This is a genomic window from Arthrobacter sp. Y3223065 (assembly GCF_059090885.1).
This window is the reverse complement of sequence record NZ_JBNHGC010000004.1, coordinates 227,404-342,746: the sequence shown is the minus strand read 5'-3', so window position 1 is coordinate 342,746 and position 115,343 is coordinate 227,404. Positions and strand designations below refer to the sequence as shown.

General features: G+C 65.3%; 89 protein-coding genes, 1 tRNA gene and 1 pseudogene (2 of these 91 only partly in view). 53 read left to right on the top strand and 38 right to left on the bottom strand.

The genetic code is table 11. The features are described from left to right. From rsmA to AC5RUK_RS13215, 3 genes are all read left to right on the top strand, one after another. A protein-coding gene (gene rsmA / locus AC5RUK_RS13225) for a 16S rRNA (adenine(1518)-N(6)/adenine(1519)-N(6))-dimethyltransferase RsmA (protein ID WP_494108065.1) crosses the window boundary here: on the top strand, positions 1-40 show its 3' portion. 881 nt of this gene lie to the left of the window's left edge; 40 of the gene's 921 nt are visible here — the last part of the coding sequence; its start codon lies beyond the left edge, outside the window; it ends in the stop codon at positions 38-40. Between the two features lie 18 nt (positions 41-58). Further along, a complete protein-coding gene (locus tag AC5RUK_RS13220; RefSeq protein ID WP_494152431.1) occupies positions 59-994 on the top strand; it encodes a 4-(cytidine 5'-diphospho)-2-C-methyl-D-erythritol kinase in 936 nt (311 codons plus the stop codon). Positions 995-1,067: 73 nt separating this feature from the next. Continuing rightward, positions 1,068-2,903: an ABC-F family ATP-binding cassette domain-containing protein gene (locus tag AC5RUK_RS13215; RefSeq protein ID WP_494152430.1), complete on the top strand. Its 1,836-nt coding sequence runs from the start codon at positions 1,068-1,070 to the stop codon at positions 2,901-2,903. 9 nt (positions 2,904-2,912) lie between these two features. Here AC5RUK_RS13215 and AC5RUK_RS13210 read toward each other — a convergent pair whose 3' ends face one another. After that, positions 2,913-3,404: a MarR family winged helix-turn-helix transcriptional regulator gene (locus tag AC5RUK_RS13210; protein WP_493987962.1), complete on the bottom strand. Its 492-nt coding sequence runs from the start codon at positions 3,402-3,404 to the stop codon at positions 2,913-2,915. Between the two features lie 124 nt (positions 3,405-3,528). Here AC5RUK_RS13210 and AC5RUK_RS13205 point away from each other — a divergent pair, with 124 nt between their 5' ends. Further along, positions 3,529-4,104 carry an NADPH-dependent FMN reductase gene (locus AC5RUK_RS13205; RefSeq protein ID WP_494152429.1) on the top strand — a complete coding sequence of 192 codons (576 nt, stop codon included), beginning with the start codon at positions 3,529-3,531 and terminating at the stop codon, positions 4,102-4,104. A gap of 221 nt (positions 4,105-4,325) precedes the next feature. Then, positions 4,326-5,417 (top strand): annotated as a pseudogene (gene zapE, locus AC5RUK_RS13200) (cell division protein ZapE). A gap of 66 nt (positions 5,418-5,483) precedes the next feature. Here the strand turns inward: zapE and AC5RUK_RS13195 are convergent. Together AC5RUK_RS13195 and AC5RUK_RS13190 are read right to left on the bottom strand one after the other, a co-directional pair. Next, positions 5,484-6,311 (bottom strand): ABC transporter permease, encoded by an 828-nt coding sequence (locus AC5RUK_RS13195; RefSeq protein ID WP_494152428.1) that lies wholly within the window; start codon positions 6,309-6,311, stop codon positions 5,484-5,486. Continuing rightward, positions 6,311-7,279, bottom strand: coding sequence for an ATP-binding cassette domain-containing protein (locus AC5RUK_RS13190; protein ID WP_494152427.1), 969 nt, complete (start codon positions 7,277-7,279; stop codon positions 6,311-6,313). The genes AC5RUK_RS13195 and AC5RUK_RS13190 overlap by 1 nt, the downstream gene beginning before the upstream one ends. Positions 7,280-7,534: 255 nt before the next feature. Between AC5RUK_RS13190 and AC5RUK_RS13185 the strand changes: the two genes are divergently transcribed. From AC5RUK_RS13185 to AC5RUK_RS13055, 27 genes are all read left to right on the top strand, one after another. Beyond that, positions 7,535-9,259, top strand: coding sequence for an ATP-binding protein (locus AC5RUK_RS13185; RefSeq protein WP_494152426.1), 1,725 nt, complete (start codon positions 7,535-7,537; stop codon positions 9,257-9,259). 422 nt (positions 9,260-9,681) lie between these two features. Continuing rightward, positions 9,682-10,719 (top strand): hypothetical protein, encoded by a 1,038-nt coding sequence (locus AC5RUK_RS13180; RefSeq protein ID WP_494152425.1) that lies wholly within the window; start codon positions 9,682-9,684, stop codon positions 10,717-10,719. Between the two features lie 205 nt (positions 10,720-10,924). Then, positions 10,925-11,311, top strand: a complete 387-nt coding sequence (locus AC5RUK_RS13175) for a SpoIIAA family protein (protein ID WP_494108057.1) — start codon at positions 10,925-10,927, stop codon at positions 11,309-11,311. Beyond that, complete coding sequence (locus AC5RUK_RS13170; protein ID WP_494152424.1) at positions 11,301-12,884, top strand: putative bifunctional diguanylate cyclase/phosphodiesterase; 1,584 nt, start codon at positions 11,301-11,303, stop codon at positions 12,882-12,884. The genes AC5RUK_RS13175 and AC5RUK_RS13170 overlap by 11 nt, the downstream gene beginning before the upstream one ends. A gap of 110 nt (positions 12,885-12,994) precedes the next feature. Further along, positions 12,995-13,066, top strand: a tRNA-Gln gene (locus AC5RUK_RS13165). Positions 13,067-13,167: 101 nt separating this feature from the next. Then, positions 13,168-14,661, top strand: a complete 1,494-nt coding sequence (gene glmU, locus AC5RUK_RS13160) for a bifunctional UDP-N-acetylglucosamine diphosphorylase/glucosamine-1-phosphate N-acetyltransferase GlmU (protein ID WP_493987971.1) — start codon at positions 13,168-13,170, stop codon at positions 14,659-14,661. Further along, positions 14,658-15,638, top strand: a complete 981-nt coding sequence (locus tag AC5RUK_RS13155) for a ribose-phosphate diphosphokinase (protein WP_493987972.1) — start codon at positions 14,658-14,660, stop codon at positions 15,636-15,638. The genes glmU and AC5RUK_RS13155 overlap by 4 nt, the downstream gene beginning before the upstream one ends. A 637-nt stretch (positions 15,639-16,275) precedes the next feature. Next, positions 16,276-18,480, top strand: a complete 2,205-nt coding sequence (locus AC5RUK_RS13150; RefSeq protein ID WP_494152423.1) for a helix-turn-helix transcriptional regulator — start codon at positions 16,276-16,278, stop codon at positions 18,478-18,480. Next, a complete protein-coding gene (locus tag AC5RUK_RS13145) occupies positions 18,477-21,179 on the top strand; it encodes a helix-turn-helix transcriptional regulator (RefSeq protein WP_494152422.1) in 2,703 nt (900 codons plus the stop codon). The genes AC5RUK_RS13150 and AC5RUK_RS13145 overlap by 4 nt, the downstream gene beginning before the upstream one ends. Before the next feature lie 597 nt (positions 21,180-21,776). Further along, on the top strand, positions 21,777-23,132 hold the full coding sequence (gene ectB / locus AC5RUK_RS13140; RefSeq protein ID WP_494152446.1) for a diaminobutyrate--2-oxoglutarate transaminase: 1,356 nt from the start codon (positions 21,777-21,779) through the stop codon (positions 23,130-23,132). A gap of 219 nt (positions 23,133-23,351) precedes the next feature. Next, positions 23,352-24,731, top strand: a complete 1,380-nt coding sequence (locus tag AC5RUK_RS13135; protein WP_494152445.1) for an aspartate kinase — start codon at positions 23,352-23,354, stop codon at positions 24,729-24,731. Positions 24,732-24,883: 152 nt separating this feature from the next. Then, entirely contained in the window at positions 24,884-30,364 is a 5,481-nt protein-coding gene (locus tag AC5RUK_RS13130; protein ID WP_494152421.1) for a Pls/PosA family non-ribosomal peptide synthetase, read from the top strand. A gap of 21 nt (positions 30,365-30,385) precedes the next feature. Continuing rightward, positions 30,386-31,636 (top strand): heparan-alpha-glucosaminide N-acetyltransferase domain-containing protein, encoded by a 1,251-nt coding sequence (locus tag AC5RUK_RS13125; protein WP_494108051.1) that lies wholly within the window; start codon positions 30,386-30,388, stop codon positions 31,634-31,636. A gap of 103 nt (positions 31,637-31,739) precedes the next feature. Beyond that, positions 31,740-32,765: a M28 family peptidase gene (locus tag AC5RUK_RS13120; protein WP_494152420.1), complete on the top strand. Its 1,026-nt coding sequence runs from the start codon at positions 31,740-31,742 to the stop codon at positions 32,763-32,765. Positions 32,766-33,067: 302 nt separating this feature from the next. After that, complete coding sequence (locus AC5RUK_RS13115) at positions 33,068-33,670, top strand: 50S ribosomal protein L25/general stress protein Ctc (RefSeq protein WP_494108049.1); 603 nt, start codon at positions 33,068-33,070, stop codon at positions 33,668-33,670. A gap of 116 nt (positions 33,671-33,786) precedes the next feature. Continuing rightward, positions 33,787-34,380 carry an aminoacyl-tRNA hydrolase gene (gene pth, locus AC5RUK_RS13110; protein ID WP_493987976.1) on the top strand — a complete coding sequence of 198 codons (594 nt, stop codon included), beginning with the start codon at positions 33,787-33,789 and terminating at the stop codon, positions 34,378-34,380. Between the two features lie 567 nt (positions 34,381-34,947). Then, positions 34,948-37,815 (top strand): LuxR C-terminal-related transcriptional regulator, encoded by a 2,868-nt coding sequence (locus AC5RUK_RS13105; RefSeq protein ID WP_494152419.1) that lies wholly within the window; start codon positions 34,948-34,950, stop codon positions 37,813-37,815. Positions 37,816-38,039: 224 nt separating this feature from the next. Further along, entirely contained in the window at positions 38,040-40,487 is a 2,448-nt protein-coding gene (locus AC5RUK_RS13100; RefSeq protein WP_494152418.1) for a LuxR C-terminal-related transcriptional regulator, read from the top strand. Between the two features lie 647 nt (positions 40,488-41,134). After that, positions 41,135-42,559, top strand: a complete 1,425-nt coding sequence (locus tag AC5RUK_RS13095; RefSeq protein WP_494152417.1) for a sugar transferase — start codon at positions 41,135-41,137, stop codon at positions 42,557-42,559. A gap of 115 nt (positions 42,560-42,674) precedes the next feature. Continuing rightward, on the top strand, positions 42,675-43,916 hold the full coding sequence (locus AC5RUK_RS13090; RefSeq protein ID WP_494152416.1) for a hypothetical protein: 1,242 nt from the start codon (positions 42,675-42,677) through the stop codon (positions 43,914-43,916). A gap of 184 nt (positions 43,917-44,100) precedes the next feature. Continuing rightward, a complete protein-coding gene (locus tag AC5RUK_RS13085) occupies positions 44,101-45,486 on the top strand; it encodes a Wzz/FepE/Etk N-terminal domain-containing protein (protein ID WP_494152415.1) in 1,386 nt (461 codons plus the stop codon). Beyond that, positions 45,479-46,732 carry an O-antigen ligase family protein gene (locus AC5RUK_RS13080; RefSeq protein WP_494108044.1) on the top strand — a complete coding sequence of 418 codons (1,254 nt, stop codon included), beginning with the start codon at positions 45,479-45,481 and terminating at the stop codon, positions 46,730-46,732. Before AC5RUK_RS13085 ends, AC5RUK_RS13080 begins: the two co-directional genes overlap by 8 nt. A 496-nt stretch (positions 46,733-47,228) precedes the next feature. Further along, the gene (locus AC5RUK_RS13075) at positions 47,229-47,693 is read left to right on the top strand and encodes an FAD synthase family protein (RefSeq protein ID WP_494152414.1); all 465 of its coding nucleotides are present in this window, start codon (positions 47,229-47,231) and stop codon (positions 47,691-47,693) included. An 84-nt stretch (positions 47,694-47,777) separates the two neighbouring features. Beyond that, positions 47,778-48,926, top strand: a complete 1,149-nt coding sequence (locus tag AC5RUK_RS13070) for a DUF1972 domain-containing protein (RefSeq protein ID WP_494152413.1) — start codon at positions 47,778-47,780, stop codon at positions 48,924-48,926. Further along, positions 48,923-49,720, top strand: coding sequence for a CDP-alcohol phosphatidyltransferase family protein (locus tag AC5RUK_RS13065; RefSeq protein WP_494152412.1), 798 nt, complete (start codon positions 48,923-48,925; stop codon positions 49,718-49,720). The genes AC5RUK_RS13070 and AC5RUK_RS13065 overlap by 4 nt, the downstream gene beginning before the upstream one ends. Beyond that, complete coding sequence (locus AC5RUK_RS13060; protein ID WP_494108040.1) at positions 49,713-50,522, top strand: hypothetical protein; 810 nt, start codon at positions 49,713-49,715, stop codon at positions 50,520-50,522. The genes AC5RUK_RS13065 and AC5RUK_RS13060 overlap by 8 nt, the downstream gene beginning before the upstream one ends. A 50-nt stretch (positions 50,523-50,572) precedes the next feature. Then, entirely contained in the window at positions 50,573-53,800 is a 3,228-nt protein-coding gene (locus AC5RUK_RS13055; RefSeq protein WP_494152411.1) for a PKD domain-containing protein, read from the top strand. A gap of 77 nt (positions 53,801-53,877) precedes the next feature. Here the strand turns inward: AC5RUK_RS13055 and AC5RUK_RS13050 are convergent, their stop codons facing one another. Beyond that, positions 53,878-55,686: a right-handed parallel beta-helix repeat-containing protein gene (locus AC5RUK_RS13050; protein WP_494152410.1), complete on the bottom strand. Its 1,809-nt coding sequence runs from the start codon at positions 55,684-55,686 to the stop codon at positions 53,878-53,880. A gap of 188 nt (positions 55,687-55,874) precedes the next feature. Here AC5RUK_RS13050 and AC5RUK_RS13045 point away from each other — a divergent pair, with 188 nt between their 5' ends. Further along, positions 55,875-57,008 (top strand): GNAT family N-acetyltransferase, encoded by a 1,134-nt coding sequence (locus tag AC5RUK_RS13045; protein ID WP_494152409.1) that lies wholly within the window; start codon positions 55,875-55,877, stop codon positions 57,006-57,008. A 109-nt stretch (positions 57,009-57,117) separates the two neighbouring features. Here AC5RUK_RS13045 and AC5RUK_RS13040 read toward each other — a convergent pair whose 3' ends face one another. The 6 genes from AC5RUK_RS13040 to AC5RUK_RS13015 all read right to left on the bottom strand — a co-directional run bounded on the left by AC5RUK_RS13040 (position 57,118) and on the right by AC5RUK_RS13015 (position 64,254). Then, positions 57,118-58,284: a glycosyltransferase gene (locus AC5RUK_RS13040; RefSeq protein WP_493987999.1), complete on the bottom strand. Its 1,167-nt coding sequence runs from the start codon at positions 58,282-58,284 to the stop codon at positions 57,118-57,120. A gap of 63 nt (positions 58,285-58,347) precedes the next feature. Then, positions 58,348-59,142: a PIG-L deacetylase family protein gene (locus AC5RUK_RS13035; protein ID WP_494152408.1), complete on the bottom strand. Its 795-nt coding sequence runs from the start codon at positions 59,140-59,142 to the stop codon at positions 58,348-58,350. Then, entirely contained in the window at positions 59,139-60,596 is a 1,458-nt protein-coding gene (locus AC5RUK_RS13030) for a sugar nucleotide-binding protein (RefSeq protein ID WP_494152407.1), read from the bottom strand. The genes AC5RUK_RS13035 and AC5RUK_RS13030 overlap by 4 nt, the downstream gene beginning before the upstream one ends. Continuing rightward, complete coding sequence (gene rfbB, locus AC5RUK_RS13025; protein ID WP_494152406.1) at positions 60,593-61,591, bottom strand: dTDP-glucose 4,6-dehydratase; 999 nt, start codon at positions 61,589-61,591, stop codon at positions 60,593-60,595. Before rfbB ends, AC5RUK_RS13030 begins: the two co-directional genes overlap by 4 nt. Before the next feature lie 55 nt (positions 61,592-61,646). Then, positions 61,647-62,525, bottom strand: coding sequence for a glucose-1-phosphate thymidylyltransferase RfbA (gene rfbA, locus AC5RUK_RS13020; protein WP_494152405.1), 879 nt, complete (start codon positions 62,523-62,525; stop codon positions 61,647-61,649). 85 nt (positions 62,526-62,610) lie between these two features. Next, entirely contained in the window at positions 62,611-64,254 is a 1,644-nt protein-coding gene (locus AC5RUK_RS13015) for a RecQ family ATP-dependent DNA helicase (RefSeq protein WP_494152404.1), read from the bottom strand. A gap of 259 nt (positions 64,255-64,513) precedes the next feature. On the opposite strand from AC5RUK_RS13015, the gene AC5RUK_RS13010 reads away from it, so the two are divergent. Continuing rightward, a complete protein-coding gene (locus AC5RUK_RS13010; protein ID WP_494152403.1) occupies positions 64,514-65,830 on the top strand; it encodes a cysteine desulfurase in 1,317 nt (438 codons plus the stop codon). Between the two features lies 1 nt (position 65,831). After that, entirely contained in the window at positions 65,832-66,293 is a 462-nt protein-coding gene (gene sufU / locus AC5RUK_RS13005; protein WP_493988006.1) for a Fe-S cluster assembly sulfur transfer protein SufU, read from the top strand. Positions 66,294-66,363: 70 nt separating this feature from the next. Here the strand turns inward: sufU and AC5RUK_RS13000 are convergent, their stop codons facing one another. Together AC5RUK_RS13000 and AC5RUK_RS12995 are read right to left on the bottom strand one after the other, a co-directional pair. After that, on the bottom strand, positions 66,364-66,585 hold the full coding sequence (locus tag AC5RUK_RS13000) for an SCO4848 family membrane protein (RefSeq protein ID WP_494108029.1): 222 nt from the start codon (positions 66,583-66,585) through the stop codon (positions 66,364-66,366). Positions 66,586-66,601: 16 nt separating this feature from the next. After that, complete coding sequence (locus tag AC5RUK_RS12995; protein WP_493988008.1) at positions 66,602-67,102, bottom strand: DUF2505 domain-containing protein; 501 nt, start codon at positions 67,100-67,102, stop codon at positions 66,602-66,604. Between the two features lie 135 nt (positions 67,103-67,237). Between AC5RUK_RS12995 and mfd the strand changes: the two genes are divergently transcribed. After that, positions 67,238-70,852 (top strand): transcription-repair coupling factor, encoded by a 3,615-nt coding sequence (mfd, locus tag AC5RUK_RS12990; RefSeq protein WP_494108028.1) that lies wholly within the window; start codon positions 67,238-67,240, stop codon positions 70,850-70,852. 12 nt (positions 70,853-70,864) lie between these two features. Here the strand turns inward: mfd and AC5RUK_RS12985 are convergent, their stop codons facing one another. After that, a complete protein-coding gene (locus AC5RUK_RS12985) occupies positions 70,865-72,670 on the bottom strand; it encodes an ABC transporter ATP-binding protein (protein WP_494108027.1) in 1,806 nt (601 codons plus the stop codon). Between the two features lie 95 nt (positions 72,671-72,765). Between AC5RUK_RS12985 and AC5RUK_RS12980 the strand changes: the two genes are divergently transcribed. Next, the gene (locus AC5RUK_RS12980; protein WP_493988011.1) at positions 72,766-73,182 is read left to right on the top strand and encodes a MarR family winged helix-turn-helix transcriptional regulator; all 417 of its coding nucleotides are present in this window, start codon (positions 72,766-72,768) and stop codon (positions 73,180-73,182) included. Positions 73,183-73,189: 7 nt separating this feature from the next. Here AC5RUK_RS12980 and AC5RUK_RS12975 read toward each other — a convergent pair whose 3' ends face one another. Further along, positions 73,190-73,456, bottom strand: coding sequence for a hypothetical protein (locus tag AC5RUK_RS12975; RefSeq protein ID WP_494108026.1), 267 nt, complete (start codon positions 73,454-73,456; stop codon positions 73,190-73,192). 316 nt (positions 73,457-73,772) lie between these two features. Between AC5RUK_RS12975 and AC5RUK_RS12970 the strand changes: the two genes are divergently transcribed. Next, positions 73,773-74,237 carry a hypothetical protein gene (locus AC5RUK_RS12970; protein ID WP_494108025.1) on the top strand — a complete coding sequence of 155 codons (465 nt, stop codon included), beginning with the start codon at positions 73,773-73,775 and terminating at the stop codon, positions 74,235-74,237. Here AC5RUK_RS12970 and AC5RUK_RS12965 read toward each other — a convergent pair. Next, a complete protein-coding gene (locus AC5RUK_RS12965; RefSeq protein ID WP_494152402.1) occupies positions 74,204-75,046 on the bottom strand; it encodes a response regulator transcription factor in 843 nt (280 codons plus the stop codon). The genes AC5RUK_RS12970 and AC5RUK_RS12965 overlap by 34 nt on opposite strands. A 378-nt stretch (positions 75,047-75,424) precedes the next feature. Here AC5RUK_RS12965 and AC5RUK_RS12960 point away from each other — a divergent pair, with 378 nt between their 5' ends. The 6 genes from AC5RUK_RS12960 to AC5RUK_RS12935 all read left to right on the top strand — a co-directional run bounded on the left by AC5RUK_RS12960 (position 75,425) and on the right by AC5RUK_RS12935 (position 79,621). After that, the gene (locus tag AC5RUK_RS12960; RefSeq protein ID WP_493988015.1) at positions 75,425-75,964 is read left to right on the top strand and encodes an alternate-type signal peptide domain-containing protein; all 540 of its coding nucleotides are present in this window, start codon (positions 75,425-75,427) and stop codon (positions 75,962-75,964) included. A gap of 79 nt (positions 75,965-76,043) precedes the next feature. Then, positions 76,044-76,619, top strand: a complete 576-nt coding sequence (locus AC5RUK_RS12955; protein WP_493988016.1) for a SipW-dependent-type signal peptide-containing protein — start codon at positions 76,044-76,046, stop codon at positions 76,617-76,619. A gap of 11 nt (positions 76,620-76,630) precedes the next feature. Continuing rightward, positions 76,631-77,311 (top strand): signal peptidase I, encoded by a 681-nt coding sequence (locus AC5RUK_RS12950; protein ID WP_494152401.1) that lies wholly within the window; start codon positions 76,631-76,633, stop codon positions 77,309-77,311. 4 nt (positions 77,312-77,315) lie between these two features. Further along, complete coding sequence (locus tag AC5RUK_RS12945; protein ID WP_494152400.1) at positions 77,316-78,215, top strand: hypothetical protein; 900 nt, start codon at positions 77,316-77,318, stop codon at positions 78,213-78,215. A 92-nt stretch (positions 78,216-78,307) separates the two neighbouring features. Next, entirely contained in the window at positions 78,308-79,195 is an 888-nt protein-coding gene (locus tag AC5RUK_RS12940; RefSeq protein WP_494152399.1) for a hypothetical protein, read from the top strand. A 174-nt stretch (positions 79,196-79,369) separates the two neighbouring features. Then, the gene (locus AC5RUK_RS12935; protein WP_493988020.1) at positions 79,370-79,621 is read left to right on the top strand and encodes an SHOCT domain-containing protein; all 252 of its coding nucleotides are present in this window, start codon (positions 79,370-79,372) and stop codon (positions 79,619-79,621) included. A gap of 74 nt (positions 79,622-79,695) precedes the next feature. Here the strand turns inward: AC5RUK_RS12935 and AC5RUK_RS12930 are convergent, their stop codons facing one another. The 12 genes from AC5RUK_RS12930 to AC5RUK_RS12875 all read right to left on the bottom strand — a co-directional run bounded on the left by AC5RUK_RS12930 (position 79,696) and on the right by AC5RUK_RS12875 (position 92,764). Continuing rightward, positions 79,696-81,732, bottom strand: coding sequence for a M1 family aminopeptidase (locus tag AC5RUK_RS12930; protein WP_494152398.1), 2,037 nt, complete (start codon positions 81,730-81,732; stop codon positions 79,696-79,698). 179 nt (positions 81,733-81,911) lie between these two features. Next, the gene (locus AC5RUK_RS12925; RefSeq protein ID WP_494152397.1) at positions 81,912-83,225 is read right to left on the bottom strand and encodes a UDP-glucose dehydrogenase family protein; all 1,314 of its coding nucleotides are present in this window, start codon (positions 83,223-83,225) and stop codon (positions 81,912-81,914) included. 50 nt (positions 83,226-83,275) lie between these two features. Beyond that, positions 83,276-83,719 carry a VanZ family protein gene (locus tag AC5RUK_RS12920; protein WP_494152396.1) on the bottom strand — a complete coding sequence of 148 codons (444 nt, stop codon included), beginning with the start codon at positions 83,717-83,719 and terminating at the stop codon, positions 83,276-83,278. A gap of 61 nt (positions 83,720-83,780) precedes the next feature. Further along, a complete protein-coding gene (locus AC5RUK_RS12915; RefSeq protein ID WP_494152395.1) occupies positions 83,781-85,496 on the bottom strand; it encodes a sensor histidine kinase in 1,716 nt (571 codons plus the stop codon). 174 nt (positions 85,497-85,670) lie between these two features. After that, positions 85,671-87,020, bottom strand: a complete 1,350-nt coding sequence (nhaA, locus tag AC5RUK_RS12910) for a Na+/H+ antiporter NhaA (protein WP_494152394.1) — start codon at positions 87,018-87,020, stop codon at positions 85,671-85,673. A 232-nt stretch (positions 87,021-87,252) separates the two neighbouring features. Then, on the bottom strand, positions 87,253-87,480 hold the full coding sequence (locus AC5RUK_RS12905; RefSeq protein WP_493988027.1) for a hypothetical protein: 228 nt from the start codon (positions 87,478-87,480) through the stop codon (positions 87,253-87,255). A gap of 32 nt (positions 87,481-87,512) precedes the next feature. Continuing rightward, positions 87,513-88,235: a deoxyribose-phosphate aldolase gene (gene deoC, locus AC5RUK_RS12900; protein ID WP_494152393.1), complete on the bottom strand. Its 723-nt coding sequence runs from the start codon at positions 88,233-88,235 to the stop codon at positions 87,513-87,515. Between the two features lie 124 nt (positions 88,236-88,359). After that, positions 88,360-88,623: a hypothetical protein gene (locus AC5RUK_RS12895; protein WP_494152392.1), complete on the bottom strand. Its 264-nt coding sequence runs from the start codon at positions 88,621-88,623 to the stop codon at positions 88,360-88,362. 81 nt (positions 88,624-88,704) lie between these two features. Next, positions 88,705-89,751: a type IV toxin-antitoxin system AbiEi family antitoxin domain-containing protein gene (locus tag AC5RUK_RS12890; protein WP_494152391.1), complete on the bottom strand. Its 1,047-nt coding sequence runs from the start codon at positions 89,749-89,751 to the stop codon at positions 88,705-88,707. Positions 89,752-90,003: 252 nt separating this feature from the next. Next, positions 90,004-91,800: a phospho-sugar mutase gene (locus AC5RUK_RS12885; protein WP_494152390.1), complete on the bottom strand. Its 1,797-nt coding sequence runs from the start codon at positions 91,798-91,800 to the stop codon at positions 90,004-90,006. Positions 91,801-91,811: 11 nt separating this feature from the next. Further along, entirely contained in the window at positions 91,812-92,612 is an 801-nt protein-coding gene (locus AC5RUK_RS12880) for a purine-nucleoside phosphorylase (protein WP_494152389.1), read from the bottom strand. Between the two features lie 5 nt (positions 92,613-92,617). Continuing rightward, positions 92,618-92,764: a hypothetical protein gene (locus AC5RUK_RS12875; protein ID WP_494152388.1), complete on the bottom strand. Its 147-nt coding sequence runs from the start codon at positions 92,762-92,764 to the stop codon at positions 92,618-92,620. Positions 92,765-92,781: 17 nt separating this feature from the next. On the opposite strand from AC5RUK_RS12875, the gene AC5RUK_RS12870 reads away from it, so the two are divergent. Both AC5RUK_RS12870 and AC5RUK_RS12865 read left to right on the top strand, forming a co-directional pair. Beyond that, a complete protein-coding gene (locus AC5RUK_RS12870; protein WP_494152387.1) occupies positions 92,782-94,185 on the top strand; it encodes an NAD(P)H-quinone dehydrogenase in 1,404 nt (467 codons plus the stop codon). A 123-nt stretch (positions 94,186-94,308) separates the two neighbouring features. After that, the gene (locus AC5RUK_RS12865; protein ID WP_494152386.1) at positions 94,309-95,289 is read left to right on the top strand and encodes a response regulator transcription factor; all 981 of its coding nucleotides are present in this window, start codon (positions 94,309-94,311) and stop codon (positions 95,287-95,289) included. A 37-nt stretch (positions 95,290-95,326) separates the two neighbouring features. Here AC5RUK_RS12865 and AC5RUK_RS12860 read toward each other — a convergent pair whose 3' ends face one another. The 4 genes from AC5RUK_RS12860 to AC5RUK_RS12845 form a co-directional block, all read right to left on the bottom strand. Next, complete coding sequence (locus AC5RUK_RS12860; protein ID WP_493988035.1) at positions 95,327-95,698, bottom strand: hypothetical protein; 372 nt, start codon at positions 95,696-95,698, stop codon at positions 95,327-95,329. 470 nt (positions 95,699-96,168) lie between these two features. Continuing rightward, on the bottom strand, positions 96,169-98,691 hold the full coding sequence (locus AC5RUK_RS12855) for a Tex family protein (protein ID WP_494152385.1): 2,523 nt from the start codon (positions 98,689-98,691) through the stop codon (positions 96,169-96,171). 30 nt (positions 98,692-98,721) lie between these two features. Beyond that, entirely contained in the window at positions 98,722-99,045 is a 324-nt protein-coding gene (locus tag AC5RUK_RS12850) for a hypothetical protein (RefSeq protein ID WP_494152384.1), read from the bottom strand. 66 nt (positions 99,046-99,111) lie between these two features. After that, entirely contained in the window at positions 99,112-99,300 is a 189-nt protein-coding gene (locus AC5RUK_RS12845) for a hypothetical protein (protein WP_493988038.1), read from the bottom strand. Between the two features lie 203 nt (positions 99,301-99,503). On the opposite strand from AC5RUK_RS12845, the gene AC5RUK_RS12840 reads away from it, so the two are divergent. Further along, positions 99,504-100,199: a hypothetical protein gene (locus AC5RUK_RS12840; RefSeq protein ID WP_494152383.1), complete on the top strand. Its 696-nt coding sequence runs from the start codon at positions 99,504-99,506 to the stop codon at positions 100,197-100,199. Positions 100,200-100,326: 127 nt separating this feature from the next. Here the strand turns inward: AC5RUK_RS12840 and AC5RUK_RS12835 are convergent, their stop codons facing one another. Continuing rightward, positions 100,327-101,181, bottom strand: a complete 855-nt coding sequence (locus tag AC5RUK_RS12835) for an alpha/beta fold hydrolase (RefSeq protein WP_494152382.1) — start codon at positions 101,179-101,181, stop codon at positions 100,327-100,329. A 224-nt stretch (positions 101,182-101,405) separates the two neighbouring features. On the opposite strand from AC5RUK_RS12835, the gene AC5RUK_RS12830 reads away from it, so the two are divergent. Next, on the top strand, positions 101,406-102,809 hold the full coding sequence (locus tag AC5RUK_RS12830; RefSeq protein ID WP_494152381.1) for an MFS transporter: 1,404 nt from the start codon (positions 101,406-101,408) through the stop codon (positions 102,807-102,809). Positions 102,810-102,968: 159 nt separating this feature from the next. On the opposite strand, the gene AC5RUK_RS12825 is transcribed toward AC5RUK_RS12830, so the two are convergent. From AC5RUK_RS12825 to AC5RUK_RS12810, 4 genes are all read right to left on the bottom strand, one after another. Then, positions 102,969-103,238 carry a GlsB/YeaQ/YmgE family stress response membrane protein gene (locus AC5RUK_RS12825; RefSeq protein ID WP_493977616.1) on the bottom strand — a complete coding sequence of 90 codons (270 nt, stop codon included), beginning with the start codon at positions 103,236-103,238 and terminating at the stop codon, positions 102,969-102,971. Positions 103,239-103,415: 177 nt separating this feature from the next. Then, positions 103,416-105,197 carry an acetyl/propionyl/methylcrotonyl-CoA carboxylase subunit alpha gene (locus tag AC5RUK_RS12820; protein ID WP_493988042.1) on the bottom strand — a complete coding sequence of 594 codons (1,782 nt, stop codon included), beginning with the start codon at positions 105,195-105,197 and terminating at the stop codon, positions 103,416-103,418. Between the two features lie 121 nt (positions 105,198-105,318). Next, positions 105,319-105,975 carry a Maf family protein gene (locus AC5RUK_RS12815; RefSeq protein WP_493988043.1) on the bottom strand — a complete coding sequence of 219 codons (657 nt, stop codon included), beginning with the start codon at positions 105,973-105,975 and terminating at the stop codon, positions 105,319-105,321. 253 nt (positions 105,976-106,228) lie between these two features. Continuing rightward, positions 106,229-107,959, bottom strand: coding sequence for a DUF885 domain-containing protein (locus AC5RUK_RS12810; RefSeq protein ID WP_494152380.1), 1,731 nt, complete (start codon positions 107,957-107,959; stop codon positions 106,229-106,231). A gap of 172 nt (positions 107,960-108,131) precedes the next feature. On the opposite strand from AC5RUK_RS12810, the gene AC5RUK_RS12805 reads away from it, so the two are divergent. Continuing rightward, positions 108,132-109,391, top strand: a complete 1,260-nt coding sequence (locus AC5RUK_RS12805; protein ID WP_494152379.1) for a serpin family protein — start codon at positions 108,132-108,134, stop codon at positions 109,389-109,391. A gap of 35 nt (positions 109,392-109,426) precedes the next feature. On the opposite strand, the gene AC5RUK_RS12800 is transcribed toward AC5RUK_RS12805, so the two are convergent. Together AC5RUK_RS12800 and AC5RUK_RS12795 are read right to left on the bottom strand one after the other, a co-directional pair. Further along, entirely contained in the window at positions 109,427-109,699 is a 273-nt protein-coding gene (locus tag AC5RUK_RS12800; RefSeq protein WP_494152378.1) for an acyl-CoA carboxylase epsilon subunit, read from the bottom strand. Next, a complete protein-coding gene (locus tag AC5RUK_RS12795) occupies positions 109,696-111,291 on the bottom strand; it encodes an acyl-CoA carboxylase subunit beta (protein ID WP_494152377.1) in 1,596 nt (531 codons plus the stop codon). Before AC5RUK_RS12795 ends, AC5RUK_RS12800 begins: the two co-directional genes overlap by 4 nt. A gap of 237 nt (positions 111,292-111,528) precedes the next feature. Between AC5RUK_RS12795 and AC5RUK_RS12790 the strand changes: the two genes are divergently transcribed. The 4 genes from AC5RUK_RS12790 to AC5RUK_RS12775 form a co-directional block, all read left to right on the top strand. Beyond that, complete coding sequence (locus tag AC5RUK_RS12790; RefSeq protein ID WP_494108001.1) at positions 111,529-112,416, top strand: biotin--[acetyl-CoA-carboxylase] ligase; 888 nt, start codon at positions 111,529-111,531, stop codon at positions 112,414-112,416. 36 nt (positions 112,417-112,452) lie between these two features. Then, positions 112,453-113,013: a PH domain-containing protein gene (locus AC5RUK_RS12785; RefSeq protein ID WP_494152376.1), complete on the top strand. Its 561-nt coding sequence runs from the start codon at positions 112,453-112,455 to the stop codon at positions 113,011-113,013. Positions 113,014-113,031: 18 nt separating this feature from the next. Continuing rightward, entirely contained in the window at positions 113,032-114,354 is a 1,323-nt protein-coding gene (locus AC5RUK_RS12780) for an adenylate/guanylate cyclase domain-containing protein (RefSeq protein WP_494152375.1), read from the top strand. A 349-nt stretch (positions 114,355-114,703) separates the two neighbouring features. Next, positions 114,704-115,343, top strand: partial view of an Ig-like domain-containing protein gene (locus AC5RUK_RS12775; RefSeq protein WP_494152374.1) — the start only. It continues 5,516 nt past the right edge of the window; only the first 640 of its 6,156 coding nucleotides appear in the window; the start codon lies at positions 114,704-114,706; the stop codon falls past the right edge of the window.

Below are 115,343 nucleotides of genomic sequence, written 5' to 3'. Positions count from 1 at the left end.
CGCCCGCATCGCCGAGTTCAACCATCCGCTTGTCGGCTAGGAAGGTGGCGGCACCGATATGACCAGAACACGTCCCGTCCGCGTCATGGCACCCGGAAAGATCAACGTCTCCTTCCGGGTCGGCGGCCCCCGTGCGGACGGCTACCACTCGGTGGCCAGCGTTTATCTGGCGCTCTCGCTGTACGAGGAGGTCACCGCCACCGCACGTGAGGATGATGCCATCACCGTCAGCGTGCGCAACGGGCCCGGATTGGAGTTTGATCTGGCCGGCATTCCGCTGGATGGTTCCAACCTGGCGGTGCAGGCCGCCGACCTGATCCGCGAAACCTCCGGACACCCGCAGGGCGTGCACCTGGAGATCACCAAGCGGGTGCCAATCGCCGGCGGCATGGGCGGCGGCTCCGCCGACGCGGCCGCGGCCCTGGTGGCCTGCAGCGCACTCTGGAACACCGGCTACTCGCGGGATGAGCTGATCGGCCTGGCCGCCGGGCTCGGCGCGGACGTGCCGTTCGCGCTGCACGGCGGAGTGGCCGTCGGGCTGGGGGTCGGGGACCGGCTGACGCCGGCGCTGGCGCGCAGCGAAATGCACTGGGTCCTGGTACCTGCCTCGTTCGGTTTGTCGACGCCCAAGGTCTACGCCGTGGCCGATGACCTGCGCGCCCGCCGCGGCCACGTCCCGGACGAGCCCGAGCATGTGGACCCTGCGATCCTGCAGGCGATGCAGTCCGGCGACGTCCATCAGCTGGCGGGGTGCCTGCACAACGACCTGCAGGAGGCCGCCATCGAACTGGCTCCCGAACTGGCCGATATCCTTGAACTGGGCAAGGCCGAAGGCGCGCTTGCGGGCCTGGTCTCCGGTTCCGGCCCGACGGTAGCCTTCCTGACCGCCGGACGGCGCGAGGCGGCAGAGCTGGGGCAGCGGCTCTCGGATGTCGCCGGTGTGGTTGCCCTGCCGGTCCGCGGGCCGGTGCACGGCGCCCGCATCATGGCCTGACCGCCCGGCCCTGCCCCTGGACGCCGGCGGCGGCCCGCCTCCGCATCCACCAACGCAACAGAAAGCAGCATCCTTGGTCCACCTGCTCGGCGCAGAAAACGTCAGCGTCTCCTTTGCCACCCGCACCATCCTGGACTCGGTGTCCCTCGGCCTCAACGATGGGGACCGGATCGGCATGGTCGGGCGCAATGGCGACGGCAAGTCCACCCTGATGCGGCTGTTGGCGCATCGCGCCACGCCCGACGACGGGCGGGTCACCAAGCGCGGCGATGTCAACGTGGGCTACCTGGACCAGCAGGACGTGCTGGACGGAGACCTGCCGGTCGGCGTGGCGATCGTCGGCGAAGCCGCCGAGCACGAGTGGGCCTCCAACCCGCGGATCCGCGAAATCATGAACGGCCTCGTCGGCGACGTCGACTGGCACGCCACGGTGTCGTCCTTGTCCGGCGGGCAGCGCCGCCGGGTCGCGCTCGCCAAGCTGCTGATCGAGCCCCACGACGTGATCATGCTCGACGAGCCGACCAACCACCTCGACGTCGAGGGGGTCGCCTGGCTCGCCCGGCACCTGCAGACGCGGTGGCGCCCCACCGAGGGAGCTTTCCTGGTGGTCACCCACGACCGCTGGTTCCTGGATGAAGTGTGTACCCGGACCTGGGAGGTCCACGACGGTACCGTGGACCCGTTCGACGGCGGGTACGCCGCGTACGTGCTGGCCCGTGCGGAACGCGACCGGACGGCCGCCGTCGTCGAAGGCAAGCGGCAGCAGCTGGTGAAAAAGGAGCTCGCCTGGCTGCGCCGCGGTGCTCCCGCCAGGACCGCGAAGCCGAAGTTCCGGATCGAAGCCGCCAACGAGCTGATCGCCGATGTGCCCGAGCCCCGGGACGCGGTGGCCCTGAACAAGATGGCCACCGCCCGGCTCGGCAAGGACGTGCTGGACCTCGAGCAGGTTTCGTACACGCCGCCGCTCCGGCCCACGGACGGCGACGACGGACCCGCCGCGCTCTTCGACAACATCACGCTGCGGCTGGCACCGGGAGAACGGCTCGGCCTGGTGGGCGTTAACGGGGCGGGCAAGACCACCCTGCTGCGGCTGCTGAACGGCGAGATCCACCCCACCGCCGGCAAGGTCAAGCGCGGCAAGACGGTGCAGACGGCCATGCTCACCCAGGAAGTCCGCGAACTCGATGACGTCTCGGATCTGCGCGTGGTGGAGGTGATTCAGCGCGAACGCCAGGTCTTCAACATCGGCGGACGCGAAGTCTCCGCAAGCCAGCTGGTGGAACAGCTCGGCTTTTCCAAGGAGAAGCAGTGGACGCCGGTGCGGGACCTGTCCGGCGGGGAACGGCGGCGGCTGCAACTGCTGCGCCTGCTGGTCGGCGAGCCAAACGTACTGATGCTGGACGAGCCAACCAACGACCTGGATACGGACACGCTGGCGGCCGTGGAAGACGTGCTCGACGGCTGGCCGGGCACGCTCGTGGTCGTCTCGCACGACCGCTACCTGCTGGAACGGGTGACCGATCACCAGGTGGCGCTGCTGGGCGACGGCAAGCTCCGCGGGCTGCCCGGGGGAGTGGACCAGTACCTTGAGCTGCGCGAAGCGGCGCTGGCCGGCAGGTCCTCGCCGTCACCGGGCACCGGAGGCGCCGGCGGCGGAACGTCCTCCGGTTCCGTACACAGCGAAGCCGACAAGCGCCAGGCCAAGAAGGACCTCAACCGGATCGAGCGCCAACTGGGCAAACTGGGCCAGCAGGAGGACAAACTCAAGGAGCAGATGCACGCGGCAGGCGCCAAGGCCGACGTCGACTTCGCCGGGCTGGCGGAGATGAACCGCAAGCTCCAGGAAATCGCCGAGGAGAAGGAGGGTTTGGAGATGGAGTGGCTGGAGGTCTCCGAAATCCTGGAGTGAGCCCTCGGCTCAGGACGACTTGCCGGTGTTCCCCCAAAGGCCCGCGTCGCGGATGGACTGCTGGATCTTGGTGGTCGCCGAGAGCAGCGCCTCGCGTTCGGCAGCCGAGAGCGGATCGAACACGTTCTCCCGCACGAAGCGGACGTGCCCGGGTGCGGCCTGCCTGATGGCATCCCAACCGGCATCGGTCATCGAGATGTTGAAACCCCGTGCATCCGTGGCACAAGCCACCCGCTCCACCAGTCCGCGCGCTTCCATCCGCTTGAGCAGGTGGGACAGCCGGCTGCGCTCCCAGTCCAGCTGCTGCGCGATGTCCCGTGCCCGCATGACGCCCTCGGCCGCCTCCGACAGGGAGGCCAGGACCGAATACTCCACGCCGGACAGGTCGGAGTCGCGCAGCAACTGGCGGTCCATGGCGGACTCGAAGCCCCACAGCAATTCGCGGAAGGCACGCCAGATCTCTTGCTCGTGGTCGTTCAGCCAACGGGTGTCGGAGTTCACGACTGTCCCTTCCTCGTCTTTGGTTGACAATTCAAGTTTCGGCCCTGCATAATTGACGTGTCAACAAAACCATGACGTGTCAACATTGTTGGCGCGTCGGGACCAGACCTCGAAGGGGTTATTTATGACCAAGATCGCTATCGTTACCGGCAGCACCCGTCCGGGTCGTGTCAACAAGCAGGTTGCCGATTGGGTTCTCGCCCAGGCAGCCGGCCGCACCGACGCCGAGTTCGAGGTCGTCGACATCGCCGACTTCAACCTGCCCCTGCTGGACGAAGCTTACCCGGCTGCCTACCAGAACTACCAGAACGACCACACCAAGGCGTGGTCGGCCAAGATCAGCGAGTTCGACGGCTTCATCTTCGTCACCGGCGAGTACAACCACACCGTCACGCCGGCCCTGACCAACGCCCTGTCCTACCTGAACCTCGAGTTCAACAACAAGGCCGCCGGCATCGTTTCCTACGGTTCCATGGGTGGCGCCCGTGCCGCCGAGCACCTGCGCAACATCCTGTCCGAACTGCAGATCGCCCACGTGCGCAACCAGGTCATGTTCTCGCTGTTCACCGATTTCGAGAACTTCGCCGACTTCAAGCCGACCGAGCAGAACGCCGGCACCCTGGCGCCGATGATCGACCAGCTCATCCCGTGGACCAAGGCCATGGAGTCTGTCCGCGCCGCCGCTGTCGCCGCCAACTAACCTGCGGTCCCCGCGGCACTGCGCCGCATGACGCTCCGCACGGCAGGGCGCTCCGTGCTTCCCCTCAGGGAAGCCGGGGCGCCCTGACCTGTTAAGGCTGGACGGCCGGGACAGGGTCGCCGGAGGGTAGGGTTTCGGGGGTATCGGGACAGGAAGGACGCGTCGTGGACGCAGGAAACGTTGCGGCCGGCCGGCAGGGCAAGACCTGCAGCGGCCGGCCGATGCTCGGCCACCTCGAGCAGGCCGCCTCGGCAGCAGGCTTCCGCCTCGATGACGACCAGCACAAGACCGCCCGCCTGCTGGCCGATGCCGCCGCGCGGCTCCGCGCAGGAGAGCCCGCGCGGCCGGGCGAGCACCGCGGGCTGTACCTGTGGGGTCCGGTCGGGCGGGGCAAGAGCTGGTTGGCCCGTACATTCTTCTAGGCCGTGGACGTGCCGGACAAGCAGCGCTGGCACTTCCACGACCTGTTCCGAGAGCTGCACGCCCGCCGCCGCGATGCGCAGGACCCGGCGGCGAGGCCGCCGGGCACCAGCGCCATCGAGGTGGCCATCGACGGCTTGCTGCGCGACTGTGCCCTGCTGGTGTTGGACGAATTCCACGTCCACGATCCGGGGGACGGCCAGTTGCTGGCCCGGCTGCTGCGCGAAATCCACCGCCGCGGCATAGTGCTGGTCACCACCTCGAACTATCCGCCCGACCAGTTGATGCCAGGCGAGGCGTTCCATGCCCTGTTCGAGCCCATTATCGCCCTGATCCGCCGCACCATGCACGTTGCCCCCATCGCCGGGCCGGTCGACTACCGCACGCAGCCTGCCGGGCGGACCCGAGGCCGGGACGACGACGGCGGTGCCCGCCCCGCGGGGTTCGGCGACGGTGCGATGGTCATTGCCCCGGATGGTCCCGAGGACCCGCGGGTCGCCGAGGCAGGCCTTGAGTGGCCGTCCCCGGCAGAGGCGCGCGACCTGCGGCCGGGGAGCTGGCCGCTGCAGGTCCTCCGGACCACTCCGGCCGAATTGTGGTTCGATTTCCGCGACCTGTGCGAAGGCCCCACCGCCGCCTCCGACTATTTGGGCCTGCTGGCGCATGCCGCGCACTGGATTATTTCCGGTGTGCCGGCCCGGGAAGGGATCAGCATGAACGGTTGGCAGCGCTGCAGCAATATCGTGGACATCCTTTATGACGCCGACGTGCCGCTGACGGTCATCAGCGCGGAGCCGCTTGACCTGGGCCCGTCAGCCAGCCCCTCCGCCGTCGACATCTCCCGCATTGCCAGCCGGTTGGGCACCCTCGGCCGCGTGGGCGCCGGTCGCTGACTGCCGTTCCCGCCGGTCGCTGACTGCCGTTCCCGCCGGTCGCGCCCGGCGGGACAGCGCTACGCCTCACAGCGTCTGCCGTTTCGTGGTCCGCACGCCGACGACCAGCCCAACGGCCGCGGTGAGCACCGCCGCCACCAGGCCCCACAGCGTGTCCGAGCCAATGGCGCCGGCGAACAGTTCCCGCTCGGCATTGACCAGATAGGTGAGCGGATTGAAGCGGCTGAGCACCTGCATCCAGCCGGGTCCGGCCTCCACAGGCAGCATGATGCCGGAGAGGATCATCAGCGGGAACAGCAGGGTCTGCTGCACGCCCCAGAACACCCATTCCGTCCCCTGGGTGACCAAGGCCAACGTGTAGGAGAGCGCGCCGACGCCGATCCCGAAGATCCCCAGAATCAGCAGACCCAGCAGGACCTGCAGCGGATGGAAAACAAACCCGAACGGGATGCAGACCACGGCGATGAGCAAACCCTGTGCCACCAGGGGCGCCCACTCTTTCAGCGCCCGGCCGATCATGAGCGAGGAGCGGGACAGCGGTGTCGCCAAAACCCGCTCATAGGAGCCGGTCATCAGTTCGTACTGCAGGTTGGAGCCGGTCATGGTGGTGCCGAACAGGGAGATCATGACGACGACGCCCGGCAGGAACCACTGCAGCGAGCTCTCCCCGCCAAATGCTTCGGCCCCGACGGCCGCGCCGAGCAGGGGGCCGAACAGGGCCAGGAAAATCAGCGGCTGCAACAGCGAGAAGATCAGGGAGAACGGATCCCGGAGAACCAGGAGCAGCTCGCGCCAAAAGACAAACTTGGTGTCCTGGACGATTTTGCCCAGGCTGGGTGTGGTGACCGGGGCGCTCCGACGGAGCTGTCCCGCGTCTGTCCGCTGCTGATGCATCAGACCTCGGATCCTTCCCGCAGGCTGCGTCCGGTCAGTTCCAGGAACACGTCGTCCAGGGTCGGCGGGTTGAGCTGGAGCGACATTACCGGAGCGCCGGCGTCGTCGAGCGCCTTGAGCAGTCCGGGAGCCAGCCGGGCGCCATCCGTGAGGCGGACGCGGAAACGGGCAGCGCCGTCGTTCCTGCTTTCTTCCAAGTCCCCATCCGCGGCAGCGCGGCCGAGGACGGCACGGGCGGCCTGGACCGAGTCCAAGGAAACCTCCACGGCCAGCAGGTCCCCGGCGAGATTGGACTTCAGCCGTGCCGCCGTATCGTCGGCAATGATCCGGCCGTGGTCAATCACGATCACCCGCTCGGACATGGAGTCGGCCTCGTCCAGATAATGGGTGGTCAACACGATGGTGGTTCCATGCTCGGCCCGCATCCGCATGATGTGCTCCCACAGGTTCGCCCGGTTCTGCGGATCCATGCCCGTCGAAGGTTCATCAAGGAACAGCAGCTGGGGCGAATGCATGAGCCCCAGGGCCACATCCATGCGGCGGCGCTGGCCGCCGGAGAGCTTGATGACCGTCCGCTTTTCCAAGTCCTGCAGGTCGAGCGTTCTCAACAGTTCGCGGGCACGCGACTGGGCATCGGCGGCGTTCATCCCGTAGAAACGGCCCTGCATGACCAGCTCGTCGCTGACCCGAAAGCTGTGGCCGCCGCCGTTGCCCTGGCCGATGTAGCCGATGCGTGAACGTACTCCTGCGGGATCGGCCATCACGTCCACGCCGGCGACGGTGGCGCTGCCCGAGGTGGGCCAGAGCAAAGTGGTCAACATCCGCAGCGTGGTGGACTTGCCGGCGCCATTGGGGCCCAGGAAGGCCACCAGCTCGCCGGGCGAAACATCGATGTCGACGCCCCTGACCGCCTCCACCGTTTCCTTTTTGTTCTTGAACTGCTTGGTGAGTTTGTCCGTGTGGATCACTGGGGCTCCCAGTCTCGGCGATGGCAAAACGCTACGCCCGCGGGGGCCCGGAGTCTACGGACACGAAGTCATCGCGGACAGCAACGGTCCTGGAAGCGCGACAGCGGCATTTCGGCCCCGTGGTGGGGGAGGGGTTTCGTGCAGGCAGACAGGGCCGGAACCTCCCGTCGTACCGGTGAGAGCACTGCTACTCTTCATTCATAACGTCGGGGGGCCGGGACGACGCCGGGCCGCGTTCTATGCAGGAGGAATGCAGTGCGGACCGTTGCAGGTGAGCCCGGGGCAGTTAGCCCAACCGTACTGGTCGGCGCGGTGGACCCTGCGACCCGCGAGTTCCTCCACAGCGTCCTGAACGATGCCGGAATGTCGGTCGCTGCCTTGACTTCCGCCGCCGAGGTCCTGGCCGAGATGCAGCGCAATCCGCCCGACATCCTCTTGGTGGACGCCGCCGATATGTCCCTGGCAGGGATGGAAGCCGTGCGACGGCTGTCGGACAGCCAGCCGGGCGCGCAGTGGCGTGTGATGCTCATGGCCACGCAGGACGAACTGCACTTGGTGGAGCGCGGGTATGAGCTGGGTGTCTCCGACTACCTGATCAAGCCGCTGACGGCATCGAGTGTGGTGAACCGTGTCCGCGTGACCCTCGCGAGGTCGGAACACCGGCGCCGGGAACGCAACGGGGTGGCCGTCCTGCGGGAGCAGATCCGGAACGTGTCCGATGGCATTCGCAGCACGAATGACCCGAACGAAATGATCAACCTTGCCCTGCGCGGCATCGGCGAGGCCTTCGAAGCCGACCACGTCTGGGTGCGTACCCTGGCGGACGAACGCGTGCCGCATACCGCCGCTCAGTGGACCAGTGATTCCACCCGCGAGGCCATGGCCATGCCCCACCGCACCGAGGAGCAGGTGCTGGAGCTGTCCTCGGCGCTCTGGGCCAGGCACAGCGTGCTCACGTCGGCCGACGACGGCGGTATCGACCTCGCCGCACATTCGCATGTGGCCGAATGGCTCACCACCGCGCAGGGCAAGGCATCCCTGCTGGCGCCCCTGGGGCAGGGCCCCAAGGCTTTCGGCTTGCTTTGCCTGACCCGCACGGGACGGCCGCGACCGTGGTCACCGGCCGAGATTTCGCTGCTTCAGCACGTAGCCGGCAACCTGGCGCACGGTCTGATACAGGGGCACCTGATCACGGCGCAACAGCAAGTCGTGGAAAAGCTCCGCGAGCTGGACCAGGCCAAGTCGAACTTCGTGGCAACGGTCAACCACGAGCTACGTACTCCGCTGACCTCCATCGCCGGATACCTGGAGCTGGTGCTCGACGGAGACGCCGGTGAGGTCCCGGATTCGGTGGCCAGGATGCTGAAAATCGTGGGCCGTAACGCCGCGCGGCTCCGCGAGTTGATCGAAGACATGCTCACCCTGTCCAGAATGGATTTCCAGGGCAGTGGCCTGAAGACGGAACCGGTGGACCTGCCGCGCCTCCTGAGCACGGTTTCCACCGCGCTGGAACCGGCTGCGCAGGCCAAGAACGTGAAGCTGGTCGGCGAGGGGCTGGACACCCGGCTCGCCGCTGACGGCGATACCAAGATGTTGGAGCAAGTCTTCACCAACATCCTGTCCAATGCCGTCAAGTTCACGCCGCAGGACGGGGAAGTGCGGGTCAGCGTCGGCCTCGGCGGAAATGACGACGACGGCGTCCCCTGTGCCGTCGTCAAGGTCGCCGACAGCGGGATCGGTATCCCGGGAGAAGACCTGCCGCAGCTCTTCTCCCGTTTCTACCGGGCATCCAATGCCCATGCCATCCAAGGCACCGGCCTGGGCCTTGCCATCGTCAAGGGGATGGTCGACCAGCACCGCGGCCATATTTCCGTGGAGTCCAGCGTCGGCGTGGGCACTACGTTCACCATCACTCTGCCGCTGCAATCCAACCCGACGAAGGAGCCCGCCGAGTCCTCGGACAAAGTCTCCGTCTCTTAAACCACAAAGGCCGTGGCGCGCCTCCGAAGATGCATGCCACGGCCTCAGCCGGCGAGCGGAATCCCGCTCTATTACTTACTTAGTGCGGCCAGTTGCCACTCTGAATAGAGTAGCCGCCAACGACCAGCGAAGGCTTGCTATCGGCGGCTGAGGCAGCCGTGGCGCCGGTAACAGCCAAAACTGCTGCTAAAAGTACTGATGCCGTAATCTTTCTCATCGGGCTCCCTCTTGGTTTATGCACAGTTTTGCAAAACTATGCAGCGGTGGTGACATGGACAAGTGTACATTCAGGAGCGCCTATCCAGCTAGAGGTTAAACGACACACAAGGACCCTTCACCCCCATTAGGCGGCCTCAGAATATGATCGGATGCGGGTGGGAGTACGATCTATCGCCCCGGCCATTAGCGTTTGGAGGATTCGCATGGTGTCGGTCAATCCTGAGGGAAGCGGAGTTTTTGCTGAACTGCGGGCTCGTGAGGCTTTCGGCCGTAGGGAATATGCGCAGGCGCTGAACCTCGCGAAGCAAGTATCTTCAAGGGCATTGGCTGCCGGGGATGATTCAACGTGGTGGCAGATGACAATGTTCCGAGCGGATTGTCAGCGGGCAATGGGTCTCAACCGGGACTGCATTGATACAGCTGTGCTTCTGCTGGAACATCCACTAACGGTCGGGTCCTCCGAGCTTCAGTGCCGCGCGTTGAACCTCTTGTCTGACGTTAGCCAGGCGGTAGGTGAACTTGAACAAGCGGTTGGATATGGTGTCAGGGCCGTCAGCATTGCTCGCGGCGGTGACGTGCCGCAGGATCTGCGTATTGGGTCCTTGCTTGCACTCATTGCAGCGTTGGCAGAGAGCGACCAACTGGAGCGCGCCTGGCAGGAAAGTCAACAACTCATCCGGCTGATTGACGCGAACATTGATGCTCAGACGGCAGGAAAGTGCTACTGGGTCGCGGGAAACGTCGCTTTCCTAAGACAACAGGCCAGCGACGGGGTGAAGTATCACAAGTTGGCGGCTGAGCATTTGTCGCCTTCGAATGATCTCGCTCTTTGGGCGTGGTTTAACCGAGCCTCGGCGGCTATGAGGTTAACGGCCGGGATCGCCGACACGGAAACGGCCGATTGTATGGAGCGTGCCGAACTCGCAGCGACCATTATTGGTACGGATGATGGAGACGTCTTCAAGAACATGCTCAACCGTGCGCATTGGCACTTTTTGAACGGTGAAGTGAGCAGCGCAATTGAGCTGCTGACGTCGATTTGTGCAGAGTCCTCAGCGATGGCACACCACACGGCGGGTGAAGCAAATATGTTGCTTGCAAAAGCCCTGCGGGAACAAGGCGATTGTGCATCGGCCCTACGCCACTTGAAGGACAGCCAAGCGTACTTTAGCCAAGCCGGTGCCAAGGACAGGGCGGCTCAAGTAGCAGCAGAAATCGCCGAATTCCCACGGGCTTCGTAATATAAATTCTCCACCGTGTCATTGGGCGTGTCGTGAACTCCGTTCGTTTACGCTGTGAACAATCGGCAGTTCTGAAGCAGTGAGTTCTGGATTTGTTGGACGGGAGCGAAAGCTTCCATCGAATCGTTGGGGAGCGGATGCACGTGCTAGGTCATGGTTGGCCCGAGAGGGTTGCAGGAGCGGTATCCAATGACGACGCGGCCGCATGAGGCGCGTGATTGACGCGGCCGGCGCCGTTGCAGCCGACGTGATCAGTGCCGGCGACGGCATCATCAGCGTCGATCTTCCCCGGGGAGCAGCCTTCACCGACGAAGTCGCGGCCCGCACGTCAACACAGCTTCGCGTGCTTTCCGGCGGCCACCCTTGCCGTGTCTTGATGCGGATGAAGGGAGTCACATCGATCTCCCGCATGGCCCGGTCGATGCTCGGGCGGCACACCAACGCTTCCGCCATTGCCCTCGTGGGTGAGTCGCCGGTGGACCGGGTGATCGCTAACTTCGTGCTGGGAGCCGAACCCTCGGAATGCCCGGTCCGGTACTTTGACTCCGAACCACAGGCCCTTGCGTGGCTGGAACGGGACAATGCCGCATAATCCCGACCCGCGGCTCCAGCTGCTGGTCGACGGAATGGTCCGCCTGGCCGGGGGCGATCTGACCACGAGAATCCAGCCCTCGCCGGCCCGCGACGAAATTGATGCTGTCATTACCGGCGTCAACCTCCTGGCTGAGGAGCTGCAGCTCAGCTACATGGAACTGGAACAGCGCGTCGAGCTACGGACGGCTGAGCTGCGCCAAGCCCATCGGGACATGAGCCGGATGGCCCTGACGGATGCTTTGACCGGGCTGGCGAACCGCACGGCCTTGGCGAAGGACATGGACGCCGCGCTCGATGATGCCCGGTCTGGCCAGCGGGCCCCGGCATTGCTCCTGCTGGACATGGATTCCTTCAAGCAGGTCAATGACAGTTATGGCCACGACGCCGGCGACCGCGTGCTCACGGTCGTGGCGAACAGGCTGAGGTCCATCGTGCGCGACGGCGACACGGTGGCACGGCTGGGCGGCGACGAGTTTGCGGTCCTTCTTCCGCGCGCAACGACGGATCTCGCGCTTCAGATGGCCCAGCGGATTCTGGGCGTGCTCAATGACGAAATCCAACTGGACGAAGTCACTGTCTGGCCGCAGGCCAGTATTGGCGTGCGCGTAGCAGATGCGGCACAGAGCGCGCAGGGCCTGTTGCTGGACGCGGACACAGCCATGTACGAGGCGAAAAAAGACCCTCAAAACCGCACCAAGATTTTCCAATCCCACATGCTCCAGGCACGCCAACTGCACAACCAGATGGCGTCCGAACTCCGCGGAGCCATCGCGACCGGCGGCTTCGAGCTCGAGTACCAACCGGTGGTGGATCTGTGCACAGGCCTGCCAATCGGGGTGGAAGCGTTGGTCCGGTGGAATCACCCGGTGCGCGGACGGGTGATGCCGAGCGATTTCATTCCCATGGCGGAACAAACCGGCCTGATAGTTGATCTCGGCCGGTGGACCTTGTCCGCGGCCGCACACCAGTTTGCCCAGTGGTCCGCCGAACTGACGCTGGATCCGGGGTTTCAGATCCGTGTAAATCTCTCGGTGGCCGAGCTTCAGCGCATCGACTTGGTGGAGCATGTTCGCGGGGTCCTGAGGGACTCAGGAATGCCGGCCGAGTCGCTGGTCTTGGAAATCACAGAGACCGGCCTGGTCACTGGGGGCGAAGTCGAAACCTACTCCTTGCTGGCCCTGCGGAAGCTCGGGATCGGCATTGAAATCGATGACTTCGGAACCGGCTACTCCTCAATCAGTTACCTGCGCCGGTTGCCGGTCGATCTGGTCAAGGTGGACCGGTCCATCATTGCTACGCATTCGGCCGACGGCTCGCAGCAGGATTTCATCGGCGCCGTACTGCAGCTCATTCGTGCTGCGGGGCTGGACGCGATCTTCGAGGGCATCGAAACGCGGGAGCAAGCCGAACAATTGCGTGATCTTGGCTGCACCGGTGGCCAAGGGTTTTACTTCAGCAAGCCGGTGTCGGCATCACGTATCGCCCAGCTGTTGCGCAGCGGTGCCTGCCTGCCGGCGGCCGCCGAGCCGTCTGGCGAGGACGAACTGAGCCTGGCGACCCGGGCCGAGTGACCGGTACGGATACCATCTGTCGGCGGCCCGTGCCGCCGAGTCGCATCGAGGTTGGCAAACGTGGCAAAATGGACACTTGTGCCACCGGGTCAGTATTCGTGGCGGCACAGTCCGCCCTGGTGTAATGGCAGCACCCCGGCCTTTGGAGCCGTGGAGTATAGGTTCGAATCCTATGGGCGGAACGACCACCGTCCGGTAAACGGGCGGTGTCGCGGCAGGTAGTATGCCGTTAACGGAAATGCACCGGCCACACCGGAATCAGCGCAGCGAGGAGTGCCACTTAGTGAGCCCCCAGGACGTCCCTGAAAAAAACGTCAAAAACGCTTCAACACCGGCAGCGGTCATCGTCCTGGCCGCGGGTGCGGGCACCCGGATGAAGTCCAAAAAGCCCAAGATTTTGCACGAGATCGGCGGCGTCTCCATGGTGGGCCACGCGCTCGCCGCGGCACGCGGCCTGGCACCCACTGTGCTCGCCGCCGTCGTACGCCACGAGCGCGACCGGGTGGCGGAGCACATTTCTTCGCTGGATCCGGACGTCCTGATCGTCGACCAGGACGAGATCCCCGGTACCGGGCGTGCAGTGGAAGTGGCGCTGGATGTGCTTCCTGCCGAACTGGACGGCCCTGTGGTGGTCACCTACGGCGACGTTCCGCTGCTGACCACGGCGCTGCTCAAGGAACTCGTGGCCGAGCACGCGTCCAGCGGAAATGCCGTGACCGTGCTGACCGCGGTCCTCGATGACGCCGGCGGGTACGGGAGGATCATCCGCGCCGACGACGGCAGTGTCCAGGGCATCGTCGAGCACAAGGACGCCACGGAAGAACAGCGCGCGATCCGCGAGGTCAACTCCGGCATCTATGCCTTCGATGCCGGTGTCCTTCGCGCTGCCTTGTCCAAGATCACCACGGACAACGCCCAGGGTGAGAAGTACCTGACCGACGTGCTGTCGCTGGCCCGGGCCGACGGCGGTCGGGTGGCCGCCGTCGTCACCGCCGACCGCTGGCAGGTGGAGGGGGCCAACGACCGGGTCCAGTTGGCGGCCCTTGGCGCAGAGCACAACCGGCGGGTCTTGGACGCTGCCATGCGGTCCGGCGTCAGCATCGTGGATCCGTCATCCACCTGGATCGACTCGACGGTGACGTTCGGCACCGACGTGACGCTGCTGCCCGGCACACAACTACACGGCGCCACCCATGTCTCCTCCGATGCGGTGGTGGGGCCGGAGACGACCCTGACGAACGTGACCGTGGGCGAAGGCGCATCGGTTGTCAGGACGCACGGCACCGATTCCGAGATCGGGCCCGGCGCCACCGTTGGCCCGTTCACCTACCTGCGCCCCGGCACGGTCCTGGGCGAAAAGGGCAAGATCGGCGCGTTCTACGAAACCAAGAACGTGAGCATCGGCAAGGGCGCCAAGCTGTCCCATCTGGGCTATGCCGGCGATGCCGAGATCGGTGAGAACGCCAACATTGGCTGCGGCAACATCACCGCCAATTACGACGGCGAGAAGAAGCACCGGACCGTCATCGGCTCGAACGTGCGGACCGGCTCGAACACCGTCTTCGTCGCTCCCGTGCGCGTCGGCGACGGTGCCTACTCCGGCGCAGGCGCAGTGATCCGCAAGGATGTGCCGCCCGGAGCGCTCGCGGTAAGCGTCGCACCGCAGCGGAACCTTGACGGCTGGGTGCAGAAGAACCGCCCCGGCAGCTCATCTGCAGAAGCTGCCTCCCGAACTTCCTCCACGCAATCCCCAACTGCAGAAAGTGATCCTTCATGAGCGGAATCAAGGCACAGGGCGAAAAGAGGCTGGTGCTGGCCTCCGGACGCGCCCATCCGGAACTGGCGCGGGAGATCGCCAAAGAGTTGGAGATCGACCTCCTGCCGACGTCCGCCTACGACTTCGCAAACGGCGAGATCTACGTCCGGTTCGAGGAAAGCGTGCGCGGTACTGACGTGTTCGTGATCCAGGCGCACCCGGCTCCCATCAACGAGTGGCTGATGGAGCACCTGATCATGGTGGACACGCTGAAGCGGGCCTCCGCCAAGCGCATCACCGTGGTCGCTCCGTTTTACCCGTATGCCCGGCAGGACAAGAAGCACCGCGGCCGGGAACCGATTTCGGCCCGTCTGGTGGCCGACATGTACAAGACGGCCGGCGCGGACCGGCTGATCTCCGTCGACCTGCACACGGCGCAGATCCAGGGCTTCTTCGACGGTCCAGTCGACCACCTCATGGCTATTCCGCTCCTGGCCGAGTACGTCCGCACACGGGTCGACCTGGACAACTTGACCGTCGTGTCCCCGGATACCGGCCGCGTCCGTGTTGCCGAACAGTGGGCCGAGCGATTGGGCGGGGCTCCGCTGGCCTTCGTGCACAAGTCCCGCGACGTGAACGCGCCCAACCAGGCCGTGTCGAAGCAGGTCGTCGGTTTGGTTGAGGGACGCACCTGCGTGCTGATCGACGACATGATCGATACCGGCGGAACCATCTCCGGCGCCGTCCAGGTGCTGAAGAACGCCGGCGCCAAGGACGTCATCATCGCGGCAACGCACGCCGTGTTCTCCGATCCCGCCGCCCGCCGGCTTTCCGAGAGCGGTGCACGGGAAGTGGTGGTCACCAACACGCTGCCGATCCCGCCGGAGAAGAACTTCAAGGAACTGACCGTCCTCTCCATTGCTCCGCTGATCGCCCGCGCGGTCCGCGAGGTCTTCGAAGACGGCTCGGTCACGAGCCTCTTCGACGGCAAGGCCTGACAACGGCGTTCCGAACCAAGTTCCACCAGCCTTAACGGGTTCCCGAGCGGGGCCGGCGACGGGGGAGCCCGAAGAAACGGGCCACCCCGTCGCCGGCTCCGTTTTCCGTGTCCGGCGGTGGAATGCCGCCCGGAGCGACGCCCGGAGCAAGAGCTTTGACCCGCAGCCCTGCGGCTGGAGTGGCAAGGGGGCCCGCTGGCTGTGAGCTGTTCCAAGCGGGTAGCCCGCAGCCGGCGTCTAGGTAGCGCAACGTCAAGACGCGTAGCGTCCCCCCGTGCCCGCGTGGTTCCAGGCTCCTACATTAGGGATGTGGGCCGGGAGCGGCCATGGCAGAATCGGCCGAGCGCCAGCGGAATTCCCCCTCACCGCTGAAGCGCAGGCCGAGAGTGGTCCCGAGGTTGGAGCAGTCCTCCGAGACCGGGATTGTGCCTTCGCCACCGTGGATCGTCTGCCGCTGCCGTTCCCGGCCCACCTGCTACTCGTATACAAGGCCCGGCTTGCTGGCTATGGTTAATTTCACGTCCGATGGGGGTTGGGCGTTGGGGGCAGGGGAAAGAAAGACGGTCTCGCCATGAAGGCTGGAACTTTATTCAGTCATGCGCTTGTGCCCGGCCCGGACAGCGTTCTGATCGGCCGGGTGGAAGCCACAGGAGCGATTCTTGAAGCGCTGACGGACAGTGAATCCGCGGGCGCAGTCGTAGTCGCGCCTTCCGGATACGGGAAGACCCTGCTGGCACGGCATGTGGCTGGACAGCTTGGGGCGAGTGTTCTGGTCGTCCAGCTGCGGGGCACCGCGTACGCGCGCAGCCGCTCCTACGGCGCGCTGACCTACTTGCTGGCCGAGTTGGATGACTCGCAGCTGGCGCACCCCATGCTGGTTCTCGATGGACTGTCACAACAGCTCAGCCAGGCGGCCGGCAGGAGAGACGTCGTCCTGTTCATCGATAATGCGGAGCATTTCGACGGCGACTCCGCCACACTGCTCAGCCAACTGGTCCAGCGGGGAGACGCACGGGTCATCATCCTCGCCCGGGACTTTTCGGCGGTTCCACCGGCGTTCCTGCGCCTGGGCCACGACCCGCGCCTGCAGCGCATCGACCTGCCTCCGCTGGATCAGGCGGAAGTTGGCGAGTTGGCTGCGGCCGGGCTGGACGGACGGCTTTCACGCGAAGCCGCGCGGGTGCTGCAGGCGCATTCCGGCGGGAACCCGAGGTTCGTTCCGTTGCTGGTCAGGGACTATGTTTCGTCAGGTGCTCTCCGGGAACGGTACGGTGTTTGGGTTCATACCGGGAATCCAGTCCGGTTGGGACCGCTCACGGTAAGCACGGTGTGTGCGACCCTGAGCGGCTTAAACGATGACGTACTGGATCTCGCCCGCCAGCTGGCGGCATCCGGCGGTCTTTCATTGTCCGATCTGCAAGCAGCCGGACGCGGCGAGGCCCTGGACCAGCTTCAGCACCGCGGAATCGTTGGCATCGGCTACCGTCCGTTCCCAGTGGCCGACATCGCCGACCGGCTCGTGGCCGAGGCCGTGCGCGCAACGTCGCCCGACGGCCATTATCGATCCCGGCCACTAGCGGTGAACCGGAGGACGGGCGCCCGCAGCCAGCCAGGACCGGTCCAGCACGGCTTGGTGCCGCCGCTGGACGCGGCCCGGTCCATGGTCTTCCACGGTGAGTACGATCGGTCGATAGGGCTGCTTCGGCGCTGTGCGGAGGATCCCTTTGTCCCGACCTGGCAGAGGCTGCTCAGCCGGGCCCTGCTCTGCGAATCCTTGGCCATCACCGGGCGCGGTGATGACGCACTCGCGTTCGCCGACGAACTCCGGCCGGACCTTGCAACGGTGTCTGAGGAATTCCGCCTGGAGATCCAACAGCACCGGGCCGCGGCTTACTTGCTGTCCGGCTCGTGGCTGGGCTCTGGTGGAAGTGTCCGCCAGTGCGGCCGCCATGGTGATGCCAGCGGTACCTGGGAGGAACTGGTTGACGGCATCGTGCTGGCCTTGACCGGTGATCTGCACCGCGCAGCGGGCCTGCTGCGTTCCGCCCGCGCCCAAGTCTCGGAAGCGGACCCGGACGGATTGGCACCGCTCGCCGAAGCGGCCTCGGCTTACTGCCGGGCCGTGCTCCATGAAGTCGGCGGTGAGGCGGGAGCAGAGCCCCCCGGCAGCGGTCCAAGCCCTTGGCTCATCAGCCGCTTGGAACGGCATTTTCGCGCCTTGGCACGGGCGGCCGGCGGCGACGTCGATGGTGCGCTGCGACTGCTTCGGCAGCAGGCGGCTGCGGACCGGTCAGCGGCGGTCGGCACAATTGAGCTGATGGCGTTGGCGGCCATGGCGCGTCTTTCGGGGGTTGACGAGGACCAGCGGATGCTGGAACTTGCCACCCGGTGCCAGGGACCTTTCGCCGCTGTCTGTGAAACGTATGCGAAGGGGCTTGCCGCCGGAAATGCCAGCCTGCTTCTCCAAGCGGCCGAGCAAGCGCAACGCGCCGGTCACCTGGCCTTCGCCCGCGACGCGGCCGGCCAGGCTGAGGCGGCCGCAGCCAGATCTGGGCGGGCCGATGTCCTCCGCAGAGTCAGGCGCAACATTCGTACCTTCTTGACGGACGGGGCGGCACCAGGCTACGAGGCCGCATGGCGCGGGCGCCTCACGGCGCGTGAACAGGATGTAGCCCGGTTTGTTGCTGAGGGCCGCAGCAATCACGCTGTTGCCCAGGAACTGGGTGTCTCGACCAGAACGGTGGAAGGCCACTTGTACCAGGTGTTTGCCAAGCTGCTCATCCGCAGCCGTCAAGAGTTGGCCGAGATGCTGGCTCCGGAATCTCCGGGCACAACGGCATGAACGTCCCCGGCTCCGGGGGCGGGCGCCGGAACCTCATCGATGCCGTAGCAGGATGTCTGGCCGGCCATGCTACTGGCGGCGCGGTGCTTTACGGGGACACCGGGATAGGGAAGTCCACCGTCGCGGATGAGGTAGTCCGGAGCCTTGGAGACACGGTGCGGGTGCAGCGGGCACGGGCCGAACAAACGCTGGCAAACGTGTCCTACGGGGCGCTCTTTCCTTATCTAAGGGGCGTGACCGCGGCGGAATTGGACTCTCCGCTGGCAGTCCTGCGCACAGTGCGCTCCTCCCTTGCCGAGGGCTCCGACGGCGAGGCACGTCCCCTGCTGCTGATTGTCGACGATGTCCATGACCTGGACGACGCGAGCAGTTATCTGCTGGCGCAACTGGTCATGGCGCGTTCGCTCAAGATCCTGGCGCTCTGTCGAAGCTGGAGCTCGCAGCCGCGTGAACTCCTTGGATTGTGCCAGGACGGGATCCTGGAAGCCTTCGAAGTACCGCCGCTGACGACGGCGGAAGTCCGCCACAGCCTTGAGCAGATGCTCGGAGGGAGGATAGCCGGCGGGACTGTGCAGTTGCTGCAGCACAAGTCCGTGGGAAATCCGCACCTGCTAAAGGCGCTGGCCGCACACGCTGCTGCAACAGGCGCTGTGGTGCAGCACCACGGATTGTGGCGGATGATCCGGGAACCCACTGGACTCGATCCAGTCACCACTGATCTGTTCAAGGGACTCGTCAATGGGCTGGATGCATCACAGCGGCGTGTATTGGACATCGCCGCACTGGCTGGCCCGGTGCCGGCGGCAGCGGCCGGTTCCCTCTTCGACAGCGCGGTGGTCCGATCGTTGGAGGAGGTGGGGCTGTTGGCCGACATGCATACCGGGGACCTTACCGTGCGGCTCCGGTTCCCGGCGTACGCCGATGTTATCCGGTCCATGGTTCCCGCAGGACGCAGCGCGGAACTGCTGGACCAGTTCCTGGACGTCTTGAACCGTCTGGAACCATCGCCGGAAAGAACCAGTGTGGAGCTGGCGCGCTGGCAGATCGACGCCGGCCGGCCGCCATCACCTGAAGAATCGTTGCGCGCCGCACGACATGCCAATGACGAGTGTGACCATCCGCTGGCCTTGCGGCTTGCCGATGCCGCGGCCACAACCGGCCACTCTGCCGCGGCCCATGTGGAACTGGCGCGCGCCCATTGGGGGCTGGGCGACAGTACGGATGCCAAAACGGCATTGGACCTGGTCAAGGACACCGCGGACCATCGAACTATCGCGGCCGCCGCGCTCCTCCGGGCGTCCCTGGTTGAGCCGGAAGCCGACTACCGGGTTCAGCTGGAAAGGATCTCGGCCGGTTGGATGGAAGCAGCGGGAGCGCAACCCCCGACGGCCCCGGGCGACGCCCCGGTCGCCACGGCAGCTTGCCTGGATGCAGCAACCGGCGCTTGGTTGCTGAGGGCTTATGCCCACACGTTGGAAGGAGACTTCGGAGCAGCCCTTGATCAGCTGGCGGCCCCTGCCGGTGGAGCTGAGGATGCTGTTGCCCGGCTGCTTACCGGTACCGTCAAGGCGCTGTGCTTCGCGGAAACCGGCCACTTCCGGCAAGCGGCGGAAGCCGGGACAGAGGCCCTACAGTTGGTCCAAGCGACTCCCTCGCTGCGGGCCCTCTATCCTTTCGTCTTCTCCCGCCATGTGGAGTCCTTGTTGATCTCCGGCCGCTACCAGGAAGCCGAACGCGCCCTGGATGATTACGGCAGGAGCGCTCCGTGCCGGCACCGTTGGTTTTCAGGTACCGAACCCGCTCTACGAGGACTGCTTCTCTTTCGACGGGGCCGAATGAAGACTGCGGTCCATGCGTTGGCGGAGGGTTTGGGGCCGCTGCGGCATGAGGATCAAGGGATGCTGCTTCCGTCCGCGGTCGGAGCTGCGGCAGCTGCTGCGGCGATGTTGTGCAACGGCGAGCAAGCCACAGACTTCCGCACGGGCTTGCAGGACGAAGCGGTCACCGGGAGGCGCCCGCGCCTGCTTGTAGCCTCTGCTTTCGCTGCGGTTGCTGCAACGTGCCGCGAGGGTCCGCCGGGGAAGCCACGTCCGATTCCGGTCCTTCTGCAGGCAGAACTTGAGGCCCGCGCGGGGACAGCCAGGGCCGCAGGATGGGTCAGCGCGGAGAAAGAGATCCTGGAGCAGCAGTTGCTGCTCGGGGACGGTGCCGGGGCGGACCGTCTCGCGGAACTCTGCGCCCCGTTGGATGGACCCGAAACCCAGGCTTTGGCGGCTGTCGCGTCCGGCCGGGCGTCATCGGATCCGGGGGACCTGATGGCAGCAGCCGAGATGGCGACGCGGGCAGGCAAAGACCTACTCGCGGCCACGGCACTGGCATGGGCATCGGGCATCTACGAGCGGCAGGGGCTTCAGCGCCAGCACAACGGTGCACTGCACCAATTGCGGGTGGCGCTGCGTCAACTCGAGGGTGTTGCGACTCCTGCGATCGAGCGTGCCCGTGGGGGTGGACCGGCCTTGACCGCGCGGGAGCAACAAATTGTCTTCCTGGTGCGTCAGGGTGCCACCAACAAGCAGATCGCGGAGTCCTTGACGCTCTCTCCCCGGACGGCCGAGGGACACCTTTACCGGATATATCTAAAACTCGGGGTTGAGAACCGCAAACAGCTGATTCAGTATGCCGAAGCACTGGATCAGTGAGGCCATCAGTAAGTATCTGAACGCGCGGATCCAAGTACCGCTTGGCAAGCAGTACGTAGGCAGTCGGGCCGGCCGGGCGGGAATCAGCCGATTTGGCGGTCCAAGTCGAGTGTCGGCTACTGGGGCATACAAGGTAGCCGCTTCCTAGGCTGAAAGTGTCGAAAGCACCGGAAAACACAAGGGGGCATGGGCTTTCGACGACATCGGTTTCGGGACAGTTCGCAGACATGCGTCGGCGGGCTGTGCATCCATCCCGGCACCGCATTGGGGATACGGGCCTCACCTGAGCCACGGGCAGCAACGCGCTTCACAGTGTCACGGCAGTAGCGCAGCGCACGCTGGTCGAGCGCAGAATCCGTCTGGTGGAACGGATTGGGGACCCGGTTAAACGCATTGGGGAATGGTCATGATCGAAGAATTCGTCAAGGTCTCGAGGGTCCGCCACCCGCATGGACACTCATACGACGGCCCCGCACCGTCCGAGGCAGCAGGAGGGGACCCCGGCGTCGTCCGGGCCGGTCACCCGGCAGTCCCATGCTCCCCTCGCTCCGAGGAGATACCCCGGGGGCAGTCCGCGACAGCTAAGGCAGACAAATGATGGACATTTTTGCATCCCTGGAGTCGGAGGTCCGCAGTTACTGCCGGACGTGGGATACCGTTTTCGACTACGCCGCCGGGGACAAGTTGTATAGCGAGGACGGCAGGGAATATCTGGACTTCTTTTCCGGCGCAGGCGCACTTAATTACGGGCACAATAATCCGCTTCTGCTGGAGCCGCTGATTGCGTATTTGCGCTCCGGCTCGATCGTTCATTCACTAGATATGAAGACGACGGCAAAGCGGCGATTCTTAGAGACGTTCCTGGAACTTATCCTGGCGCCGCGCGGGCTGGACTACAAGGTCATGTTCACGGGCCCCACCGGAACGAACACCGTCGAAGCGGCGCTAAAGCTGTCGCGCAAGGTTACTGGCCGGCACCAGGTGCTGAGCTTCACCAATGCATTTCACGGGATGACGCTCGGCGCCCTGGCGGTGACGGGCAATTCTATGAAGCGCCAAGGCGCAGGAGTTCCGCTCAATAACGCCTCCAGCATTCCTTACGATGGTTATTTTGACCAGCCGACGGAAGATTTTCTGTGGCTGCAGCATGCGTTGGAGGACAGCGGGTCCGGAATGGATAAACCCGCCGCAGTCATCGTGGAGACTGTCCAGGGCGAGGGAGGGCTGAGAGCTGCCGGTGGAAGGTGGTTGCGGCGGCTCGCCGATCTCTGCCACCAGCACGGTGTGCTTCTTATTGTTGACGATGTTCAGGCCGGGTGCGGGCGCACCGGCACGTTCTTCAGTTTTGAGGAAGCAGGCATCCGCCCCGACATTGTCTGCCTGTCCAAATCGCTGTCCGGCTTCGGACTGCCGCTTGCCCTCATGCTGTCAAAGCCCGAACTAGACATCTGGAAGCCTGGCGAGCACAACGGCACCTTCCGCGGCCATAACCCGGCCTTCGTCACCGGGACCGCTGCGCTGGAGCACTTCTGGAACGGCCGCGGATTCGAACAAGACATCGCTGCTCGGGCCGCACAGTTGCACGCAGCTCTTGCAACGATGGCGGCCGGAATCGAAGGCGCCCGTGTCCGCGGCCGCGGGCTCTTGGCCGGCCTGTATCTTCCGGACCGGACAATGGCACGAAAGGTTGCCGCCGAATCCTTCGCCCGAGGCTTGCTCGTAGAAACCTCCGGTCCGGAGGGAGAAGTGGTCAAAACCATGCCGGCGCTGACCATCAGCGCGGAAAACATGACCCGCGGGCTTGACCTTCTTGCAGAGGCGGTCCGGTCGGTTACCGGTGAGCGGCGCGACGAAGTATCAAGCAACCGCGGCGGGGAAGTTCCGGGGGCACGAGCATCCACTTCCGTTCTGCAGCAGGCAGTCAGTGAGCCGGCCGAGCACATTGGCAGATAGGTGGAAAGCGCTCCGGCCGCGCGCCGCAGGGCAGGCCGGAGTTGTGGCGGGCAGGGCACCGCACCGAGGTGCAGCGCAGTCCACGAAGATCGGGGGACCAGGGTGAAAAACTTCAAGCGCATGGATGGGGCTGCTGTCCGGATGGCGAAGGACTCATTCGCCCTCCCGCGCAGCGCCTCGACGAGCGGCGGGGCGCTGCCGGGCGGACTGCCGGTAACGATGGGCACGGCGGGACGATCGACGAACGTCATAGTGCAGAAGTACGGTGGCTCGTCGGTGGCGAATGCCGCAGGCATTCGACGCGCTGCTCAGCGGGTGGCTGAGACACAGGCCTCTGGATATCAAGTAGTAGCGGTGGTTTCCGCCATGGGCGACACCACCGACGAGTTGTTGGATCTCGCGGCCAGTGTCTCGCCGCATCCACCTGCCCGCGAACTCGACACCCTGTTGACGACCGGCGAACTCGTTTCGGCGGCCTTGCTGGCGATCGCGTTGGCCGATATGGGGGCCGATGTTCGGACATTCACCGGCAGCGAGGCGGGCCTCATCACCGACGACTGCCATGGCAAAGCGCGCATTATCGATGTCGATCCGCGCAGAATCCGCACCTGTCTGAAGAACGGTCAGATCGCCGTCGTGGCAGGGTTCCAGGGTAAAAGTCGCAAAGGGAAAACGGTCACCACTCTGGGAAGGGGAGGTTCGGACCTGACCGCCGTCGCGCTCGCCGCAGCACTGGGTGCAAGCGTCTGTGAGATCTATACGGATGTGGACGGTATCCATACGGCGGATCCGCGGATAGTACCCAATGCCCGCAAGATTGACGTGCTCGCCAGCGAGGAAATGCTTGAGTTCGCGGCCGCGGGAGCAAAGGTTCTCCACCTCCGATGCATTGAATACGCTCGTCGTTTCGGTGTCCCCATTCATGTCCGGTCCTCGTTCGTGCAAAAGCGGGGCACCATGATTCTGCCCAGTCTCGACCAGCCCCATTCGAATGCGCACGCAGGCGAACAGACTCTGGTTTCGGGCGTGGCAAGCGTCAACTCTGCAGCACAAGTCACCGTCGCTGGCATCCCAACCTGCTCGAGGACCGCAGCGCGGCTCCTTCAGGAACTCGCCGCATCGGGGCTGCACATCGAGATGATCGCCCAAAATCCGCGGGATGCGGGCGCCGAAATCGCCGATATCACCTTCACCCTTCCATCCGCGGAGGCGCCGGCAGCCATTTCGGTCTTGGACGCAGCCCAGAGCTGCATCGGTTTTGAAGCGATCTATCACAATGACGAAGTGGGCAAGGTCTTGCTCACTGGACTCGGGATGCGCTCTTCGCCCGCTACCTTGAGCACTTTCTTCAAAGCGCTCTCGGACGTCGGAATCAGTCCGGAAATGATCTCAATTTCGGAGCTGTGCATCGCTGCTGTGGCACGCACCGATGAGCTTGCCGATGCTGTCCGCGCGCTCCAGATCGCCTTTGGCCTGACGCCTTTGGAAAAAGACGCCGCGCCGTTGGACAAGGAAGCCGTGGGGGACCGTACGCAAGACACACTTCCTCCGTTCGTCGTTCAGGCTGTCGCCTCTACACGGCCAGGATCTTCTCTCTGACGTCGGGCTGAAAGGGAAGGCGCAGGCGCAGACACCCTGCCGGGCCGGCACAAGGACCCGGCACAGGACATGGGCTTTCTGCGCCACCTGAGCAGGGACTAACCGCAGCAACCCCATCTACCCAAAAAGCACCGCCGATACGGGAGGTACCAATGGCTCCAGCCGAGAACTCATACTCTGGATCAGAGGACACCACCATGGTCGTCGGACAGTTGCCGGTGCGGAAGCGGCGGGCCGGTGCCCACGAGACGGCTCCGGAAACATTCGCCACGCAGGCCGCCCGAACCGACCAGGCCCCGGCAGGAGTCAACGGACGGGCCGGCAGCACGGTTGCTCCCTCGACCGCAGTGTCCTCGGGGGGCCCTGCGCCAATCCCTCGCACTTTGTTGGACATCCTTTTTCGCACCGTGGACGAGTACCCGGACGCGGTAGCGCTGGATGACGGCACCACCTCGTTGAGTTACCTGGCGTTGCTGGGGCGGATCGAGTCCCTGGCCCTGAACCTGCGCGAACGCGGGATCGGTGCCGGAGACCGGGTCGGCATCCTGATGGCCCCAGATACGATCGACCTCTATATCGCCGTGCTGGCCGTGCTCGTCCGCGGCGCGGCATACGTCCCTGTCGATCCTGACGAGCTAGGGGACCGGGCCACGATGGTCTGGGAAGAGGCAGAAGTATGTGCGGTAGTCGAATCCGGGCTGCGGGTCCGTCCCGTGATCGAAGCGCCCTCCCATGGGGAAGCCCGCCCGCCCACCGCCGACGACGATGCGTGGATCATCTTCACTTCCGGCTCGACTGGCAAGCCCCAGGGGATTGCTTTTTCCCACCGGTCGGTGGCCGCCTTTGTGGACGCTGAAGCGTCCGTCTTCTGCACCGAGGAGCCGCTCGGGCCCGGCGACCGTGTGCTGGCCGGTCTTCCCCTCAATGCCGACACTTGCGAAGAGATGTGGCTGGCCTGGCGAAACGGCGCCTGCCTGGTGCCGGCCCCACGCGATGTGATCCGCTCCGGCGAGGAGCTGGTTCCGTGGATGGCGGCACGGGGTATCACCGTGGTCCCCACGGTGCCGGCCCTGGCTGCACTTTGGCAGGCGGAAACGCTGCAAAACGTTCGGTTGCTGATCTTTGGCCGCGAGGCGTGCCCCGCGGATCTTGCGGCACGACTGGCCGCCCCCGGCAGGGAAGTCTGGAACACCTACGGGCCCACCGGAACCACCGTCGTCGCCTGCGCCCAGGCCGACGGGTCGACTCCTGTACGCATCGAACGCCCGTTGCCCGGCTGGCAACTGGCCGTGGTGGACAAGGACGACACGCCTGTCGCATGGGGCGAAGAAGGAGAACTGGTCATCGGCGGGGTCGGCTTGGGCCGGTGCCTCGATCCCGGCGAAGATGCCGAGAAATATGCTCCCGTGGACACCCTGGGCTGGCCTCGGGCTTACCGCACCGGAGACCTCGTCCGCGCCGATTCTGAAGGCCTCGTATTTACCGGCCGGGCCGACGGGCATGCCGAACCTGCCGGACGGGGACTCGAACTGAGCGAGACGGCGCACGGCGCGGCGCCGTACGAGGTGCGCTCAAACGATTCGGTACCCGCGGCTGACGCGGTTCATGAGGCGACGGCAGATATTTTGGACCCGTTGCTGTTGCAGTCCCCGCACCGCCAGAGTGTGCGGTGGTCGCCGGGTGAGCGTCTGGAAGCGCTCTTCGAGAGCCGATGCGACTCGCTGCGCCGCGAAGGCCGAGCAAGCCAGTTGGCTGTCGACTCCGGGGACTCGACGTTGACCTACGATCAGCTTGACGCGCGGGCCAATCAGCTGGCCCGGCACCTTCTCGCCGACGGAGCACGGGCCGGCGACCGTATTGCGCTGCTCTTCGACGATGCGCTGTGGTCCTACGTCTCGATGCTGGCGGTGCTTAAGATCCAGGCGGCGTATGTGCCGTTGGACGCCGGATTCCCGCCGGACCGGATGGGCTACATCATGGAGGACTCCGGGGCCAGCTGCGTGCTGACCTTGAGCCACCTGGCCAGCCTGTTGCCGGAAGGCTGCGCCCGCGCCCTGACTTTGGACGCGTTCGCCGCGGACATTGCGGGTCTGCCCGGCTCCCGGCTCACCGACAGCGAGAAGCCTGACCCAGTCGAGAACTTGGCCTACATCATCTATACCTCCGGGTCCACCGGCCGTCCCAAGGGGGTGGCCATCGAACACACCAGCATCTGCAACTTCGTCCGGGTCGCTGCCGAGGTCTACGGATATCAGAGCGACGACCGCGTCTATCAGGGGCTGACAATCGCCTTCGACTTCTCCGTCGAGGAGATGTGGGTGCCGTGGATGGTCGGTGCGACTCTGGTGCCCAAGCCGAGTTCGAAGAGCCTGCTCGGGGCAGACTTGGAACGGTTCGTCATCGACAACCGTGTTACCGCGATGTGTTGTGTACCCACCCTGCTGGCCACACTGGAGCATGAGCTCCCTGGCCTGCGTTTTCTGCTGGTCTCCGGTGAGGCCTGCCCGCGCGACCTGGCCGAGCGCTGGCACCGGCCGGGCCGGAGGTTCCTCAATGTCTACGGGCCTACCGAAGCGACCGTGACCGCCACGTGGGACATTATGCACCCCGACAAGCCGATCACCCTCGGCCAGCCACTGCCGACCTACACGATCATGATCCTGGATCCAGAGGAGCCACGGGCACTGCCACGGGGCGAAATGGGTGAGATCGGCATCGCCGGGATCGGGCTAGCGGTCGGTTACGTGAACCATCCCGAGAAGACAGATTCAGTCTTCATCCCCGACTTCATGGGCATTCCGAACAATCCCTCCGGACGAATCTATCGCAGCGGCGATCTTGGCCGCATCACCGACGACGGGTTGATCGAGTACCACGGCCGGATCGACACCCAGGTCAAGATCCGGGGATACCGGATCGAGCTGTCCGAGATCGAATCGGTGCTCCTGCAAGTCCCCGGGATTGCTCAGGCAGTGGTCGAGACGCATGATTCAGCACCGGGGATGACCGAGCTCGCCGCGTTCTATACGTTGCGCAAAGGTGTCTCCGATCTCGCGCCCGAGATGATCAGGGAGGAGCTCCGCGACCGACTGCCGAGCTACATGGTCCCGGCCTTCTACGAGCAGCTGGAGACCATGCCGATGCTGCCCAGCGACAAGGCCGACCGGAAGAACCTGCCGACGCCCAGCAACCGGGTGGGCGCTTCGGTCGACGCCGAGTACTGCGAGCCGGCGTCGGACGCCGAGGCGGCTCTGGCGGAGCAGCTCGCTGACGTGCTGGGATTGGGACGCGTCTCCGTCGAGGCTCACATGTTCGACAACCTCGGGGCCAACTCACTGCTGGTTGCGCGCTTCTCCGCTGCGCTGCGCACACACACCGACCTGCCGCCGGTCGGTCTGCAGGTCATTTACGAGCATCCGACGATCCGAGCGCTCGCTGCGGCGATCACTGCTCCGACCGCCGCCGAAGTCTGGGCGGAACAGGAAGCGCCCGCCCGGCCAAAACGAGGGCGGATTTCCACTTTCGACATGGTGCTGTGCGGTGTCCTGCAAGCAGCGCTCTCCATCGGCTACTCCTACGCCTTCATCACGGCGATCGTGGCCGGCTATACCTGGGTCATTGCAGGGGCCGACGTCCTGGAGATCTGGGGACGTTCGATCGTCGTCGGGGTCAGCTTCTTTCTGGCTCTCAGCATCGTGCCGATCCTGCTCAAATGGCTGATCCTCGGACGGTGGAAAGAGCAGAACATTCGCATCTGGTCCCTGGCATACGTCAGGTTCTGGTTTGTCCGTGTGCTGGTTAGACTCAACCCGCTGGCCTACTTCGTGGGCACTCCAATCCTTCCGTTCTATCTGCGGTTGCTGGGGGCCAAGATCGGCGCCAACGTCACCATCCTCACCCCCATTACTCCGGTGTGCACCGACCTCTTGACGATCGGCAGCGGGACGGTGATCAATAGGGATACGTTCTACCTGGGTTACCGGGCCCATAACGGGTGGATCCAGACCGGCCGGGTCACGCTTGGCCAGGACGTCTTGATCAGCGAGAGGTGCGTGCTGGACATCGGCTCTACGATGGGTGACGGAGCGCAACTCGGCCACTCGTCGTCGCTGCAGCGACTGCAGTCCGTACCCGCCGGCGAAAGCTGGCACGGATCCCCTGCGGTACCAACGGACGTGAACTACCGGTTGGTTGAGCCGGTGCGGAGCAGCCGGTGGCGACGGCTCACCTACAGCGCGTTCGTCCTGATCAACAACACGGTCCTGCTCGGCCCGCTGCTTCTGCTGGCCATCGCGCTGCTCCTGCCGGCCTACGTGGAAACCGGCCATGTGGACCATGCGAACCCTGGGTTCTACTTGGACCTGGTATCCGCTTCTTTCGTCTTGCTGTTCGGTGGCATGTTCGTCGGTCTGACCGCAATGCTGACGGTTCCTCGGCTGCTCAACCTCTTGATCAAACCCGGGCAGGCCTATCCACTGTATGGTTTGCGCTATGCGGCCCACCGACTGATCTTCCGGATGACCAACGTCTTCCAGTTCATGCATATCAGCGGGGACAGCTCCCTGGCTGTGCACTACCTCCGTTTGCTTGGCTACAAGCAGCCCAACCTGGAGCAGACAGGATCGAACTTCGGGACGGAACTCGACCACGACAACCCTTACCTGACCACCGTAGGATCCGGAACCATGATCTCCGACGGGGTGTCGATCAGCAACGCCAACTACTCAAGTACGTCCTTCCGCGTTTCCGAGGTAAAGATCGGTGCGAAGAACTTCTTCGGCAACGACATCCCGTATCCCGCCGGCGCTCGTGCCGGCGACAACGTTCTTTTCGGCAGCAAAGTCATGGTTCCCATCGATGGCGAGGTCCGGCAAAACGTAGGCTTGCTCGGTTCACCGGCATTCGAGATTCCCCGGTCGGTCGATCGGGACACAGCGTTCCTCAAGGTAAACCGCCGGGAGGAAATCGTCCGCGGGATACGGGCCAAGAACCGGCACAATGCGCTGTCGATTGGACTGTATCTGGCCAGCCGGTGGGTTCTCGTCCTCGCCGGCATGCTGGCGTTCTCACTCGCCATCATCCTGTTCCCCGGTGTACCGGGCCCCGGGCTCTATGTGGGCACGGTCAGCTTCGGCGCCTTCATGATCGCCTTCTTCATCGTGCTCGAGCGTGCCGCCCAGGGATTTAAAGCGATGGTCCCGACCGTTTGCTCCATCTATGACGTGAAATTCTGGCGGCACGAACGGTTTTGGAAGTTCATCTCGTATCCGCTGTATTTCTTCGACGGCACCCCGTTCAAGCCCCTGTTCTGGCGCCTGCATGGCGTGCGGATGGGAAAGCGGGTCTTTGACGACGGCTGCGTCATCCCGGAGAAGACGTTGGTGGCCATCGGTGACGACACGACCCTCAACCTCGCCAGCGTCGTCCAGTGCCACTCAATGGAGGACGGCGTCTTCAAGCTCGACGCCATCACCATCGGCCGGGGGGTCACCTTGGGCGTCGGCGCCTACGTGCTCTACGACGTCGCCATGGGCGACGGTTCGGTGCTGGAGGCCGACTCCTTCCTGATGAAGGGTAGCCAAGTGCCGGAAGGCGCGCGGTACGGCGGCAACCCTGCACGGGAGATCGTCTAAAACCGACAAAGAAGGACGTAGATGAGCCCCATGCAGGACAGGCAGGGACGCGACGTCGGTCCTGCAGACGCTAAGTCGATGCAGAACCGGCGGCGGCTGATCGGCATTGATGCGGCCCGCGGCCTGGCCCTCATCGGGATGATCGCCATTCACATCTTGCCGGACGCGAACGAGGACACCGGCGAGCCGACCTTGGCGTGGATCCTGTTCGCCGGCGACTCCGCTGCGCTGTTCGCCCTCCTGGCCGGAGTGGGCCTGGCCCTGTCCTCCGGCGGGTACAGACCGCACACGGGGCGGAAGATGGCGGGGGACCGTCTGGGACTGGCCGTGCGGGCCGTCCTGATCGGAGTCATAGCGCTGGTGATCGCACCCTTCTTGCAGCAGGAGGACCCTCCTGCCTACGGCATCTTGATCTACTATTCGGTGTTCTTCCTGCTCGCCATTCCTTTTCTCCATCTGCGGCCCAGAACATTGTTCATCAGTGCAGCCGTCTTCGGCATTGTCTCGCCGATCCTGCTGCAGAAGCTGGATCCAATGCTCCCAACATCGTCGACGTTCAACCCCACCGTGGGGCATTTCTTCTTCGAACCGGCCGGCGTGACCTCGGATCTACTGCTGACCGGCTCATATCCGGCGCTGCCGTACATGTGCTACATCCTGACCGGCCTGGGGATCGGACGACTGGACCTGCGAAAGCCCAAGGTGCAAGGCTATATCGCCGGTATCGGTGCAGGCCTGGCGATCTTTTCCAACGCGGTCTCAGCCATCCTGCTGTACGGCATGGGAGGCTTCGAGCGGCTGCTGGCCACCAGCGAGATGACGGGTGAAGAGCTGGACTATGGTCTCGTCTTTGGGCCGGGGATCATCCCGGACACCTCCGCTTGGTGGCTCGCCATCGCGACTCCGCACTCCAACATGCCGTTGGCGATCGCCAGCAGCCTGGGGCTCGGTCTGTTGGCGACCGGTCTGTTCCTCCTGGCCGAGCGGGCGGTCGAACGCTTGCTGACACCCCTTGCCGCGATGGGCACGATGACCCTGACGCTCTACTCCGCCCACCTGCTCGCGCTCAGCCCTGAGGTGCACTACGACGCACCATTCCTGTGGTTCCTCGTGCATCTGTCGGTTGCCGTGGCGTTCGGCGTGGTCTGGAGCCGGTGGCTCGGACAAGGCCCCTTGGAGAGACCGGTCGCTGCGGCTGCCAAAAACTTTCGAGAGATCGTGGACGACGGATCATCCGGCTCCAGCGCGGCATCCGGAACGTTTCCCCGTTGATTAGGGACCAGCGGAACACCCTGCATGCCTGCCATCGGACATTCGCTGACCGACAGCCCCGGACGCTAGAATGCTGTCGTGATGTTGCACACATGAGGGTGACATGAAATGGCACTGGCCCCGAAGCCGGCCTCGGAGGCCAATTGTCGTCATCGCGGCGCTCGGGCTGGTTGTTCTCCTGGTGGCGCTTGTCTTGGCCATGGTGCGGACGGACAATTCCGGGCCGCAGGCGCGGGCTGTAACAGCGTACGAGCATCTGGAAGAGTTTCAAGCAATTGCCGACGAGCACGGTGACCGAGCTACCGGCACCTCCGGATATGAGGCCGCGGCTCAGTACGTAGAACGGCAACTCGAGGATGCCGGTTATCAAAGCTGGCGCCAGTACTTCACTTTCGAAAGTCGTGGCGAGAACCATGAGTCCTTCAACATCCTTGCCGAGACCGCTGGCGGCAGCGACGAGAACGTGATCATGCTTGGCGCACACCTCGACGGAGTGCGGAACAGTCCTGCGATCAATGACAACGCTTCCGGCGCGGCGGCTCTGCTGGAGGCCGCGCAAGAACTCAGCCAACGGAATGAACCCAGCAACAAAGTGCGCTTCGCGTGGTGGGGAGCGGAAGAGTTTCCGGAGGCGTTCGGTTCCCAGCACTATGTCGAGGACTTGGCAGAGGACGACAGCGGCGAACTCGACCACATCGCCGCCTATCTCAACGTCGACATGGTCGCCTCACCCAACTATGTCATCGCGGTCTACGACCCACGTAAAACCGATAACGACTCCCTGCGGGACGTGCCGGACGGTTCGCTGGAGATCATGAACTTCTTCACCGACTACTTCGACTCCCGGGCCCAGCCCTGGGTGTCTACGGACTGGGACTTCTATTCCGATCAAGTCGCGTTCGTTGAGGAAGATGTTGCAGTGGGCGGCCTGTTCACCGGCAGCAACGAGAGGAAAACGGCCCGGGAGAGCATCCTTTTCGGTGGCGCTCCAGGGCAGCCACGCGACCCGAACTACCACAAGTCAGGCGATGACATTAACAACGTCGATCTGGAGGCTCTCACCATCATGACCGACGCGATCACCCATGCCGCCACCAGCCTGGCCGAAGACAGCAGCGCCCTCGAGTAAGCGGCGGCTAATGTATTGACAGGCTCAGAGCACGGCTGCCACCCGTGGGGGACGTGGCCCATTTCCGGACTCTGATCAACTGGCCCGCGCAGGGCAGTCCAAGCACGAGATCATCCCGGTGCATGATTCGGGCCTGCGGCCCGACCCTGATAAACTTCATGCATTGCCTAGGCGAGGGAGAGCCAACATCGGCCCTCCGTTATCGACGGTGGCTAGCAGCTTCGTTTCTCTGCGCTGGTATCGGTGCGGTAGGTCGGTCTCTAGGCACCCGCCTCAAAACCACCCAGCATAAGGAGAACATCATGTCCGAGCAGAAGCTTGCAGCTGAAGTCCGCAGCGAATTCGGCAAGGGCGCGGCCCGCCGCGCCCGCCGCAACGCCCAGATCCCCGCCGTCATTTACGGCCATGGGGCAGAGCCGCTGCACGTGCTGCTCCCGCAGAAGGCCACCACGCTGGCGCTGCGTACCTCCAACGCGCTGCTGACCCTGGACGTTGACGGGAGCGAGCACCTGGCCCTGGCCAAGGACATCCAGCGCGATCCGATCGCCCAGATCATTGAGCACGTCGACCTGCTCACCGTCCGCAAGGGCGAGAAGGTCCACGTCGACGTCAACATCCATGTTGAGGGCGAAGTCGCACCCGGTGCTGTCTTGGATCTGGAAGAGTTCACCGTTCTGGTCGAAGCGGATGCGACCGCTCTGCCGGAGGCGCTGACCATCAACGTTGAGGGCCGTGCGATTGGCGAGCACGTCCACGCCACCGACATCCAGTTGCCTGCCGGCGTCAGCCTGCTGATCCCCGAGGACACCGTGATCGCCGCGGTCTCCGCTCCGACCGTGGCCGAGCCTGAAGCCGAGGAAGAGGGCGAAGCCGCTGAGCCGGCAGCCGAAACCCCGGCCGAGTAACAACGCTGCCTCCAAAGCCCCCGGCGACTGCTTTTGAGCATTCGCCGGGGGTTTTGGTCTATCCCTAGGATGATCTTGAATCCTTTGCATCTACCGTCCGAGGAGCACCCGTCCACGTGAGCAGCGACACCTGGCTGATAATCGGCTTGGGCAACCCAGGCCCCGGCTACAGCGGCAATCGACACAACGTCGGCCAGATGGCCCTCGACGAGCTGGCCGGCCGGGTCGGCGGTTCGTTCAAGTCGCACAAGGCGCACGCCCAGGTCTTGGAAGGGCGTCTGGGAATCGGCGGGCCCAGGGTCGTGCTCGCCAAGCCACTGACGTTCATGAATCTGTCAGGAGGGCCGACGGCGGCGCTGTGCAGGTTCTTTTCAATCGAACCGGACCACGTGGTCGCCTTGCACGACGAGATCGACATTCCCTTCAACACGATCAAACTCAAGATCGGCGGGGGAGAAGGCGGGCACAACGGCCTCCGCGACATGTCCAAGGCGCTGGCGACCAAGGAGTACTACAGGGTCCGCATAGGCGTTGGCCGCCCGCCCGGGCGGATGGATACGGCGGACTACGTGCTGCGCGATTTTTCAACGGCGGAAAAGAAAGACCTGCCCTTCCTTCTGGACGATGCAGCAGACGCCGTCGAACTGCTCCTGGCCGACGGGCTCCTGGCCGCGCAGCAGAAGTACCACGCCAATGCCAAGCAGGGGTGAGCGGCAGGAGACCGGGTCTCCCACCCCATGGTCCGACGGCGGAGGACAGCACGCCCGGGCGCGGAACCCCGGGTAGCCGCGGGTCACGGGCACCGCATCCTCGGCCCAAGAACGAGTGGTGACTACTCGTGTCAGGCCGCCCGTGCCTGTTTACGCTGAGAAAGTGTTGCTGGCGCCCTCAAGGCGGTGTCGCAATACCGTGCGCCTGGAGCCCAAGGATCCAGGCGCCTCCAGCGGACCGGCGGGGTTGGCTAATGCCAGAGGAACCGCGCAGGCGGAACCTTCCCCCCAGGCCCCGTCGGTCCTTGCTGGATAACCAGGGTGCTGCACGCCCTGGCAAGCGTCACAAAACCGTCAATTGGCACACCGCATTGCACGTGGATAAAATCGTTTCAGCCATTGCGGCTCCCTGAGCGGGGCCGACGATGGGCGGCCTGAAGAGACCGGGCCACCCCCATCCCATCGTCGGCCCCTTCCAATGCCCGCGACAGGCAAGGCCGCTTCCCCAAGAGAAGCCGGGCGATACGGCAATCGGGTGCAAGCCGTCGGGGTTTCGCCGCGAGTTGGATGGCGGGCAGAGTCTGTGGCTGTGGACCAATTTCCATGTCGCCTATGTACGACTGCCGGATTGAGAATTTCGCCCTGTTGGGAATCGCGTTTTGCAGGTACGCTAAGCATCAGTCTGCAGGATGCTCATCAAGCGGGGGACCTGCGGCTGTGTCTTTAACACATGTTGGATCCGGACTGGGGGGTTCGGTTCCGACATTATCGGTTCTTGGGGGGGCCGAAATGACCCAGCTTGTTTTGCCGTGGCCGTTTTTGGGCCGAGCAGTACACATCAAGGCTATGAATTCGCTGCTGGCTGGTCCTGACCGCCGAGGCGTCGTTGTAGTCGGTGAAGCCGGAGTGGGCAAGACCGCACTGATTCAGCATGTCCTGCGGTGTGTTGGTGGCCAGTCGCATGTCGTACATCTCCGCGGTTCTGCTTCACACAAAGGGACGTCGTACGGGGCGTTCAACGTTATCCTCAGCCGGTTCCGTGTGGAGCTGGATCATCCGGTGCGGATCCTCGGCGGCATCTCCGACGCGATTCGGACCGAGGCGGCGGGCCTGCCCGTCATCATGTTCGTGGACAACGCGGAATCCCTGGACAGCCTTTCCGCCCTGACCCTCGCGCAGCTGGCCGCAGCGGACATTGTGACTCCTGTGGTGGCCGTCCGTGATCTGACCCGCGCTCCGGACTTTATGCGCATGTGGACTGACGGCGCCCTGGAACGGCTTGATCTGGAAGGGATGTCTCTGGAGGAATCCCGGGATGTTCTCGCCGGTGCCCTGAACGGCCCTGTATCCGAGACTGTAGTCGTGCAATTGTGGAGAGCCTCAAATGGCAATCCAAGGCTCCTACAAGCGCTGGCAGTGGAGCAGCTCGATGCCGGCCACCTGTTGCGCCGCGATGGAGTGTGGGTTTGCCGGGATGAACTGATCGAACATGGCGGGCGCATAGCCGAAGCCGTTAAGCTCGGTCTCGCACATCTCACAGCTGCACAGCGGGACCTGCTCGACGTGTGCGCGCTGGCAGAGGAATTGCCGTTGTGGGTGGCTAACGGCCTGGCCGGACGGGACGAAGTGGATCAGCTCGAGTCCCATCGGTTGGTTGAGGTCAGGCTGGCCGACGGGCCGGTTCTGATTATGGGTAGTCCATTCTTGGGCGAGGTCATTCGGGACAATGTGCCCTTCGGGCGGGCTAGCAGGCTGCTTGAACGCCTCGAGGGCGTCATAGACGTGACGGGCATGACGCCAAGGGGCCGTCTCGCTTACACCCTGTGGCGGATGAGATGCCGGATGGAGGCGGACGAGGGGCTTGCATTGGAGAGCGCCCGATTGGCGAACCGGCTAGGGAGTTTCAAGGCCTGTCTACGGATTCTAGGCTCGCTGGGGCACCGACGAGGGGATCCGGATGTAGTTTTGGTGCAGCTGGTCGCGCTGGCAGGCTTGGGCCAGCACGGCCACGCCCGTGAGTTGCTCGAGTCGTTGGAAACGGTGCAATTTGGCCTCAGTTCACATGTGGAGCTGGATCTGGTTGCGGCGGAAATAGCGGGTGACAGCGGTGATCAAGAAACGGCCCACCGGTCTATTGCTGCCGCCAGAGCCAGGATAAGAAACGACCAAGATGGCGCCGTCAACGGGGAGCTACGCCTTCGGGTCGAGCTGGCCGCTGCGGAATTATTAGCGCGTGATGGCCGGCATGCGGCCGCCATTCCAGCACTGAAGCAGGTTCAGCAGGAACTGCCGAACAACGGCGGGGTCCATTCACTTCGTGCGGGTTACCTGCTTGCCGAGGCCATGGCAGCGGCCGGCAGAAACGACGACGCGTTGCAGCTCGCACAGGCGCAGCTGGAGCGGTTCCAGCGGGAGGGACAGCCCGCCGGGCTGTTGGAATCAGCCGCCCGGGACCTGTTCCTCGTGCGCTTTATTGCCCGAGAGTGGCACCGCCGCGACCCCGTATCTGCCGTCGATCAGGCTTTTGAGGCTGCTCACAGGCGGATCCCACGTGCGGCTTCAGGCGTTGCGGAAGGCATCATGGACGTCCATCGCGGCCGCGCGGACCAGGGATTGAAGAAGCTCCGACCAGAAATCAGTCAACTACGGCAATTTGATCCAGACGGTCTCTTCGGAGTCGCTTCGGCTGCGGCCGCCTACGCTAGTTGCTTGTGCGGCGATTTGGAGGAGGGCCGTCAGTATTATCGGCAGGCTCAGGAAAGCCGTACCATCCAGAGCCGAGCTACCTGGATTTTTGAGTGCGACAGGGACTACTTCCTGGCGATGGCGTCTGCCTCCTTCTCATCCAAAGCATTGGCCGCGGCCAAGCTGCTCGAACAGGCCGACCAGCACCGTGCACGAGGAGGGCTGAATGCTGAACTGTTTGCAATCAGCGGTGCAGTGCGCCTCGGGGACTCCGCTGCCGCGGAAGAACTAGTCGCCAGGGCCTCTGTGATCCAAGGTGCTTTCGCCCGGCTCTGCGAGCACTATGGCAAAGGGCTCGCCGGCGGAGATCCTGAACAACTCCTGATAGCCGCCGAGCACGCCCACCTGATTGGACATGATCTTCTTGCCCTCGAGGCGGCCTTGGCTGCGTTCTCGCTCGCCAAGGCTGCCAACGACGGGACGAGGATCGCAGCGGCGAAGGCACGCACCCAGCAGTATCGCGCGCTGTTGGGACCGGTCGGCGTGCCGCTAGCCTCCCACACCCCGCTCACCGCTAAGGAAATGGAGATCGCCTTGCGCGCCGTTGCCGGACTGACGAACCGACAGATCGCCGATGAACTTGTCGTATCCGTCCGCACGATTGAGAGCCATCTATACCAGATCTACACAAAGCTACATGTCAGTGGCAGGTCGGAGCTGTCGGATGTGCTCGAGGCGTCCTCCAGATGACGAGATCCGGCTGGGCGGAGGATTCTTTTGTCGGCCGTACTGATCTCCGCAAGGTTGTCGCGGGGAGCCTAAGCTCAGACGTGGTGGATGGCGCAGTGATCGTGGCCGACGCCGGGATGGGGAAGTCCGCGCTCGTCCGTCGGGTCCTCAAGAGCCCAGTTTATGGAACATCGTCCCTCTGGATTCTAGGATCGCCAGTCCTTACCGCTTTTCCGTTTGGTGCAATGGCACCGCATTTATCCCTTGAGGCCTCTGGGGATACCCTGTCCGCCCTCGCGGTCCTGCGCAGCTTCCGCGAGTTTTTAAAGGTTGTGCAGGCAGAATCCGAGGTCCGGCCGGTGGTGGTGGTCGATGACGCGCAGTACCTCGACGACGGCTCCGCGTTGATCCTTGCCCAGTTGACCGCAGCCAAAGAAGTGCGGCTTCTGGTGCTCACGCGGTCGATTTCAGGGTTGCCGCACGACCTGCTCGCGTTGATGAGAGACGGACTGCTCCGTCGGGTTGATCTTCCGCCGTTGACTGCTTCGGAGGCACACAATTTGTGCGCCCTTCATCTGGGAGGCGATTTGCTGCCGTCCGCGAGTCGCTATTTCCTCGCCGCGACTCGAGGCAATCCCATGCTCATGCAACTGGCCATTGACCGCAGCCGAGACGTTGGGCACTTGCTGCAGTGCAAGGGGTTCTGGGTGCTCTCGGGGGAACCGCCCAAGCCCGGCCGTTTGATTGGTGATCTGGTGCAGGCACAGCTGTCCAGCCGTTCTGTATCGGAGCGGATGCTGCTGGAAACCGTTGGCATGGGTGAACCGGTGCCGCTTTCGGCTCTGCTGATCCTAGGCGGTCCGTCTGCCGTGGACGCGCTGGAAAATGACGGACTGATTACTAATGACGACTGCCCGGCCGGCTCGACGCGGTTGACGCAGCCGCTGCTCGGCGCAGTCATCCGCGAAACCATACCAATTGGACGCAGGATGGCCCTCCGGAACGCATTGACCCAGATTCTCAAGCCGGAGGATGAACCCGCCGAGGGGACAATACGCCGGGTTGAGTGGGCGCTGGACTGCGGCAGCCCCGTATCCTGCAGCCGCCTGCTGCGCGCAGCAGCAGAGGCGAACCAACTGTTCGATCCGGTCTTTGCCATTCGGGCTGCCACCATGATCAAGGATCCGGAGCTGATGGTGGAGGCAAGAGTTGAACTTGCCCGCGCAAAGATGCTCCGAAATGACCTCGAGGCTTCGGAGGAACTCCTCAGCGGCCTCATACCTGCTGCGACGAGCCTGAAAGCGGCTGAAGCTGCGGCGTGGACTTCGGCACAATTACTCGTTGCTGCCGGAAAGCCGGGCTCAGGCGTAGCCAGATATGTCTCCGAGTTGCGAGCAGTCATTGAACGCACCGCCGAGGAGCCGTCCTGCGACGCTAGCGTCGAGCAGTTGGCTGATGCTCGGCTAAGCACGAAGTTGCTGGAATGCTACGCCTTCAACTGCGAAGGCCTCTACTCATATACATTGGCCGAATTGACTGCCGTGCCCGAGAACGATGAGATAGCACCGGTCCATAGAATGCTGGCGCTGGCCCTGCTGGGCGAGGCTTTGGGTTTCTCGGGGAAAATCGAGGCAGGGATTCGAGCCAGTAGCGAGGCCGTGCAAATGCTGGGTTGCGGCAGCCCTGCTACGGCGGTTCATGCTGGCCTGGTAGCTCGCCGGCACCTCGAACTGCTGATCCTGGGCGGCAAGTGGGGACAGCTCGAGGACGTCCTCACCTCATACCCGGTGACGGAACCACGGGCGTTGAACTACTTTGGCGGCACAATGGGTCTGGCCCAGGCAACGGTGATGTGCCGCCAAGGCCGCTTTGAACAAGTTTTGCCGCAGATCAGCATGAGCATCGAAGCGTTGCACCAACATGACATGGAACAGAAGTTACCGCTGGCTCTGGGGTTGGGCGCATACGCCGCTGTGGCCTGCGGCGAGCGGGAACAGGCAGAATTCTACTGCGCTGAATTCGAACGGCTCCGTGTCGCCGGTCATGCCCATACCTTGATGCTGGGCCGCTGCTACGTTGTCGCTGCACGGGCCGCCATGGACGGAAACACCGCGGAACTGGTGGAACTGGCAGACCTGGCGGCAGCCAGCGGAATGGTCGCCGTCGAAGTTCACGCACTGGAACTGGGCCTGCATCTGGGAATTCCCGGCATACTGCGCCGCCTTGTGAACACTCCGCCTGTCTATGAGGGGGCCGACAGCCGGATTCTTGCCAGGGTGTCGAAGGCCCTTGTCGAAGGAGATCTTGAAGCTGCGGCATCCGCTGCCGCCCAAGCCAAGGACGCCGGCTTCAACCTTCTGGCAGCGGCCTGTTTGGACAGTGCCCTCGAACGTGCCCAAAAGCTGCCCCGTGATGCGAGGCTCGCCAAGCTGCGCCGTGAGATCATTGCCGCCAGAGAGCAGCTGTCGGAAGTCCCGAAGCCGGTGCCGGCCAAGGCAGAAGGCGCGCTGCCGGAACTGACCCGCAGGGAGGCGGCCATCGCAGCACTGGTGCGACGCGGTGCTTCGAACAGGGAAATCGCCAGCGAGCTCTCCGTGTCCACACGAACGGTGGAAGGCCATCTCTATCGCATGTTTTCGAAGCTCGGAATCAGCCGTCGGGAAGAACTTCCAAAGCTGATCAGCAAGTCCTAACGCTGCCGCCAGGTGCTGCTCAGCGATCTGCCCTCTTCCGTTTGCGCTCAAACCGCAGAGGCACGGCTGCGAGCCCCCAGCCGGCCGGTGAAACGTACTTCCGAGTACCCGTCCCCGGGTACTGAGCGGGCGCCGCAAGTTGGCGGAAGGACTTCTGAAAAACCCAGTGGTCCGTACTCGTGAGAGCCCGTAACGGGATCCGTAGGCTTCAGCACACAGAGAACTTCTCAAAGGGTTCTGCGTTTGTAGGAGTTTTGGCTGGGGACGAGTTGGGGGGCTCGAAATGATGAATGGTCTTTTCCTGGGAGACGTGCGGCCCGGCCGCTCTCCCGTCCGCAATAACGCGTGTTCTGCCGGCCGGTGGGCAAATGCCGACGCCGGGAGCACGCATATCGCCCTGCCTGCTGCACAGACGCAGCCGTGCGGTGCCAGGGCCCCCTATACGGAGCCGGCGGCGTATGGGTCTCTTAAATCGGGAGCCCAACCCCCAGCCGCCGGCTCCTTTCACATCCTAACTTGGAGGCCGACCAGGGTCACGGTCTCGACGCTCATGCGGAAGGAGAATCGCCGTGCATAGTCCTATGACCTTGACTCGCGGATACGGATTACGCATAGGCGTGCCACAGTCGCAGAAGAAGGCATCGGCAGTGTCCGGAGTCTCGTGGCGGCGCCGCTACCAGCTGATGCTCCGGATCACTGACGGTCTGCTGATCGCCGCGACGGTGGCGGCTTCGACCGTCTGGCTGGTCCCGGTCGCGCAGCAGCAACCGACAGAAGTCCTTCTCAGCCACGCAGCGGTCGCGGTGGTCGTCGCGGTGGTCTGGTTCGGCATGACCAGCTTGATGCGTACCAGGGATCCCAGACTGATAGGTGTCGGTGCAGGAGAGTACAAGCGTGTCATCGACGCCAGCGCTGCGACATTTGGACTCGTGGCTGTCTGTTACGTGTTCCTGGACTCGCCCGGTCCGCGGGGATTCTTTTTTCTGACCTGGCCTGTGGGGCTCGTCCTCCTGCTGGCGGGGCGATGGGCCTGGCGCAAATGGCTCAATTACCAAAGCCGTTTCGGCCACTATTTATCCAGGGTCATCGTAGTGGGCAATCGCCACGATGTACGGTACGTTGTGGCCCAGATCGCGCGGAAGTCGGGTGCTGCCTACGACGTCGTGGGCGTGGCTTTGGAAGGAAAGCTGAAATTCCCTGCGCTGCAGGTCGGAAAGGCCGCGGTTCCCGTTCTGGGGAATCTGGATACGATTCAAGACGCCGTTGCTGTTAACGGCGCGGACGCAGTCATAGTGGCCGGACAGTTGCACCGCGGAAACGGGTACATCCAGCAGCTCAGCTGGGATCTGGAGAAGACCTCCACAGAATTGGTGGTCGCCTCCGCCCTAACCAATGTTGCGGGTCCGCGCATCCGTGTGCGGCCCGTTGAAGGCCTGCCTTTGATGCACGTTGAACTTCCTTCATTCACAGGAGGCCGTCACGTTGTTAAGCGCTGTCTCGACGTGCTGGGTTCCCTTGTCGGCCTAATAATTCTTGCACCGTTGATAGCCATGCTGGTCGTTGCCGTGAAGTTGGACAGCCGCGGCCCGGGATTCTTCGTTCAGGAGCGCGTGGGCAAAGGGGGTCGAACATTCCGGATGTACAAGTTGCGCTCGATGGTGGTAACCGCAGAAGACGAGTTGGCACGGCTGAAGCATTTGAACGAGGGCAACTCAGTCCTCTTTAAGCTTCGGGATGACCCTAGGGTTACCAGGGTTGGCCGTTGGATCAGGAAATTCTCACTGGACGAATTGCCACAGCTTTACAACGTTTTGAGGGGAGATATGTCCCTGGTGGGTCCGCGACCACCATTGCACGACGAAGTCAGCAAGTATGAAACCCATACCCATCGGCGGCTCTTTATCAAGCCCGGATGCACCGGACTGTGGCAGATTAACGGCCGCTCTGATCTGGACTGGGAGGAGAGCGTACGGCTCGACCTCTACTACGTGGAGAACTGGTCGGTCCCGGGGGACCTGATCATCATGTGGCGCACGCTGAAGGTCATGCTGAATCCTGTGGGAGCGTACTGATGAAGGGATTTAAGGAAGTGACCGCCGTGATTCTGATCGCTGCATCAGCCTCGTGTTCCACCGCCGCGGCAATGACGGGTGAACTGTCGTGATTCCGAGGCGGATCCCGGTTTCCATGACCGGCGCAGTGGGTGCGCTGGCCGCACAGGCCAGCCAGGCCGTTGGCAGTTTCCTCATCATGGCCATCGCGGCCAGAACGCTGGAGATCCAAGAGCTGGGCAAGTTGGGCGTGCTCTATGGGGTGCTGGTGCTCTGCGCCGCGACGACCAGCGGCTTCGTCGGAGACTCCCTCACGGTGCTGGACCGCACGGGCAGAAAACTCCGGGCCGGCATGCAGCTGTGGCTGCTGACTTTGAGCTGTGCCTGCGGAGCCCTCGTGCCGACGATCAGCCTCACCATCGGTTTTGTTTCCGCAATTGAAGCGCTCCTGCTCGGTCTGGCCATTGCTGCTTATCTTGTCGAGGATGTTATCCGTCGTCTGCTGATGGCACACTTGGGCTTCGGACGTATCGTCCTAATGGATCTGGCGGCCACGTCGGCCGCACTGAGTATGGTGTGGCTGCAACAGAACGTGGACGGCGGCGCGTCCCTGGCCGGCTACCTGGGCGCAATTGCCTGCGGCCAGTCAGCGGGCATAGTCGTCGGAGCCTTACTCGTCCCCGGGCCCGACCGCTATCTGGTACGCCTTAAAGAGGCGGATTGGAAAGCCGTAGCCGCGTACGGAACGTGGCGAGCGGCCCAGCAGATGCTTCGTCCGGGCCTGATGACGGCCATGCGGTTGACGGTGATGATCCTGGTGACGGTCGCCGCGACGGGCCAACTGGAGATTGCCCGCATATACGCTGCCCCGGCCATGCTGTTCGTCGGCGGGATTTCTTCCTACCTCTTCGCGGCCTATGCGAAAACCAGGGCCTCCGGAGTAGTTGCACTCCTGGCCCAAGCCGACCGTGCTTTGCTGATGGTGCTGGGGATTACGGCGGCAGGAACAGCCGTTGCGCTATGGGTGCTGCCCGTCGCTGGACCGCTGGCAACCGGTCAGATACCCGACTTCGTTGCTGTCGCCGGCTGGTTGGCATATGCCGCCTCGGTGGCTGTCGTCTCTCCCTACGGAGCATTGGCTGCCGTGAAAGGCAGCGCCAAGCGTGTTTTCGCGCTGCGGACGGTCGAAACGCTTCTGTCCCTGGTCGGCGTTGTTCTCGTTGTGCACCTGACCGGGGAATTCGCCTTTGCACCGTGGGCGGCCGCGCTGGGTTCGGTGCTCGGTGGTGCAGCCATCAGATATCTCCTGCTGATTCCCCTGAAACGGGACGAGATGCAGAAAACCGCCGCACGCAAGACAGCGGGTGCCCATGTTTGATCCAAAACGAGCTTGGGCGCCTACCAAGGCGGGCGCGCGGCAAGGCGAGGACGTGCTCAATGTTCGCACCAAATAAATGCCGAATGCAGGTCAGCGGAAAAGTAATGCTTTAAGTGCCCACAGCGGCGCCTGAGTGCTATGTTGTGTACACCTTCGGCTTGGGGCACTGGAAAGGTTTGGTCTAATGGATCTGCGTGACTACACAAGGGCTTTTTTAAGCCGCTGGGTAATCGTTCTTGTCATGACGCTCGCGGGCAGCGGCTGCGCCTTGGCGGTCAGTGCGGCTATGCCGCAGGTCTATGAAGCGCGAGCCACTTTGTTCGTAAAGGTTGAAACCGGCTCGGGTTCCGCCTATGAGAGATCTCAGTTCAGTCTGCAGCGGGTCAAATCCTATCCGAGCCTGGTTAAAAGCCCGGAGGTCCTGCGACCCGTTATCCGCCAGCTCGGTCTTGATCTCGGTCCGGATGAGCTGGCGGACAGGGTTGCGGCGGACAATCCGCTGGATACGATTTTCCTGAATGTCACGGCCCAATCACCGCACCCGCGGACAGCTTCGGATATCGCCAATGCGGTGGCGATAAGTCTGGGCCGGCATATCCGGCAGCTGGAAACCACTGCCGGAGACAACAGGGTAACTGTGAATCCGAAACTGACGGTGCCTGCGGAGCAGCCGGTCGCTCCGGCCTCTCCTCAGACCGCGCTCAACGTGGCACTGGGTGCCCTGATCGGGCTCTCCGCCGGATTGCTGTTCGCCATTACTGCCTACCGCTTGGACACCCGGCTTCGCACCGGCGGTGACGTGCAATCGGCAGTCGGCGTTCCCGTAGTGGGCCAGCTTCCCCGCTATCGGGGCCGGGCTGGAAAACCGGCTGAATGGAGCCGGGACAGCGAGCATTGGGTTGCCCACCGCGAACTCCTGACCAACATCCTTTTGGCCGGACAGGCAAAACTGCCGCCGCTGATGTTGCTTGTGCCCGCCTCCCCGGGTGCCGGTGGCGACTTCCAGCGCCGGAAATTCGCACTCATGGTGGCGGATATGGGCAAGCGGGTCTGCGTCCTGGAGACGGACGCCATGCTGCCGCCGGCCTTCGGAGATGAGGTGGCGGGGCCGGGACTGAGCGAGGTGCTTGCCGGTCGGACTGTGCTTTCCTCCGTCATACGGAGCACCGAGCCCGCAGGGCTGGTTTCCTATGTCCAGGCGGGGAGCCAGGAAGCAGAGGGAGGGCGCGGCGTCGACGTGGCGCAGCAGGTGATTCCGCTTGTAGATGAACTCAAGGCACGCTTTGATATCACGCTGACCGAAACCACCGGAACGTCAAGACCCTTGGATGCGCAGCAACTGGTGCCTCACGCTGACTATATGGTGGTCATCTGTCAGTACGGCAAAACCACGCGGGATGAACTGCGCCGAACTTTTGCCGAACTTGCTGCGGCCGGCAGCCCGCCGCATGCTGTAGTCCTGACCGGGGTTCCGTACCGCCGGCGGCCGTCGGCGGTCATGGGATTCGAGCAGGCAGTGGCGGCCACCGGACGCCATGCAGTGGTCCGCGGTGCGGACATCAATGGCTGAAACCGGCAGTCCCTTGCGCTTGGCGGGCACCCCGGTCCTCATCTGGCTACTGGCCGTCATCAGCCTCGTGCCTTGGCGACAGGGAGCTTTCTACAGTGGAGGCATCGACCCCGTCGTAGTGGCCAAGGCGCTGATCCAGTGCTCAGCCCTGTTGATCGCCGCGGCCGTGCTGGCCCGGGCCCCGGGGCGGCAGCCACTGGGCGGACGGTCGTTGGGTTTTCTGCTGTTGATCCTGGCTGTCTCCGTCACCGGCGCATTCGCGCACGGCAACACGCTGCCGTCCGCGGTGCTGGCCGTACGGGTGGTTCTGCTGGCCGCTACGGTAATCCTGTTGCTCCGGGCTTACCCTGCGCGCCTGGCTGTGAATTCGCTGCTGGCAGCCATGGCCATAGTCGGAACGCTCAGTGCGATCACCGGCATAGGACCGATGCTCTCGGGAGAAAGGCTAGGCGGGGCAATTCCGCCGCTATCGCCGAACGAAATTGCCCTGCTGTGCGGTCTGCCCGCCCTCGCCGTGCTTCATGGCGTCGTCCACGGCCGCTCCGCAGCCAGACATCTGGCCATTTTTGCCGGATTGACCGGTCTGGTGGTGGCCACCGGCTCCAGGACCGCGCTGTTCGCCCTTTCCGCAGCGGTCGTGGTGGTCCTGTTGCAGGTCCGAAAGCCGCCGATCATTGTTGCCGCCGCGGTCATTGCCGCTGTTCCAGCAGCCTTCGCTGTGGCCGTGTACACACCGGTCTTGACCAACATCCTTACCCGGGCGGACAGTGCGTCGCTCCTCACCTTGAATTCACGCACCATTAGCTGGGAAGCCGTACTGAAAATTCCCTTTAACACTTGGGAACGGTGGATCGGCGGTGGACTTTCGGTCAAGCAGGTTTCTGTGGCCGGCCAGCATTGGGACAGTCAGGTCTTCGACTCCAGCTGGATTTCGACGTTATCCCAGGCAGGGATAGTGGGGTTGCTGCTGCTGGCCCTGTGGACCGTCTATAGCGTGCGGGACAGCCTGCGCAACCCACATTTAGGCTCCATGACCAACGCAGCCCTGCTGTTTCTCCTGATTCGCAGCGTGACCGAGAACGGCTTGGTAGATGCAAGCGTGGACTTTGTAGTTTTCTTCACCTTGTCAGTGCTGCTGGAAAAGGTAAGCGCCAGCGCCCGGCCGTTTCACTTAGCCAACGAGGGGCCCCCGCAGCCGAAAGATCATCTCGCAAAAGCACCAAAAGAAGGCCTAAGCGGCGCCTGAGTGGCCGAGCGCCACCTCCATCGCCTAGGCTGCGCAACGGCGGCATCGGGGCGCAGCCGGGACGGGTCCGGACGACTCCCTCGGGCAGTGGGTTCACGCCTCAAGATTCGGGTGCTCTGTCCGCTGACCGCAGTCCCGCTGATTTGTGGAGGGTAGCAACAGCGCGGGTGGTCCGGCGGCGGGCATGTTGGCCACGGATGCTAACCAGGCTGTGACCATCCGCCAGCCTGCTGTGAGTATGTGCGACTCGCTGTAAGTGATGCGCCACCCGCTGTGAGTAATGTTCCCGTCTGCGGCTAACTCCATCGGCTGCTTGTGAGTAATGTGTCGGCTTGACTTACGTACCCCCCACTCATGCGCGCACCGCTGTTTATTCCTAGGCTTTGCATTGAGGTAGCGGAGCGGTAACACGATCCGTGAATCCGGTTGTTGCCGCGCAGAAGCTGAACAGGGCACTGATGGGGCAACGTGGGGGATCCATTCTGGGGGGAATGCCATGACAATAGTTGGGTACGCCGCGGGAGCATTCGACCTGTTCCATGTCGGGCATTTAAATATCCTTCGCCACGCCCGCTCGCGCTGTGACTCTTTGATTGCGGGCGTCGTTTCCGACGAAATCTGTTACGCGACCAAGGGGCATTATCCCGTGGTACCGCTGCAGGAGCGCCTGGAAATCGTCCGCCACATCAAATTTGTGGACCGGGCAGTGGCCGAGGTCTCGCCAAACCGGCTGCAGACGTGGGCGGATGTCGGCTTTGACGTGTTCTTTAAGGGCGACGACTGGAAGGACACGGAGAAGGGCCGCCGGCTGGAGCGTGATTTCGCCTCCGTCGGAGTCTCGGTGATTTATTTCCCGTACACCGTCCATACCTCGAGTACGGCGCTGCGCCACGCCCTGGCAGCGCTCAGCGCCACCGGGCCGGCCCGGGGGCGGCCACCCGGCGCGGTGGTGAATGAGTAACCGGCCGGCCAGGACACAACCATGCTGGGGGATGGGAACATGTCAACACCAAATAATCAACAAGGGCATTTGCGCATTGCTCTAATGGGCACGCGGGGAGTACCCGCCCGCTACGGCGGTTTCGAGACGTGCGTGGACGAGGTAGGCCGGCGGCTGGCGGCCCGCGGGCACGAGATTGTGGTCTACTGCCGAAACACAACCGGAGCAGACACCACAATCCGCGAGTACGCCGGCATGCGGCTCGTGCACCTGCCGGCATTGCGCCGCCGCAGCGTGGAGACGCTGAGTCACTCCGGGTTGTCAGCTGTCCATCTGGCGGCGAACCGCGTGGACGTGGCCGTAGTGTTCAATTCCGCGAACGCCCCGTGGCTGCCGCTGCTGCGCGCGGCACGGATCCCGGTGGCCACGCACATGGACGGGCTGGAGTGGAAACGCGCCAAGTGGGGGCCGGTCGGGAAGAAGTACTATCGGCTGGCTGAGTCGATGGCGGTCCGCTGGTCCGACGCCCTGATCGCGGACGCCGCCGGCATCCAGGACTACTACACGGAGGAATTCGGTGCAGCCACCCGGCTGATCACCTACGGAGCGCCCATCATCGACTCCGGGCGGCATGAGCGGCTGGTCGAACTCGGACTGGAGCCGCGCCGGTATCATCTGGTAGTCGCCCGATTCGAGCCGGAGAACCATGTCCACCTCATCGTGGAAGGCTACGTGGCCAGCGAAGCGCAACTGCCGCTGGTAGTGGTCGGTGGCTGTCCCTATGGCCACGAGTACACCCGCCGCGTCACGGAAAGGGCGGACGAGCGGGTCAGGTTCCTCGGCGGGGTTTGGGATCAGGAACTGCTGGACCAGCTCTATGCCAACGCGCTGGTCTACTGGCATGGGCATTCCGTCGGCGGCACCAATCCCTCGCTGCTGCGGGCAATCGGCGCGGCGGCACCCACGAACGCCTTCGACGTGAACTTCAACCGCGAGGTCCTGGACGAGACCGGCAGCTACTTTTCCACTCCTGCGGAGGTGGCCGCACTTGCAGCCGCCGCCGAGGCGCGCCCGGAGGCGGCCAAGAGGCGGGGCCTGCAGGGGCAGCAGCGCGCCGCCAACTACGACTGGGATGTGGTCGCCGACGGTTATGAGCAGCTCTGCCGCGATTTGTACGCAGGTGCGGTGCGACAGTCCGGCGGCCGCCGTCGTCCAACCCTCGCCGCGGACCGGATTCCGGCAGGTGTGGCATGACCGGCCACCTGCTCGGGCAGGCTCATCCGAGCTATTTGGAGACGGTCAGGATCCTGGCCAAGGCGCAGAAATCCGTGGCTCCGGGAGCCCCGGCATATTCTGTCCTGGTCAACCGCCGGGCCGGAAGAATCCTCGCTGCTGCAGCATACCGGGCCGGGCTGACGCCGAACATGGTCAGCGCGATCAGCGCCCTGTTCACGTTGTCCGCTATCGTCCTGCTGGCGTTCGCGCCGGCAGAAGGCCTTGCCTGGGTCGGACCCGTGGTGTGGGCCGGCCTGGCGGTTGGCTATGCCTTTGACTCCGCGGACGGCCAAGTGGCCCGGTTGCGTAACGGGGGCTCGCTCAGCGGCGAATGGCTGGACCATGTGCTGGACAGCGTGAAGAACACTAGCCTGCATCTTGCGGTTCTGGTGTGTGCATACCGCACGTTCGGCCTGGAGGATCCAGGCTGGCTTCTGATCCCCATCGGTTACTGCCTGGTCGACGGGGTCGGCTTCTTCACGATGATCCTCACCGAACAGCTCCGGAAGACGCGAACAGTCAAAGCCGGCGTCGCCGTCACACGTCAGGCGGGGTCCAGGTTCAAGTCCCTGGCCTTGCTGCCGACGGACTACGGCATCCTCTGCTTCGTGTTCCTCTTCGTGGGCGCACCTTCGTTGTTCATGGCACTGTACACAATGTTCTTCGCGGCGAACCTGGCCTATCTGGTGCTGGCCTGCGTGAAGTGGTTCCGGGAATTGGGACGCCTCGATCCCGGGGCCGGTCCTAAGCCGGGAGGGGGACGGCATGCGTAGCGGCAGCGATGAACCGGTGGGAGAGGAAGGCCTGCCCCAAAGCGAAGGCACCAAGGCAACGTGGTTCCGGAGGCGCGGGATCGCGCCCCTCCTGGTGGCCGCAGCAGCGGCGGCGGCAATAGCCGTTGCCTCGGTCGCCACGGGTGGCGCTCCGGTGACGACGCCGGCACCGTCGCCTGCCGCCGTGGCTTCCGCCGCGGCAGAGCGTACCGCGGAACCGGAGACCGACAACGCCGGCAGTTCCAAAGACACAGCCGATAAAGCTGGCAAACCAGCGCCCAAGACGAAGTCCGACACGGCCACGAAGGAGGACCCCGGGAGCAAGCCTGCGGTCAAGGAGCCGGCCGGCTCGCTGGCGGTGGCCAAGGACGCCGAACAGGCGGCCACGCCGAAGCCCGTCGCCCAGGCGGTCCAGCTGCGGGAAGCCGCCGAGGTCGCAGGTGGCATCGCCGCCGTCTCCAAAATCGAGGCCATCCATGCCAAAGCGGAAGGCATTGGCCAGATCGCCGGGCCAGCCATCCGCTTCGTGGTGGAAGTGCGGAACACATCGGCGAAGGAGCTGAAACTGGACACCGCCGAGATCACGGTGGAGGCAGGTCCGCAGAAACTTCCCGCCATCCAGCTCGATGGTGACGGCACAGAGCTCTTCCCACAGGAGGTCGCCGCGGGCAAGAGCGCCTCCGGCACTTTTGTTTTCCAAATACCCGAGGAACTGCGGGATCAGGTGCGCATCTACCTGAACTATTCCGCGTCCGATTCCGTGATTGCGTTCGAAGGCGCAGCTCCAAGAAAGGCAGGATAGCTATGCATATTCCATGGCGCAGGAGCGCTGTTTTCCTATCCTCAGCCGCATTGATCGCCTCCATGGCGATCGTGGGCGTCCCGACCGCGAACGCAGATACGGCGCCAGCAAACCCCGCGAATCCATTGACCCCGGCTACCGTCAGCGCGGACGGACTGCCTACCGTCCAGATCAACGGCGTGGTTTGGTCGCAGGTGGTCATCGGCAATACCGTCTACGCCGGCGGGAACTTCACCTCAGCCCGGCCTGCCGGCTCGCCGGCCGGAACCAACGAGGTGGCCAGGGCAAACATCCTGGCCTACAACCTCACCACCGGCGCGCTGATCGGTTCCTTCGCCCCGAGGTTCAATGCCCAGGTGCTCACCCTCGCGGCCTCGCCGGACGGTACCCGGCTGTACGTAGGCGGAGATTTCACGCAGTACAACGGAACCACCGCCGTCTCGCGCATCGTGGCGCTTAACCCGACTACCGGTGCGTTGATTCAAGGCTTCCGGCCTCAGGCCTCCTCATCCGTCCATGCCATCGCCCCCACGAACAGCACCGTCTATTTCGGCGGCAATTTCAACTACGTGGGCAGCGTGGCGCGAGGGAAACTGGCGGCCGTGCGGGCGTCCGACGCCGCGCTGCTGAACTGGACGCCGCAGGCGGCGGGAGGCCAAGTCAACGGCCTGGCCCTGTCCGGAGACGGCACCAAGATTGCCGTCGGCGGCGCCTTCACCACCTTGAACGGCTCGAGCCGGCCCGGTTATGGGCTCGGGGTGTTAAACACGGCGACCGGAACCCAGTTCGCGCTGCCGGCAAACGACTATGTTCGGAATGGCAGCACGAACGGATCCATCACCAGCCTGACCTCGGACGGCACACACTTCTACGCCAGCGGATACACCTTCGGGCGGACCAGTACGTTGGAGGGCGTGGTGTCCATCAAGTGGTCGGATCTGAAGACCGAATGGCTCGAGGACTGCCACGGCGACACCTACTCGGTCTTTGCCGGGCAGCCCAATCAGGTCTACATCGCCGGTCACCCGCACACCTGCTCGAATATCGACGGTTTCCCACAGGAAGTCAGTTGGCAGTGGTACCGCGGCCTGGCCTTCAGCAAGGCGGTGGGCGGAACGATCAAGCGGGAGCTCTACAACTACACCAATTTCGAAGGGCTGCCGCGTCCCGAGTTGCAGAACTGGTTCCCGTCCATGAATACAGGTACCTTCACCGGCCAGAACCAGGGACCGTGGTCAGTCGCCGGCAACGGCCAGTTCGTGGTGATGGGCGGCGAGTTCACCAGGGTCAACGGAGCGGCGCAGCAGGGGCTGGTGCGCTACACGGTGCGCCAGAACGCGCCGAACCTGCGGGGACCGGAGGTCCTCGGAGCCAACTTCACACCCACGCTTAGCTCGCCGAAGAAGGGGACGGTGCGCATACGCTGGCAGGCGAACTGGGACATGGACAACAAGAAGCTAACCTACAAGGTGATCCGGGATGGCAACACTGCCACACCGGTCCACACCACCAGCCTGGAATCGACCTTCTGGGACAGGCCGGGCATGACGTTCCTGGACTCCGGGCTGGTCCCAGGACGGCAGTACAGCTACCGCATCTTTGCCACGGATCCCAACGGAGTCGAGGTCCGCGGCAACACCGTCACGGTCACCGCAGCGGCGGTAGATCCGCCCGCGAGCGCCTATGCCGCCACGGTCAAGGCGGACCAACCGGCCAACTACTGGCGGTTTGGCGGGACCGGCCGCACGGTGTTCGACCAGGTGGGCAAAGACGACCTCCAGCTGAACGCGGGCGTCACCCCGGGCACCGCAGGCGCCGTGGCGGGCGACGTCGACACCGCCGCCACCTTCGGGGGCACGCCTACAGGCTTCACCGCCGTGACTTCCCGCGTGCGGCCGCCGAATACGTTCACCACGGAGTTGTGGTTCCGCACCAAGACCACGCGCGGCGGGAAACTGCTCGGCTACGCGAACTCCACCACGGTCAATTCCGACCTGATGGACCGGCACCTGTATATGGCGGACACCGGCCGGCTGTACTTCGGCGTCAGGCAGAACGGCGTGCGGCAGTCCGTGGGCAGCGCCGCCAGCTACAACGACGGGAAGTGGCACCATGCCGCGACCACGCTCGGCAGTAACGGCATGCAACTCTTCGTCGACGGACAGCGGGTGGCGCAGCGGACCGATGTCATCAAGGGCCAGGACGTGATGGGCTACTGGCGGATCGGCGGGGACAGCCTGGAGTCGTGGACCCCGCTCCCAACCAGCGCCTACTTCGCCGGAGACATCGATGAGGTCGCCGTTTATCCAACGGTGCTCAGCGCCGCCCAGGTGAAGAACCACTTCACCGCCGGCAGCACCGGCGCGGCGGCCAACGTGGCTCCCACGGCGTCCTTCACGGCCAAGGCCACGGAACTGAAACTTGCGGTTGACGCCTCTGCCTCGTCGGATCCCGACGGCACCATAACCCGCTACGCCTGGAACTTCGGCGACGGCGGCACCGGCAGCGGAGCAACGGCGTCCCACACCTATGCGAAGGCCGGGACCTATGCCGTGAAGCTGACAGTGACGGACGACGACGGCGCGGCGCGAAGCACCACGCAGAATGTCACCGTGCAAGCGGGTCCGGCACCGGCGGTAAGTCTGGCTGCGGATGCCTTTGGGCGCACTCTGGCTTCCGGCTGGGGCAGCGCTGACAAAGGTGGAGCATGGACGCTTCGCGGAACGTCCTCGCACTTCACGGTCGCGGACGGGGTGGGGCGCATCCGGATGAACGCCCCGGGGCACGGGCCGGGCGCTTCCCTGAACTCGGTATCCGCGACCGGTACGGACACCAGCGTGCGGTTCTCGCTGGATAAGCCCGCCACCGGAGGCGGAATCTTTGTGGACGTCACCGGGCGGCAGGTTGGCACCACCGGGCAGTACCTGGCCACAGTCCGGGTTGCCTCCAATGGGGCAGTAACACTGCAGGCCCTGCGGGCCCTCGGCTCCACGGAGACCATACTCGCGCAGGCCACCGTTGCCGGACTGACCTACCAAGCCGGGCAACAATTGCAGCTGCGTCTGCAGGTCACGGGAACCTCACCGACAACCGTCCGGGCCAAGCTGTGGCCTGCCGGAACACCGGAGCCCGCCGGCTGGCAAGTGTCCGGCACGGACTCGACGGCGGAACTGCAGGTTTTAGGAGCTGTCGGGCTGGGCGTGTATGCCTCCGGATCCGCCACCAATACGCCGGTTTTCGCCTCGTTCGATGACTTGGCGGTGACAGCAACAAACTGACGCCACCGGCAGCAGCACCAAGCGGGGCGGAACCGAAGGGTTCCGCCCCGCTTCCTGTCCCCGGCCGGGGTCTGCGGCTACCTGGCGAAGGCGCCGAGCGAGCGCATACCGGCCGGCTGGTCTGCCAGCCTCGCGATCTCCCGAGGCAGGGGTCGGGCGACCGTGGAATCCCTGCTGGTGATCATCTTGCCCGGGCGGTAACCGGAGCCCAGCGGATTAGCACCTTCAAGATACAGGTGGTGCCGTTCCTGGCCGGTGGCTGCACTGAATTCGTCAGGGCTCGCGAACGAAGCAGACCTGCCGGAGTCCATCGCCCAGATCGCAACCGACTCCGGTGAAGCCGGCGAGACCCGATGATAGACGTTGCCCACGGCTGTTACCCTGAGCTCCTTGGCACTGTAGGTTCCGGAATAGTCCTCCACGCACAGCAGGCAGTCCGCATTGGAGCCCGGGTTGGCGATGATGTTGTTGCGCACGACAACCGGTCCGCTGATCCAAGACATGGCGGGGTCAGGGAAGGGCTGCCGCGGATCGTGTCCGGGCGTGTGCCGGTCGCTGGCACGCCTGCCGTCCTGAACGACGTTAATCGCGCGGCCGTTGGCGCTGAATGTGTTGTTCCAAACCTGCACATCGCTGGTGTTGTTGACTTTCAGTCCGTGCCCGGAGTTGCCGGCTATGACGTTGTTGACGACGGCCGCCTTGGCCGAAAGTTCCAGGGACAGTCCGTGGCCGGAGTTGTCCAGCATGTCGTTCCCATGGATGGACGCATCAAAGACCGATTCGTCCAACCACAGCCCCGGCCCGGCATTGCCACGGAATACCGAGTCACTGATCTCCACGCCGCGTGTGCGGCCGACCTTGGCCCCACCCGATACCGGCGAGGAGTTGAAGCGCTCGGTGTTGTTCTGCTCCGCCAGCAACCCGGACACCTGCAGGCCGTCGGCATATGTGGCGGCCACCCCCAGCATTCCGTTGCGTGCCACCGTGACGTTGCTTAAGGATGCTCTGCCAGCCCCGACAAACAGGCCGGTGGTCGCATTGTCGGTTATGGTCACACCGTCCAACACGGCGCCCGGAGCTTCAATAGTCACGGCCCCCATCTGCGGAACCGAGGTCGCGTACCTGCGGACCCCGACGCCGTGCAGCTCGGATCCGGCTCCCTGAACACTGAGTGCCCTGCCGAGCATGCTGGCGCGGACGACGCGGCCTTGGGGGCTGGAGCCGAGGTAGAGGCGGTCTTCGGCGTAGTCCACGTAGAAAGTGCCCGCCTCAACCTCGGACAGATTGCCTACCTGCCGCTGGGGCACGTTGTCGATCCAGATCTGGTCCGGATGCGCCGCCATGGGGTGTTTGTCGTCGACGAACTGCCAGCCCTGTGACGCCCCGTCGGGGGCGCCGCGCTTGTAGGTGGGGCTGGCGTCAAACTCGGTCGTCCAACCGTCGACTGCGTAAACGCTCCCGCTCGGGGCGAACCCTGTTACGGGCAGGCTGCCGTCCAGCCAGACCTCTTCCCGCGGGTAGGACCGGATGATGATCCTCTTGCCTGGCGGAATCGTCACGAACTCGTGATAACTTCCGGTCCGAAGCACAATGGTTTGGCCCGAGGTAGCCCTGTCCACCGCAGCCACGAGGGTACGCAGCGGCGCCTCGTAGGTTCCGGCGGCATCGTCCGAGCCCTCCGGCGAAACCACCAAGGCTCCGACGCCAACCGGGGTGGCAGCGGGGGCCTTTGCCGCAGCGGAAACGGAAGCCGGGTCCCCGCGGTCGGCGGCGGACGTGCCGAACAAGGACGCAGGCAGGCACAGCAGGCCAAGGGCCGTAACTGCAGCGGCGGCCAAATACTTCCCCGACAGCCCGCCGCGCCGCGAGGTGGAACCATCCGTCATCGCAGATCTCCCCGCTCTGGTGGGGCAGAAGTTACACAACCGTAATGCCGTTAGCCGCGGGCGGCAACCCTGTCGGCTAGACTGACCGGGCACCGGCTGACCCTCAAGAGGGCCGGCAGGCTCGAGCGCATCGACGCGGCAAGCCACGTCCTGTTGGGGCTGCGCCGCCCGGACCGAAAGGGCTGGCCATGTCCTGCTTCACAGTGCAGCGTGAGGACGACTTCGACTTTCTCAGCAGCGAGTATGAAGACCTCTATGGAAGATCCGATGCGACGCCATTTCAGCACGGCGTCTGGCTGGACCGACTGTACAACGTGCTCGCACCCGCCCGGGGAGCGGAGAAGGTCGTGGTGGCTGTCCGCCGCGACAGTGGTGACCTGGTCCTCGTCCTGCCGTTCGTCCGCCGCCGGCTGGGTCAGATCCGCCTCGTAGAGTACGCCGACTTGGGCATGGCCGACTACGCGGCTCCGGTACTCGACGAAACTGCCGGACTCCATGCCGATCCCTCGATAGCACGCCGCATCCGTGAGGCCTTGGGTCGGTTCGACCTGCTGAGGATTGAGCGCGTCGCCGACTCTCCCGATGCCCTCACCGCACTGCTGGCCGGGGCCACGAGTGCCAGGCACCTCTACAATACGCACCTGATGTCCCTCGCATCTTCCGTAGAGGAGTGGCGCGGCGGCCTGGACCCCGGCTTCGTCCGCCATCTGGACCGCAAGCACAAACGGCTACGGCCCAAGGGCGAGAAACGCCTGGTCAAGATCACCGACGTCGCCGCCGTCGACGACCTCATGCGACGCATGCAGGAATTCCGTGCCGCACGCTTTGCGGAACGCAGGGGGGTCGACTTAGTGCAGGACCCTGACTGCTTTGAGTTCTACTGTGCTGTGGTGCGGGACAGCGTCAAGACCGGCGCGCCAGGGACCCTGGCCGTGCTCGAGGTGGGCGGCGAGCCGGTTGCGATCGCCTTCGACCTGGTCGCTCCGGACCGCGACCTCTTCCTGTTGGTGGGCTATGACATGCAACGCCTGCGCAACTACTCGCTTGGCCTGCTGATCGTAGAGGAGCTTGCCAAAGACGCGATTGGGCGCGGCCAGCGGTTCTTCGACCTGACCGTCGGGGACGAATCCTACAAGGCTGACTTTGGCGCACGGCGCCGTCCGCTCTACGAAGTGCGGGTGATGGCCACCCTGCGGGGCCGTACATATGTCTTGGGCAGAAGCGCTTACCTCCGGGCCAGGCGGGTAGCCAAGAAGACCCTTGAAGCAAGGGCGCGGCGCCGTGCGGCCCGGGCCGTGAAGAACGCCTCGCACACCACGTGATATGCGCCGACGTCCGGCGGGCAGCTTGGACTCAACGCCGGACCGACAACGCCGGCCGCTGCACAAGAAGGGGCGGTAAAGGCAATCCCCTCCTCGTAGGTCCGTGTGTTCAGCGTCTGCGGCGCATGCCGGCCGTGCCGGCGACGACTTCCGCGATGCTGCGCCGGTACCGGTGCGGGGCATGGCGTTCGAGGGCGGCAGCGGCGTCGCCGGCAGCGGCGGCACGGAAACGCTCCCAGTCCACGGCTACCCGTTCCAAGGCGTCCGCCAGTGCCACGGCGTCGTCCGGCGCGGTAAACTGGGCGCTGGCATAAGGGCCGGCGGCCTCGCGCAGCCCGGGGACCGAGCTGGCTACCAGCGGCCTGCAGGCGAGCACCGCTTCCACCGCTGTGTTGCCGAACGACTCGTCCAGCCGGGAGGGAACCACCGCGGCGTCGGCGCCCGCCAGGACGTCCCAAGGGTTCGGCTGGAAGCCGTGGAAGAGGACCTCGTCCCCAAGGCCCAGCTCTTGGACCCGGCCTCGCAGCCCGTGCTCGTAGTCCTCATAGCCGGGGACCGGGGCACCGACAATAGCCAGGGTGGCGGCCACGCCGCGCTGCCGAAGCCGCGCCACCGCCTCCAGAGCCAGGTCCGCGCCCTTGCGATGCGAGAGCCGGCCCACGTAGGCCACCCGCAGGCCGCCGTTGAGGGCCGTGCGGGCGGGCGGAGGCCCTGCCGGTCCCGGCACGCCGTTGTAAACCACGCGGGCGCGGCCTCGCAGGGCCGGCAGCGCGTGTGCCAGGGTGTCTGCGGTGAAGCGGCTATTCGCCACGATCCGGTCTGCAAGCAGCAGCGGAAGCGCCATGGCGAGCTGCAACCTGCGAGGCGTATGGCTCTCGGCTTCGTGGACGTGGGCAACGGTTGGTACACGGGACAGCCAGCCGACCAGCGGCCATAGCGGGATGGTCACAGTATTCACATACAGCACGTCCGGACGATAACGGCGCATCATTCGAATTCCCGCCCAGAACCCCAAGAGGCTCTCGCCTGCCAGACGAAGCAACCCCGCCGGCGAGAGCAGGGATCGGCGCAGCACCAGGGTGGGACAGTACTCCACCAAGGCTCCGCGTCGGGTCAGCTCATCCACCAGAGGCCCCGGTCCCGGCAGCGCCACCGCTACCCGGTCTCCGCGCTCCAGCAGGGCCTGGACGGTTTCGAGCAGCACCCGGTCCGAGCCGTACAGGTCTGCGGAGGGCTGGGCCACGAGTACGCGCAGCGGATTATCGGTTGAAGTCATAGGATCCCCTCACCTGTGTGCTTCGGGACGGCGCACTGCCCGTCAATTGAGGACCAGTGCCGCTCATCGCGGCGCGAAATATGATTCCGGCGCCGCCGGAATGCGGCCGTCGGGGAACAGCGCGTCGGCTTGGGTGCGGTATTGGCGGATCCAATGTTCTTTGGCCGCAATCGCCGTGTCCCAGTGCCAGGGTTCCAACCGATATTTGGCAAGGAACGCAGCCTCCGGTTCAGAGGACTGGTTGTAGGGGAAATCGGAGTAATAGACGACCTGCTCGGGGAATGCCGTGCCCAGAGCCCTGGTCACCAAATGGTCCACATGCCTGCCGACACCGAGGGGGCAGAAAATGAGTTCGGCTTGGGTCTGCTCCATCAGCTGCCCCACCTTGCTGCCCAGCTCGGCCATGAGGTGACGGTCGCCGCGCGAGATCCGGCCCTGCACAATGTTGAATCGGTAGGTGGGGTACCGGTGCCCCAGTTCCGGCAGGAGGCGGGCCGGGAGGCCCAGGGGGCCCGGCCCGGGCTTCCGCCGACGGTAAATGGCGTCTGTCGCGCCAAAGTGCACATTCTTTACGCCCAGGTTCCGCAGCACTGTGAGGTCTTCGGCGCGGCGGGCTTCGAAGAGTGCCGCGGCGTCCTCAATGCAGGCCAGCCGCATAAAGGTGCGTGCCGATCGCGTATGCGGCGGCGGCGCTGATTCGGTAAAGATGGTCGCCACCGTCACCTCGCGACGCCCGGCCTCGGCTTGAATGAGGGCGCCGCAGGACAATATGGCGTCATCCAGATGGGGCGATAGGAAGAGCCAGGGGTTGCCCGCGCACCTCGAGTTTTCTATGCGCCGGGGGGCTGGGAGTGTCACTGGGTTGACCCTTCGGAAACGGTTAGTGGAGGCATGCCTGCCGCCAGCGGACCGGAGACGGGATCTGTACTCAAATAGTCCCGCAGCGCAGCGAAGGCCCTCGGGGGCCGGAAGCCGGCGGCTTCGATCTTCGCCAGGTCCAAGGTGCTCCGGGCCGGTCGGGGTGCGGCCGGACGGGAGCCGAGGTATTCAGCGGTGCTCACGGGGGCCACCTGCTGGGGGTCCTTGCCCAGCAAGCGATAGACTTCCGCGGCGACCTCCGCCCAGCTGGTCGCAGGACCGGAGTTGGTCAGATTGTAGGTGCCGAACGGGGCCCCGCTCTCCAACAGGTGCAGGATTCCGGAAGCGAGGTCGCGGCTGAAGGTGAGGCGTCCGCGCTGGTCGGCGACAACGGAGGGGGAGACGCCACGGGCAGCCAGCTTCGCCATCGTACGGACGAAGTTCGCGCCGTCCCCGACCACCCAGCTGGTTCGAACAATGTAATGCTGGGGGGCTGCCGCGGCGGCTGCGTCGCCGGCGGCCTTGGACTGGCCGTAGACACCAAGGGGCGAAGGCTGCTCGGTTTCCGCATGCGGCTCTTGGGATCCGTCGAACACATAGTCCGAGGAAAGGTGAACGAGCGTGAGCCGGTGTTTGATCGCCGTGGACGCCAGTCGCGACACGGCGGCAGCGTTCAGCCGCCAGGCCAGGCGGCGGCCCTCGCTGCTCTCCGCGCCCTCCACATCGGTGTAGGCGGCGGCGTTGATGATGGCGCGATAGCCGCTCCAGTCCCGCGATCGGTAGGACTCCTCGTGCGCGAGGTCGAAGTCCGTCCGGACCGCGAATTCGGCTTCCGGCAGCACCTGGCGCAGGGCCCGGCCCAACTGGCCGTCCGCCCCCAGAACCAGGATGCGCCGCGGCTTCATGGGTGCCACCGCCGGCAGGCGCGGATGGTGCAGGTCTTTTTCGGAAAGTTCGGCCTCGGCGAGCGGAATCGGCCACGGGATGGCGGCGGATTCGTCCCCTGCATTCAGGTACACGTACTCCGCCTGGGCCCCGGCGTTCCAGTGGTCATTGACCAGGTAGCTGTAGACCGTGTCCGGCTCCAGCGTTTGAAAGCCGTTGCCGACGCCGCGCGGTACGAATACCGCCTTATCCGGTCCCAGTTCAAGGCAAAACCGCCGGCCGAAGGTGGGGCCTTCGCGCAGGTCGACCCAGGCTCCGAAGATCCTGCCGGCCGCGACGGAGACATATTTGTCCCACGGCTCGGCGTGGATGCCGCGCGTGGTTCCGGCCTTGGCGTTGAAGGAGACGTTGTTCTGCACCGGGCCGAAGTCCGGAAGCCCCAGGGAAATGAGCTTTTCCCGCTGCCAGTTCTCCTTGAACCAGCCCCGGTTGTCCCCGAAGACCGGCAGGCAAACTACCAGCAGCCCTGGGATCGGAGTCTGCTCGACGGCGTGCTTTGCGGCGCTCACTGGCCGCGGCCCGCGTAGAACAGCTCAGTCGATGCTTTCGCACCGGACCAGAAACCGGGATTGTCCCGGTACCAGGCAACGGTATCTGCCAAACCGGCCTCAAGGTTCACAAACTTCGGCTCCCAGCCGAGCTCCCCGCGAAGTTTGCTGGAATCGATGGCGTAGCGCAGATCGTGACCGGCCCGGTCTGTCACCAGGTCGAAATCGTCCGAACGACGGCCGAGCAAGTCCAGCAGGATGCCCAAAACCTCGCGATTGCTGCGTTCGCCGTCGGCGCCGATGAGATAGGTTTCGCCCGGCCGTCCGTCGTCGAGGATGCGCAGTACGGCCGAGGAATGGTCCTCCACATGGATCCAGTCGCGCACGTTGCGGCCGTCCCCGTACAGCTTGGGCCGGCGGCCGGTCAGGATATTGGTGATCTGCCGGGGGATGAACTTCTCCACATGCTGGTACGGGCCGTAGTTGTTGGAACAATTGCTCAGCGTCGCGTGCACGCCGAAAGAGCGTACCCATGCACGAACCAGCAGGTCGGAGCCGGCTTTGGTCGACGAATACGGACTGGACGGATTGTACGGCGTGTGCTCGGTGAACCGTTCCGACCCGTCCAGTGGAAGATCGCCGTAGACCTCGTCCGTGGAGATGTGGTGAAACCGCGTACCGTGCCGGCGCGCAGCCTCCAGCAAGGTGTACGTCCCCATGATGTTGCTGTGCAGAAACGGCTGCGGATCCACCAGCGAATTGTCGTTGTGGGTCTCCGCCGCGAAATGCACTACGGCGTCATGATCCGCCATCAGCTGGTCAACCGCTTGTGGATCGGCCACATCGCCGTGCACCAAGCGGCAGCGGCCCACGGGCAGGCCGTCGAGGGAAGCGGCATTGGCCGCATAGCTCATGTTGTCCACTATGGTTACCTGGTCATCGGTGTGGGCCAGCACATGGCGCACAAAATTCGAACCGATGAAGCCGGCACCTCCGGTTACCAGTAGCTTTCGCATAGTTCCCGCCGGAGCTGTCCGCTCCAGGTGCGGCTCGCCGCCCGGCCAAGCTCGGTCATCGCCCATAGCGGGTGCTCTCGAGCAGGTCCAAAAGGTAAGTGCCGTAGCCACTCTTGCCCAGTGACTGGCCGTGGCCGCGGAGCTGCTCGTCGTCGATGTACTTCATCCGCCACGCGACTTCCTCGGGCGAGCCGATGGGCATGCCCTGACGGTTCGCAATGGTGCGGATGAAGTTGGAAGCATCGTTGAGGGAATCGAAGGTCCCCGTGTCCAGCCAGGCCGTGCCGCGGGGGAGGATTTTCACGGTCAGGCGCCCCTGATCCATGTAGAGCCGATTCAGATCGGTGATTTCCAGTTCCCCCCGTGCTGAGGGCCGCAAGGTCCGAGCCATCTCGACGGCGTCGTTGTCGTAGAAATACAGTCCGGGAACGGCGTAATTGCTCTTGGGCTGGCGTGGTTTTTCCTCGATGGAAATAGCCGTTCCATTTGCGTCGAATTCGACAACCCCGTAGGCGCGCGGGTCGGCTACCCAATAACCGAAGATAACGGCACCCTCGATATTCGTCATCGCCTCGAGCTGCGTCCCCAGTCCGGGACCATAAAACAAGTTGTCACCCAAAACCAAAGCGCACGAATCTGTTCCGATGTGTTGGGCACCGATAATAAAAGCCTCGGCCAGGCCGCGGGGCGCCTCCTGCTGCCGGTAGGTCAGCGACAGTCCGAACTGTGCCCCGTCGCCCAGCAGGGCTTGGAATTGGGGTGCGTCCACCGGTGTTGTGATGATCAGGATGTCCCGGATCCCTGCCAACATAAGGGTCGAAAGCGGATAGTAAATCATCGGCTTGTCGTAGACCGGCACAAGTTGTTTGCTGATACCCAGGGTAATCGGATGCAATCGTGATCCTGTCCCCCCAGCCAGAATTATCCCCCGCATAGCGTCATTTCTAGCGTGAATGACTGGCTTTGTATAGAGGTGTCGGAGAATAAAATGCTTTGGAAGCGGGGGAGACTGCTGACGCCTACTTCAACAGGCCCTCGTCCGCCTCGATGGCCGAAAGGGCGATGTCCTTGTAGCCAACCGATTCGAACAGGATCGTGATGCGGTCGGGCTGGGTGCCCATGACGATGCCGGGCCCCCACTCGCGGTGCTTCACCGGGCGCTGGATCACATAACCCGCCGGCATTGCCGCCTCCCGGGCTTCGGCCGCAGCCTCGGACCCCGCCTCGCAGTTGTCGCAATTGCCGCAGTAGCCGTCCGTCTCTTCGCCGAAGTAGTTCAGCAGCCAGTCGCGCCGGCAGTGATCCGTCTCGGCGTAGCCGCGGGCCATTTCGATCCGGGACTCGTCGATCCGGTGCCGCGCATTGGCTTCCGCCAGCGCACTTTCCGCAGCCGACGCCGGGTCCGCGCCGCCGACCGCCCGGTAGCCCTTGCGGTTCACGGTGATGCTGCCGCCGTGCTCCAGGAAGTTGAGCAGACGGGACTGTTTCCGCTGCGACAGGCCGGTGTGTTCGCGCAGCGCGGCGGGCCGGAGCGGCCCGTGTTCCCGGACGGCGCTGAAGACACCTGCGAGCTCGTCCGGGTCTGGGGCGCCGCCGGCGAAAAAACGCTGCAGGCCCAGGTCCTCCGACCGGTAATGCAAAATGGCCCGCGCCGGTTCACCGTCCCGTCCCGCGCGGCCGATCTCCTGGTAGTAACTGTCCAGCGAATCCGGGATGTCCGCGTGAACCACGAACCGCACATCCGGCTTGTCGATCCCCATGCCGAAGGCGGAGGTAGCCACGACCACGTCCACCCCGTTCTCCTGGAAACGCTCGTGGATCGCCTCCCGGTCCGCCGCCTTCCGGCCTGCGTGGTAGGCGTCCGTCCGCAGGCCGCGCTCGGCCAACTCGGCGGCGTATCTCTCGGTGTCCCTGCGGGTGGCCGTGTATAACAGGCCGGGCCCGCCAAGTTCGGCCACCTGGTCCACCACGGCCCGCCGCTTGCCGCCGTCCTCGTGATGCCGCAGGACCTGGAGGTTCAGGTTCGGCCGGTCGAAACCCTGCACGTTGATGAACGGGTCGCGCATGCCCAGCCGGTCGACGATCTCCGTCCTCGTGTGCGGTGATGCGGTGGCCGTCAGCGCGACGACCGTCGGGTGCCCCAACCGCTTCACCACCGAGGTCAGCATCAGGTAGTCGGGTCGGAAATCGTGTCCCCAAGACGAGATGCAGTGCGCCTCGTCGACCACGAGCAGCGAGATGTCCTGTTCCGCCAACCGCCGCAGGGTCTCTTCACGGGCCAATTGTTCCGGCGCCAGGAAAAGGAACTTCGCCTCGCCGCTGGCCATCGCGTCCCACGCCGCCCGTTCCGCGGACGCCCTCAGCTGCGAATTCACCGCGAAGGCCCGCTGTGCGCCCAGATCGCCGTTAATGGCATCCACCTGGTCGTACTGCAGCGCAATCAACGGAGAAATAACGACGGCGGTGCCCGGCAACGCGACGCCGGGAACCTGATAGATGGCGGACTTTCCGTGACCCGATGGCATCACGGCCAGGACGTCCTCACCGCGGGCGGCCGCAGCCATGGCGTCCAACTGCCCTTCGCGAAGGACGTCCCAGCCGAAAGCTTCTTCGGCCACCCTGCGCAATTCGCCGTGGTCGGGCGTCTGGGAATGATCTGGCATCAGGCTCCTGGAAGGTCGGGTCAATGACGTGGTGTTTAGTCTCGTTTCTAACCAATCCGCAGGACTTTGTATATAGCCGGTCAGGGCGGCCAAGCGGCCGTCCTGCCGTCGTTCGGGGTCCGCGAGGCCTGCGGGTAAGGCATGGCTCAGGTGACCCCGCACCCGGTGAAGTGGGATGATTAGCGCAGACTTGTCTTGCGTATTGTCGGCCAATAGCGGGACAAACTGGTTCCAACCATCGATCCAAGGAGCACCCCAGGTGTCTGTGGTATCCACTCCCGCAACCCTCAAGCATGCCGCCGGCATGATCGACAACGCCGAGGCACGGCGCATCCGCAACGACTTCCCGATCCTCGACCAGCAGGTGAACGGCTCGCCGCTGGTCTACCTGGATTCGGGCGCAACGTCGCAGAATCCGCTCTCCGTGCTGGAGGCGGAGCAGGAGTACTACGAACAGCGCAACGCCGCCGTCCACCGCGGCGCACACATGTTGGCGGTCTCCGCCACCGATGCCTTCGAGAACGCGCGGGAAACCGTCGCCGGCTTCATCAATGCCGGCATCGACGAAGTGGTCTGGACCTCCAACGCCACCGAAGCCATCAACCTGGTCGCCTATGCCCTTTCCAACGCCAGTGCCGGCCGCGGCGGGGAGGCCGCGTCGCGTTTTGCGCTGGGGCCCGGCGACGAGCTGGTGGTTACCGAGATGGAGCACCACGCCAACCTCATCCCCTGGCAGGAGCTCGCCTTCCGCACCGGCGCCACGTTGCGCTTCATCCCGGTGGACGACGCCGGTGCGCTGCGCCTCGACGAGGCAGCGCAGGTCATCGGTCCGCGCACCAAGGTGGTGGCGTTCACCCATGCCTCCAATGTGCTGGGGACCATCAACCCGGTGGAGGCCCTGGTGAGGCTCGCCCGGGAGGCGGGCGCCGTCGTCGTGCTCGATGCCTGCCAGTCGGTGCCGCACATGGCCGTGGACGTCAAGTCCCTGGACGTGGACTTCGCTGCCTTCTCCGGGCACAAGATGCTGGGCCCCACCGGCATCGGCGTGCTGTACGGGAAGGCGGAGCTGCTCAACGCCATGCCGCCGTTCCTGACCGGCGGTTCCATGATCACGACCGTGACCATGGAGCAGGCCGAGTACCTGCCGTCCCCGCAACGCTTCGAAGCCGGGACCCAACGCATCTCGCAGGCCGTGGCCTTGGCCGCGGCGGTCGACTACCTCCAGGAGACCGGCATGGACCGGATCCATGCCTGGGAGGCGGAACTGGGCCAGCGGCTGGTGGCCGGGCTTGAGGCCATCGACGGTGTCCGGGTGCTCGGCCCGGCTGCCGGCGCCGAACGGATCGGGCTGGCCGCCTTCGATGTCGAGGGCGTCCATGCCCACGACGTCGGCCAGTTCCTGGACGACAAGGGCATCGCCGTGCGCGTCGGCCACCACTGCGCGCAGCCGCTGCACCGGCGGCTCGGCCTGGTGGCCACCACCCGCGTCAGCACCTATCTGTACAACACCACGGACGACGTCGACGCCTTCCTGGAGGCCGTCGCCGGGGTCCGCCCGTTCTTTGGAGTTAACTGACGTGAGTGCTGAACTGCAGCAGCTGTACCAGCAGATCATCCTGGAGCACGCCAAGAAACGGCACGGGGCGCCCCTGGCGGATCCGCCGCCCGGCGACAAGTCGGGCGAGTCGCACATGCTCAATCCCACCTGCGGCGACGAAATCACGCTGCGGGCCGCCGTACACGAGGACGGCGCTGCAACCATGCTCTCCGGCGTCAGCTGGGACGGCCAAGGCTGCTCCATCTCGATGGCCTCCGCGTCGGTGCTGAGCGATTTGGCGCAAGGCATGGAGCGGGAGGAGCTGCTGAAGGTGGTGGACAACTTCCGTGAGTTGATGCGCTCGCGCGGGAGTGTCGAGGCCGACGAAGAAATCCTCGGAGATGCGGCCGCGTTCTCCGGCGTCTCCCGGTACCCGGCGCGGGTTAAGTGCGCCATGCTCGCGTGGGTGGCGCTGGAGGAAGCCTTGCTGGCGGCGAACTGACCGGACGCAAAAGGGGCCCGGCAGCGCAGTAGCGCGGCCCGGCCCCTCCTTTGGCTTGCTGGCTTGGTGCCTAGCCCGCCAGTCCGCGGGCACCGATCACCAGCGTGGCGATGCCCAGGATCATGGAGGTGGTCGCCTTCATGAACTCCATGGTGAAGTAGCGGGTCATCGCACCCTTCTGGTCCTTGGAGCGCGGATCCTTTGACACCCGGACAAGATGCGGTGCCCAGACAAGCAAAGGCCAGACGCCGGCAAGGATCAGTACCCAGGCCAGGGCAGCCGGAATATTCACAGCAGGGGCTCCCGGATCAGACGCGGCCGGACAGCCAGGCCTCGGCCTGCTGCGCCTGGATGTTCAAAGCCTTACCGAGCATCGGCTCGGCGGCGGCGGCGATCTTGCCGCCCAGGAACGGAATGGAAGACTTCACGTCTCCGCTGAGGTCCACTCGGGTGGAGTCTCCGTCAGCAACGAGCTGCTGGACCGCGTTGACGTCCACAGGGGCGCCGGCCACCTTCATGCTGACGTCAGCAGTGCGGGAACCGTCGGCCGCCGGCGCCTGCCACCGTTCCGTTTGGGTGACGGTGAGCGAGTCGCCCAGCATCTTCTTCGCGATCTCCGGCAGCCTAGCGCTGGGAACCTTGCGGACGACGGTCAGCGTGAAGGCGCCCGATACATCGCCGTCGCGCTGCACGGACTCCAACGTGCCGCCGACCAACTCGCTGATGTGGCGCAGGAACGCCTCGTCGGTGAAGGCCTCGGTGACCTTGGCTGCTGGGTAGGGAAGGGTGGTGGAAGCGCTGAGCGCCATGAAGACTCCCGGATTCTCGGAACTGGTTGGGCCAGCACCCATCCTACTGTGCGCGGTAAAGTTGGTCCCTGACCCTCAGTTGCGCCGAACTGGGGGGTATTCGTGTTGCGCCCGACCGGAAGAAGATGGAACACAATGAGCCTGAACGGACTGCGCACAGCCCTCGCCCAGGACGAATCGTTCGCAAAGGTACGGCTGCAGTCGGCCCGGCCCGTGGCAGAACGCAGCGAGGATCTGCAAATTGGCGCGCCGCCCGGCCTGCGGGCAGCGTTGCTGGCCGAGATGGTGCAGGGGTTGGAGGCGGGCGCCGGCCAGGGGGCCGCGCAAGGTGACGTACCCGGGGCCGGCGTCGTGCTGGCGGTGACGGCGACGGGACGCGAGACCGAAGACCTGGCGGCGGCGCTGCGCAGCTATCTGCCGGATGAGTCGATCGAGGAGTTCCCCAGTTGGGAGACGTTGCCCCACGAGCGCCTCTCGCCGCGGTCGGACACGGTGGGGCGCAGGCTATCGGTGTTGCGCAGGCTGAAGCACGACGACGGGGCGGCGCCGTTGCGGGTGGTCGTGGCGCCGGTGCGTGCGGTGCTTCAGCCGCTCGTACAGGGGCTGGGGGATTTGCAGCCTGTTTCGCTGACGGTCGGCGACGAGGTCACCTTCACCGACGTGGTCCGGCGGTTGTCCGAAGCTGCCTACGCCCGGGTGGACATGGTCAGCCGGCGCGGCGAGTTTGCGGTCCGCGGCGGGATCCTGGATGTCTTCTCGCCCACCGACGACCACCCCGTCCGGATCGAGTTCTTCGGCGACGAGGTCGAATCGATGCGCTGGTTCGCCGTTGCGGACCAGCGTTCCCTGGCCGGCGAGAACGTCAAGCACCCGGCCCAGCTGTACGCCCCGCCGTGCCGGGAGCTGCTGATCACGCCCTCGGTCATGAGCCGCGCCGCAAAGCTGAAGGGCCAGATGCCGGCGGCGGCTGACATGCTGGAGAAGATCGCCGGGGGCGTCGCCGTCGAAGGCATGGAATCGCTGTCGCCGGTGCTGGTGGACGCCATGGTGCCGTTCATCGGGGAGCTGCCGCCCGGATCCATCGCCGTCGTCATTGAGCCGGAAAAAGTGCGCGGCCGCGCACACGACTTGGAAACGACGAACGACGAGTTCCTGGCGGCCGCGTGGGCGACGGCGTCGGAGGGCGGGGATGCGCCGCTGGACCTGGCGCTGCAAGGGGACCTGGAGCAGGCCGGCTTCCGTTCGCTGGCGGACACCCGGGCGACGGCCGGAGAACGGCAGGTGTCCTGGTGGTCCATCACCTCGTTCAACCCCGACGACGAAACCGTCCTGGACATCGACACGCTGACCATCGCCGCCAGGGAGCCGAGGGGCTACCAGGGCGATGTGGCCGAAATGATGGAGTTCATCGGTTCCCGCGTGCGCGACCAATGGCGTGTGGTCGTGGCGACCGAAGGCCCGGGCCCCGCCGCCCGCATGGCCGAACTCTTCCACGATGCCCAGATCCCGGCCTCCCGCGTCGAATCGCTGGAGAGCGAACCGCAGCCCGGGATCATCGAAATCACCACCGCGAGCACCGGCAAGGGGTTTGTATTCGACGGGCTGAAGCTGGGCCTGCTGACAGAAGCCGACCTGCTGGGCCGGGCCACCGCGCGCTCCACCAAGGACATGGGCAAGATGCCGTCGCGGCGGCGCAACGCGGTGGACCCGCTGCAGTTGACCGAGGGCGACTTTGTGGTGCATGAGCAGCACGGCGTGGGGAAGTTCGTGGAATTGGTGCAGCGGTCCACCGGCGCCGGGCCCACCAAGGCGATGCGTGAGTACCTGGTGCTGGAATACGCCCCGGCCAAGCGCGGTGCACCGGGGGACCGGCTGTTCGTGCCGACGGACCAGTTGGACCAGGTGACCCGCTACGTCGGCGGAGATGCCCCGGCCCTGTCGAAGATGGGCGGCTCCGATTGGGCAAAGACCAAGAGCCAGGCCCGCAAGGCGGTCAAGGAGATTGCCGGGGAACTGATCCGGCTGTATTCGGCCCGGATGGCCTCCCGGGGGCACGCCTTCGGACCGGACACCCCGTGGCAGCGCGAGCTGGAAGAGGCCTTCCCCTACATCGAAACGCCCGACCAGCTGACCACCATCAACGAGGTCAAGGCGGACATGGAGCGCGAAGTCCCGATGGACCGGCTGGTCTCGGGCGACGTGGGCTACGGCAAGACCGAGATCGCGGTGCGGGCCGCGTTCAAGGCGGTCCAGGATGGCAAGCAGGTTGCTGTCCTGGTTCCCACCACCTTGCTGTCCCAGCAGCACTTCGAGACGTTCAGCGAACGCTTCTCCGGGTTTCCGGTCAGGGTCAAGGCGTTGTCCCGCTTCCAGACCTCCAAGGAAGCCAAGGACACGATGGAAGGGATCAGGAACGGCAGCATCGACGTCGTCATCGGAACGCACCGGCTGCTGTCCAAGGAGGTCCAGTTCAAGGACGTGGGCCTGGTCATCGTGGACGAGGAGCAGCGCTTCGGCGTCGAGCACAAGGAAGCGTTGAAGAAGATGCGGACCAACGTGGACGTCCTGGCCATGTCCGCGACACCCATCCCGCGGACGCTGGAGATGTCGCTGACCGGCATCCGCGAGACCTCCACCCTGGCCACGCCGCCGGAGGAGCGCCATCCGGTGCTGACCTATGTTGGCCCCTACACGGACAAGCAGACAACGGCGGCTATCCGGCGCGAGCTGATGCGCGAAGGACAGGTCTTTTTCGTACACAACCGGGTGTCGTCGATCGAGCGGCAGGCGGCACGGATCCGGGAACTGGTCCCCGAGGCGCGGGTGGAGGTGGCGCACGGGCAGATGAGCGAGTCGCGGCTGGAGCAGATCATTATCGACTTCTGGGAGAAGCGCTTTGACGTCCTGGTCTGCACCACCATCATCGAGACCGGGCTGGATATCTCCAACGCGAATACCCTGATCGTCGACCGGGCGGACCGGTACGGCCTCTCACAGCTGCACCAGCTGCGCGGGCGGGTGGGCCGCGGCCGGGAACGGGCGTACGCCTACTTCCTGTTCGACGCAGAGAAACCGCTGGGCGAAGTGGCCCTGGAGCGGCTGAAGGCCGTGGCTGCGCACAACGAACTGGGCGCCGGCATGCAGCTGGCCCTGAAGGACCTGGAGATCCGCGGCGCGGGCAACCTGCTGGGCGGAGAACAGTCCGGGCACATTGCCGGCGTCGGTTTTGATCTTTACATCCGGCTGGTCGGCGAGGCGGTGGCGGATTTCCGCGGCGAATCCGAGCAGAAGGTCGCCGAGATGAAGATCGAACTGCCCGTCAACGCGCACCTGCCGCACGATTACGTGCCGGGGGAGCGGCTGCGGTTGGAGGCGTACCGGAAGCTGGCGCAGGCAACTACCAGCGAAGCCATCGACGAAGTGGTGGCCGAGCTGGCCGACCGCTACGGCGAGCTGCCGGAGCCCGTGCGCAATCTCGTGGCAGTGGCGCGCTTCCGGGTCGAGGCCCGCGCTGCCGGGCTGACCGATGTGGCGGTGCAGGGCAACTTCATCAAGTTCGCGCCCGCGGCACTGCCGGAGTCCAAGGTGATGCGGCTGAACCGGATGTATCCGGGATCGCAGGTGAAGCCGGCGCTGGACTTCATCCTCGTCCCCAAGCCCAAGACCGCTCGGATCGGTGGCAAGGACCTGGCCGACTTGGCCATCCTTGAATGGGCGCAGGGCGTCATCGACGCGGTGTTCAAGGAGTAACGGCGCGTGCGCCTAGGCTGCCAGCGCCGCGTACCGGCCGTCGGCGTCGAGCAGGGACTCGTGCGTTCCTCGTTCGACGATCCGCCCGGCCTCGAGGACGGCGATCTGGTCGGCATTCCGGACAGTCGAGAGCCGGTGGGCAATGGTGATGGTGGTGCGGCCGGCGGCCAACCGGTCGAAGGCCTGCTGGACCGCGTGTTCGGTCTGGGTATCCAGGGCACTGGTTGCCTCGTCCAGCACCAGCACCGGGGGATTGCGCAGCAGGGTCCGGGCAATGGCAATGCGTTGCTTCTCTCCGCCGGAGAACCGGTGCCCGCGTGAGCCGACGACGGTGTCGTAACCGTCGGGCAATGCCGCGATGTGGTCGTGGATCTGTGCGTCCCGTGCGGCCTGCTCGATGTCGGCATCGCTGGCATCCGGCTTGGCATAGCGGAGGTTTTCGCGGACCGTGGTGTGAAGCAGGTAGGTGTCTTGGCTGACCACTCCCACGATGGACGCCAGATCGGCCAGGCGCAGGGAGCGGAGGTCCACGCCGTCGATGGTGACGCGACCCTCCGTCGGATCCTGCAGGCGGGCCACCAGGGAGGCCAGGCTGCTCTTTCCGGATCCGGTCGGGCCCACCAAGGCCAGGGTGGAACCGGCGGGGACGGCAAGGTTTACATGCTCGATGGCTGGTGTCTCGCTGTCCGGATAGCTAAAGCTGACGTTCTCGAACCGGACATGCCCCGCTACCTTCGACAGATCCACCGGGGTGGGGGAGGCCGGCTCCGCGATTTCCACCGGCAGGTCCAGATACTCGAAGATCCGGGCGAAGAGCGCCAGCGAGCTGGTGACGGTGATCGTCACGTTCAGCAGTCCGAGCAACGGCCGGAAGAGGCCGCCTTGCAGTGCCGTGAACGCCACCACCGTGCCGATGCTGATGTTCCCTGCGGCCCCCGGAAGGCCGGCGGCGAAGTAGATGACGGCGGGTACGGCGGCAAAGATGATGCTCATGGTGGCCATCCGCCAGCGCCCGGCCAGTTCGGAACGAAGTTCCAGGTCGGTCAGCCGCTCCGACGAGGCAGAAAACCGGTTGGCCAGGTCGTCTCCGGTGCCCAGGGTTTTGCTCAGCTGGATTCCGCTGACCGAGAGCGATTCTTCGATGGTCACATTCATGTCGGCCAGTTCCCGCTGGCGGCGGGCTGTCAACTCCCGCCGCACCTTGGCCACCTTGCGGGTCAGCACAATGGCCGGCGGCATGACCAACAGCGAGATCAGCGACAGCTGCCAGGACAGCGCGGCCATGGCCACTGCCGTGGCGACAACCGTGGTCAGGTTGGTGGCGATGCCTGTTGCGGTCGAGGTGACGACCGACTGCATGCCACCGATGTCGTGTGTGATGCGGGACTGGATTTCCCCACTCCGTGTCCGCGTGAAGAAGCCGACGGACTGGCGCTGCAGGTGCGCAAAGACCTCGGTCCGCAGGCTGTGCATCACGCGTTGGCCCACCCGCGTTGCGATCCAGGTCTGCAAGACGCCGAACAGGGCCGTGACGGCAGCGACGGCCAGCATCCCTGCGGTCAGCCAGGCCAGCAGCGGGAGCTGCTGGCGGGGCAGGGCCGTGTCGATCACGGCGCGCAGGAGGAACGGCGAGGCCATGGCGGCGGCGGAGGACGCGATGATGATGCCGGTAACGAGGGCCAGTTCTCCCCGGTAGGGGCGGAAAAGGGCGGCGATCCGCTTCAGCGGTACGTGCCGGGCTTGTTCTCTTTCTGCGGCCGTCGGCTCCCTTACGGGACCGCGGCCGGGGGTTATTCCGAAGGTTTCCGTCGGAACCACCTCGATCCGTGATGAAGGGGGCAACGTGCGCCGCCCGCATTGCTGAGGTTGCCTCAATATGAGGTTACAACAGGGAAACTTGGTAGCCTATTCCCGTGGCAGACGAAAGTTTACTGGATGCGTTCTGGGCCGTGTCGCGTCAACTCAGGAGGGGCACCCGGGAGGGAATGGCCCCGCTCGGCGTCGCCCCGTCACAAGCGAGGGCGCTGCGCGTGCTCCGCCAGCACGGCCCGCTGCGTTTGGGCGAACTTTCCGAGCGCCTTCGGATAGCGCCGCGATCGGCGACCGACATCGTCGATGGCCTGCAGGAGAGGGGCTGGTGCTTGCGGGAGCCTGATCCGGCCGACCGCAGGGCCACGGTGGTCGGCCTGACCGAGGCTGGGCGGGAGATAGGAAAGGCCATCCGGGAAGTCCAAGTGAAGCATGCGGAACAGTACTTTGGCGTCCTGTCTGCAGCGGAACGCTCCCAGCTTTCTTCCCTCTTGGCCAAGCTCACGTCGGCGGAGGACTAAGGCGGGCCTACCGCAAGAACGCGAACCACAAGGCGGCCAGCGCACCAAGCACGACGACGGTGCTCACCACCCAGGCGGTCTTGACCGTCTTTTGGGGTGCTTTGGAACGCTGCGCGGCACGGGAGGAGCCGGTTTTCGGCTTCTCGATACGAACATACTTCGTAGGCCCGGCCGCTTGCCCGGCCGCAGGGGCCACTACTTGGATGAGGCCGGTGCGCAACTCCCGTCGGGCCGGATACGGGTCGCCGGACGGCTTGGCCACGAGAGGAGTCACTGGAATCATGCCCGTTGGGGGCGCAGGGTCGGCTGCCCCCGTGCGAACGTCGCGCCGGCTCGGCAGTTTGGTGTCTTGGGCAGGAGTGGGCATTAACTGGCCTTTCAGCCATCAGGAACGGGTGTTGTACGCACAGACGTGGCATAGCCATCTTAGGTAGCCGGCGCCGGAATCGCGCCATCCAGCCGGGTCGTGTCGTGAAGCCCGGCACGGGGCGCCCCGGCGTCAACGGTCGCCGCTTCATTCAGCTTTCCTTTGGCCGATCTTCGGCCCGCGCCGCCCGGCTTCCTGAGCTGCCAAGGCCAGACTGGCAGCTATGAGTTTTCCTCCCCAGCACGATGTACAGGAGACGGACCAAGGCAAACACGCAGTGTCCCTCGTCCTGGCTGCCTGCGCACTACCGGTGGTCTCGGTGCCGGTACTGCAGGCCTTGGCGAGGGACCTGAGGGATGAAGACGCCTGCCGGCGGTTCGTGGCCGACTACATTGACATGTGGGATGTTCGGAGAACGCGGCTGGTACAAGCGGTCCTGGAACAGGACGTGAACAAGGTCATGGATGTTTCCCTGAGCATCAAGACCGCCAGCAGCGTGGCAGGGGCACTGCGGCTGTCGTTCATGGGCCGGCAGGTTCAAATCCTGGCCGTCGAAGTCGCGGAGGGGAACCGGCAAGCGTTCGCGACGGCACGGGATCTGCTTGACCCGATCGGAAGGTGCGGCGACGAGACGATGCAGCGCCTTGCTGCGGATTACCTGGCGACGGACAATGGGGCCATCCTGTAACCGAATCCGCGAACGGTCTCCAGCCACCGCGGCGAACGCGGATCATCTCCGAGTTTGCGGCGCAGGTTGGCCATGTGGACCTCGACGGCGCGTTCGTCCGCCTCCGAAACAAATGAGCCGGTATCAAACTCCTCAAACCGCAGGCGCCGCACCAGGTCCTGCTTGCTGCGGACGTTCCGGCCGCCGTCCATGAGGGTCAGCAACAATTCGAATTCCGTTCGGGTCAACTCCACGGCTGCCGCGTCCACGGTTACCGTACGTGTCGGATAGTCCAACGAAAGGCCGTTGTGGTCGTAGGTGCCGAGCGCAACCGCTTCGGCGCCACCGCCGTCGCTCCCTCCGGCAGTCCGCGGGGCAGGATGGGAGGGGGACGCGGGCTGCCCGGCAGCGGCAGGTGTTAATTTGGCCGCGGGGGGCTGCGTCGACAGCGGGCCGGTATTGCGGGAACGGCGGAGCATGGCCGACACCCGGGCCCGCAGTTCGAACGGTCGGAACGGTTTGTTGATGTAATCGTCCGCGCCCGACTTGAATCCCAGCACCGTATCGATTTCATTCGACCTCGCCGTGAGCATGAGTATGTAGGCATCGCTGAAAATGCGGATCTGCCGTGCGGCCTCAAACCCGTCAAAGTCCGGCAGCCCCACGTCCAGGGTCACGATACTGGGACAGTAATCCCTCACCGCAGCTACACCCTCCTGGCCACTGGCAGCAGAATGAACCGAGAACCCGGACTGGGCGAGAACACTACTGATGAGCCGCCGGATGTCTTCGTCATTCTCTATGACGACGGCTACTTGCGGAGTGTCCATCTATCCCAATTTCTTGTGTGTCCTGCCGAATCCTGGCGTGCAGCCGACAGACCGCTTGAGCCGATTTGCGGGCGTCTCTGGAGAGTCCTCTTAGCTACGATGCACTGCTCTTGTGCAACGTTCAACCTTTCAAGCCCCGTACTGTCTCACAGTCGGTAAAACACACGCGTGGACCTTGTTCCGTCGTCGGCAGCGTGTTCCGTTTTGCTCCTGCGTCCTCATCTTGAGGTTAGAGCGGATTCTTAAGGTTCCCACGGCCGTCACGCCACTAATTTCGAGAACCTTCAGCACATTCAACGGTTCATCTTTGGCCGGGCCGATGACAGTTGAAGTTGCGGGAGGAACGTCCTACCGGGTCAGCACAGCATGAGGTCAAAGATGAACAAGATGGTTAAGGGCACTATCGCGATCGGCGCGGGCGCACTGTTGCTCCTCGGTGGCGGCGGAACACTGGCGGCATGGAATGCGGGCCAGACCGCACAAATGGGCACAATCCAGGCCGGTAACCTCAACCTGACAGCAGAGCAGGGTATCTGGACGAGCAATCTGATGGACGCCCCCGTGGATCTCACAACCCACAGAATCATTCCCGGCGAGACTCTGACTTACAAGCAAAACCTGGACGTTGTTCTTGAGGGCAACGCCATCAAGGCGAAACTCAGCGTGGACGGGAAAAACGGGAAGAACGTTCTCGACGCAGCCTTCGTCGACGGAACGATCAGTAAGCCGGAAGTCACCCTGGCCAAGGAAGGCGTTGACCTAACCAACGTCCTCTCCAAATCGGTCGAGGGCATCACAGCGTCCGTGAGTTTTACCTTCAACGCGGACACCGCACAGAGGCAGAGCGTGAACGCGAAGTATGACTTCAGCAACGTGGCATTCAAGCTTGAGCAGGTTACGCCTACGCCCGTGAGGTAGCGGAGACAGTTGCCTCGTTTTGACAGTCAGCAGGCCCGCTGGGCGTCGGCTCCAGCCAGTGGGAGGCAGGGGGAGTTGGATGCGGCGTTTTGCGACGGCAGCGGCGCTGATGTCAGGTGCGGTTTTTCTGGGTATGCTCGCCGTTCAAGGCACGTATGCCCTCTGGAATGCCAGCGTATCGGCCGATGCCGGCACCGTTCAGGCTGCCGACTTCACAGTCGCCCTCAGCGGGGACGGAAGCCGGCACATGGAAATGACGCTGGCCAACGGTGCTCCGGCGACGCTTGCAATGTCCACGAAACCAGCGGGCGCCGTGCTGCCCGGCGGCACTGTATATGCCGGCGTCCTCATGACGAACGAGACCAATGCCACTGCCGATTTCGCCATTGAGGCGAAGGTGGCAGTAGCGCCGATTATCGAATCGCAGGAGCTGGGTAGATTCCTCAAAATCACGTCCGCAGCCGCTGGGGATCTCGCCTCCTGCTCGAACCCTGCCCTTTTTGGTGCCGACCCGGATGCGCTCCCTTCGTTCCGCTTGGCAAAGGGGCAAGCGCGCGCCTTTTGTTTCCAGGTGGAACTCGCCGATGACGTACCAGCCTCCCTGGAGGGTTCGTCTACAGCGATTTCCATTCCGTTGTCTGCGGCTCAGATGTGAGAGAGAAGCTCATGCATGTTGTTCGCCTGATAGGCAGGGGACTTGCCTACCTGGCCTTCCTGACGGTCACCCTGGCAGCACTGGTGCTGGTCGTTATACCTCTGGTTACCGGGTCCCAGACATACACGGTGCTGACGAACTCCATGGCGCCCAAATACGCGCCCGGCACGTTTCTGGTGGTGAAGCCTGTCCCATTCGAAGAGCTGCGTGCCGGCGACATCATTACTTATCAGGTGGAATCCAACCGCCCCGTCGTTATCACCCACCGCGTCACCGCGATCATCTCGGCCCAGGACGGAGAGCGGCTGCTGGTGACCAAGGGGGATAACAACTCCCTGGAAGACGAGATGCCCGTCATGGAAGTGCAGGTTCGCGGCAAACTGTTCTATGCCGTGCCCGCGGTCGGCTTTGTTGCCAACGCCCTGGGACAAGGCGGGCGAGGCAGCCTGGTGCAGCTTGCAGCCCTCGCGCTCATTGCGTATGGCAGCTTTGCCGTGATTCGTGGACTCCGCCAGCGGAGGCAACAAGGCAGCTCAGGTGCCGTCGCCGGGGTCCCGTCCAGTCCGGCAGGAGGGGATAAGGAGGAGCCGGCGACGGATGCCCGGGACGACATCTGCGCCCGCACCACTCCCGGGCCGCAGACGGAAGTGCTGCCGACCCGCCGTTCGCTCAGGGAACAGAACAGGATTTAGCGCGATGACCGGACGAAGGGAACGACGACCCGGCGCTTGGCGCGCCTCGGTTTCGGTCCTGTTGATCCTCTTGGTTCTGGCGCCGGCCAGTCCGGCATTCGCGGCCGAAGAACGTCTGCAGCTCAGCCTGGACGGACGGAACTTCGCGTCCAGGCTTCAGGCACCGTTGTTTGAACAGAGTGCCCCGCTGGTACCCGGTGGATCCATCACGGACGGCCTGTGGATTCGCAACAACGGCAGCGACGCCGGAGCGCTGACCGTGGCCGGCGTCGTCGGCGACGCCGACTTGGAGATCGCCAGGAATCTGGTCCTGCAGGTCGAGTCAGGCGAGGAACCTGCCGGCGAAGCCTCGCTGACCGGGCCGTGGTCTTGTTCCCGTATCAACACCGTCTGGATTCTCGAGGCGGGGGAGATCCTGCGCCTGGACATGACACTGCGCCTCGACAAAGAGGCTGCGAATGAAACCCGGCTCAAGACCGCCGATGTGGATGTGACAGTGACGTTGCAGGCGAGCGGACAGGCGGCCCGCGCCGCCTGCCCGGCAGGCACCGGATCCAATCCGGGCGTCCCGCCGCCGGACGAGGCAGCTGCCGATCCCGTGGGCGGGCCGGGCCGCGGGGGCGCCGCTGGCTCGACCGGAAACGGTACAGACGCCATTGGCCACACCGAGCTACACGGTCAACAGGCCCCCGACACCGGCGGGGCTGCTGATTCCGAAGACCATGCGTTCCCGTTGCCCGGGAGCGATGCGGGTGCACCGGCGGCCGAACCAGGTCGCGCCACACAGCCCGCCACCTGGATTGAGAGCAATGTGTTTGCCAACAGCAGCAGGTGGCTGGCGGTAGCTCTGGGCCTGATGGGAACCCTGTCTGTGGTCCTCATGAAACGAAGGAAGCGCTCATGAGCACGCCTCGCGAACCCGACGCGCCGGATTCCGCCGGAGGCCCCGGTTTTCTGGTGCGGTTGAGGGCACTGCCCGGTTTCACGCCGGCCTTGGTGGCATTTTTCCTGGTCATTCTGCTCGGCGCTGGCGTGCCCGTCGCTGCCGCCAAATGGAAGCAGACGGCTACAGCAACCCTGAACGTTACGGTGGGCCCGGTGCAAGGCCCGCCGTCGGGATCCGGCGGAACCCGCGTTGCGGCCGGCGCCCACTTGAAGCCCCGCCCCATAGGGCCGGGACGGAAGTCCGCGCAATGCGTGGTGGGGAAAACCAAGGCGGAGTTGGTGAACCGCGATAAGGTCGACGTCACCTTCAGTTGGAGCCGCGCCTCGAACTTCACGCACTACATCGTCACGCTCACCCCAGATGATCCGCGTTACAACCACGCGGCCGAGGTGAAAGGCGAATCGGTCACATTCAGCATGCCCCGGGTTCCTTCCGACCGGCTTGGCAATCCCCTCAACGGGGCCGGGACAAAAGCACCCTATTACACGCAGTACAGCTTGCGCATCCAGCCGATGAACGGTGCTATCGCCGGCGATGCTGCCTACTTGGCGTACGAATACCAGCATTCGAACGTGGAAAACTGCTACTACGACGCCAAACAGCATCCGCCTTTGGGGCCGTTGACGAGCGTGAAGCAAACCGTCAGTGCGCCCGCCAGCGACCGCAGGTACGTGTCCTTCAGCTGGAACGAATCGGCCGGCACCACCTCCTACGACGTGTCCCTGCTCGCAGCCAACGGCTGGGGCGCTGAAACGACGGTGCAGGCGACCGGCGCGGACTTTGAGCTGCCGTTCTCCCGGACCGGCGGGGACTTCTTTGCAGACTACCGCGTGCGGATCCAGCCGATGAGCGGAACTGTTGCCGGCGATCCGGTCTACAAGACCCTGAAGTATTTCCCATGGGGCACGACACTCCATGAGGCTGCTCCGCCGGAGTAGGAAGGCCTCCGGACTTCGGGAGGCCGTCCTGCCAAAAACCCTGAAGACAGGCGGCGGATCGGTGGACCCGTCCCTGTTGGTTGTCGGAACGGACGCGTATCCTGACCCTAGGGGAACGGAGTAGAGAAGCCATCGTTCCGTCGTGATCGAAGGGGTGCTTTCATCATGGTAGATATGGGCTTGGCATGGCTGTTTGGACTGCTGCTGTTGGCGATTGTGGCGTTGCTGGCGGTCCTGGTGATACGTGCGTTCATGGGGCTGAGACCGCGCGAAGTCGAAGATGCTTTGGCAGCGGCAGCAGGCCAAGTACAACAGTCGCATCGGCGGAGCACGGCCCGACAGATCCTTGACCAAAGGTTCGCGCGCGGCGAGCTGACGGCAGATGCCTACCGCGAAGGCCTGCGGGTCCTCGGCGAAGACCGCTAGCCGTTGAGTGGAGTCGCTGACGGGTAACTCCCGCCCCCGCCTGCGCGGCGCCCCGCCTGCGCGGCACCCTGCTGCTACAGGACCCCCGGTTTCCCAGCCGTCGACACATAGGTCTTGAAGAGTGCGGCCAGATCCTTGCCCGTGATGTCCTCGGCCAGCTTTTGGAAATCGCCCGGATTGCCTGATCCGTCCCGGACCCAGATCTTCAAAAGCCTGAAAAAGTCTCTGTCGCCAACTTCATCCCGCAGGGCGTGCAGCGCCATGGCGGCCCGGGTCTGGACATTGCCCGCGAAAAGCTGATCGACGCCCGGATCCGACACCCGTACTTGCCAGAAGTCGTCGTCGGCCGCGATGCCGGCGTAGAAATCGAACGTATCATCGGTGCTGCCCAGGTCTTGCTGTTCGTTCCAAAGCCACTGGGCATACGTCGCCATGCCCTGGTTGAGCCAGCTGTCCCGCCACCGCGGCGGAGGCAATTGCGAGTCGGTCCACTGATGCGCCAATTCCCGGACGATCATGGCATTTCCGCTGGCCTCATCGTAGAAGCCGTCCATGGGATAGACGGGACGGCCTTGCATCTGAAGGGCAAAACCAAGGTTCTCGGAACGGTCAATGATTCCGCCGGCGCTCTTCAGCGGGTACTTGCCGAACACGGTAGACAGGAATTCTATGATGTGGGGCTGCTTGTCCAGCGACTGCTGGATCTTGTACCCCTGCGAAGGAGGAGCGGCGGACCCGGCCGTCCAGCCGTTGGCGTTCTCCGGACTGCCGTCCGGTGCACGCTGCGCTTCCCAGCCGTCCCAGCGGTCGCCGTCGCTGTCGAAGGACGTGGACCCTTCCCCTCCCGGCACCTGGATGTCCTCCACGAACACGCCGTCGTTCTGCCCGGTGATGTCGCTGGCGTAGGTGATGGACAGCTCCACATCTTCGCCGGCGTAGTCGGCCAGGTCGAACTTCCAGTGCTCCCAGCCGTCACTGGCACCGGTGGCCGCCCACCATTGACCGGTGGCGCCTTCTGCACTGCAGGAACCGCCGCCGTCGTCCGTTTGGTAGTGCTTCAGGAAGGGGTGCACGTGATGCCACGCCGGGCAAGAATTGCCCGTTTCGTCGTCCGCGAGTCCGGTGTCGTCCTTCAGCGTGGTCCAATCGTTGCCGTCGGGCGTGCGCGCCTCCACGAAGGCATAGTCCCAACCGGACTCCGTGTCCCGCAGCATCCAAAACGAGAGCTCACCGCCGGATGGGGGGACACTGACCGTGCGGGTGAGCCGCTTGTAGCTCGCATTGTCGCTCTGTGACCAGGCAAGCCCGTCGCCGTTGCGCGGGACCACCACCTCCTTCAGCGCCGGATCCATCGCGTCCACGTAGCTGATGCCGTCCTCGGTGTGCTCCGACAGGTCAAAATGCCCGACGGCGATGGTCGCCAAATGCGGCGACAGCGGCTCGTCAGCCTTCCATGTGTAGACGGTGCGGCCGGACTCGGCTTCCCTTCCGTCCTGCAAGCCGTTGGCCACCGCCTGCCAGCCGTTGGGCACCGAGATGTTGAAGGTGTAGCCGGCACGGTCGCTGGGATGGTTGTTCACCGGAAACCAGGTTGGCGCACTCTCCGGATGGCCGGTGACGAGAGCGCCGTCGTCGGTATGGATGAACCCGGCGGGGCCGGGTAGGGCGAGGGTTTGGGGGGTACCGGAGTACGCCACCACCACGGTGAAGCGGTCGCCGTCCGGTACGCCCCGGGTGGGGGTGACGGCGAGCTTGGTTCCGGTCCGGGCAAAGCGTGCGTCCCGCCCGTCGACGCTGACGGAATCGACGTCCAGACCATCCAGGTCCAAGCTGAACTCCGACAGGTTTTGCTTGGCCTGCGCCGTGATCGTGGCGGTGCCGTCCAGCCGATCCGTGGGCGGGTCATACAGCAAGTCCAGTCGATAGTGGGCCACCTGGTAGCCGCCGTTGCCGGCGTCAGGGAAATACTCGTCATGCAGGGTGGCGGAGCCGGGCTCGAAGACGTGCCCGCCGGGATTGGGGGCTGCGACGGCCGGAGCGACAGGCAGCGCCAAGCCGGACACGCCCAAGAGCGCGGCCGCAACCAAGGCAAAACCCCTCCGAGCCATCATGCAACGTCCCCCCATCGGCCAAGGCTGCACGGACCCGTGAATGAACAGGGTCGCCGGCTTCAAGCGCTGGCCATTCACCTAACATGCTCCTGTTTGGGACCACTGTCAACGAATACGACCATGGGCCCGCACAGCTTGGCTGTACGGGCCCATTCTGGAAGGCCAAACTTGGGAAAAACCTAGGGGCGGCCGACGCCCTTGAAGGTCCATCCCGCTTGGCGCCACGCTGCCGGGTCCAGCACGTTGCGTCCGTCCAGGATGTTCTTTTCGTCTACCACGCTTCCGACGACGACCGGATCCAACTCGCGGTATTCTTTCCACTCGGTCACCAGCACCAGCGCGTGGGCGCGGGCGATCGCCGTCTTGGTATCCGGTTCATAGCTAAGTTCCGGGAAACGCTGCTTGGCGTTGGCCAGGGCCTCCGGGTCGGTGACGGTGACCGTGGCGCCCTGCAGCTGCAGTTGGGCGGCAACAGACAGCGCGGGTGAATCACGGACGTCGTCGGACTGCGGTTTGAACGCGGCACCGAGCACTGTAATGCGCTTGCCGATCAGCGACCCGCCGCAGAGCTCTCGGGTCAGTTCCACCACGCGCGTGCGGCGGCGCATATTGATGGCATCCACCTCACGCAGAAATGTCAGGGCCTGGTCCGCCCCGAGTTCGCCCGCCCGGGCCATGAAGGCGCGGATGTCCTTGGGCAGGCAGCCGCCGCCGAAGCCGACGCCGGCGTTGAGGAACTTGCGCCCGATCCGCTCGTCCATGCCGATGGCGTCCGCCAGGGCGGTGACATCAGCCCCGGCGGCTTCGCAAACTTCCGCCATGGCGTTGATGAAGGAAATCTTCGTGGCCAGGAACGAGTTTGCCGCGGCTTTGACCAGTTCGGCGGTGGCATAGTCGACCACCAGCCGCGGTGTGCCGTCGGCCAGCGGCGTCGCGTAGACCTGGTCCATGGCCGCCGTGGCGGCTTCACCGGGAGCGCCCAGAGGTACACCGTAGACAAAGCGGTCCGGGGTCAGCGTGTCCTTGACGGCGTGGCCTTCGCGCAGAAATTCCGGGTTCCACGCCAGGATGGCACCCGGGGCGGTCGCCAGGATTTCCTCTGCAAGCCGTGATGCTGTTCCCACCGGCACGGTGGACTTGCCGACCACCACATCGCCGGGACGCAGATGCACGGCCAGGGACGTGAAAGCAGCATCCACGTAACGCAAGTCGGCGGCGTTCTCGCCCTTGCGCTGCGGGGTGCCCACGCACACGAAGTGCACGGCGGCTCCGGCCGCGTCGGCCATCTCCGTGCTGAACGTCAGCCGGCCGGTCTGCTGGACCTCGGCGAGCAGTTCCGGCAGGCCCGGCTCGAAGAACGGGGCGCGGCCGGCCTGCAGTTCGGCGACCTTGCGTTCATCCACGTCGATACCCACCACGTCATGTCCGAGCTTGGCCATGGCCGCGGCATGCACGGCGCCCAAATAGCCGCAGCCGATGACGGAAATTCGCATGGTGGTCCTTTACACGTGCCTTGAGTAGAGACTACTTCGACTTTAGCGCGTTACCGCTGCCGGTTTTGCCGGTGTTCCAGCCACGCATAGGCCAGCACGGTGCCGAGGGCTGCGCCAAGGGTGTTTGTCCAGACGTCCTGCAGCGCGGCATAGCGGCCGGGCAGGAACGACTGCTGCGCCCACTCGATGGCGCCGGAGAGCAAGAGGGCTCCGGCCGGCGTCAACCAGCGCAGACCGGCCGGGATAAGGAGGGCGGCCAACAGGCCCAGCGGCACGAACATCAAAACGTTGGCCCCGGATTCGACCAGGTTGTAGTCGATCCAGCGTGGCGCGCCTGCTTCATGCAGAGCCGCGAGAACCGCCAGGATAGTGCTGTTCGCGCCGGCATCCACCGGAGTAGGCCACAACACGGCGACGGCGACGAGGAGGGCGTAGCCGCCCAACAGCAGGGACAGCAGCAGGCGGGTCCCCTCCCGGGACGTGCGAAGCCGCATCGGTCTTCCTCTCCGCCGTGGCCGCAGGCCGTTCGCTAACCCACCGGACCGGCGCTGTGCCCTACGGCAGCAGTTGGCCCAGGGAGGCCGTCTCCGGACGGCCTCCCTGTTCGCTGCGCTGCGGAACCGAAACGCTGAATGTCGTGCCCGCTCCCAAGGTGCTCGTGAAGGTCAGTGTGCCGCCGTGTGCTTCCACGATCGACTTGCTGATGGCCAGCCCCAACCCCAGCCCGGGGATGGCCGCTTGCCGGACGGAACTGGTCCGGAAGAACTTGGTGAAGACTTCGGCCTGATCGGCTTCCGACATGCCCATGCCGGTGTCGCTGACCTCCAGCCTGACGGCGCCGTCGGCCGCCAGGGTCCGCACCGTGACCCGGCCGCCGTCGGGCGAATACTTGATGGCATTGGAGAGCAAGTTGTCCAGCACCTGTCCCATCCGGTTGGGATCGATCTCCGCTTCCAGCCCGTCGGCGGCATCGATGGCCAGGTCCACGCCCGCGTGTTCCGCCCTCGGCATGGCCGACGCAACGCTGGTGGCGACGAGGTCGGCCAACACCGTGCGGCGGGGCTCGACGCTCAGCGTTCCGGAGGCAGTGAAGAGCAGGTCTTCCACCAGTTGCAGGAGGCGTTCGGAATTGCGCATGGCGATGTCGAGGGAAGCGGTGACGTGTTGCGGCAGCTGGTCGGCGTCCTCGAGCGCGAGGTCCAGGTAGCCCATGATGGACGTCAGGGGGGTGCGGAGCTCGTGCGAGACGCTGGCGACGAACTCTTCCTTCACCGTCAGCGCATTGACCAGGTCGGTGACGTCGCTGAAGGCCATCACGGTGCCGTCGAACTGGCCGAGGTCATTCTGCATGGGGCGCGCCGTGCACAACATGGCGCGTTGCCTTTCTCCGTCACCGATCCACACCAGCCGGTCGGAAAAAGACTCACCCTGGACGGCACGGCGGATGGGGCGGTCTTCCGGGACTACCGGGGTCGTCCGGTCCGCTTCGAAGACCAGCAAATCGGCCTCGTCCGGATTGTCGATGCCTTGGGGCATGGCCACCAAGCGGTCCCGCTCCTGTTGCACGTTGCTCAGGATGTCACGGCCCTCGGCGTCGGTGACAAGCACCCCGACCGCGACGGCGTTCAGGACGGTGTCCAGCCGGCGCACATGTACCTTGCTTTCCTCCAGCAGGGCCCGCAGCTCGCGGTCTTTGCGGGCCAGGGCTTGCTGCTGTGCCGTCATGCTCAACGAGAAAACGGACGCCGTGATGGAGACTGCCAAGGTCACGATGGGGACCAGGATCGGCCCAAACAGGGTTTCCGGCGTTACCGGCTCCGGACCGGTGAACACCGGAATCCAGACGATGAGCAGCGGTGCGGCGAAGCTGACGATGCGCGCGGCGGCGGGGGCGATTTCCGACCAGGCCATCCAGAACACCGGGAAGACCGCCAACAGGCCGACGCCGGAGAGTACCGTCCCGCCGCCGTGGTGAAGGGCCCCGATGGCGACGAAGTCCAGCAGCGGGATAACCCAGTACGACGGATAAGGCAGCCGGTCCCAGGGGATGGCGGCGCCGAGGATCCACAACACGGCAATGCCGATGAGTCCGCCGGTGAATTGCGCGTTGGCCAGCAGTTCCGGAAAGAATACCGCGGCTATCACCGCGGTCAGCGTCACGGAAACGCAGAGCGGCAGATGGCTCAGGAACACGCGTGCGCGCAGGGGCAGCTCATGGAACTGTCGGCGTCCGGTCTGCCACGACAACAGTGGGCTTGGTGCGGCAGACATGATCGAAGGTCCCCCTACTCCGGGCAGCCCTCGTTGTCGGTTGCGTTGCCGGAGCCGGGCTGGCCATGACTGGTTCAGTATGGCACGCGTGCTGCCCCGCACCGAGGAACGATGCGGTCTGTGACGCGAGTCGCAGCGGTGGTGTGTTGGGGTACTGCGCCCCCGGTTGGCGGGTCAGTCCGCCGCGTGCCGGTCCTGTTGGTACACGTCGGGAGTGCCGTCTTGGTCGGCATCCGCGGTTTCCAGCTCTTCGAGTGCGCGGTAATGCCGGTTGCGGGCGCGCAGGATGACGGCCGCCAGCAGCGCCGAGGCCAGTGAGCCGGCCAGGACGGCTACTTTCGCATGGTCGTGGTGGTCGGATCCGAGCGGGAAGCTCAGATCGTTGACCAGCAGTGAAACGGTGAAACCCACGCCGGCCAGTACGGCCACGCCAAACACGTCGATCCACTTCAGCGACGGGTCCAGGCTGGCCTTGGTGGACTTGGTCAGCAGCCAGGTGGTGAGCATGATGCCCAGCGGCTTGCCGATCACCAGGGCGGCGACAATGCCAATCGCTACCGTGTCGGTAAAGGTCCGGCTGATGCCCTCCCAGCCCCCGAGAGCGACGCCGGCGGCGAAGAACGCGAACACCGGCACCGCAAACCCCGTGGAGAGCGGACGGAAACGGTGCTCCAGCTGCTCGGCCAGTCCGGGGCCGGCGTCGGGGCCGCCGTCCTTTTTGCTGCGCAGCACGGGGACCAGGAAGCCCAGCAGCACGCCGGCCACAGTTGCGTGTACGCCGGAGGAATGCATCAGCCCCCACGCGATGATGCCCAGCGGGAGCAGAATGACCCAGGCTGCCAGGTGGTGCCTGGCGAAGAACCTGGCGAATCTGTGCGTCAGGAACGCGAAGGCAGCCAGCGGCAGCAGCATCCACAGCAGGTACGGCACCTGCACGTCGGAGGAGTAGAAGAACGCGATGATGGCGATGGCGATCAAGTCGTCCATCACGGCCAGGGTCAAGATGAAAATGCGCAGTGCGCCGGGCAGGTGCGAACTGATCACGGCCAGTACGGCCACCGCGAAGGCAATATCCGTGGCCGTCGGGATGGCCCAGCCGCGCATTGCTTCCGGTCCTGCGCCCAGGTTGACGAAAACAAAGATCAGGGCGGGTACGGCGACGCCGCCGAAGGCGGCGGCGATTGGGACAATGGCCCGGCCGGGTGAGCGCAGGTCGCCTGCCACGAACTCGCGCTTGAGCTCCAGGCCGGTCAGGAAGAAGAAGATTGCCAGCAGGCCGTCGGATGCCCAGTGGCCGATGCTGAGGTTGAGATGGAGTGACTCGAAGCCGATCGTGAAGTCGCGGATGGCGAAGTAGCTGCCGGCGGCGGGCGAGTTGGCCCAGACGAGTGCTGCGACGGTGGCGATCAGCAGCAGGATGCCGCCGACGGTCTCTTTGCGCATCAATTCGCTGATGCGGACGAATTCCGGATAGCTGCCCCGGCCAAGGATGGTTTTTTTGTCCTGGGGAGAGGGGGCGGCCATGCAGACTCCTGACGGTTGCCAAGCCCTGTGGGCTCGTTGAATCAATCGACGACCAGGCTTCCCGTCACACCGTGTGCCAGTGTACACGCCCGCGCGGTGCTGCCCGCCAAGGGGCCCTCCCGGGGACAAGGGGGCCCTGAGCGCGCCGTCGGCCCTTAAAGACGCCGGCGCCCAGCACGGGGGACAGGACCTGCCTGCCCCCTGGCTGAGCGCCCGGGGAAACCCGAAAACGTCAGGCGTTGTGGTGCGTGTCGGAACGGCCCATGAACTGCTTGGGAATGAAGAACGCCAGCGTGAACAGGCCGAGGCCGATGCCGAAGGCCGGGATGGCGCCGATGACCGGCTCCAGGCTGAAGGCGTACAGGGAACCGAAGAAGATCAGCATGATGACCGCGAAGGTGATCAAATTGCTGACCAGGTGTCCCTCGCCCGAGTGGGTGCGCTGCTTGGGGTGGGCCATGGGGTGTTTCTCCTCAATAGTGCGATGCGGCGTCAGTAGCCGCCGGCGGCTTGCTCACCTTTAACAATAGCCACTGATGAGCTGGCGCCAATTCGTGTTGCGCCGGCCCGGAGCATGGCGCGCGCGTCGTCGACGGAGCGCACGCCGCCGGAGGCCTTCACTCCCAGGCGCGTCCCGACGGCGTCCCGCATGAGGGCGATGTCCTCGACGGTGGCTCCGCCCCCGCTGAACCCGGTGGAAGTCTTGACGAAGTCCGCTCCGGCCTCGGCGGAGGCTTCGCAGACCATCCGCTTTTGCTCGTCTGTCAGGAAATGGGTCTCCAGGATGACTTTGAGAATGGCGCCGCCGGCGTGGACGGCTTCGGCCACCGCCGCGATGTCCTCGGTGATCGCGGCGCGGTCGTTCGCCCGGGCCGCGGCGATGTTAATCACCATGTCGACCTCGTCGGCGCCGTCCAGGGTGGCGCCGCGGGCCTCGTGCACCTTCACATCGGTGGGAGTGGCACCGAACGGGAAGCCGACGACCGCGCAGGTCTTGACCCCGGACCCCTTGAGCGTGCTGTGCACCAAGGCCGTCCAGACAGGATTCGTGCACACGGCGGCAAAGCGGTACTCAACCGCCTCCCGGCAGACCGTGAGGATGTCTTCGCGGGAAGCTTCCGGCTTCAGCAGGGTGTGGTCGATGACCGAAGCGATCGACGTCGGATCGTGATAGGTCGCGCTCGGAGCGGATCCGGATGTGATGTCTTCAGACATGGCCATCCCTTTCATCTGCTGGGTTCGAAGGAACTTCTATCCTCGCATACCGGACAGGCGTCGACAGGAGCGGCGCACGCCGTCTTGGACGGCCGCCGCGGGGCGTTGCGGGACCGGCCAGTGGTCAGTGAGTGCCACCGGTGGAATGGCCCTCTTTCTCGGCCGCACGGCGGTGCTCCTCGAGCTTCTCCTCGGCTTCCTGCCGGCGGCGCGCGATGGCCCGGGCGTCGTCGGCAGGAATGTGCTCTTCCGAGGCCTTGTGCGCCGGTTCCTCCTCAGGGCTTTGATGCCTCGTCCCTGCGGAATGGGGCAGCTGTTCTTCGATGCCCATGGCTGCATCGTCCCACATGGTGCCCGTGCCGAAAAGGTGCCGAAGGTGATGAATCACTGGAGGTTTCGCCCCCGGTCAGGGTGTCTGTTAGGCGCTGGCACGGTCGATGCTCCGATGTGTGTGCCTCGCCCTGCCACATCATCCCGGGCCGGGGTGGGGCGCGTCCCGTCCGGCGGCCGGAGGACGATTTTTCAGGGCGGCCGTTCTGCTGGCGGCGCGTACCATGGCTTCGGCGATCCGGCCCCGGAATTCGTGAGGCCGGCCTAGCTGCGCCCAGTCCACACGGATGAAGTTCCAGTGGATTTCCGATAAGGCGTTCTCTCGCTGTCGTTCCTCAAGCAGTACCTGTTCCGTAGGCCTGTAGTCGAAGTATTTGCTCCGGCCATCGAATTCCAAAATCAGCATGAGGTCCTCCCATGCGAAGTCGACGCGGTGCTTGCCCAGCCTCGTGGTTAGTTCAACCTGCGGCACGGGCATCGGAATACCGAACGTGCTAAGCAACAGCCTGGTGCGGGTTTCTCCCGGCGACTCGGCCCGGCCATCAAGCAAGGCCACGGCAGTTCGGGCGCGGCGGACTCCCCGAGAGCCCGGCATCGAATCGAGGATCTCGTTAATCCGCTCGCGGACCGCGCCGCTACGAAGGGCGTGATCGCCGATGATGGCAGCCCGGTCAAGCTGCATGGTCCTGGCACAGTCCACAACTGTCCGTTCCAAGCTGGTGACGGGCACCGGCTCGCCGCACGGACCACGCAGTACCGTGACTTCACCGGGTGGCAAGACCGAGTGGTGCGGGCTGACGTCCGGGCTTCTGGTGTGCCTGGTTGGGCGGAATGGCTGGGTGAGATGAACAGTTGCCGGAACATCCCAGACATGCAGCCCATGCAGGCGCGCAGCGGAGGCGTGGCTGTAGGTTCCGGCAGGACCAGTCACCAGGGCATGGGCCTGAATGCGGAGCAGATTCCGTCGCCTGGAATTGCTGGCAATCCACCGCGAGCCCAGGACATACGCACCATGCCGAATGCGGATCAAAGCACCGTGACGAACAGCATCACGGATCAAGCGCTCGCCGGCACCGTACTGTCGGAGTTCTTGGGAAGTCAGGACCTCATACTGCTGCGGCCAGAGCGCTGCCAGCCGAGAGTCGAGAACTGCACGAGCCATGGCACCAGTCTTGGCCAACGGCATGAAAGCGTCGCCCGCCTCCTTGCCGGTTGTGGATACCGCCCCTCCGAAGGAACGCTGGCGGAGCGGCTGTGTTGGTGGTCCGGGTACCCGGGGGAGGGCCTTGATCCCTGCCGATGAACAGGGCCGGGGTTCCCGGGCCGGCTCCAGGGCGGCCGAAAGTCGACACAGGCCCGTCGCGTAAGGCCGTTCTGGCACAGCTCGGCCGCTTTGGAGGAATGCTGGCCGTTGACGAATTCCGGAGACCCGCACCGGCTATCCGGGCACCCCGAGGGTGGTGCGGATGTCGGTTTTGATGGCCTCCAGCAGCCGGGCCGCTTCCAAGCGTTCCTCCGCCAGCCGGTCCGCGCCGGCGACCGGACGGATGACCTCCAGATAGCATTTGAGCTTGGGTTCCGTGCCGCTCGGCCGCACGATGACGCGGGTATCGTCCTGGCCTAGAAACAGCAGCCCGTCGGTCGGCGGCAAGGCTTCGCTGCCGATGGACAAGTCCGTGCTGGTCACCACCGGGGAGCCGGCCAGCAACGACGGCGGCCGCTCCCGGAGCCGGTACATCATCGTTCCCATCAAGGCAAGGTTGTCCACCCTGATGCTCAGCTGGTCCGTTGCGTGGAGCCCGTGCTTCAGCGCGAGTTCATCGAGGACGTCGAAGACCGTCCGGCCCGCGGCTTTGACGTCGGCGGCGAGCTCTGCGAGCAGCAGGGCGGCGGACATCCCGTCCTTGTCCCGGACCAGATGGGGTGCCACGCAATAACCCAGGGCCTCTTCATACCCGTAGGTTAGGCCGGGGACGCGGGAAATCCACTTGAAGCCGGTCAGTGTCTCCACGTGGGCTATCCCTGCATCGGCCGCGATCTTGCCCAGCAGCCGGGAAGACACGATCGAGTTGGCGAAGACCCGGGATGCAGCCGCGCTCTCGCCCGCCCGTGCATGGATCGGATCCGTGGAGGCGTCCTGGTCCGTGCGCAGCCGGTCCTGGCCTTCGAAACGTGCCGCCATGTGCGCTCCGAGCAGGGCACCGGCCTCGTCGCCGCGAAGCATCCTCCAGGCGCCGGTTATCGGATCCTTGGCAGCCAGCGCCGCGCGGTCCGCGTCGGGGTCATTGGCGATTACCAGGTCCGCGTCGATTTCCGCTGCCGTTTCCAAGGCCAAGTCGATCGCTCCGGCTTCCTCCGGGTTGGGGAAGGCCACGGTCGGAAAATCGGGATCGGGCTCTGCCTGGGCGGCAACCAGCATCACGGCGGTGAATCCGGCCTGCTCAAAGACCGCCCTCATGGTGGCTCCGCCGACGCCGTGCATCGGTGTGAGCACGATCTTCAGGTCCCGCTGCGGGAACAGGCGTGGGTCGGCCAGCGCGGTGACCGCCGCAATGTAGTCGTCGGCGATACCGTCCGGCAGGACGTTCCAGCCTTCCTCGGCCAGCCGGATGGATTCCAGCGGCGGGGTGTAATCAATCCGGGCGGCGATCTCGGCGTCGTAGGGTGCCACAATCTGCGCTCCGCGGCCGCCTTCGTCCACGGCACGTCCGCCCAGATACACCTTGTACCCGTTGTCGTGCGCGGGATTATGGCTGGCGGTGACCATCACGCCCGCTTCGCAGCCCAGCGCCCTGACGGCGTACGCCAGCACCGGTGTTGGCAGGGCGGAAGGCATCAGGAACGTTTCGATGCCGGCGGCGGTGAAGATGGCGGCGGATTCGGCGGCAAAGACATCCGAGTTCCGGCGTGCATCGAAACCGACCACCACACGCGGCGCATAGGCGCCGTCGGCGGTGTCCAGCAGGAAACGGGCCAGCCCGGCTGCGGTCCGGCGCACCACCACCCGGTTCATCCGGAGGGGGCCCGCGCCGAGCGCTGCCCGCAGCCCGGCAGTACCGAAGGCCAGGGTTCCGGAGAACCTGTCCGCGAGCTCGGCCCGCACCGCGGGGGCGTCCGGGGCGCTGCCGCCGGCCGCTGCCAACAGGTCTTGCAATTCCCGGCGGGTCTGCGCGTCCGGGTCGGCCTGCAGCCAGGCTTCGGCGGCGGCCTTCAACTCGTCGGGCATTGCGGTCATGTCGCTCCCGTTCACAGTTTGGCGACAATTCCGGCCAACAGCCGCGAGATCCGCGGCCCCGCGGCCCGGCCCGCTTCCAGGACCTCGGTGTGGCTGAGCGGGGTCTCGCTGATGCCGGCGGCCAGGTTGGTCACCAGGGAGATACCGAAAACCTCCATACCGGCGTGGCGGGCGGCGATGGCCTCCAACGCCGTGGACATGCCGACCAGGTCGGCGCCGATCCGCTTGGCGTACTGCACCTCGGCCGGAGTCTCGTAGTGGGGGCCGGGGAACTGTGCGTACACGCCTTCGTCCAGGCTGGGATCCACCTCCCGCGCCAAGGTGCGCAGCCGTACCGAATAGAGGTCGGTCAGGTCAACGAAGGTTGCGCCTTCCAGTGGGGAGGCAGCGGTGAGGTTAAGGTGGTCGTTGATCAGCACCGGCGTCCCCGGCGCCCAGGCCGGGTTCAGTCCGCCGCAGCCGTTGGTCAGCACCAGCGTCTTGCACCCTGCCGCCGCGGCCGTCCGGACCCCGTGGACGACCGCGCGCACGCCCTTGCCCTCGTAGTAGTGGGTGCGGGCGCCGAGGACCAGCACGCGCTTGCCGTCGGGCGTCCGGACGGAGCGGATGGTGCCGACATGGCCCTCGACGGCGGGGGCGGAGAACCCGGGAATGTCCGCGGCCGGAATCGAGTGGGTGGTTTCGCCGACGAGGTCGGCGGCTTCGCCCCAGCCGGAGCCGAGCACGAGCGCAACATCATGGGCGGCAACACCGGTCTGCCGGGCGAGGAAAGCGGCTGCCTCGGCGGCCAGTTCAAAGGGGTCTGTAGTCACAGCCCCTAACCTACCCGCTGGCGAACTGCTGCTGAAAGCGTCAGGCGGGCATCGCCGTCGTCGTTCCCTGCATTGGGGATGTCCCCGGCGCGGTGCGGGGCGGCGGCCGCCTGCTGCACGCGGCGCCGGCAGGTTGAGGCGTTGCGGGGCATGCGACAGAATGAAGTCCGTGACTAGCCAAATAGATTTCAGTGCCCCGCGTCTGGCGATCCTGGGCGGGGGCCCCGGCGGGTATGAGGCGGCCATGGTGGCCAACTCGCTCGGCGCCAAGGTGACCATCATCGAACGGAAGGGTCTCGGCGGTTCAGCCGTGCTGACCGATGTGGTGCCGTCCAAGACCCTGATCGCGACCGCCGATGCCATGCGCCGGGTCGCGAGTGCCCATGACCTCGGGGTGCGCTTCGACGAGGACTCCAAGGCTGCCTACGCCGACCTGCGCACGGTCAACGACCGCCTGCTGAAGCTGGCCGAGAGCCAGTCGGCGGACATCCACCACGGGTTGGAACGTGCCGGGGTGCGCGTCATCCTGGGCGAAGGCAAGCTCTCCGGCCCGCACACCATCGCCGTGTCGACCGACACCGGGACCGAGACGGTCGCAGCGGATGCCATCCTGGTGGCCACCGGCGCCACGCCCCGCGAACTGTCCACGGCCAAGCCGGACGGTGAACGCATCTTCAACTGGACCCAGGTCTACAACCTGACCGAGATCCCGGAGCACCTGATCGTGGTCGGTTCGGGCGTGACCGGAGCGGAGTTCGCCTCCGCCTACCGGATGCTTGGCACCAAAGTCACCCTGGTCTCCTCGCGGGACCGGGTGCTGCCGGGCGAAGACGCCGACGCCGCCGAGGTGCTCGAGGACGTTTTCGCCCGCAGCGGCATGACCGTGCTGTCCAAGTCCCGCGCCGCCAGCGTGGAACGAACGGACGACGGCGTGCTGGTCACCTTGGCCGACGGCCGGGTGGTCGAGGGGTCGCACTGCCTGCTGGCCGTGGGCGGCGTTCCCAACACCGCCGGCATTGGACTCGAAGAAGCCGGGGTTGCCCTGACCGAGAGCGGCCACATCAAGGTGGACGGCGTCTCGCGCACCACCGCATCGAACATCTATGCTGCCGGCGACTGCACCGGCGTCCTCGCTTTGGCCTCGGTGGCCGCGATGCAAGGCCGCATCGCCGTGGCCCACCTGCTGGGCGACTACGTCAAGCCGCTGAAGCTCAAGCAGGTGGCGTCCAATATCTTCACCAGCCCGGAGATCGCCACCGTCGGGGTGACCGAGGAGGAAATTGCCGCCGGAAAGTATCAGGGCGACATCATCAAACTCTCGCTCAACACGAATGCGCGGGCCAAGATGATGAACGTCTCCGACGGCTTCGTGAAAATCATTGCCCGGCGCGGGTCCGGCACGGTTATCGGGGGAGTGGTGGTGGCCCCGCGGGCTTCCGAACTGATCTTCCCCATCGCGTTGGCGGTCAGCCAAAAACTCCACGTGGACGATATCGCCAACACGTTCACGGTGTACCCGTCGCTGACCGGTTCCATTTCCGAGGCGGCGAGGCGGCTGCACGTGCATCTCTAGGCGGCGGATTCCGCCGTCATTCCCGACTACTATTTCGCCACATTGTTTGTTTCTGGGTCTATGATCATCAAATAGCTATGCAATGAAACGATGAACCGAAGTTAGTCAGTTGGGGGATAAAGAATGAGCGAGCAGCGTACTGCCGTCATTGTGGAGGATGACCTGGACATCCGGGAGTTGATCTCGACGGTCCTGTCCAGTTCCGGATTCACGGTGTACACCGCCTCCTCCGGGATGGAAGGCGTTGCCGCCATCAAGCGCCACAATCCTGATGTCGTCACCCTCGACCTCGGACTGCCGGACATCGACGGCTTCGAGGTGGCCCGCCAGGTGCGCCGCTTCAGCGACACCTACATCATCATGCTCACCGCGCGTGCCGAAGAACTGGACACTTTGCTGGGACTGGAAACCGGCGCCGACGATTACCTCACCAAGCCATTTCGCCCCCGGGAACTGCGCGCCAGGATCACCGCGATGCTGCGCCGCCCGCGTACCGTCAAGGGCAGCGACGGCGGTTTGCCGGAGGACGGCGGTACCCGCGGGGGCACGCCGGCAGGGCCGGCCGGGGCCGGCACGGCGGTCACCGCACCGGCGCCCGAACCCGTCCTGCAGGGAGCAGGGGTGGGCCCCGGGGGGCATCCGGGCCTGTCGCTGTCGACGTCCGGTGCCGTTTCGGTAGCTGGGCTCGCAGGAAGCGGCGGGGCGCCAGCCTTCGCGGCCGAGACCGGCGCCGGGGCAGCGCTTGCCGCAGCCGGTGCGGCCAGCCCGGCCGGTGACGGGGTGCTCGAACACAATGGCATCGTGGTCGACCACCGTGCCCGCACGGTGATCCGGTCCGGGCGCGAGCTCGAACTGACCCGCAGCGAGTTCGACCTGCTGTACGCCCTGATGGAAAGCGGCCGGGTGGTGCGGACCAAGGCCGATCTGGTCCGCCGGCTTCGCAACGAGCCCTATAACACCGGCGGCTACATTTCGGATTCCGACGAACGCACGATCGAAGTGCACATGGCCAACCTCCGCCGCAAGCTCGGCGACGACACCAAGTCCCCGCGCTGGATTAAGACAGTCCGCGGCGTGGGCTACAGCCTGGCACCAAAGCAGTGACGCCACCCCGGCGCTAAAATCCCACCTGACGCGCGCGCTACTGCAGATGCAGGTTGCGCAGCTGTGACGTCGTCGTCATTCCGCAGGTGCGCAGGTCGTCCAAAAGGGTAGCCGCGGCGTCAAAGAGCCGGCCGTTGACCAGGCCTTCGAGATGTTCTGCCATTTGGCCGAGCCGTCCGGCCCCTACCATGCTGCTGGAGATCTTCAAACTGAGGATTGCGTCCATGGCGGCTTCGGCGTCCCGGGCGAGAATGGCGTTGGAAACCCTTCCATAGCGGTGTTCCCAGAGCCCCACATAATTGCCGATGAAGCGGCGGCGCATGCTGCCGTCGTGGTCGTCGAGGTCTGTTGCCAGTTTTTCCAGCACTGCGGGTGAAACCAGAGGCATTTCCGGCGCGATGGCGGTCATGAGAACGCCTGATGGCCGGACGCGGAGGACTGCCCGGAAGGGAGCATCGGGCGGCGCTCCTTTCAAACTTGTTGCGACTTCGAACTACTTACATCGTAAGCGACTGTCGGGGCCAACCGAGGCGTGCGGCCGCATCCTTGGGTAACTCTTGAGCACCAATTTCGCCTGCCCGTGCTCCCGGGCTGGCGGGCCGACAGGCGGTGTCCGCGGCGTCGCCGGTCTCGGGCGGGCGTTGGGCCGGACCAAGCCGCCCTCTTAGGCCAAAGCTGAGCAAATCTTCAGCGAATGCCTCCGCGGCCTTAAGCGGTGTCCGTCACAGTGGTGACTGTGGTTTCAGACCCCGTAACCGGGGCCGGAGGCACAGTCTCCGTTAGTCCACCATCCGCAAAGGAACAGCCCCAGAACCTTTCCCTCGTCCCGTCCGGAGGGAGTGCTCCGGACGTGAGGGTGGTGCTGGGGCTGTTCCTTTGCTAGCTTCCCAAGCCTGCCCGCCGGAGCGCCTCGGCCATTGCGGTGTCGGCGGAGGCTCCGGGGCCGGGAGCGGAGCCGGTACCTCCGCCGGGCTTCCGTCCGTCGCCGCGCCCCGGCTTGCCACCGTCGCCGCGCCCGGGCTTCCGGCCGTCGCGGCGCCCTGTCTTGCCCCCGGCGGGACCGGGACGGGCCCCGCCCTTTGGGGTGCTGGTTTCGCCGGCGCGGCCTGGCTGGCCGGACCCGGGCTGGCGCCGGTCGCCGGCGGGTGCTTCGTCGTCGAGCCGCAGCGTCAGGGAGATGCGCTTGCGCTCCGGATCGGCTTCCAAAACCTTGACCTTCACTACCTGGCCGGACTTGACCACGTCATGGGGATCCGAGACGAACTTGTTCGACATGGCGGAGATGTGGACCAGCCCGTCCTGATGGACGCCGACGTCGACGAAGGCTCCGAACGCCGCGACGTTGGTTACGGTGCCTTCCAGCACCATGCCCGGCATCAAGTCGGAAATCTTTTCCACGCCCTCGGTGAAAGAGGCGGTGGTGAAGGTCGGGCGAGGGTCGCGGCCCGGCTTCTCCAGCTCGGTGATGATGTCCACCACCGTCGGAAGGCCAAAGTGCTCGTCGACGAACTGCTGCGGGTCCAGTACGGCCAGGGACTGGGCGCCCCGTCCCGCCGCCGTCGCGGTTGTGCCTGCGGCGGCGAGGATCTTCCGGGCGACGCCGTACGCCTCCGGGTGCACGCTGGACGCATCAAGCGGCTCCGCCCCGCCGGTAATGCGAAGGAATCCGGCGCACTGTTCGAACGCCTTCTCACCCAGCCGCGGGACCTTCTTCAGCTCGGAGCGCTTGGCGAACGGGCCGTTGGCGTTGCGGTAGGCCACGATATTCTCGCTCAATTGCGTACCGAGGCCGGCCACGCGGGAGAGCAGCGACGGGGAGGCGGTGTTCAGGTCCACCCCGACCGCGTTGACGCAGTCTTCGACCACCGCGTCCAAGGACCGCTCCAGCTTGCTGGCCGTGACGTCGTGCTGGTATTGCCCCACGCCGATGGACTTCGGGTCGATCTTGACCAGTTCCGCCAGCGGGTCCTGCAGCCGGCGCGCGATCGAGACGGCACCGCGCAGCGAGACATCCAGTTCGGGCAGTTCCGCCGAGGCCAAGGCCGAGGCCGAGTAGACCGACGCACCCGCCTCCGAAACCACCAGCTTCTGCAGTCTGCGGGTGGGCTCCATCAGTTTGATCAGCTCGGTGGCCAGCTTGTCGGTTTCCCGCGAAGCGGTCCCGTTGCCGATGGCCACGAGTTCGACGGCGTGTTGATCCGCGAGCCTGGCCAGGGTGGCGAGCGAGTCGTCCCATTTCCTGGCCGGAGCATGCGGATAAATGGTATCGGTCGCCACCACCTTGCCGGTGCCGTCCACGACCGCGACCTTCACGCCCGTGCGCAGTCCGGGGTCCAGCCCCAAGGTGGCGCGGTTGCCGGCCGGTGCGGCCAGCAGCACGTCCCTCAAATTGGCGGCGAAGACCCGCACTGCTTCGTCTTCTGCTGCCGTGAACAGCCGCACACGGAGGTCGATGGCCAGCTTGACCAGGATCCGCCGCCAGCCCAGCTGCGCGGTTTGCTGGAGCCACCGGTCGGCTGGCCGCCCGCGGTCAACCACGCCCATCCGTGACGCCACGGCGTTCTCAAACCGGCCGCGCGCCTCGGCGAAGTCCTCCGGATGAGCCGGATTGCCTTCGCTGATGTCCAGGTTCAGCACGCCTTCCTTCTCGCCCCGAAGCAGCGCCAGCACCCGGTGCGATGGAAGGCCGGCGGGGTCTTGGGCAAAGTCGAAGTAGTCGGCGAACTTCTGGCCGGTTTCCGCCATGCCCTCGCGGACCTCCGCCCGCACCAGGCCCTGCTGCCACAGCCGTTCGCGCAGTTCGGAGACCAGATCGGCGTCCTGGCTGACCCGCTCCACCAGAATCGCCCGGGCACCGGCCAAGGCATCGGCCGGCTCGTTGATGGCGTGCCCGGCATTGAGAAACCCTCCAGCCGCTGACAGCGGATCCTGGGACGGGTCGGCCAGGAGGCCGTCGGCGAGCGGCTCCAGGCCTGCTTCGCGGGCAATCTGCGCCTTCGTCCGCCGCTTGGACTTGTAGGGAAGGTAGATGTCCTCCAGCCGCGCCTTCGTCTCGGCTCCGTTGACGGTCGCTTCCAGCTCGGCGGTCAGTTTGCCCTGTGCGGCAATGGCCTCCAGCACGGCACGACGGCGGTCTTCCAGTTCCCGCAGGTAGCGCAGCCGCTCCTCGAGGTCACGCAGCTGGGCGTCATCCAGCGTCCCGGTGGCCTCTTTGCGGTACCGGGCGATAAACGGGACGGTGGCACCGCCGTCGAGCATTTCCACCGCGGCCTTGACCTGCCAGGCATGGACGCCGAGCTCCTGGGCGAGCTGGGCGTGGATCCGGGCATTGAGCGCGGCCGGATCGACAGGAGGCGGGGTTGCTGCGGGGGCGGGCGGGGCAGGCGCGGATGATTCGGTCACCGATCCATTGTGCCGTATTCGAGGCTTGCCCTAGGTGCCGGGATAGTAAAAAGCGTAGTCATCATAGGGGTCGCGCCAGCCGGACTCGTCACGGTGGATCCGGCGGACCTCGCTGCCGGGAACCCAGGCGGTACGGGCGGAGCCGTGCGTATCCATCCACTTCACCTGCACGCTGGTCCGGTCCCAGGAAATGGCCTTGGCATCGAAGGTCTTTCCCTCGTGGCGCACCCGGACATAAGGTTCCCGGCGGTAGGGCTCGCGCGTGGCCCCGGCATGGCGAGCTTCGGCGCGGGCGCGGGGTTCGGCGCGGGCCCGTGCGTACCGGCTGGCGGTCCTGACGTCTACTTTGTTCATGTGGCAACCTTGCCATCCGGCGCGGACGGAAACGGACGGCACAGCCTCGAGCCAGGGGCGGCGGCTTCAGTAGCCGTATCCGCCCGATTCCTTGGCGTTTTCGGCTGCGGCTTCCCCCTGCACATCCTTGGAATCGGGACCGGAGGTTTCCATTGGATTCTCGGATTTCGTGCTGTTTTCGTCGCCGGGCTCCGGATCTGGGGGAGCTGCTGCTTCCTCTTCCCCGGAACCGGAATATTCCTTGCCGCTGCTCATCATGGATTTCCTCCCGCCAGGGGCGGCGGACCCGGTTTGGCGAAGTCCGCGTAGTGCCCGATGCCAATCAGAGTAGGCTGATGCTCAGTATGCTGTCTATGGTGGTGCCGCAGCCCGAATGGCTCGCCTGCATGACAGTGGACGGCGATGACGCGAGCGTTGGCAGAAGCGGTGCAGCGTCACGGGGGAAGGAGCCGGCAGCCATGCCAGATCACATTGGCACAGCAGCGGGGCGTGGCCTGGCCTTTGTCTTCTCGGCGCTCAAGACGCTGCGGCCCGCCCGGCCCATTCATCCGATCGGACTTCACCTTGAAGGGCGGCTGGAGAGATCGGGAAAGTCCATCGCCTGTGGCATACCGTGGCTGGACGAAGCGGGGGACAACGACGTCGAGGCGCGGCTGTCAAGGTCAGCCGGGCTGCCGCCGCGGTTTCCCGACATCATCGGGCTCGCGCTGCGGGTCACCACAGAGGGCGGGCAGGCCGACATCCTGCTGGCTTCCAGCGGCGCCTCCCGGGTCGGAAGGTATCTTCTGCAGCCCCGGCGGGATGTTCGTGCGGCAGTGCTGACCACGGTGATGCCCTACCGAGGGGCACGCGGCCCGGTCCAGCTCGCCGCCCGCACGCTCCGGCCGAACGGGCGGCTTCCGGCGGATCCCGTCGGATTCGGACGGGCGCTGGGCAGCGAGGACTGGGTGCTGGCGCTGTTCCATGCGCAGCCGTGGGGCCCGTGGCGCCGGTTTGCTACCCTCACGCTGCGGCCCGCGCAGGGCGGGGGAGACACCGCCCTGCGTTTTGACCCGATCGTGCACCGGCTTCCGGGCGCGGCAACCTACCGGTGGATCGAGAAGCTGCGCGCTCCGTCCTACGCCGTGTCGCGCCGGGCGCGGCCGCGGGGATAGCCACGGACGCGCCTTCGGGGATAGCCCAGACGCGCCTTCGGGGATAGCCCAGACGCGCCTTCGGTGGCAGCCCGCCGGGGCCGCTGGGATAGCCAGGCCGGCACGCCGGGGGCCTTCAAGCGAAACCTCAAGTCCCCGCTAAATCTGCAATCCAGCTCCTCACCATCCGCGCAGCTGATTCTCCGGCCTCTGCGGGCCACCAGTGGCCGCCGTCGACTTCAACGACCTTCAACTGCGGCACCCAATCCTCCAGCCCGTCCACGAGGTGGGGCGAGAGGAACGGGTCCCGCCGCGGGACTATCACCTGCACGGGAATCCGGCAGCGGGCCGACAGGATCTGGGGGCGGTACCAGTTCGCCCGGTACAGGGCGAGTCCGCGGGCACCGTTGTCGCCGATCCTCCGGCCGGCGAACCGCTCGTACGGACGGGTCAGGAGCGTCCGCCAGGCAAGTTCCGGCAGTACCGGCAACTGGAACCCGGCGACGTACAAGCTGCGCAATGCCTGGCCTGCCGCCTGCGGCCAGAGCACGGGCCTGCGTATCCTGCGGCCGAACCAGCGATGAAGATGGCCCAGGTCCGGGCCGGAAATGCTGGTGAAGCTCAGAATCCGGCCCTCGGCACGGGTATCCTGGGCCGCTGCCCAGCCTTGGATCGATCCCCAGTCGTGTCCTACGAGGTGCACGCCCCGTGCCCCGGAGGCATCGATCACCGCAAAGAGATCGTCCACCAGGACGGGCAGGCGATAGGCGCTGCGATGGGCGACGGTGGTTCGGGATGCCCCGGCATTGCGGGTGTCATAGGAGATGACGTGGCTATCGGCGCTCAGCGCGGTGGCGACGGAGGCGAAGACCGAGTGGTCATCGGGGTAGCCGTGGATCAGCAGGACGGCTGGAATCCCGGAACCGTGCGGCGGGCCGTAGGAGTAAACGGAGAGGGCCGCATCGGGGCGCGCCAGCATCCTGTGCCGTTCATCGGCCTCCATCGGGCTCTCCCTTGCCGCGCATGCCTCCTACGGTCCGCACCCAGCCTACGGCGGACCGGCGACCGCGGCGAGCCTTGGCCGGCGGCACGGCGGCACGGGGGGACGCGGCGGGCGTGGTGAGGACGCCTAGCACAGCGGTCCACATATTGAAACAATTGTCCGGATCGCGGACCCATCTGACTAAGATTCAGAAGTTATTCATTCGAGCGAAAGCCGACACACCAATGTCCAAACCAGCATCAGTTACCGCGGGGGCGCCTGCCGCGCCGGTGAACTCCCGCGGCCGCGTCATCGTTGCCAGCCTCGTTGGCACGTCCATCGAGTTCTATGACTTCTACGTCTATGCCACGGCCGCCGTGCTCGTGTTCCCGGCGCTGTTCTTCCCGAATGCCAGCGGAGCCGTCGCACTGCTGAGTTCGTTCGCGGTATTCGGCGTAGCCTTCATCGCCCGTCCGTTGGGGTCCATCATTTTCGGGCACTTCGGCGACAAGTTCGGCCGCAAAGGAACGCTGGTGGCTTCGCTGCTCACCATGGGCATCGCCACCTTCCTGATCGGCTGCCTGCCCACCGCCCAGGTGGACGGCTGGTCCTTCTGGGCGCCCGCCCTGCTGGTGGTCATGCGCTTCGCCCAGGGCTTGGCCCTTGGCGGCGAATGGAGCGGCGCGGCCCTCCTGGCTACTGAGAATGCGCCGGCCAACAAGCGGGCCATCTACGGCACCTTCCCGCAGTTGGGTGCCCCGATCGGCTTCATCATCGCCAACTCGCTGTTCCTGGTGCTGAGCATCAACCTTGCCAATGACGAGTTCATGGACTGGGGTTGGCGCATTCCGTTCCTGGCCAGCGCCGTGATGGTCATCATCGGCCTGTGGGTGCGCCTGAAGCTGGTGGAAACCCCTGCCTTCCAGAAGGTTGTGGACAAGGGCGAGGTGACCAAGCTGCCGCTGGGCCGGGTGTTCAAGACCAGCTGGCGCCAGCTGATCCTGGGTACGTTCATCATGCTGGCGACCTACGTGCTGTTCTACCTGATGACCACCTTCACGCTCTCGTACGGCACGGCAGCGACCAACGCCGAGGACGCCGCCGCCGCGGCCGAGGCGGCCGGAAAGCCGTTCGATCCGGACACCTTCGCCGCCGGGCTGGGCTACGCCCGCAACGACTTCCTGCTGATGCTGATCATCGGCGTCGTGTTCTTCGGCATCTTCACCCTGGTGTCGGGACCCCTGGCCGAAAAGTATGGCCGCAAGAAGACGCTGATCGCGGTGTCCCTGGGCATCATGGCATTCGGCTTCCTCTGGGTGCCGCTTTTCGACGGCGGCTTCGCCGGCACCATGGCGCACCTGATCATCGGCTTCACGCTGATGGGCCTGACCTTCGGACCGATGGGCGCAATCCTGCCCGAACTGTTCCCGACCAACGTGCGCTACACCGGGTCGGCCGTGGCCTACAACTTCTCCTCGATCCTGGGCGCTTCGGTGGCCCCGTTCATCGCCGTCGCCCTGTGGCAGGCGGCCGGGGGCAGCACGGTCCTGGTGGGCCTCTACCTCAGTGGCGCTGCCGTCCTGACCCTGGTCGCCCTGCTGCTGACCAAGGAAACCAAGGACATGGACTACGAGAACCAGTCGAGCTGACCTGTTCGTAGGACTAAAAGAAAGACCCGCGGCCGGGGCCGCGGGTCTTTCTTTGCCGTGGTTCAGGTGCCGCCGCAGTTGCGGGCATGGCAAAGGCCCGCCGTCTCCGGTGGACGGCGGGCCTTTGTGCCGCTGAAGGAGCAGTTCAATCGGCCAAGGTTAAGCGGTTGTGCTCCTCCTCTTGGTGATGAAGCCCCAGATCACCAGCACGATCAGGGCGCCAATAATGGCCCAGATCCACGATTCGAGGCTGAAGAATTCGTTCATGTCGGCGCCCATCACAGCACCGCCGATCCATCCGCCCAGGAGGGCACCGATGACACCGAGGACGAGCGTGGCAATCCAGCCGCCGCCCTGCCGTCCGGGAAGGATCAGCTTGGCGATGGCTCCGGCAATAAGTCCGAGTAAGAGGAATGCTAGGAAGTTCATGTGGTGCATCTCCTTTGTTAGGTGCTGCGTCAATTCTCCCGGTCAGGCCGGGTTCTGCTCCTTGGTAAGCATCACGCTACCGCATGGACAGCGTGCTTAGTAAGTTGCCGCGCCCACTTGGTACTAAAACGTGACAAGACTACAAGCGGTGATACAGTTCGCCCGGAAAATGGCGCCTTAATCCGCGATGGTGGCCAGCACGGCACCGGCTGAAACGGTGTCCCCGGGCTTGGCTGCCAGCCCCAGGATGGTCCCGGACTTGTGCGCGGTGAGCGGCTGCTCCATCTTCATCGCCTCCAGGACGACGACGAGATCGCCTTCCGCAACCGTGTCGCCTTCGGTGACGGCTACCTTCACGATCGTGCCCTGCATCGGCGAGGCCAATCCGTCGCCAGCGGTCACGGCACCGGCTGCGGAGCCGGAACGGCCCCGGCCGGCGCGCTTGGGCTTGCCATTGGACTTCGCCGGCGCGCCGGAACCGCTGCCGAGACCCGCCGGGAGCACGACCTCCAGCCGCTTACCCCCGACCTCGACGGTCACACGCTGGCGTTCGCCGTCGTCGTCGGGTCCGGCGGCCGGGACGGACTGGAAGGCCGGGATGTCGTTGACGAACTCGGTTTCAATCCAGCGGGTGTGGATGCTGAAAGGCCCATCCGCGGGGGCGAAGGCAGGGTCGGCCACCACGGCGCGGTGGAACGGCAGCACGGTGGGCATGCCGCCGATTTCCATCTCGTCCAGCGCGCGGCGGGCGCGCTCCAATGCCTGGGCGCGGGTGCTGCCGGTGACGATCAGCTTGGCCAGCATGGAATCGAAGTTGCCGCCGATGACTTCGCCCGCCTCGATGCCCGAATCCACGCGGACGCCGGGGCCGGTGGGCAGGCGCAGGGTCTCGACGGTCCCGGGGGCCGGCATGAAATTGCGCCCGGCATCCTCGCCGTTGATGCGAAACTCGAACGAGTGGCCGCGCACGTCGGGGTCGTCATAGCCGAGCTCTTCGCCGCGGGCCAGGCGGAACTGTTCGCGGACCAGGTCGATGCCGGTGACTTCCTCGGACACGGGATGCTCCACCTGCAGGCGGGTGTTGACCTCGAGGAAGGAAATCGTGCCGTCCTGGCCGACGAGGAATTCGCAGGTGCCGGCGCCCTGGTACCTGGCCTCGCGCATGATCGCCTTGGACGCTGCGTAAAGGCGCTCGTTCTGCTCGGGGGACAGGAACGGGGCCGGGGCCTCCTCCACGAGTTTCTGGTTGCGGCGCTGCAGCGAACAGTCGCGGGTAGAGATGACCACCACGTTGCCGTGCGCGTCGGCCAGGCACTGGGTTTCCACGTGCCGCGGAGAGTCCAGGAAACGCTCCACGAAGCATTCGCCGCGTCCGAATGCCGCCGTGGCCTCGCGCACCGCCGACTCGTAGGACTCGGCGATGGCCTCTCGGTCGCGGACCACCTTGATGCCGCGGCCGCCGCCGCCGTAGGCCGCCTTAATGGCCAGCGGCAGGCCGTGCGTGTCGGCGAAGTCCAGGACTTCCTGCACGCTGCCCACCGGATCGGGCGTTCCGGGCACCAAGGGGGCGCCGACCCGTTCGGCGATGTGCCGGGCCTGGACCTTGTCGCCCAGTTGGGAAATGGCGTCGGGAGATGGGCCGATCCAGGTCAGGCCGGCGTCGATGACCCGCTGGGCGAACTCTGCGTTTTCGGACAGGAAACCGTAGCCGGGGTGGACGGCATCGGCACCGGCGGCCTCGGCCACCTGCAGGAGCTTGTCCATCACGAGATAGGATTCGGCCGCGGTGCTCCCGCCGAGTGCATAGGCCTCGTCTGCCAGGCGGACGTGCAGGGCATCACGGTCCGGATCGGCATAGACGGCGACCGAGGCAATGCCTTCGTCCCGTGCTGCACGAACTACGCGGACGGCAATTTCACCACGGTTGGCGATCAGTACCTTGGTGATGCGCTGGGTCATTCAAAGCTCCTTCTATCCTTGAGGAGCCTAGCCTGCTTTTGCGGGATTCGCTCATGAACCATCCCTTTTCTGCGTGTGAAGGGGCGGTTCTTTGTAGAGGTCCTACAAAACGTCCGAGCGGTCAGTTCCAGAGGTCGGTGATCTGCACGTTGGCGCTGGCCAGCAGTCGGCGCAAGGTGGAGACGGAAAGGCCGACGACGGCGTGGGGGTCGCCGTCCACCCGCTCGATGAAGGCGCCGCCCAGCGAGTCGATGGTGAACGAACCGGCAACGTGGAGCGGTTCGCCGCTGGCCACGTAGGCGTCGATTTCCGTGTCGGTGAGCTGGGCGAAATGCACCGCGGCGGAGGCGACCGCGCCCACGGTGGCCCCCGATCCGGCGTCGGGGGTTTCCTGCGCGCCGGCTTCGAAGGCGGTGGGGCGGCAGTCCACCAGCCAATGACCGGTGTGCAGCACGCCGTGCCGCCCGCTCATCCGGTGCAGGCGTTCACGGGCGACGTCCGGCTCGTGCGGCTTGCCGTACGGCGCACCGTCGAGTTCGAACACCGAGTCGCAGCCAAGCACCAAGGCGCCTTCGGCCGCGGGGAGCGCCGCGACAGCCTCGGCCTTGGCCCGTGCCAACAACAGCGCAGTGTCGTGGGGGTCGGTGATGCCGTAGCCCGCCGTGACTGCTTCTTCGTCCACATCCGACACCAGGACCTCGTGCGCGATGCCGGCTTCGGTCAGGAGCTTGGTGCGGGCGGGGGATGCTGAGGCCAGAATCAGGCGAAGGTCGGTCATCCGACCAAGCTTATCCGGCGCCGCAAAGCGAACCCTGCTTAGGGTGTTTCCGGCCCGTGACCTGAGCGTAAAGAATTGCCGCCGTTGTCCCGTGGACCGGTTGCCTGACCATACGATTTCGGCGGGAGCTTCTCCCGCCGGAGAGTACGCCCTTGACCGGGCCGAAGGGACCCGGCACAGATGAGGGCCGGTGCACCGTTGGGGGATGCATCGGCCCTCCTGTCTGTTCCCGCCCGGCCGGACGGGGCCCGGGTCAGCCGGCGGCGTACACCGGGTCCTCGCCCAGCAGCGCGCGCCGCAGGGTGTCCAGTCCCACCGAGCCGATGTTCAGCGCCTGGCTGTGGAAGGCCTTGATGTCGAAGGCATCGCCCTCCCGACGCCGCCGCTCGTCGCGGATTTCCTCCCAGAGCTTCTGGCCGAGCTTGTAGGACGGTGCCTGTCCCGGCCACCCAAGGTACCGGGTGAACTCAAAGTCCAACTGGCCCTTGCTGATGGCAATGTTCTTGCGCAGGAACTCGTAGCCCTTCTCCGGGGTCCAGGTTCCCGAGCCCCAGCGCTCGGGGATCTCCAGCTCCAGGTGGACGCCGATGTCGAACACCACGCGCGCGGCCCGCATGCGCTGCGCGTCGAGCATGCCCATCCGGTCGCCCGGATCGGCCAAGTAGCCCAAATCATCCATCAGGCGTTCGGCATACAGCGCCCAGCCTTCGCCGTGGCCGGAAACCCAGCAGATGTTTCGCCGCCAGTTGTTCAGCAGCTCGCGGCGGTAGGTGGCCGTCGCGACCTGGAGGTGGTGGCCCGGAACGCCCTCGTGGTAGACCGTGGTGGTTTCCTTCCACGTGGTGAAGCTGTCTTCGCCTTCGGGCACCGACCACCACATCCGGCCCGGCCGGGCGAAGTCGTCGCTGGGCCCGGTGTAGTAGATGCCTCCCTCATGCGTCGGGGCAATCATGCACTCCAGCCGGCGCATGGGTTCGGGAATGTCGAAGTGGTCGGCCAGCTCCTCCACGGCCTTGTCCGAGAGGCCCTGCATCCACGCCTGCAGCTCTTCGGTGCCGTGCAGCTGCCGCTGGGGATCCGAATCCAGCAGCGCCATCGCTTCCTCGATGCTGGCCCCGGGCCGGATTTGTTCCGCCACGGCTTCCTGCTCCGCGATGATGCGGTCCAGTTCCGCCACGCCCCAGGCATAGGTGGCTTCCAGATCCACCGCAGACCCCAGGAAACGGCGCGACATCAGGGCATAGCGTTCCCGGCCCACCGCGTCCTGCTCCGGGGCTGCCGGGAGCAGCTCGGCCTCGAGGAACGAGGCCAGCCGGCCGTAGGCGGTCGCCGCGGTGCCCGCGGCATCGGCCAGCCGGTCGCGCAGGTCCCGGGACAGCTCGCCCTCTTCCAATGCAGCGTGCCCGGCCAGCGTGCGGAAGAAACCGTCCTCGGCCGCGTACGCACGGGTCTGCTCGATCACGATCCGCACCTGCCGCTTGGCGGCGACCAGACCGCGGTCCTTGGCCTCGCGCAGCGACGTCACGTAGCCGGCAATCGCGTCCGGAACGTGCGCCATGCGGCCGGCGATGTTGTTCCAGTCCTCGACGGTGTCGGTGGGCATCAGGTCGAAGATGGCACGGATGTCCTGCGCCGGCGAGGCGATGTTGTTCAGGTCCGCCAGGTCCCAGCCGGTCTCGTGGATTTCGAGTTCAAGGCCCAGCCTCTCGTGCATCGCATCGAGGGTGACGCGGTCCACGTCGTCGGTCGGTTCCAGGTCCTCGAGCCGCCGCAGCGCCTCTCGGGTAACCTCGGCGAAGGCCTCGGCGCCGGCAGGGGAGTAGTCCGGGTACTCGGTCTCGTGTCCGGGGATGCCAAGGGAGGTCGCCAGCGAAGGGTCCAACTCCAGCAGGGCCGCCGTGTAGGCGTCTGCGACGGCATCGATGGCGGACGGAGTGCGCCCGGTTTCCGGGGTCTTGGTCAGTTCAGATGTCTGCTCAGTCACAGGGAGAGCCTACCGGCAACCCGCTGACCCCGGCCACGCCGGCGTGCGTGGCTGCTGTCCGGCACCCTGAGGCCGGTCGGGCACGCGGCGATTGTCACGGAATCGTAGTGTGCCGCCTCTGGCCCTCGGGGCCTGCCGCCCCATAGGTTGGGGGATCAACGGTGAGGAGAGCATGGTGCGCAAGAGGACGACGGCGGCGTTGGCGGCTTTGGGGGTGGCGCCCGCCATGGTGCTCGGCGGCTGTGCGGCGCCTCCGGAACTGCTGACCGCGGACGGTGTGGCCCGGGTGGACGCGGCAGCGGGGGATTATCCCGCCGAGGTCGACGCGCTGCGGCGTTCGGCCTACAAGCTGGGAGCAGCCATGCTCGCGGCGGCGCCGGAGAAAAACCAGGTCACCAGTCCGGTGAGCCTGCTCTATGCCGTTGCCATGCTCCGCGCCGGCGCCGGCAGTACTACCGCCCGCGAGATGGATGCCGTTTTGGGGCTGCCGGACGGGAATCTTGACGACGCCATGAACGGGCTGTTGGCCGGGTGGGAAGGTTTCGACGGCGATCCCGGCTCGGTCGACGAGGAGGAGCCGCCGGTCCGGCCGCTGCTGCACCTGGCGAACGGCATCTTCGTGGACGAGGGGACGCCCACCGGCGAGGACTACCTGCACACCCTGGCCCGGCATTACGGCTCCGGCGTATATCCGGTGGACTATTCCGATCCAGCGACCAAACACGCCATGGATGCGTGGGTGGACCACCACACCGGCGGGCGCATCACCGAGGCCCCCGGCACCTTCGACCCCGGGAACACGCTGACCCTCCTCAACGCCGTCTATTTCGCGGCTGCCTGGGAACAGCCGTTCGACCCGTCGGCAACGGAGGACGGCGCCTTCACCACGGCTTCGGGCGGGACGGTCAGGGTACCGATGATGGGCAATCTCGTGCAGGCGGCGTACGGGCGCGGGAACGGCTGGCAGGGCATCGACCTGCCGTACAGCGACGGATTCGTGATGCGCCTTGTCCTGCCCGACAGCGGTGCGCCGGTCTTGGGCGAGGAAGGCCTGGGGGACGTGGCTGCGGTCCTGGACAGTGCCGCCGACGCCATGGTCCTTCTGCAGCTGCCCAGCTGGAACCACACCCACCACCAGGACCTGCTGCCGATCCTGCGGCGACTCGGACTCGCCGAGACCTTCGGCCCGAATCCCGATTTGGAGGCCATCCAGCAGGACGCCTCGGTGACCGGCGCGGCCCAGCAAGCCAACATCGCCGTCGGGGAAAAGGGGACAGTCGCAGCGGCCGTGACGGAGCTTGACATAATGGCCGGTTCGCTGCCACCGCGGCCCGACGTCGAGCTTTCGTTCGACCGGCCCTTCCTGTACCAGATCGTCCACCTGCCGACGGGACTTCCGCTGTTCCTCGGCACGGTGTTGGACCCGCGCTGAGCGCCCGGAAAATGGTACCGGTGCCCCGGGGCCGGCTACCGGAAGGTGCGCCGCCAGGCGCCGGGTCCGTGCGAGACGAATGGCCGCAGCAGCGGCCGGCGGTTTCGCCGGGGCCTGCTCTTGGGCGAACCGGCCGGCCCGGCGGACTGCAGGGCGGCGACGACGGCGGTCAGGGCGGCGAGTTCCTCGGCGTTCGGATTGCCCTTGGCCACGGTCAGCAGCGGTTGCGGCCGCACGGCGGCATCGTCGCGCCGCACCGCGGCCGTGTCCGACGACCGTGCTGTGTTCATGTCTGACCAACGGCTCATAGCGGAATGTTCCCGTGTTTCTTGTGCGGCATGGTCGCCCGCTTGTCGCGCAGCGCCCGCAGGCCGCGGACCACTTGGAGGCGGGTGTCGGACGGTGCGATCACGGCGTCGACGTAACCGAGCTCGGCAGCTTGGTACGGGTTGAGCAGCTCTTCTTCGTACTGTGAGATGATCTCCTGCCGGCGGGCCTCGACGTCGCCGCCTTCGGCAGCCACGGCCGCCAGGTCGCGGCTGTACAGGATGTTGACCGCGCCCTGGGCGCCCATCACGCCGATCTGGGCCGTGGGCCAGGCGAGGTTCAGGTCGGCGCCGAGCTTCTTGGAGCCCATCACGATGTAGGCACCGCCGTAGGCCTTGCGCGTGATGACCGTCAGCTTCGGCACCGTGGCCTCGGCGTACGCATAGAGCAGTTTGGCTCCGCGGCGGATGATGCCGTTGAACTCCTGGTCCTTGCCCGGCAGGAAGCCAGGCACGTCCACCAGGGTGAGGATGGGGATGTTGAAGGCGTCGCAGTGACGGACGAAGCGGGCGGCCTTTTCCGAGGCGTTGATGTCCAAGGTGCCGGCGAACTGCATGGGCTGGTTGGCTACGACGCCCACGGTGTGCCCCTCGACGCGGCCGTAGCCGATGATCACGTTCGGCGCGTACAGCGACTGCATTTCCAGGAAATTGCCGTCGTCGACGACGTGCTCGATCACGGTCCGCATGTCGTACGGCTGGTTGGCCGAATCCGGAATCAGTTCGTCAAGGGTTAGGTCGTCGGCGGTGATTTCGAGTTCCTCCTCGAAGTCCAGCGGAGGAGCCTCGGCCAGGTTGTTCGAGGGGAGGAACTCGAGCAGCTCGCGGACAAACTCGACAGCGTCCGACTCATCGGCGGCCAGATAGGTGGCGGTGCCCGTCGTGGCGTTGTGCTGGCGTGCTCCGCCCAGCGTCTCCATGTCCACTTCTTCGCCGGTGACCGTCTTGATGACGTCCGGTCCGGTGATGAACATGTGGCTGGTCTTGTCGACCATCACCACGAAGTCCGTCAGGGCGGGGGAGTAGGCGGCCCCGCCGGCGCACGGACCCATGATCAGCGAGATCTGGGGCACCACGCCGGAGGCGGCGACGTTGTTGCGGAAGATGTCGGCGAACATCGCCAGCGATGCCACACCCTCCTGGATGCGCGCCCCGCCGCCGTCGTTTATGCCGATGACGGGGCATCCGTTGCGCAGGGCGAATTCCTGCACCTTCACGATTTTCTCGCCGTTGACTTGGGACAGCGAGCCGCCGTAGACGGAGAAGTCCTGGCTGTACAACGCGACCAGGCGCCCGTCGACGGTGCCGTAACCGGAGACGACGCCGTCGCCGAGCGGCTTCTTCTTCTCCATGCCAAAGGCCGTCGACCGGTGCGTGGCAAAGGCATCGAACTCGACGAAGGAGCCCTCGTCCACCAGCATTTCGATCCGTTCCCGAGCGGTGTTCTTGCCGCGGGCATGCTGCTTCTCGATCGCCTCGGCGCCGGAAGGCTGCATGGACTGCGCCTGGCGGCGGCGGAAGTCCGCAATCTTGCCTGCAGTGGTCTGCAGATCAAGGTCTTGGTCGAGGCTCATGGATTCTCCGGATTCTGCCGAGGGTGTCGGATGCCGGCGCTCTGCAGGCTGTTTAAGTAGGTTTCGCACAAAACAGCAGGGCACAGGCACGCCGCTGAACCAAGTCTAGTGAGCATCGGCGTCGCACCCGCTGTAGGAACCCTACAATTTCGCCGCAACTGCTTTTGCCCGATCGAGGCCGACGACGGCGGCCCGGCGGCAGCCCCTCCGTAGCCCGCGGTCAGTAGGATGGGATACATGAGCCCGAGTTTTTCCGACGTTGACCGACCGGCCCTGGATTTCGACGGCCTCAGCGACGCTCTCTGCGCACCCTTGGGCCCGTACCGGAGGCTCGAACTGGTGGAATCCACGGGCTCCACCAATACCGACCTGGCGGCCAAGGCGGTCGCCGACAAAGTGGGCTGGTCGGACCTGAGCGTCCTGGCCGCAGAAGTGCAAACAGCAGGCCGCGGCCGGCTGGAACGGCAGTGGAGCGCCCCGGCACGCTCGTCGGTGATCGTGAGCATCCTGCTGCGCCCCTTTAACCACGCCGGCCGGCCCGTGCCGACCCAGAGCTACGCCTGGTTCTCACTGCTGGCGGCCGCCGCGCTGGCAGAGGCGCTCGGCGAGTATGCGCAGCTCAAGGCCGAGGTCAAATGGCCCAACGACGTCCTGGTCTCCGGGCGAAAGATCGCCGGCATCCTGGCCCAAATCGTCAACTACCCCGACGGCTCGCCCCCCGCCATCGTTCTCGGCACCGGCCTCAACGTGACCCTTTCCAAGGATGAGCTGCCCGTTCCCACGGCCACCAGCGTCGCGCTGGAAAAGGGCCGGACGACCGACCGGAATATCCTGCTGATGTCCTATCTGCGGGTGTTCTCTCAGCGCTACCGGCAGTTCTGTGATGTCAGCGGCGACCCCGCGGCCGAATGGGACGACGGATCCAGCCTGATCGGGCGCATGCGGGACGTCATGGTCACCCTGGGACAGCAGGTGCGCGCCGAGCTTCCGGACGGGAAGCAGATCATCGGCGAGGCCTTCGGCCTGGACGCTTACGGCGCCGTGAAGATCCGTGATGCGGAAGGCACGGAGCACGTCGTGACAGCCGGCGACGTCGTGCACCTCCGGCCGCACGAAGGTCCCTGAGTTGCTCTGGACGCCCTGCCGGATCCGGGAGCGCCGTTGCGGTTGAAACTGGATCCGGGGGAGCGCGTGATCGTGGCGACACGGCCGCAGGCCCGGAAGCTTTCCTGGCCGGTGGCGGCAGCGCTGTTGGTGCTTGGCGCCGGCTCCTACGTGTTGGGCAACCTCAGCCGCCCCAGCCCGCCGGACTGGGTGGTCGAGTGGCGCCCGTTGCTGCTCGCCGGACTGGCCGTGACGGTGGCGGCGCTGCTGTCACGGCTGTTCCTGTTGCCGCTGCTGCGCTGGATGAGTACGCGGTATCTGCTGACCAGCAGGCGCCTCATCATCCGCCAGGGCGTCGGGCGGCGGCATGAACGCCAGCTGCTGCTGGTGGCAATTGCCGAAGTCCACAGCGAACAGTCCATCATCCAGCGCACACTGCGCAGCGGCAATCTCACGATCGAGCTGGGGCACGGACGCACCAGCACGCTGGTTGACGTACCGGAGGTCCACCGGTTCAGATCGTTGGTGGTGGAGGCCATCGAGGAGCTGCCACGCACCGCCATGTTTGATGGTGTAGACATGGAAACGGAAACCGAGTGGAACAGCTGGGACAGCTGACAGGGAGGAAAGCACAGGATGGACATCAGCAGCGGACAGGATGAACCGCGCCGGGCACCGGTCCCGCGTGATCCCGAGCTGCCCCACCTGCTGCGCCGCGAAGTTCCGCCGCCGGCCGCGGACGAGCCGGACGAAGAGCTGGAGGAAACCCGCCCGGAGGATCCGGAACCTGTGCTGGAGGCAGAGCCGGCACCCGAAGGGCTGCGGGCCACGGGAGGCCACCCGGCCGGGGAGCCCGAGCCGCTGACCTTGTCCATGCCGCGCGTGCCGTTGCCCGCCCAATCAGCACCCGCCGCCGAGTCCGACGGAAAAGTGGACCGGCAAGCGATCAAGGATCTCGAGATCCGGTTGCTGGGCTCTGAACGGACCATGAAGCGCCGTGAAGTGGCCGCCGGTGCAGGAGTCTCGCTGTTGTCGGCCCGCAAGATCTGGCGGGCCTTGGGGTTCGCCAACCTCGGGGACGAGGACCTCGCCTTCACCCAGGCCGACCTGGATGCCTTGACCACCATCATCGATCTGGTCCGCGAGGAACGGTTGACCGAAGAAGCGGCCATTTCGATCACCCGGTCGGTCGGCCAGATGACGGACCGCATGGTGGTCTGGCAGGTGGAGGCGTTGGTGGAGGAAATGGTGCACCAGCGGGGGCTCACCGATGCCCAGGCCCGCCAGCGGCTGGTCCATGAGCTGCCGAACCTGATCGATTCCCTGGAAAAGCTGTTGCTCTACTCCTACCGCCGACAGCTCAACGCCGGGGTTGCCCGCCTGACCGTGCGGGCCGAGGCCGCCCTGGGTGCCGGCGCCGGGGCAGGTGGCGACGTCGATTCGCTGCCCCTGTTGCGGGCCGTGGGTTTCGCAGACCTGGTTTCCTATACGAGCCTGTCCCGCCAGATGAACGAGAAGACCCTCGCCCAACTGGTCCAGCGGTTCGAAAACCGTTGTGCCGAGATTATCTCCGTGGGCGGCGGGCGCTTGGTGAAGACGATCGGCGATGAAGTCCTCTACATCGCGTCCTCGCCGCAGGCCGGGGCTGAAATCTCGCTGGCGTTGGCGAAGGCCATCGGTGACGACGATCTGCTGCCGTCGGCGCGGGTTGCCATGGTTTGGGGCAGGGTCCTTTCTCGGCTCGGCGACATCTACGGCCCCACGGTGAATCTCGCCGCCCGGTTGACCACGCTCGCGGAGCCCGGCACCGTGCTGGTCGACGCGTCCACCGCGTCCACGCTCGCCGGGGATGAGAGGTTCGTGCTGATCCCGCAGAAGGTGCGCACGGTCCGCGGATTCGGCGAGGTCAACCCGGTCACCGTTGCCCACGGCACCGGCCAAGGGTTGGTCGTCGACTAGATCCGGTCGCCGGACGGCGGGCGGCGCCCGCGGTGCTGGCGGGCGCGCACCGCGGGCGTGGACGAGGGCGGTGCCCGCTGAGGCGGGGACGGCGGCGGTGCCCGCCGAGGGGACCCGACGGACCAAACCGAGCGCCGCCGTCGTCGTTCCCGAGACTTTGCCCGGCAGGGGAGTGCTCCCCATGCGCTCGGGTTTACGCTCGGTGGTTATACGTGCAATAGTCGGTAAGGGCCCTTGGCGCACCAAGGGCCGTCTTTGGGTGCCTTATCGGCGTGTCTGCGAGGAATTCCGCGGCGCGCCGGCGGGATCGGCGCGGGATCACAAAGGAATCAGGGCATTGCGGGGAAGAATGTTCGGGCGGACGCGGCGGCGCAGGACGCTGGCATCGACGACTACCTTCTCTGTGGCGACGGCACTGGTGGTCGGCGGTGCCATCTACTACCAGGGTTTCCCCACCGCTGACGTGGACCTGAACGACGGCGGCGTGTGGGTCACCAACAACAGCCAGGGGATGGTTGGCCACCTCAACTACCAGTCCCAGGTGCTCGACGGCGGCTTCAGGGCCAACAGCGACGGCTTCGACGTCATGCAGAACGCCGGCACGGTGTTCATGGAGAACCAGGACCAGTCGATGCTCAGCCCGGTGGACGTGGCCCAGATGGAGCGAGGGTCGGAACAGCAGTTGCCCGGCACCGCCGACGTGGCCTTCGGCAACACCCTGCTGTCCATCACCGACACGGTCAAGGGCCAGGTCTGGATCAGCCCGGCGGACGAGCTCGGGTCGTTCAATGAGGAAACGGCCGAGCCGCTGCTCACCGATGCCGAGGGCAGCGTGGCCACGGTATCGAAGCAGGACACCATCTTCGTCGCCGATCCGGATGCCGGCGAGGTAGCCCGCTTCGAAGTCAACGATGAAGGCGTGGCCGAACGCACCGGCGGGCACCGGGTGGAATCGCTGGCGGAAGCCGGGGATCTCCAGATAGCCGCCG

What these genes read in the sequence shown, in the direction of transcription:
- AC5RUK_RS13220 (WP_494152431.1), top strand. Translation starts at nt 59, where the DNA reads ATGACCAGAACACGTCCCGTCCGCGTCATGGCACCCGGAAAGATCAAC.
- AC5RUK_RS13205 (WP_494152429.1), top strand. Translation starts at nt 3,529, where the DNA reads ATGACCAAGATCGCTATCGTTACCGGCAGCACCCGTCCGGGTCGTGTC.
- AC5RUK_RS13195 (WP_494152428.1), bottom strand. Translation starts at nt 6,311, where the DNA reads ATGCATCAGCAGCGGACAGACGCGGGACAGCTCCGTCGGAGCGCCCCG.
- AC5RUK_RS13180 (WP_494152425.1), top strand. Translation starts at nt 9,682, where the DNA reads ATGGTGTCGGTCAATCCTGAGGGAAGCGGAGTTTTTGCTGAACTGCGG.
- AC5RUK_RS13175 (WP_494108057.1), top strand. Translation starts at nt 10,925, where the DNA reads ATGAGGCGCGTGATTGACGCGGCCGGCGCCGTTGCAGCCGACGTGATC.
- AC5RUK_RS13170 (WP_494152424.1), top strand. Translation starts at nt 11,301, where the DNA reads ATGCCGCATAATCCCGACCCGCGGCTCCAGCTGCTGGTCGACGGAATG.
- AC5RUK_RS13155 (WP_493987972.1), top strand. Translation starts at nt 14,658, where the DNA reads ATGAGCGGAATCAAGGCACAGGGCGAAAAGAGGCTGGTGCTGGCCTCC.
- AC5RUK_RS13145 (WP_494152422.1), top strand. Translation starts at nt 18,477, where the DNA reads ATGAACGTCCCCGGCTCCGGGGGCGGGCGCCGGAACCTCATCGATGCC.
- ectB (WP_494152446.1), top strand. Translation starts at nt 21,777, where the DNA reads ATGGACATTTTTGCATCCCTGGAGTCGGAGGTCCGCAGTTACTGCCGG.
- AC5RUK_RS13135 (WP_494152445.1), top strand. Translation starts at nt 23,352, where the DNA reads ATGGGCACGGCGGGACGATCGACGAACGTCATAGTGCAGAAGTACGGT.
- AC5RUK_RS13130 (WP_494152421.1), top strand. Translation starts at nt 24,884, where the DNA reads ATGGCTCCAGCCGAGAACTCATACTCTGGATCAGAGGACACCACCATG.
- AC5RUK_RS13125 (WP_494108051.1), top strand. Translation starts at nt 30,386, where the DNA reads ATGAGCCCCATGCAGGACAGGCAGGGACGCGACGTCGGTCCTGCAGAC.
- AC5RUK_RS13120 (WP_494152420.1), top strand. Translation starts at nt 31,740, where the DNA reads ATGAAATGGCACTGGCCCCGAAGCCGGCCTCGGAGGCCAATTGTCGTC.
- AC5RUK_RS13115 (WP_494108049.1), top strand. Translation starts at nt 33,068, where the DNA reads ATGTCCGAGCAGAAGCTTGCAGCTGAAGTCCGCAGCGAATTCGGCAAG.
- AC5RUK_RS13105 (WP_494152419.1), top strand. Translation starts at nt 34,948, where the DNA reads ATGGCGGGCAGAGTCTGTGGCTGTGGACCAATTTCCATGTCGCCTATG.
- AC5RUK_RS13100 (WP_494152418.1), top strand. Translation starts at nt 38,040, where the DNA reads ATGGCACCGCATTTATCCCTTGAGGCCTCTGGGGATACCCTGTCCGCC.
- AC5RUK_RS13090 (WP_494152416.1), top strand. Translation starts at nt 42,675, where the DNA reads ATGACCGGCGCAGTGGGTGCGCTGGCCGCACAGGCCAGCCAGGCCGTT.
- AC5RUK_RS13085 (WP_494152415.1), top strand. Translation starts at nt 44,101, where the DNA reads ATGGATCTGCGTGACTACACAAGGGCTTTTTTAAGCCGCTGGGTAATC.
- AC5RUK_RS13080 (WP_494108044.1), top strand. Translation starts at nt 45,479, where the DNA reads ATGGCTGAAACCGGCAGTCCCTTGCGCTTGGCGGGCACCCCGGTCCTC.
- AC5RUK_RS13075 (WP_494152414.1), top strand. Translation starts at nt 47,229, where the DNA reads ATGACAATAGTTGGGTACGCCGCGGGAGCATTCGACCTGTTCCATGTC.
- AC5RUK_RS13070 (WP_494152413.1), top strand. Translation starts at nt 47,778, where the DNA reads ATGGGCACGCGGGGAGTACCCGCCCGCTACGGCGGTTTCGAGACGTGC.
- AC5RUK_RS13065 (WP_494152412.1), top strand. Translation starts at nt 48,923, where the DNA reads ATGACCGGCCACCTGCTCGGGCAGGCTCATCCGAGCTATTTGGAGACG.
- AC5RUK_RS13060 (WP_494108040.1), top strand. Translation starts at nt 49,713, where the DNA reads ATGCGTAGCGGCAGCGATGAACCGGTGGGAGAGGAAGGCCTGCCCCAA.
- AC5RUK_RS13050 (WP_494152410.1), bottom strand. Translation starts at nt 55,686, where the DNA reads ATGACGGATGGTTCCACCTCGCGGCGCGGCGGGCTGTCGGGGAAGTAT.
- AC5RUK_RS13045 (WP_494152409.1), top strand. Translation starts at nt 55,875, where the DNA reads ATGTCCTGCTTCACAGTGCAGCGTGAGGACGACTTCGACTTTCTCAGC.
- AC5RUK_RS13040 (WP_493987999.1), bottom strand. Translation starts at nt 58,284, where the DNA reads ATGACTTCAACCGATAATCCGCTGCGCGTACTCGTGGCCCAGCCCTCC.
- rfbB (WP_494152406.1), bottom strand. Translation starts at nt 61,591, where the DNA reads ATGCGAAAGCTACTGGTAACCGGAGGTGCCGGCTTCATCGGTTCGAAT.
- rfbA (WP_494152405.1), bottom strand. Translation starts at nt 62,525, where the DNA reads ATGCGGGGGATAATTCTGGCTGGGGGGACAGGATCACGATTGCATCCG.
- AC5RUK_RS13015 (WP_494152404.1), bottom strand. Translation starts at nt 64,254, where the DNA reads ATGCCAGATCATTCCCAGACGCCCGACCACGGCGAATTGCGCAGGGTG.
- AC5RUK_RS12995 (WP_493988008.1), bottom strand. Translation starts at nt 67,102, where the DNA reads ATGGCGCTCAGCGCTTCCACCACCCTTCCCTACCCAGCAGCCAAGGTC.
- mfd (WP_494108028.1), top strand. Translation starts at nt 67,238, where the DNA reads ATGAGCCTGAACGGACTGCGCACAGCCCTCGCCCAGGACGAATCGTTC.
- AC5RUK_RS12970 (WP_494108025.1), top strand. Translation starts at nt 73,773, where the DNA reads ATGAGTTTTCCTCCCCAGCACGATGTACAGGAGACGGACCAAGGCAAA.
- AC5RUK_RS12965 (WP_494152402.1), bottom strand. Translation starts at nt 75,046, where the DNA reads ATGGACACTCCGCAAGTAGCCGTCGTCATAGAGAATGACGAAGACATC.
- AC5RUK_RS12960 (WP_493988015.1), top strand. Translation starts at nt 75,425, where the DNA reads ATGAACAAGATGGTTAAGGGCACTATCGCGATCGGCGCGGGCGCACTG.
- AC5RUK_RS12955 (WP_493988016.1), top strand. Translation starts at nt 76,044, where the DNA reads ATGCGGCGTTTTGCGACGGCAGCGGCGCTGATGTCAGGTGCGGTTTTT.
- AC5RUK_RS12950 (WP_494152401.1), top strand. Translation starts at nt 76,631, where the DNA reads ATGCATGTTGTTCGCCTGATAGGCAGGGGACTTGCCTACCTGGCCTTC.
- AC5RUK_RS12945 (WP_494152400.1), top strand. Translation starts at nt 77,316, where the DNA reads ATGACCGGACGAAGGGAACGACGACCCGGCGCTTGGCGCGCCTCGGTT.
- AC5RUK_RS12935 (WP_493988020.1), top strand. Translation starts at nt 79,370, where the DNA reads ATGGGCTTGGCATGGCTGTTTGGACTGCTGCTGTTGGCGATTGTGGCG.
- AC5RUK_RS12930 (WP_494152398.1), bottom strand. Translation starts at nt 81,732, where the DNA reads ATGATGGCTCGGAGGGGTTTTGCCTTGGTTGCGGCCGCGCTCTTGGGC.
- AC5RUK_RS12925 (WP_494152397.1), bottom strand. Translation starts at nt 83,225, where the DNA reads ATGCGAATTTCCGTCATCGGCTGCGGCTATTTGGGCGCCGTGCATGCC.
- AC5RUK_RS12920 (WP_494152396.1), bottom strand. Translation starts at nt 83,719, where the DNA reads ATGCGGCTTCGCACGTCCCGGGAGGGGACCCGCCTGCTGCTGTCCCTG.
- AC5RUK_RS12915 (WP_494152395.1), bottom strand. Translation starts at nt 85,496, where the DNA reads ATGTCTGCCGCACCAAGCCCACTGTTGTCGTGGCAGACCGGACGCCGA.
- nhaA (WP_494152394.1), bottom strand. Translation starts at nt 87,020, where the DNA reads ATGGCCGCCCCCTCTCCCCAGGACAAAAAAACCATCCTTGGCCGGGGC.
- AC5RUK_RS12905 (WP_493988027.1), bottom strand. Translation starts at nt 87,480, where the DNA reads ATGGCCCACCCCAAGCAGCGCACCCACTCGGGCGAGGGACACCTGGTC.
- deoC (WP_494152393.1), bottom strand. Translation starts at nt 88,235, where the DNA reads ATGTCTGAAGACATCACATCCGGATCCGCTCCGAGCGCGACCTATCAC.
- AC5RUK_RS12890 (WP_494152391.1), bottom strand. Translation starts at nt 89,751, where the DNA reads ATGCCGTTGGCCAAGACTGGTGCCATGGCTCGTGCAGTTCTCGACTCT.
- AC5RUK_RS12885 (WP_494152390.1), bottom strand. Translation starts at nt 91,800, where the DNA reads ATGACCGCAATGCCCGACGAGTTGAAGGCCGCCGCCGAAGCCTGGCTG.
- AC5RUK_RS12875 (WP_494152388.1), bottom strand. Translation starts at nt 92,764, where the DNA reads ATGCCCCGCAACGCCTCAACCTGCCGGCGCCGCGTGCAGCAGGCGGCC.
- AC5RUK_RS12865 (WP_494152386.1), top strand. Translation starts at nt 94,309, where the DNA reads ATGAGCGAGCAGCGTACTGCCGTCATTGTGGAGGATGACCTGGACATC.
- AC5RUK_RS12860 (WP_493988035.1), bottom strand. Translation starts at nt 95,698, where the DNA reads ATGACCGCCATCGCGCCGGAAATGCCTCTGGTTTCACCCGCAGTGCTG.
- AC5RUK_RS12850 (WP_494152384.1), bottom strand. Translation starts at nt 99,045, where the DNA reads ATGAACAAAGTAGACGTCAGGACCGCCAGCCGGTACGCACGGGCCCGC.
- AC5RUK_RS12845 (WP_493988038.1), bottom strand. Translation starts at nt 99,300, where the DNA reads ATGAGCAGCGGCAAGGAATATTCCGGTTCCGGGGAAGAGGAAGCAGCA.
- AC5RUK_RS12840 (WP_494152383.1), top strand. Translation starts at nt 99,504, where the DNA reads ATGCCAGATCACATTGGCACAGCAGCGGGGCGTGGCCTGGCCTTTGTC.
- AC5RUK_RS12835 (WP_494152382.1), bottom strand. Translation starts at nt 101,181, where the DNA reads ATGGAGGCCGATGAACGGCACAGGATGCTGGCGCGCCCCGATGCGGCC.
- AC5RUK_RS12830 (WP_494152381.1), top strand. Translation starts at nt 101,406, where the DNA reads ATGTCCAAACCAGCATCAGTTACCGCGGGGGCGCCTGCCGCGCCGGTG.
- AC5RUK_RS12825 (WP_493977616.1), bottom strand. Translation starts at nt 103,238, where the DNA reads ATGAACTTCCTAGCATTCCTCTTACTCGGACTTATTGCCGGAGCCATC.
- AC5RUK_RS12820 (WP_493988042.1), bottom strand. Translation starts at nt 105,197, where the DNA reads ATGACCCAGCGCATCACCAAGGTACTGATCGCCAACCGTGGTGAAATT.
- AC5RUK_RS12815 (WP_493988043.1), bottom strand. Translation starts at nt 105,975, where the DNA reads ATGACCGACCTTCGCCTGATTCTGGCCTCAGCATCCCCCGCCCGCACC.
- AC5RUK_RS12805 (WP_494152379.1), top strand. Translation starts at nt 108,132, where the DNA reads ATGGTGCGCAAGAGGACGACGGCGGCGTTGGCGGCTTTGGGGGTGGCG.
- AC5RUK_RS12800 (WP_494152378.1), bottom strand. Translation starts at nt 109,699, where the DNA reads ATGAGCCGTTGGTCAGACATGAACACAGCACGGTCGTCGGACACGGCC.
- AC5RUK_RS12795 (WP_494152377.1), bottom strand. Translation starts at nt 111,291, where the DNA reads ATGAGCCTCGACCAAGACCTTGATCTGCAGACCACTGCAGGCAAGATT.
- AC5RUK_RS12790 (WP_494108001.1), top strand. Translation starts at nt 111,529, where the DNA reads ATGAGCCCGAGTTTTTCCGACGTTGACCGACCGGCCCTGGATTTCGAC.
- AC5RUK_RS12780 (WP_494152375.1), top strand. Translation starts at nt 113,032, where the DNA reads ATGGACATCAGCAGCGGACAGGATGAACCGCGCCGGGCACCGGTCCCG.